This is a genomic window from Streptomyces sp. NPDC046977, assembly GCF_040644455.1.
In the GTDB taxonomy this organism is placed as follows: domain Bacteria; phylum Actinomycetota; class Actinomycetes; order Streptomycetales; family Streptomycetaceae; genus Actinacidiphila.
Map to the genome: position 1 here is coordinate 337,973 of NZ_JBEYWO010000002.1, position 109,287 is coordinate 447,259.

Genomic DNA, 109,287 nt, shown 5'->3' on the forward strand with positions numbered 1-109,287 from the left:
GACCACCAGCAGGGCGAGCAGCACCGAGTACACCGTCTTGGTGAGGAACAGCGTCGCCACGCGCGTGATGTTGCCGATGACGCGGCGGCCCTCGGCGACGACCGAGGGCAGGGTCGCGAAGCTGTTGTTCAGCAGGACGATCTGCGCGACGGCCCGGGTGGCCTCGGAGCCGGAGCCCATGGCGACGCCGATGTCGGCGTCCTTGAGCGCGAGCACGTCGTTGACCCCGTCGCCGGTCATCGCGACGTTGTGGCCGCGGGACTGGAGCGCGCCCACCATGTCCCGCTTCTGCTGCGGCGTGACACGCCCGAAGACCGTGCCGCGGTCGAGGACGGCCGCCATCTCGCCGCGGTCGGCCGGCAGCCGGCGGGCGTCCACCGGGGCGTGCGCGCCGGGCAGGCCCAGCTTCCCCGCGACCGCGCCGACCGAGACCGCGTTGTCGCCCGAGATGACCTTGGCCTGCACGTCCTGCTCGGCGAAGTAGCGCAGCGTGTCGCCCGCGTCGGGGCGCAGCCGCTGCTCCAGCACCACCAGCGCGGCCGGGGTCACCGAGGCGGTGACCGCGGGGTCGGCCAGCCCCTTGCGGGCACGGGCGAGCAGCAGGACGCGCAGCCCCTGGGCGTTGAGGTCGTCGATCTCGGCGAGGGCGCGGTCGCCGCCGGGGAGCAGCACGTCGGGGGCGCCGAGCAGCCAGGTGCTGCTGTCGCCGTCGGGCTCGGTGAAGGCGGCGCCGCTGTACTTGCGGGCGGAGGAGAACGGCAGTGCCTCCGTGACGTGCCAGCCGTCGCCGGGCGCGGGGTAGGCCTCGGCGACCGCCGCGAGCGTGGGGTTGGGCCGCGGGTCGGAGGCGCTGACGGCGCCGAGCACCTGCCGTACGTACGGCTCGGGCAGGCCGTCCAGCAGGCGCAGCGCGGAGACGTCCATGCCGCCCTCGGTGAGCGTGCCGGTCTTGTCCAGGCACACCACGTCGACCCGGGCGAGTCCCTCGATCGCGGGCAGTTCCTGCACCAGGCACTGCTTGCGGCCCAGCCGGACCACACCGATCGCGAAGGCCACCGAGGTCAGCAGCACGAGTCCCTCGGGCACCATCGGCACGATGCCGCCGACCATGCGGCGGACGGCCTCGCGCCAGTCGTCGGTCTCCAGCACGAGCTGGCTGACGATGAGGCCGATCGCGGTCGGGACCATCATCCAGGTCACGTACTTGAGGATGCGGCTGATGCCGCTGCGCAGTTCGGAGTGGACGAGGGTGAAGCGGCTGGCCTCCTCGGCCAGTTGCGCGGCGTACGCCTCACGGCCGACCTTGGTGGCGGTGAAGGCGCCGCCGCCGGCGACGACGAAGCTGCCGGACATCACCGGGTCGCCGGGGTGCTTGACCACCGGGTCGGCCTCGCCGGTGAGCAGAGACTCGTCGACCTCCAGGTTGTCGGCCTCGGCGACCTCGCCGTCGACCACCACCTTGTCGCCCGGCCCGAGCTCCATCAGGTCGCCGAGCACGATCCCCGAGGTGGGGACGCGGGTCGGGACGCCGTCCCGGCGCACCACCGGCTTGGCCTCGCCGATGACGGCGAGGCCGTCCAGGGTCTTCTTGGCGCGCCACTCCTGGAAGATGCCGATGCCGGTGTTGGCGATGATCACGAAGCCGAACAGCCCGTCCTGGATGGGGCCGACCACCAGGATGATCAGGAAGAGCACGCCGATGATGGCGTTGAAGCGGGTGAAGATGTTCGACCGCACGATTTCGGCCAGCGAGCGCGAGGACGTCACGGGGACGTCGTTGACCTCGCCCCGTGCCACCCGTTCCGCGACCTCGGCACCCGTCAGCCCCCGCAGTGCCGGCGGCAGGGCGCCCGCGGTGTCCCGTGCCTCTGTTCCCGTGCGGTCCGTCATGGGTTCGACGGTACGTGCGGATCGCCGAGGACGCGTCGCGGGGTGGTGCGTCTCCGGGAGGTCTCCGGGGCCGTCGTCCTTCTGGGGGAGGAGGTCAGGCGTGCTCGGCGTGCTCGCCGTGTTCCGGCTCGCCCGGCCGCTCGGCCGCGGCGCGGGCGATGGCGTCCCGGCGGGCGCGGACGTACCAGAGGCCGATCAGGCCGAGGCCGCCGCCAGCCAGGCAGGTCCAGATGATCCACGCGTGCCCGTGGTCGGCGTACCAGCCGTAGAAGGGCAGCTGCAGGACGAACAGCGCGAACCAGACGACGGTGCCGACGGTGACGGTCGCCACGTCGTTGGCCTCCAGCGGCGCCGGGGCCTCGCGCAACGGTGCCTTCGCGCCCGTGGCCGGCCGGTTGGTGCCGTCCGTGCCGTCTGTGCCCGCGGTGCGGTGGGGGGTGCCGGGGTCGCTGCTGCTCATACCGCACAGCCTACCCATGCCCGCCAGGGGGTCTACGCGCGGAGATAGCCTCGAAGCCGTTCATATGTTCATACTGAAACCATCCACGCATGACGTGAATCATTCGTAGGAACCTCCAAGTAAGTCCGATCAATCCGGCCCGATCCCCCCACGCAAGGACCCGCATGTCGCCGTCGACCACCGCAAAGGTCGTGTCCAGCTCCCCGACCCCGCCCCCGGCGACCGCCCCCGGCGCGCTCGACCGGTTCTTCCGGATCTCCGAGCGGGGGTCCACGATCCCCCGCGAGATCCGCGGCGGACTGGCCACCTTCTTCGCGATGGCCTACATCATCGTCCTGAACCCGATCATCCTCAGCTCGGGCGTGGACAAGTACGGCCACCACCTCGACAACGGCCAGCTCGTCACGGCCACCGTCCTGACCGCCGCGTTCACCACCCTGCTGATGGGCGTCATCGGCAATGTGCCGATCGCGCTGGCGGCCGGCCTCGGCGTGAACACCATCGTCGCGCTGCAGCTCGCGCCCCGGATGAGCTGGCCGGACGCCATGGGCATGGTCGTCCTCGCCGGCCTGGCGATCATGGTGCTGGTCGCCACCGGCCTGCGCGAGCGGGTCATGAGCGCGGTCCCGCTGGGGCTGCGCAAGGCGATCGCCATCGGCATCGGCCTGTTCATCGTGCTGATCGGCCTGGTCGACTCCGGTTTCGTCTCCCGCATCCCGGACGCCGCGCACACCACCGTGCCCCTGCAGCTCGGCGGCAACGGGCATCTGCTCGGCTGGCCGGTGCTGGTCTTCATCCTCGGCGTGCTGGTCACCCTGGCCCTGCTCGCCCGCAAGGTCCCCGGCGCGATCCTCATCAGCATCGTGGCGATGACCGTGCTCGCGCTGGTCGTGGACGCCGTCGCGCACATCACGCCGGGCGCGTGGGGCCTGACCGTGCCGCACTGGCCGGGCAACCCCGTCTCCACCCCCGACTTCGGGCTGCTGGGCAAGGTGAGCCTGTTCGGCGGCTTCGGCGAGGTCGGCATCGTCACCGGCCTGCTCTTCGTCTTCACCGTGCTGCTCAGCTGCTTCTTCGACGCGATGGGCACCATCCTCGGCGTGAGCGACGAGGCGCACCTGCTGGACGAGGAGGGCGACCTGCCCGGGATGAGCAAGGTGCTGATGGTCGACGGCATCGCGACCGCGGCCGGCGGTCTGACGTCCTGCTCGGCCAACACCTGCTACGCGGAGTCCACCGCGGGTGCCGGTGAGGGCGCGCGCACCGGGCTCGCGTCGGTCGTCACCGGTCTGCTGTTCGTGGTGGCGCTGTTCCTCACCCCGCTGGCCACCATGGTCCCCGCCCAGGCGGCGACTCCGGCGCTGGTGGCGGTGGGCTTCCTGATCATGGCGGGCGCGGTCCGGGACATCGACTGGAGCGACTTCACGATCGCCGTCCCGGCGTTCCTGACGATGCTGCTGATGCCCTTCACCTACTCGATCACCAACGGCATCGGCATCGGGTTCATCACCTTCTGCCTGCTGCGGCTGGCGACGGGACGCGGCCGTGAGGTGCCGCCGGCGCTGTACGTGGTGGCGGGTGTCTTCGTCTTCTACTACCTGATGCCGGCGCTGGGGCTGGCGTAGCCGTCGGCGTAGAACTGCTCGGTCTCGTCGACGGAGGCCTTGAGCCGTTCGTCGAAGTCGTCGCGAATGAGCGTCCGGACTATGTAGTCCTGGACGCTCATTCCGCGTTTCGCGGCGTGAGCCTGGAGACGGTCCAGCAAGTCCCCGTCAATGCGCATGCTGAGCACTCTCGAAGCCATGGGGCCAGGGTCCGCGCCGATCGGTCGTGCGTGCGTCGATTTCAGGGCGGAACTCACCCGGATGGGTGAGTTCGCTCACGAATGCGTTTGGCACGGGAGGCCGGATTTTCCTTAGCATAAGTAATGAGCTAGGCTAAGTAACGTGAGTGAACTGTCCGAGGACGACCGCACAGCGGTGAACACGCTGCGCGGCGCCGTGATGCGGCTGTCCCGTCGTCTGCGCCACCAGAGAGTCGACGAGTCGCTGAGCCCCACGGAGATGGCGGTGCTGGCCACCCTGGCCCGCTGCGGCTCCGCCACACCCGGTGAGCTGGCCCGCAAGGAGCACGTCCAGCCGCCGTCGATGACCCGCATCGTCGCCATGCTCGAGTCCAAGGGCCTGGTCCACCGGGACCCGCACCCGGACGACCGCCGCCAGGTCGTCGTCCGGCAGACCGAGGCCGCCGAGGCGATGCTCGAGGAAAGCCGGGCCAAAAGGAACGCCTTCCTCGCGCAGCTCATCGAGGGGCTGGACGACGACGAGCGCGCCGCGCTCCGTGCCGCGGCGCCCGTCCTGGAGAAGCTCGCCCACTCCGACATCAGCCCTCGATGAGGAGGCGAAACCCGATTGAGTTCGGCAGCCGCATCTGACGCCGCACCCGAACCGACCACCCCCGGCCCCGCGCCCGACGAGGGCGGGCCCGAAGACCCCGCAGCACCCCCCGGCCCGGCAGCTCACGACGCCGCTGCCGGCGCCGCCGACCCCGCCGACCTGGTGAACCCGGCGGGCGCCGACACCGCCGCGGGCGCCGCGGAGGCGTCCCGCGTCGCCGGCCCGCCCGCCCCCGCCCGCGGGGGCACCTTCAGCTCGCTGCGCAACCGCAACTACCGGCTCTTCGCCTCGGGCGCGCTGATCTCCAACACCGGGACCTGGATGTCCCGCATCGCGCAGGACTGGCTCGTACTGAGCCTGACCGGCTCCTCCTTCGCGGTCGGCATCACCACCGCGCTGCAGTTCCTGCCGATGTTGCTCTTCGGGCTCTACGGCGGCGTGATCGCCGACCGCTACCCCAAGCGCCGCATCCTGCTGGGCACCCAGATCACCATGGGCGCGCTCGGCCTGCTGCTGGCGGCGCTCACGCTCTCCGGCACGGTGCAGGTGTGGCACGTCTACGCGATCGCGTTCGGCGTCGGCATGGTCACCGTGGTCGACAACCCGACCCGGCAGGCCTTCGTGGTGGAGATGGTCGGACCGGCCGACGTGCGCAACGCCGTCTCGCTGAACTCCGCGAACTTCCAGAGCGCCCGGCTCATCGGCCCCGCCGTCGCCGGTGTGCTGATCACGGCGGTCGGCAGCGGATGGGCCTTCCTCTTCAACGGCCTGTCCTTCATCGCGCCGCTCGCCGGGCTGCTGATGATGCGCGTCGGCGACCTGTACGCCGTCCCCACCGCCCCGCGCGGCAAGGGCCAGCTGCGCGAGGGCCTGCGCTACGTGGCCGGCCGGCCCGAACTGATCTGGCCCATCGTGCTGGTCGGCTTCATCGGCACCTTCGCGTACAACTTCCCGATCTGGCTGACCGCCTTCGCCGACCACGTCTTCCACGGCGATGCCGGGATGTACGGCCTGTTCAACTCCGTGCTCGCGGTCGGCTCCGTCATCGGCGCCCTGCTCGCCGCCCGGCGCGGCAGCACGCGGCTGCGGCTGCTGGTGGGGGCCGCGTTCGGCTTCGGCGTGCTGGAGATGGTGGCGGCGCTGTCGCCCACGTACTGGGTGTTCCTGGTGCTCATGCTGCCGATCGGCATGTTCGGGCTGACGTTCAACACCACCGCCAACGCCAGTGTGCAGCTCGCGACCGACCCGGTCATGCGCGGTCGCGTCATGAGCCTGTTCATGATGGTCTTCGTCGGCGGCACCCCGCTTGGCGGCCCGCTCGTCGGGTGGGTGACCGACGAGTTCGGCGCCAGGACCGGTTTCCTCGCGGGCGGCCTGGTGGCGGCGCTGGCGGCCGTCTCCGTGGGCGTGTTCCTGGCCCGGCTGGGCGGGCTCCGGCTCAGGATCGACCTGCACCGGGGCAAGGACCACAAGCTGATCGAGCTGGTGCCGAGGGAGTCGGTGACCGCCTGAGCGCGGCGTCGGCCGGGGCGGGGGCTGCGCCGCCGATCGCGGCACTGCCGCATCGGCTCGGCCCGCACCGGCGGTCGGCCGGGTCCCGTCCCGCGCCCCGATGACGCCCTCCAGGGCGACAGGTGATCGTCAGGCTTGCAACGCAGACCGTCACCGGCCCTCCCCGGTCCGGTGGGCGCCGCGGCCCCCAGCCCTTCGCGGCCGGCCAGCGCAGGGCCGCGGTCGACGGACGCGGCTGTCCCGGCGTCGTGGCGCTCGCGGGGCGAGGCTCGCGCCGAGCGGGGTGAGGGCGTAGTCGACCCGAACCGGGACGGACGGTGTGACGGTCCGCGAGACCAGGCCGTCGCAGGGGACCGGCGCAGCAGCCGGCCCCGGTCCGGCGCCCCGGTCCGGTGGGCGCCGCGGCCCCCAGCCCCTCGCGGCCGGCCAGCGCAGGGCCGCGGTCGACGGACACGGCTGCCCCCCGGCGTCGTGGCGCTCGCGGGGCCAGGCTCGCGCCCAGCGGGGTGAGGGCGCAGTCGACCACCCCGTACCGGGGCGGACGCCGCTGCGTGGGGCCGGCGCAGCAGCCCCGGCCCCGTGCCCGGTCCGGTGGGCGCCGCGGCGGCCCCCTCAGGACGCGGGCGTTCCGGCGTCGTAGCGGTCGCGGGCCTCGAAGACCTCCTCGATGTGCTCCTCCGCCCAGTTCTTCACGGCGGAGAACAGCAGCGCCAGGCTCGCGCCCAGGGGGGTGAGGGCGTAGTCGACCCGTACCGGGACGGACGGCGTGACGGTCCGCGAGACCAGGCCGTCGCGCTCCAGCGTGCGCAGGGTCTGGGTGAGCATCTTCTGGCTGACGCCCGGAATGCGGCGGCCGAGGTCGCTGTACCGCTGCGGGCCGGCCTCCAGTGCGGAGAGCAGCAGGCCGGCCCATTTGTCGCTGATCCGGGCGAGCAGCTCGTTCGTCGGGCAGCCCTTCATGAACGCGTTGTAGACCGCGCGGGCCTCCTCGCGCCGCTGGGCCGCGGTGGTCGTCGCCATGGGGCTCCCTCCGGACTTCCCGGTACGGTACGCACTTCCGGGTACGTACTTACCAGAAGAGAGTAGCTCTCCCTAGGTTTGCGGTGGGCGGGATCAGCCGCCGTACACCGTTGAGAACAGGGAGTTTCCGCCATGCGCGCTGTTGTGATCAGGGGATTCGGCGGGCCCGAGGTGCTGGAGGTCGTCGAGGCGCCGCTGCCCGAGCCGGGACCGGGCCAGGTCCGGATCCGGGTCGCCGCGGCCGGCCTCAATCCGGCCGATCTCGCCATCCGGGCCGGACTGTTCGGGCCCCGGGAACTGGGGCCCGGCGAGTTCCTCGGCCTGGGCTGGGACGTCGCCGGGACGGTGGACGCGCTCGGCGCCGGGGTCCCCGGCCTCGCGGAGGGCGCGGCCGTCGTGGGTCTGGTGAGCGGGTCGGGCCGGCTCAAGGCCCACGCCGAGTACGTCGTGCTCGACGCGGAGGCCGTCGCCGCGGCCCCCTCGTCCGTCGACCTCGTCCACGCCGCCACCCTTCCGGTCACCGCCCACACCGCCGACCAGGCACTCGGTCTGCTCGGCGCCCGGCCCGGCGACCGCCTGCTGGTCACCGGCGCCGCGGGCGCGGTCGGGGGCTTCGCCGTGCAGCTGGCCCACCACGCGGGGCTGCGCGTCGTCGCCCTGGCCCGCGGCGGCGACGCGCCGCTGCTGAGGGAGCTGGGGGCCGACGAGGCCGTGTCGTCCCTGGACGGCGTACGGGTCGACGCGGCGCTCGACGCGGCGGCGCTCGGCGGTCCCGCCCTCGCTGCCGTCCGCGACGGCGGCGCCTACGTCACCACCCGGCCCGACGCGGTCCCCGCCGCCGGACACGGCATCCGCGTCGCCGCCGTCCAGGTCCGCCCGGACGGCGCCCGCCTCGCGGAGCTCGCGGCGCTCGTGGACCGGGGCGTGCTCACCACCCGGGTGGCCGACACCTACCCCCTGGAGGAGGCGGCCAAGGCGCACGCGCGCCTCGCGGAGGGGGGTCTGCGGGGCAGGCTCGTGCTGGTGCCGTGACCGGGGGCCGGCGGCGACGGGCGCGGCTTCATCGTTTCGAGTGAATGTGCGATCGGGGCGCGACGGGATGGCGGCGGCTGCGTGAGAATCGGAGCTGTCGTCAGTCGTACGTGCGGCCCCTGGAGGACCGATGAGCTCTCAGCCCCACTCGGGCCCCGCAGGGCACTCCTACGTTGCCGACGACCCGGAGACCGCACTGAAGTTCGCGATCCAGCACATGCGGGGGGACCGGGTGCAGCTGGTCGAGGGGGTGATCGATCAAGTGCCGCCGACCTGGGACCACGAAGACGTCGCGGACAGGGTCCGGGAGCAGATTCGGCCGGCCCTTCGCGTGCTCGGGTGCATCGCGGGTTCGGGCAATCTCGATCTTCCCGGGTCGGACAACTGGTACGTACCGGATCTGGCCGTGGTGCCCCGCGAACTCGCCAAGGGAGCGCGGGCACTGCTGCCCGATCAGACCCTGCTGGTCGTGGAGGTCACCTCGGAGTCCAACGGCGACACCGACCGGATCGTCAAACGCCGCCGGTACGCCGAGTACGGCGCCCCGCTGTACCTCCTTGTCGACCGGCAGGAGCGCAGTTGCACCTTGTACGCGGAGCCGGGAGAGCTCGGCTACCAGGTGGTGGACGGTCCGCATCCCTTCGGCACACCGCTGCGCCTTCCCGAGCCCTTCGGTCTGGACCTGGACACCACGGAGTTCTGAGCTCGCGCCCGGCCGTCACAGCCCGTCGGCCAGCACTTCCGCGAGGTGCCGGGCGGGTACGCCCGCGAGCTGGGCGATCTGGGTGCGGCAGGAGTAGCCGTCGGCGAGGACGGCGGTGCCGGGGCGGGCGGCGCGCAGTGCGGGCAGCAGCTGCTCCTCGGCGCAGGCGACGGAGATGTCGTAATGGCCGCGCTCGAAGCCGAAGTTGCCCGCGAGACCGCAGCAGCCGGCGGAGAGTTCCCCGGTGAGGCCGGCCCGGGCGCGCAGCCGGCGGTCGGGGCCGTCGCCGAGGACGGCGTGCTGGTGGCAGTGCGTCTGACCGGCGACGGGCGCTGCGAGCCGGGGCGGGGCCCAGCCGGGGGCGAACTCCTCCAGGGCCTCGGCGAAGGTGCGCACGGAGGAGGCCAGCGCGCGGGCGTCCTCCGTGCCGAGCAGTTCGGGCAGGTCGGTGCGGAGCGCGGCCGCGCAGCTGGGTTCCAGCACCACCACCGGCAGCCCGGCGCCGAGGACCGGCCGCAACCGGTCCACCGTGCGCCGCATGACGGCACGGGCCTGGTCGAGCTGGCCGGTGGAGACCCAGGTCAGGCCGCAGCAGACGGCCCGCGGGGGCAGGACCGGCCGGAGCCCCGCGGCTTCCAGGACGCGCACCGCGGCCCGGCCGGTCGCGGGGGAGAGGCGGTCGGTGAAGGTGTCCGGCCACAGGAGGAGGTCCCCCGCGGCCGGGGGGCCCGGTGACCGGTGCGTCCGCCGCCACCAGCGGGTGAAGGACTCCTCGGCCAGCCGCGGCAGTGCCCGCTCCGGCGCGATGCCGGCCGCCCGCCGGGCCAGTGCCGCCAGTGGGCGGATCCCGGCCAGCGTGTTGAGCGGGCCCGCGAAGGGGCCGGCCGCGCGCAGCCACACCGGCAGCCGCCCCATCGCGTAGTGGGCGGCGGGCCGCAGTCGCCGCCGGTAGTGGTGGTGCAGGAACTCGGCCTTGTACGTGGCCATGTCGACACCCACCGGGCAGTCGCTGCGGCAGCCCTTGCAGGACAGGCACAGGTCCAGCGCGTCCAGGACCTCCGGTGAGCGCCAGCCGTCCGTGACGACCTCGCCCGCCAGCATCTCGTGCAGCAGGCGGGCCCGGCCCCGGGTGGAGTGCCGCTCCTCGCCGGTCGCGCGGAACGAGGGGCACATCACGCCCGCGCCCTGCGGCGGTTCGGCCTCACGGCACTTGGCGACGCCGACGCAGCGGCGCACGGCCGTGGCGAAGTCCCCGCCGTCGTGCGGATATCCGAAGGCCACCTCGACGGGCTCCTTGGGCAGCACGGCGAACCGCAGGCCGGTGTCCAGCGGTTCCGGCCGCACCAGCATGCCGGGGTTGAGGCCGCCCGCCGGGTCGAGCAGGTCCTTGAACCGGCCGAACAGGCCGACCAGTTCGGGCCCGTACATGCGCGGCAGCAGCTCCGCGCGCGCCTTGCCGTCGCCGTGCTCCCCGGACAGCGAGCCGCCGTGCGCCACCACGAGCGCGGCCACGTCCTCCGAGAAGCGGCGGAACCGCGCCACGCCCGCCTCCCGCACCAGGTCGAAGTCGATGCGCACATGGATGCAGCCGTCGCCGAAGTGCCCGTACGGCGCGCCGTGCAGCCCGTGCTCGGCGAGCAGGGCGCGGAAGTCCCGCAGATAGGCGCCCAGCCGGGCGGGCGGCACGGCGCAGTCCTCCCATCCGGGCCACGCCTCGGTGCTCGTTTCCGGCCCGGTCCGGATACGTGTCGCCGTGCCGGCCGCGTCCTCCCGCAGCCGCCACAGGGCGCGTTGCGCGGCGGGATCGGTGATGACCGCGGAGGCCAGCGCGCCGTCGGCGCCCGCCAGCCGGCGCAGCGCGTTGGCCTCGCCGACGCCCGGCATCTCCACGAAGAGCCAGGCCGCGCCCTCGGGCAGCAGCTCGTTCCGGCCGCCCGTGGGGCTGCCGACCAGGTCGGCGGCCATGCCCTCGACGGTCAGCGGCCCGTACGGCAGCAGCGCCGGGGCCGCGTCGGCGGCGGCGCCCTCGTCCGGGTAGCCGAGGACGAGGAGCACCCGCACCGGCGGCGCCGGCACCAGCCGCACCTCCGCCTCGGTGACGACCGCGAGCGTGCCCTCGCTGCCGGTCAGGGCGCGGGCCAGGTCGCGGCCCCGTTCGGGCAGCAGCGCGTCCAGGGCGTAGCCGGAGATGCGGCGCGGCAGGTCCTGCGGGTAGCCCGTGCGCAGCAGCGCCAGATGCGCGTCGGCGAAGGCCCGCACGTCGGCCCGGACCGGGTCGCGGGTGCGCAGCGGGTCGCCTTGGTAGGTGAGCGCCTCCAGCCCGCGCACGTTGTCCGCCGTGGTGCCCCAGGCGACCGAGTGCGCGCCGCAGGCGTTGTTGCCGATCATGCCGCCGAGGGTGCAGCGGGCGTGCGTGGACGGGTCGGGGCCGAAGGTCAGTCCGTGGTCGGCGGCGGCGCGCCGCAGGTCGTCCAGGACGACACCGGGCTGCACGCGGGCCGTCAACGCGTGCGGGTCCAGTGACACGATCCGGTGCATGTGCCGGGTGAAGTCCAGGACGACCCCCGTCCCCGTCGCCTGTCCCGCGATCGACGTGCCGCCGCCGCGCGGGACCACCGGCACCCCGTGCTCCCGGCACACCGCGAGCGCCGCCGCCACGTCCTCCGCGTCGCGCGGCGCCACCACGGCCAGCGGGACACGCCGGTAGTTGGACGCGTCCATCGTGACCAGCGCCCGGCTCTGCGGGTCGCAGGCGACCTCGCCCCGCACGGCCCGCTCCAGCGCCCGGCGCAGATCCTCCGTCATGCCCCCAGCCTGCCCCACCGCCGCGCATGTCTCACCGCGTGGACTACTCCCCGAAACCACGCCGTAACGCACTACGCTGCGAACGTGGCCGAGATCCAGATCCCCGCTGACATCAAGCCCGCCGACGGACGTTTCGGTTCGGGCCCCTCCAAGGTGCGGCCGGAGGCGCTCGACGCGCTGGCCGCGACCGGCACCTCGCTGCTGGGCACCTCTCACCGGCAGGCTCCGGTGAAGAACCTGGTCGGCCAGGTGCGCGACGGCATCAGGCAGCTGTTCTCCCTCCCCGAGGGCTACGAGGTGGTGCTCGGCAACGGCGGTTCCACCGCGTTCTGGGACATCGCCACGCACGGCCTGATCGAGCGCAAGTCCCAGCACCTCAGCTTCGGCGAGTTCTCCTCGAAGTTCGCCAAGGCCGCCAAGCTCGCGCCCTGGCTGGACGAGCCGACCGTGATCGCCGCCGACCCGGGGTCCCACCCGGACGCGGCCGCCGAGGCCGGTGTGGACGTCTACGCCCTCACCCACAACGAGACCTCCACCGGTGTCGCGATGCCGCTGCGGCGCGTCGCGGGCGCCGACGAGGGCGCGCTGGTCCTGGTGGACGCCACCTCCGGCGCGGGCGGCCTGCCCGTGGACGTCACCGAGACCGACGTCTACTACTTCGCCCCGCAGAAGTCCTTCGCCGCCGACGGCGGCCTGTGGCTCGCGCTGTTCTCCCCGGCCGCGCTGGAGCGCGTCGAGCGGATCGCCGCCTCCGGCCGCCACATCCCGGCGTTCTTCGACCTGCCGACCGCGATCGACAACTCGAAGAAGAACCAGACGTACAACACCCCCGCGCTGGCGACCCTCTTCCTGCTGAACGAGCAGCTGGAGTGGATCAACGGCCAGGGCGGCCTGGAGTGGGCCGTCTCGCGCACCGCCGACTCCTCCTCGCGCCTGTACACCTGGGCCGAGAAGTCCGAGCACGCCACGCCGTTCGTCTCCGACCCGGCCAAGCGCTCCCAGGTCGTCGGCACGGTCGACTTCGCCGACGGCATCGATGCTGCCGCCATCGCCAAGGTGCTGCGCGCCAACGGCATCGTGGACACCGAGCCGTACCGCAAGCTCGGCCGCAACCAGCTGCGCGTCGCGATGTTCCCGGCCGTCGACCCGGCCGACGTGGAGGCGCTGACCGCCTGCGTCGACTACGTCGCCGAGCGGCTCTGACCCCAGCGGTCCGCGAAGCCGGTGGGCGCCGCGCCCACCGGCTTTCGCGCGCTCAGGAGGGGCGGCGGCCCCGGCGCAGCAGCCGGCGGCCCGCCACGACGATCGCGGCCAGCGCGGCGATGGTCAGGGCGCCGACCGCGAACTGCCCCATCGAGCGCGGCCCGACGCCGTCCGAGCCGTCGCCCGCCGCCTGCGCCCCGCTGCCCGAGCCGGACGACGAGCCGGACGGGGAGGCGCCGGCCTTGCGGACGTCGTCCGGGCGGTCGTCCCCCGTCAGCGGGACACGGTAGACCTCGCTGTCCTCGCCCTCGCTGCCGTACATCAGGTCGCGCCCGTCGGTGGTGAAGGTCACCGCCTCGCCCTGCCGCTGCAGCGGCACGTGCATCTGGTCGATGCGGTGCGGGGTGCCGTCGGACCAGCGGTACATCAGGGCGCCGAAGTAGCCGCGCAGCACCAGGCGGCTGCCGTCGGGGGAGAAGGCGCCGTCGGTGATCCACAGCGGGATGTCGGCGGTCCGCCGGAAGACGTTCGTGCCGGCGGAGCTCAGCTTGGCCGGACCCTCGTAGAGCGCGCCGCCGTCCTCGTTCTTGCTCGCGATCCAGACCCGGCCGGTGCGCGGGTCGACCATCATCGCCTCGGCGTTGCGCGGCCCGGCGTCGTACTTCACGACGTACTGGGTGGCCTTCACCGTCTCGTCGGCCAGGCGCTTCGGCTCCGGGAAGCGGTAGATCCACACGTACGGCCAGCTGCCGCCCAGGTTGTCCCCGATGTCGCCGACGTAGATGTCGCCGTCCGGGCCGATGGAGATCGCCTCGACGTCGCGCGGACGGCCGACCCCGCGCATGGTGACGGTCGCGACGGTCTTCCCGGTCGCTGAGTCCACGGCGTAGACGTACGGGCCGTCGTCGCTGTCGTTGTGCGTCCAGTAGACCCCCTTGTGCAGCCGGCTGGCGGCCAGGCCGCTCGACTCGGTGATCCGCGGGTCCGTCATCGTGAAGGCCAGGGACTCGCCGTCGCTGTCGGCGGCCGCCGCGCTGCCGGCGAGGCCGGGAAGGCCGAGGAGCGGGACCGTGACGAGTGCGGAGGCCGCGGCGGCGGCGAACAGAGGGCGCATGCGCATGCGCCCAGCCTGCCAGGTGAGCGGCTCAGCCGAAGTCCGGTGCCCCGGTACGGCTGCGCTTCAGTTCGAAGAACGCCGGGTACCCCGCCAGCAGCCGCACCCCCTCGAAGACCCGCAGGGCCTCCTCGCCGCGCGGCACGGAGGTCAGCACGGGCCCGAAGAACGCGACCCCGTCGATGTGCATCGTGGGGGTGCCCACCTCCTCGCCGACCGGGTCCATGCCCTCGTGGTGGCTCTTGCGCAGCTCCTTGTCGTACGCGGTGCTCCCTGCCGCCTCCGCGAGCGCCTCCGGCAGTCCCGCCTCGGTCAGTGCCTCGCGCAGCAGCGCGTCGGAGACGGGCCGGTCCTGGACGTGCAGCCGGGTGCCGAGCGCCGTGTACAGGTCGCGCAGCACCTCCTGGCCGTGGTCGTGCGCGGCGGCGACGCAGACCCGCACGGGGCCCCAGCCGGTGCGCAGCAGGCGCTCGTAGCGCTCCGGCAGGCCCTCGCGGCCCTCGTTGAGCACGGACAGGCTCATCACACGGAAGCGCAGGTCCAGGTCGCGCTGCCGCTCGACCTCCAGGATCCAGCGCGAGGTGATCCAGGCGAAGGGACAGACCGGGTCGAACCAGAAATCCACGGAATGCGTCACGGCCACGACACTAGGAGTGCAACGGCCCAGTGGACAGGGCCACTTCGGCTGCGGTGCGGTGGGCCAATCCCGGGCCGGACCGGAGTGTTTATCATCTCGTCCATGTCACGGCAGTCCCGCGCGTCCCTCCCGCCCCGCACCTCCTGGATGTTCGTCGGGGACTCCATGACCATCGGCAGCGCCGGCGACCTCACGTGGCGCTACCGCATGTGGCGGCATCTGCGCTCGCTCGGCGAGCCGTTCGCGGTGGTCGGCCCGCGCACCGCGCTGTACGACGCGGCGGCCGACGCCGCGGTCTCCCACGCCTACGGCGACCCGGCCTTCCCGGACGAGGCGCGCCGCCACCTCGCGGGCTGGGGCGAGGGCTGGCTGCACATGGCGCCGCTGATCGAGGACGCGGTGCGCGAGCACGGCGCGGACGTGCTGCTGGTCTCCCTCGGGCTGATCGACCTCGGCTTCTACACCGACCCCGCGCAGACCGAGGAGAACCTGCGGCTGTTCGTCGAGCGGGCGCGGGCCGCCAACCCCCGTGTCGCGGCGGTGCTGTTGCCGGTGATCCCCAACACGCGCTGCGCGCAGGACCCCGGATTCGCCGCGCAGTGCGAGGAGTTCAACACCCGTGCCGCCAAGGCCGTCGCGGACCTGGGCACCCCGGCGTCGCCGCTGCTGATGGCCTCCCGCCCGGCCGGCTGGGACCTGGACCGGCACACCTGGGACGGCACCCATCCCAGCGCCGCCGGGGAGCACTTGCTCGCCGCCGCCTTCGCCGACGCGATGCACCAGGCGTGGGGAACCGGGGCGCCGTACCGGGGCGTCTGACGGGTCCTCGGAACGGCCCTTGATTCGAGCGCACTCGAAGAGCTTGGGTGGTGCTCCATGGAGTACACACAGCTCGGACGCACCGGACTCAAGGTCAGCCGGCTCGTACTGGGAACGATGAACTTCGGCCCGCAGACGGACGAGGCCGACAGCCACGCGATCATGGACGCCGCGCTCGACGCGGGCGTCAACTTCTTCGACACCGCCAACGTCTACGGCTGGGGCGAGAACAAGGGCCGCACCGAGGAGATCATCGGCACCTGGTTCGCCCAGGGCGGCGGCCGCCGCGAGAAGACGGTCCTCGCGACCAAGGTGTACGGCAACATGGCCGCCGACGGCGCCCCCTGGCCCAACGAGGACAAGCTCTCCGCGCTCAACATCCGCCGCGCGTGCGAGGCGAGCCTGAAGCGCCTGGGCACCGACCACATCGACCTCTACCAGTTCCACCACGTCGACCGCGCGACGCCGTGGGAGGAGATCTGGCAGGCCGTCGACGTCCTGGTGCAGCAGGGCAAGGTGCTCTACGCCGGGTCGTCGAACTTCGCCGGCTGGCACATCACCCGCGCCAACGAGGCCGCCGCGCGCCGCGGTTCGCTCGGCCTGGTCAGCGAGCAGTGCCTGTACAACCTGGCCGAGCGACGCGCCGAGATGGAGGTCGTCCCGGCGGCCGAGGCCTACGGCCTGGGCGTCATCCCCTGGTCGCCGTTGCACGGAGGCCTGCTCGGCGGTGCCCTGCGCAAGGAGCGCGAGGGCGGCGGTGCCCGCTCGACCTCCGGCCGCAGCGCCGACACCCTGAAGGACCCCGCCGTGCGCGCCCAGGTGCAGAGTTACGAGGACCTGGTCGACAAGGCGGGCCTGCAGCCCGGCGATGTCGCCCTGGCCTGGCTGCTGACCCGGCCCGGCGTCACCGGCCCGATCGTCGGCCCGCGCACCCGCGAGCAGCTCGACTCCGCCCTGCGCGCGGTCGAACTGGAGCTGACGGAGGACCTGTTGGCCGACCTGGAGAACATCTTCCCGGGCACCGGCCCCTCCCCGGAGGCCTTCGCCTGGTGACCTCAGGCCCGCGGCGCGGGCGGCCCCGGTACGGACACCGTCCGTGCCGGGGCCGCCCCGTCCGGCGCAAGCGCCCTGGTCCGGTCGCAGATTCACCCGGTCGGGCGCACGATGAGGGTATGACGACAGCCAAGCAGATCATGCATCCAGGCGCCCGTGCGATCCCGGCGACCGAGAGCCTCGACCGGGCCGCGCAGCTCATGCGCGAACTCCACGTCGGCGCGCTTCCCGTCCACGGACCGGACGACCGGATGATGGGCATCATCACGGACCGCGACATCGTCGTGAAGTGCGTGGCGGCCGGCCGTGATCCGTCGAAGGTCACCTGCGGGGACCTCTGCGAGGGCACCCCGCGGTGGATCGACGCGGGAGCGGACGTCAACGACGTGCTGAGCGAGATGGAGACCCACCGCATCAAGCGGCTTCCGGTCGTCGAGAACAAGAAGCTCATCGGAATGATCACCGAGGCCGACCTGGCCCGGCACCTCACCGACGAGCAGATCGCCGAGTTCGTGGCGAACGTCTACGCCGAGACCTGAGCCGGACTCCGGCCCGTCCCGCCGCCCCGGCCGGCTGCCGCGGGCCCGCAGACCCGTCGTCAGCGGATCAGCGCGCCCACGATCACCACGATCACCAGCAGGGCGAGGGCGGCGGTCATCACTCGGGTTCGGGTCTTGGGGTTCACACCACGAGGTTAACCCCAGCGGCTCAGTGCCCCAGTGGGCAGGTCCGCAGTCGCTCGTAGCGGGGCTGTGCGCCCGGCACCCCAGGTGCGGGCGGATGGCTCCGCACGAGGGCGACGGAGTCGGCCTCCCACGAGGTGCCCCGGAACGCGGCGAGGGCGTCCGTGAAGGGCCGCAGGCCCACCCGCCCGCGGTGGCCGCGCTGCCGGGCCAGGGTCAGATGGGCGTGGAAGCGGCTGTGCTCGTCCTCGTAGTGGACGCCGGCCCTGCGGGCGGCCGCCTGGGCGGCCTCCGCGACACGGGCCATCTCCAGGCCTTCCCGGCCGTCCCCGCTCTGTTGCCCGTCCAGTCCCGCCCACAAGGTGCGGTCCCCGAAGCGCCCGCCCCCGGCCAGGCCGGTGCGGTACGGCTGATGGCGCCGGGCCGCCCGGTCCAGGCGCTCGGCGAGTGCGGGCAGCAGGTCCTCGCCGACCTCGCCGAGGAACGCCAGCGTGATGTGCCACCCGGCCGGGTCCGTCCATCTCAGGCCGTCGGCGTCCGGCAGGGCGCGCAGCGCGGCCACCGCCTCGCCGAGTTCCGCCAGCGCCGCCCTGGGGGGCATGACCGCCACGAACAGCCTCATGCCCCCAGGGTCCCGCCGTCCGGGCTAGTCCGCGATGTCGCCGTAGCCCTCGACCTCGCGCGGGTCGCGGGGGCCGGGGCCCACGTAGCGGGCCGACGGGCGCACCAGGCGGCCGGTGCGCTTCTGCTCCAGGATGTGCGCCGACCAGCCGGCGGTGCGGGCGCAGCTGAACATCGACGTGAACATGTGCGCCGGGACCTCGGCGAAGTCCAGCATGATCGCCGCCCAGAACTCCACGTTCGTCGCCAGCACGCGGTCGGGGCGCCGCGCATGCAGCTCCTCCAGCGCGGCCTTCTCCAGCGCCTCGGCGATCTCGAAGCGGGGGGCGCCCAGCTCACGGGCGGTGCGCCGCAGCACCCGCGCGCGCGGGTCCTCGGCGCGGTAGACGCGGTGGCCGAAGCCCATCAGGCGCTCGCCCTTGTCGAGGGCCTGCTTCACGTACGCCGTCGCGTCGCCGGTGCGCTCGATCTCCTCGATCATGCCCAGCACCCGCGAGGGCGCGCCGCCGTGCAGCGGTCCGGACATCGCGCCCACCGCGCCCGACAGGGCGGCGGCCACGTCGGCGCCGGTCGAGGCGATGACCCGGGCGGTGAAGGTGGAGGCGTTCATGCCGTGCTCGGCGGCGGACGTCCAGTAGGCGTCCACGGCCTTGACGTGCTTGGGGTCGGGCTCGCCGCGCCAGCGGATCATGAAGCGCTCGACGACGGTCTCCGCCTTGTCGATCTCGCTCTGCGGCACCATCGGCAGCCCCTGGCCGCGGGCGGACTGCGCCACGTAGGACAGCGCCATGACCGCGGCCCGCGCCAGGTCCTCGCGCGCCTGCTCGGCGTCGATGTCCAGCAGCGGCTTCAGGCCCCACACGGGGGCCAGCATCGCCAGCGCCGACTGCACGTCGACACGGATGTCGCCGGAGTGCACGGGGATCGGGAAGGGCTCGGCCGGCGGCAGGCCGGGGTTGAAGGCGCCGTCGACCAGCAGGCCCCACACGTTGCCGAAGGAGACATGGCCCACGAGGTCCTCGATGTCCACGCCGCGGTAGCGGAGGGCGCCGCCTTCCTTGTCGGGTTCGGCGATCTCCGTTTCGAAGGCGACGACTCCCTCGAGTCCGGGTACGAAGTCGGACATCAGGCGGCTCCTCTTGATGCGGTCGACGATCGGCGTGGGCGGTGCTTGTGGCACAGGGGTGTGGCACGGAGTGCCCGAACGATAACCCCGGGTGTCCGTCGGCGCTGTGAGCCCATGGATACCCGGCCTGTAAGTCTGTCCCCTCCCACCGATGGCGTGAAGCGTGAGGTGGGGCACATAATTCGCGGCACACCGTGCCGCGGGACGGCCGCCGTGCTGCAAGATGTGGCGGGTGCAGCACCTCCATCACGATCCCGCCGCCATGCGCAAGCAGTACCGCACCCGCGGACTGGCCGAGGACGAGCTGGCCGCCGACCCGTACACGCAGTTCGCGCGCTGGTTCGCCGACGCCGTGAACGGCGGCATCGACGAGCCCAACGCCATGGTCGTGTCCACCGCGGACGCCGAGGGGCGGCCCGGTTCCCGGACCGTCCTGCTCAAGAGCTACGACCACCGCGGCTTCGTCTTCTTCACCAACTATCGGTCCAGGAAGGGCCGCGAGCTCGGCGAGCGGCCGTACGCCTCGCTCCTCTTCCCGTGGCACCCGATCGCCCGGCAGGTCATCGTCGGCGGCCCGGTGGAGCGCGTGACCCGGGAGGAGACGGAGACGTACTTCCGCAGCAGGCCGCACGGCTCCCGCATCGGGGCCTGGGCGAGCGAGCAGTCCCGCACGATCGCCTCGCGGGAGGAGCTGGAACGCCGGTACGCGGAGCTGGCCGAGCGCTGGCCGGAGGACGCGGACGTACCGGTGCCCCCGCACTGGGGCGGCTTCCGGGTGGTCGCGCGGACCGTGGAGTTCTGGCAGGGCCGGGAGAACCGGCTGCACGACCGCCTGCTGTACGAGGCGGACGGCGGGACCCCGGCGGAGGGCGGCTGGACGGTGCGGCGCCTGGCGCCGTAGCCGCCGTGGCCCTCACGGGGTCCGGAGACGCAGGCGACCCGCGGGCTCATCCCTGGACGGAAGCCGTCCAGGCATCGGCCGGACGTATCCGACGAGCCCGCGGGTCGGGTGACTGCGATGGATTGGCCCGCGTCGCGCATCGCGCGCAGGCGAGGAGCGCGGTGCTAGCCCGCAGCCACCTCACGCGTCCGATGGGAACTCATTCTCCGGACCACCTCCCTTCGTGTGTGCTCGTCACTCTAGGAACGGGTTCGCCGCGCCACAACCCATTTATTGGGTCCCCCCTTAATGCACCCGCTGCCGCTGCGCACCGATTTCGGCGAACCGGCTGTGTCCTGGGTCACATCCGGGTTGAATGTTCCGACGTGCAGTCATTCGATGCGACGCCGCAGCTGCTCGCCGCGCTCCTCGACGGCATGGAGGCCGGACTCTGTGCCTTCGACCGCGACGGAGTGATCACGCACTGGAACTCCGAGGCCGTGCGGATCCTGGGCTGGACGCCCGAGGAGGCCGTCGGCCGCAAGGGCTTCGCCGGCTGGGCGGCCCGCACGGCCGACGCCGAGGAGGTCCGCACCCGGCTGCTCGCCGTGATGGACGCCGCCGGGCGGCAGGTGCACGAGTTCGCGCTGCTGACCAAGGACGGCCGCCGGGTGCTGGTGCGCACCCAGTCCGCCGCCGTCCAGGGCGCCGACGGGCGGCCGGCCGGGGTCTACTGCGCGTTCTCCGAGGTGCACGCCCAGATCGACCTGGAGCGCTCGATCGCGCTCAGTGAGGCGCTGTTCGACGACGCCTCCTCCGGTGTCGTCCTGGTCGACGCGGACCTGCGCCCCGTCGTCGTCAACGCGTACGCCGCCCGCGTGCTGCACACCAGCCGGGACGCCCTGCTGGGGAGGCCGCTGGGCGACTTCCTCGACCAGGGCGTGGAGGAACTGGAGTCCGCGATGCAGCACGTGCTCGCGGAGGGCGCGCCTCCGGCGCCGTCCGAGCTGTGGGTCGGCCTGCGCGAGGAGGGCGGTACCCGCTGCTGCTGGCGCAGCAGCTTCGTGCGGCTCGGTTCGCCGCTGGGGGAGGAGCCGGTGCCGCTCGGGGTGGGCTGGCTCTTCCACGACATCACTGACGCCAAGCTTGCCGAGCAGGAGGCGGCGGTTCTGCGCTTCCGCGCCAACCAGCTGCAGCGGGCGGCCCGGGCGGTCGCCGAGTGCCGGGAGCCGATGGAGGCCGCCACCTGCTACGTGGACTTCGCGCTCGCGGGCTTCGCGGAGAACGCGCTGCTGGACGTGCTCACCGGGGACGGCACCCGGCTGGTGCGCGCCGCCGCCACGCCCGCCGGCGGCTCGGGCCCCTGCCTGCCCGTCGCCGGTGGCATCCCCGTGCGCTACGGGGAGGGCCATCCCGCGCTCCAGGCGGTGGCCCGCACCGGCGCCGTCCGCGCCTCCTTCGGCGCCCTCGCGGGTTCCGAGCCGGCCTCCCGCGCCCAGATCGACGCCTGGTCCGCCGCCCGCCGCTGGCCCGACGGCACGGTGCACGGGCTGTGCGCCGTGCTGCGCAGCCGCGGCCGCACCCTGGGCACGCTCACCTTCCTGCGGGGCATGGGGCGGCGACCCTTCGACCGCGTGGACGCGGCCTTCGCGGAGGACGTGGCGCTGCGGGTGGCCGCGGCCCTGGACCTGGCGCCGCGGGAACGCTGAGGGCCGAGCGTTCAGTGGCGGTAGAAGATCCGGTCCCGGTACTCGTCGAAGACCGCGGCGTTCCACTCGTGGCCGCCGTCCACGTTGCCCGAGCGCAGCATCGGAGGCGTGGTCCCGCGCTCCGCGAGCCGCTGCGCCGCCGTCGCCACGACCGCCTGCATCAGGGCGCTGGTGACCACGGTGGAGGCGGGCCCGAAGGGCGCCGGGATGCCCTCGACGGACAGCTCCGCGTCGCCGAGCGCGATCTTGCTGTCGATGACGATGTCGCAGTGGTCCTTCAGGAACGTGCCGCTGGAGTGCCGCGAGCGGGTCTCCTTCGTGTACGCGACCGAGGTCACGCCGACGACCGTGACGCCCATGGCGCGCGCGTCCCGCGCCATCTCCACGGGCAGCGGGTTGCGGCCGGACAGGGAGACGATCACCAGCACGTCGCCGGCGCGCAGCGGCGAGGTCCCCAGGACGACCCCGGCGAGGCCGCCGACCTGTTCCAGGGCGCTGCCGAGCGTCGCGGGGACGACATCCACCCCGACCGCTCCGGGCACCGCGAGCAGGTTGACCAGCGCGAGACCGCCGGAGCGGTAGACGACGTCCTGGGCGGGGAGCGAGGAGTGCCCGGCCCCGTAGGCGAAGACCCGCCCCCCGGCGGCCACCGCGTCCGCGACGGCGGTGGCGGCCGCCTGGATCCCCTCGGACTCCTCGTCCCTCACGCGCCGCAGGAGTGCGATGGCGGCGTCGAAATATGTGGTGGCCAGATCGGTCATGCGGAGAACCGTGGTGGGCGCGGCGTCCACCTGTCAACCGCGGGGGGCCGGTTGTCGGTCCGATGCGTCAGAATTGAGGCCAGGGCCACGCACGAGCCACCGAGGGGCACGCATGTCCGGACTCATCGACACGACGGAGATGTATCTCCGCACCATCCTGGAGCTGGAGGAGGAAGGCGTGGTCCCCATGCGCGCCCGAATCGCCGAGCGACTGGACCAGAGCGGTCCGACGGTGAGCCAGACCGTCGCGCGCATGGAGCGCGACGGCCTGGTGCACGTCGCCGGCGACCGCCATCTGGAACTGACCTCCGAGGGGCGCCGCATCGCCACCCGCGTGATGCGCAAGCACCGGCTCGCCGAGTGCCTGCTGGTCGACGTGATCGGCCTGGAGTGGGAGCACGTGCACGCGGAGGCCTGCCGCTGGGAGCACGTGATGAGCGAGGCCGTCGAGCGCCGCGTCCTGGAACTGCTGCGGCACCCGACGGAGTCGCCGTACGGGAACCCGATCCCGGGCCTGGAGGAGCTGGGCGACAAGGACGGCGCGGACCCGTTCCTGGACGAGGGCATGGTCAGCCTGAGCGAACTGGAGAGCGGGCTGTCCGGCGCGAGCGTGGTGGTGCGGCGGATCGGCGAGCCCATCCAGAACGACGCACAGCTGATGTACACGCTGCGGCGGGCCGGTGTGCAGCCCGGCGCGGTGGTGTCCGTGACCCCGTCGGCCGGCGGCGTGCTCGTCGGCAGCGGCGGCGAGGCCGCGGAGCTGAGCAGCGACACCGCCTCGCACGTCTTCGTCGCCAAGCGATAGGCGTCCGGCCCGCGCGGGAGCCGCTGTGGTGGGAGGGACCCCGGCGCCTCCCCTTGCGCCGGAATCCCCTCCTCCCCCTCCCCGTCCCCCCGGTCCCCGTGGAGGCCACCCGGATCCCCGAGCTGTCCGGGTGGCTCCCCGCTGCCCGTCTTCCCCGCCGGGCCGCGTCCCGCTGAAGTCCTCCCCTCGGCGCGCGCCGACAATCCTTGAGCGCTGTCACTCGAAAGAGCGGTGTTGCGTGTGTGAAGACCCCTATCGAACAGAAATTCGATAGCGTGGGGTCCTGAGAACGTCACGCACCAGGGGGCGCCACATGGCCAGGCGTAGGGAAATCACCGGAGCGGACGGCCTCCCGCTCACCGCGTGGGACCACAGCGGCGGGCCGGGAGCGGCCTCCGGCCCCGCCGTCCTGCTGCTCCACGGGCTGATGGGCCGTGCCTCCCAGTGGGCAGGCACCGCCCGGCGGCTCGTCGGGCGCCACCGTGTCGTCGCGCTGGACCAGCGCGGGCACGGACGCAGCCCCAAGCCCGAGGGGCCGTACTCGCGGGAGGCGTACGTCGGCGACGCCGCCGCCGCGATCGAACAGCTGGGGCTCGGCCCGGCCGTTGTCGTCGGGCATGCGATGGGCGCCCTCACCGCCTGGCAGCTCGCCGCGCGCCGGCCGTCCCTGGTCGGCGCCGTGGTGCTGTGCGACATGCGCGCGGCGGCCGTCGGCGAGGCCGACCAGCGGTCCTGGGAGGACTGGTTCCGGGCCTGGCCGGTGCCCTTCCCCAGCCTGGACGCGGTGCGCCGGTGGTTCGCCGAGGAGGACCCCCGGGTGGAGGGCCGCCGTCCGGCCCGTGGGGAGTTCTTCGCCGAGGTGATGGAGGAGGGCGGCGACGGATGGCGCCCGGTGTTCGACCGGCGTCACATGCTGCGTTCCCGCGAGCCCTGGGTGCACGACGCCCACTGGGAGGAACTCGCCCTGGTCTCCTGCCCCGCCCTGGTGGTGCGCGGGCCGGACGGCGACCTCGGCCGGGCCGAGGCCCAGGAGATGGTCCGCGTCCTGCCCCGCGGCGCGTACGCGGAGATCCCCGACGCCGGGCACCTGGTTCCCTGGGACCAGCCCGAGGCCTGGTGCACGGCGATCGAGAGCTTCCTCGCGGACGTCGCGGACGTCGCGGACGTCGCGCACGCCCCGGACGTCGCCGCGGCCCCGGTGTGCCGCGCGGGCTAGGGCCTGTTTCGAAAGTAGCGCCGGCAGCCCGGAGGGCGGGTCCCGCGGCTCCCCCAGCTACCGCTGGGGGTACCCCCTGGTGCGGTGCATCGCAAGGCGGAGGGTCGTCCTCGTAGTGGGCTAATCGGACGATTCGACAACGCAGCGTGGGGGCACCCCCGGCCGAAGGCTGGGGGAGTGCCGTGCCAGGCGTCGTGGGACAGGCGGGACTTTCGAAACAGGCCCTAGGCGGGCGCCCCCGGGGCGGTCCGGCGGGGCGTCAGGCGAAGACGACCGTGCGGTGGCCGTTGAGCAGCACGCGGTGCTCGCTGTGCCACTTCACGGCACGCGCCAGGGCCTGGCACTCCACGTCGCGCCCGACGGCGACCAGTTGGTCGGGGGTCAGGTCGTGGCCGACCCGCTCGACCTCCTGCTCGATGATCGGCCCCTCGTCGAGGTCCGCGGTGACGTAGTGCGCCGTGGCGCCGATGAGCTTCACACCGCGGGCGTGGGCCTGGTGGTAGGGGCGGGCGCCCTTGAAGCTCGGCAGGAAGGAGTGGTGGATGTTGATGATCCGCCCGGACAGCTCCTTGCACAGGTGGTCCGAGAGGACCTGCATGTAGCGGGCGAGGACGACCAGCTCCACGCCCTCCTTCTCCACCAGCGCCAGGAGCTGCGCCTCGGCCTCGGCCTTGGTCTCCTTGGTCACCGGGATGTGGTGGAAGGGGACGCCGTAGGAGCCGGCCAGCTCCTTGAAGTCGGTGTGGTTGGACACGACGGCGGCGATCTCAACGGGCAGCGCGCCGATGCTGGTGCGGAAGAGCAGATCGTTGAGGCAGTGCCCGTACTTGCTGACCAGCAGCACGATCCGCATCCGCTCGCCGGACGGGGTGATCTGCCAGTCCATGCCGTAGGCGTCCGCGACGGCGGCGAAGCTGGCCCGCAGCTTCTCCGCGCCGACCGGGTGGTCGGAGGTGAAGTGCACCCGCATGAAGAACAGTCCCGTGTCCCGGTCACCGAACTGCTGGCTGTCCTCGATGTTGCACCCGGTCATGAAGAGATAGCTCGACACGGCGTGCACAATGCCCGGCTTGTCGGGGCAGGACAGCGTGAGGATGTACTGCTCGGCAGGCTGCGGCGACTCGTCGACGGCGTTCACGGGCTCAGCCTCGCACACACGGCGCCCGCTGATCCAAGACGTCCACGGGCCGGTCCTGTGCCGCGTCGCTCAGGCGGTCCGCATGTAGATCTTGAGGACATCCAGTGAACGCGGCGGCGCGTCCGGGTCCTCGCCGTCGGCCGTCGCCAGGCGTACGTGCGCCTCGCGGGCCGCGCGGACCGCCTCGGTCCAGGCGTGGTGCTCCAGATAGGCCGAGATCGGCGCGTCGGCGCCCACCTGGTGCAGGATCTTCAGGACGCGCAGCACGGCGACGTCGACGAGCGCGGCCTCCTGCGAGTCGCGGAAGACCGTTCCGACGTACTTCTCGGCGGACCAGTTGTCGAGCCACGTGTCCTCGACCAGGCGGTAGACGGCGTCCGTCACGTCCCCGTAGCCGGGCCGGCCGGCCAGCCAGGTCTCCTCGTGGAAGACCGGGTCGCTGATCATGTGCAGCGCGGAGCGCACATTGGCGCGCCAGCGCCACCACGGCATGTCATTGAGCGGCATGTCCCCCATCGTGGAGGAGCGGACACGCCGGCGGGAAGACTTCTCGGCACTCTGCACAGTGCACGATCGTACGTGCTCCAGATAGGAGCACATTATTTTCACCCGGCCGTTGGTCTGCGTTCCCTTGCGTTCACCCTGGAGTTGTGGATCGAGCGGAATCGTCCCGTTCCATGAGTGATTGGCGTTCGCGAACGGCCGTTCCCCTTGTCAGTGCGGCGGCCGGTGTCGCTCTGCTGGTCGGCTGCGGCGTGCTCCCGGGGGGGACTGGGGGTTCGACCGGACCGGTCGTTGTGATGACATGGGCTCCTCAAGGGACCAGCGCGACCAATATGCCGGGAATGCCGGCCATGGCACAGACCTTCGCCAAGTACGTCAACGCCAAGGGCGGTATCGGCGGACGTGAGCTGAAGGTCATCAGCTGCAACGAGCACAACACCTCCCTGGGCGCACAGGATTGCGCCCAGCGCGCCGCCGACGAGGGCGCCGTCGCCGTCATCGGTTCGTACAGCCAGTACGGCGCCGCCTTCACCTCCACGCTGGAGGCGGAGGGCATCCCCTACGTCGGTGGTTACGGCGTCACGCAGGACGAGTTCCAGAGCCCGCTGTCGTACCCGATCAACGGCGGTCTGACCGTGCTCATGGCCGGCAGCGGCCGCCAGCTCGCCGGCAAGTGCGACAAGGTGAGCCTGGTCCGCCCCGACACGGCGGCCGGCGATCTCTTCGCCCGTTTCCTCGACACGGGCCTGAAGGACGCCGGGTCGAAGAAGGCGAAGGACCTGCGCGCCAAGGAGGACTCCACCGACTACAACCAGATCGCCCAGCAGGCGGTCGGTGACAACAAGGCCGACGAGTGCGTCAGCGCGGCCCTCGGTGACAAGACCGCCACCTTCTTCGACGCGTTCCGCCGCACCACCACGCACAACCCGCTGACCGGCAAGGACGAGAAGCCCAAGGCCCTCATCGCGTCCGTGCTCGGCAGTGTGCAGCAGTCCACGCTCGACAGCACCGGCGGCGCGAACAGCCCGCTGGAGGGCGCGTACGTCACCGGCTGGTACCCCCCGGCCTCCGACGCGCGCTGGGCGACGATGCGCCAGGCCATCGGCAAGTACGCGTTCGGCAACAACGACATCGACCCCGACGACCCGGGCGTGCAGACGACGTGGATCGCCTACACGGCCTTCGCCGAGGTCGTCGGCGAGATGGGCAACGACGCGCCGATCACCGCCGGCACCGTGAAGACGGCCTTCGACAAGGCGCACGGCATCTCCACCGGCGGGCTCACGCCGGTCCTGGGCTGGCGCGAGGACGACGCCGTCTCGATCATCGACCAGCCGCGCATGGTCAACGGCGAGGTGACCTTCCAGAAGGTCGTGGACGGCAAGCTCGTCGCGGTGAGTAACGGCTTCGTCGACATGGCCAAAACGCTGGAGCGCGCCCCGCGCGATTGAGCCGGGAACCGGCCCGGGACCAGGGCCGGCCGCACGCGCGAAAGCCCCGGAGCCGTGTGCTGCGGGGCTTTTCCGCGCGCGGGCCGCGCCCGGTCAGATCTGGGTGTACTGGTGCTCGGTGAGGTCGTACTTCTTGGCGATGGTGTTCCACAGGCCGACGGCCGTCTTCTTGGCCTGCGTGGCGTTGCCGCTCTCGTTGTTGCCGGCGGCGCGCTGCGGGGTGGTGCGGGCCTGTCCGTGCTTGCACATCCGCTTGCCGTCGCGGACCTGGTCGGCCCAGGCCGCGTAGTGGTTGTCGGCGGCGGCCGAGGCGGACCACGCCTTGTTCAGGGCCTCCACCAGCCGCTGGTGATCGGGCAGCTGGTCCACGGAGAGGGTCTTCAGGCGGGCTATCAGCTCACCGCGCTGCTTGGCCGCCGCCCGCAGGTCGGCGGCCGCCTGGTCCAGGTTGTCGCACTGGTTGATGTTCGCCACCGCGTTGATGACGGCGGTGCGGCTGCCGCCGCTCTCCTTCAGCAGCGAGTCCAGCTCTCCCGCCTGCTTCGCCGCCGCGCTCGCGTCGTTGCCGCCCCCGGAGGCGTCCGGGGCCGCGGAGGAGGAGGCGGACTGGCCGGCGGCCGGGGTCGGGCCGGTGTCGTCCCCGCCGCTCATGAGGGCTCCGGCGGCGAGGCCGGCTATCGCGCAGCCGCCCACCACGATGCCTATGAGGGCCGCGGGGGAGAGCTTGCGGCTGCGGCGCGGGCGCTCCTCGTAGGAGGCGTCGTACGTGTCGTACGTCTCGTACGAGGGGGCCTGCGGCTGCTGCTGGTAGACCTGCGGCTGGTAGGCCGACTGCTGCTGCGGCAGGTTCTGCGCCGGCGACGGGCCGTCCTGGCGGTACAGGTGGCCGAAGTCGTCCTGCGGCTCCTGCTGGGGCTGCTGCGGGTAGCCGTAGGCCGGTGCCGCCGGGGACGCGGAGAGGTCCTCGTAGCGCGGCAGGTGCTGCGTCGCCTCCGCCGGACCCGGGGCGCCGGGGTGGAGGTCGAAGGGTGCCGACTGGGACGACGCGGCGAACGGGGGCAGCATCTGGGTCGCGTCGGCCTGGCCCGGGAACTGCGGCAGGGGCTGTCCGGCGTCCTGGACGGCCGGGGGCTGCGCCTGCGGGTAGGGCGGGAAGAGCTGTGTCGCGTCGCTGTCCGGCAGGGGCGCCTGGGGCGCGTAGTACGGGTCCTGCTGCGCCGGCTGGCCCCAGGGCCGGCCGCCGGACGGACTGCCGCCCCACGCCGGGGGCAGCTCGGGCTCGGGTGCGCGCCCCTGTGCGGGCAGCACCACTCCCTCGTGCACCTCCGGATACGCCTCGTCACCGCGTCCGCCGTGCATCACCGCTACCTCTGCCTTCTCCGTCGACACGGAATCGTCGGCTCACGCTACCGGGTCGGCTTCACGAGGCAACACGCCGCGGGGGGTCCAGGACGTCCCCGCCGGGTGCCCCGGCGCAGAACAAGGTGCCCGCGGTGGTGGGTTGATGTCGTTCGCATAACGATTCGGTTCCGCCCCCCGGCAGGCCGGGGGGCGAACCCCCGTCAGGCCGCGGCCTCCTGCTCCTCCAGGCGGGCGTCGAACTCCCGGACCGCCGACTCCGCCGCGTACGGCTGGAGCCGCGTCCGCAGGTCCTCCAGATACTCCGCGCCGCGGTTGGAGCGCAGGGTGGACAGCAGGTCCACGGCCTGCGCGCCGGTGTGGCAGGCCTGTTCGACCTCGCGCTGCTGCACCTGCGCCTGGGCCAGCACCAGCAGCCCGATCGCGCGCCGCCGCGCCTTCTCCGGGCCCAGCGCGGACAGCGCCTCCTCGGCGCGGCGCGCGGCCTGCGGCGCCTGGTTCAGATCACGGTGGCAGTGCGCCAGTTCGTCGGCGAGATAGGCCTGGTTGAAGTGGGCGATCCAGTCGGGGTCGTCCTCCGGGACCGAGCGCTCCAGCGCCTCCACGGCCTGCCCGGCGACCGCGCCGCAGGCCCGCGCGTCGCCCATCAGCGCGTGGCCCCGCGCCTCGGCGGCGTAGAACATGGCCTGCGCGGTCGGGGTGACCTGGCCGCGGGCGCCTTCCTGTGCGGCACGGGCGAGTTGGGCGATCTCGCGGGGGTTGCCGAGCTGCGCGGCGAGATGGCTCATCCCGGCCGCCAGGACGTAACCCCCGTACGCGCGGTCGCCGGCCGCCTGGGCCAGCCGCAGCGCCTGGATGTAGTAGCGCTGCGCCAGTCCGGGCTGCCCGGTGTCGACGGCCATGTAGCCGGCGAGTTCGGTCAACCGGGCCACCGCGGAGAAGAGCTGACGGCCCGTCGCCTCGCGGTAGGAGCCCGCGAGGAGCCCGGAGACCACGCTGTTGAGGTAGTGCACCACCACCGGGCGCACATGGCCGCTGCCGAACCGGTGGTCGAGTTCGTTCAGCGCCCGGGTCGTGGCCCGCACCGCCTCCACGTCGGACATACCGACCCGCGGCCCGCCGGTGCGTGCCACCTGCGAGTCGGCGCGGGTGATCAGCCAGTCGCGGCTCGGCTCGACCAGCGCGGAGGCGGCCACGGACGACCCGGTCAGGAAGTCGCGGCGGCCGACGTCGCTGCGCCACAGCTCGCAGACCTGCTCGATCGCCCCCAGGACGGTGGGCGAGAAGTGCAGGCCGACACCGGTGGCCAGGTTCTTGCCGTTGGCCATGCCGATCTCGTCGATCGTCACGGTGCGGCCCAGCTTGCGGCCGATCGCCTCGGCGATGATCGCCGGGGCCCGGCCCCTGGGCTGCTGGCCGCGCAGCCAGCGGGCCACCGAGGTCTTGTCGTAGCGCAGGTCGAGGCCGTGCTCCGCCCCGCACATATTGACCCGGCGGGCCAATCCGGCGTTGGAGCAGCCGGCTTCCTGGATCAGTGCCTGCAGCCTTTCGTTGGGCTGACGTGCGACGAGCGGTCGTGCGGCCATGGGCTCCCCCTCATAGCTGCCGCTGGTGCGGGACCTCAAGATCCCTTGCCTGAAGATCCCTTCCCGGTACGCGCCTCTCGGATTCGCCGCAAACGCCATAATTTGCGGCGGGATGCATGCCTACACACCCAAGAGTGATTACCCGGATCATGTACGACCTCCACCGCGCGCCCCCGTACGTGCATCCGTGCGCCCGTCATGACCCGCGAGGTGGACTCGTCACCGCCCGTAACCCGTGCTCAGCGCCGCAGTTGTGATGGTCGTGGAAAACACCGTGGACGACACCCTCGCAGCCCCCCGGCAGACCGCCGGCCAACTCCTCGACGCCGCGGTCGGTTACGCGGAGGAGCGGCACTGGGATGTGCTCCCCGGAGCCTGGCTCACCGAAGGGACCGGACCGGTGGCGGGTCCCGGCGGCCGGCGCGCCGCGTCCTGCTCGTGCGGCGAGCCCCGGTGCCCGCGGCCCGGCGCGCACCCCCTGAGCGCCGACTGGATCGGGCAGGCGAGCGGGAGCGCCGCCGCCGTGCGGCGGATGTGGCTGGCCCAGCCGGACGCCTCCGTCCTGCTGCCGACCGGCCGCGCCTTCGACGCCATCGACGTCCCCGAGGCCGCCGGCTGCCTCGCGCTCGCCCGGATGGAACGCAGGGACCTTCCGATGGGCCCGGTGATCGGCACCCCCGACCGGCGGCTGGTCTTCTTCGTCCTGCCCGGCGCCGGGGCGAAGGTGCCCGGGCTGCTGCGGCGGCTCGGCTGGTCGCCGTCCTCGCTCGACCTGGTCGTCCGCGGCGAGGGCGACTGGATCCCGGCCCCGCCGACCCGCCTGGCGGGCGGCCAGAGCGTCCAGTGGGCCCGTAAGCCCACCGCGGTCAACCGCTGGCTGCCCGACACCGAGGAACTGCTCGGCCCCCTCGCCTACGCGTGCGGAGGGACCAAGTAGCCACCGGACTGTCGGCGGGGCGGCATAGGCTGGGCGGATGCCGAACGAACCCGTCACGCCGCCCGCCGTGCGCGTCCAGGGACTCTGGAAGCGCTTCGGGCAGCAGACCGCTGTCGCCGGGATCGACCTGACGCTGCCCGCCGGTCACTTCGTCGGGCTCGTCGGTCCCAACGGCGCGGGCAAGACCACGACACTGTCCATGGTCACCGGACTGCTCCGGCCGGACGACGGCACGGTCGAGATCGCCGGGGCCGACGTCTGGCGCGACCCGGTCGCCGTGAAATCGCGGATCGGCGTGCTGCCCGAGGGACTGCGCCTGTTCGAGCGGCTCACGGGACGCGAGCTGCTCGCGTACACCGGGCGGCTCCGCGGCATCCCGGGAGCCGAGACCGACCGCAGGGCTGCCCAGCTGCTGGACGTCCTGGACCTGGCCGGGTCCGCGAACAAACTGGTCGTCGACTACTCGACCGGCATGCGCAAGAAGACCGGCCTCGCCGCGGCGCTGCTGCACAACCCCGAAGTGCTCTTCCTGGACGAGCCGTTCGAGGGCGTCGACCCGGTGTCCGCCCAGGTGATCCGGGGCGTCCTGGAGCGCTACACGGCCTCGGGCGCCACCGTCGTCTTCTCCTCCCACGTCATGGAACTGGTGGAGAGCCTGTGCGACTGGGTCGCCGTGATGGCGACCGGCCGGATCGTCGCGCAAGGGCCGCTCGCGGAGGTCCGCGGGCAGGCGGCGACCCTCCAGGACGCCTTCCTCACGCTCGTCGGGGCGCACGACCGGAAGGCCGGCCGCGAGCTGGACTGGCTCGGCGGCGGCGGGACCGGCGGCGCCGGCGGCCGGGGAGCGGGACGGCCGTGACCGGGACCTTCGTACGGCTCAAACTGTCCGTCATCCGCAACGGACTGCGGCAGTCGACCGGCCGCACGATCGGCTGGATCGTCGGCACGCTCGTTGCCCTGCTGTACGCGTTCGGCGTCACCGTGGGCCTGGTCGTGCTGCACGGCAACGACTACGCGCCCGTCGCGGCCGTCGCCGCCGGGACCGTGCTCGCCGTCGCCTGGACGGCGATGCCGCTGTTCGTCTTCGGCGGCGACGAGACCCTCGACCCCACCCGGCTGGCGATGCTGCCGCTGCGCCCCCGCCCGCTGATCCGCGCGCTCCTGGTCTCCTCCCTGGTCGGCGTCGGACCACTGCTGACCCTGCTGGTGACCACCGGAGCGGCGGTGGCCGTGGCCCACGGGGCGGCCTCGGTGGCGGCGGCCGTCGTCGCCGTGCCCCTCGTGGTGGTGCTGTGCGTGGCCCTGTCACGGGCCGTCGCGGCCGCCAACACCCGGCTGCTCACCAGCCGCAGAGGGCGCGACCTGGCGCTGCTCAGCGGTGTGCTCGTCGCCGTCGGCGCCCAGCTGGCCAACCTCGGCGCCAACGCCCTGGCCTCCGGCAAGGGCCTGGAACGGCTGGAGGGCGTCACCTCCGTACTCCGCTGGCTGCCGCCCGCCTCCGCGCTCGACGCGGTGCGGGCCGCCGGTGCGGGGGCGTACGGGCTCGCCGTCGCCGAACTCCTGTGGACGGGCGCGGCACTGGCCGGCGTCCTCGTCTGGTGGCACCGCAGCCTGGACCGGCTCATGACCCGCCCCGACTCCTCCACGTTCCAGTCAACGGGCCCCACGCGGGTGCGCAGCACGCGCTCGCTGTTCCCCGAGGGCCGTGCGGGCACCGTCATGGAGCGCCAGTTCCGCTACGCCTGGCGCGACCCGCGTACCAAGGCCGCGTGGGCCACCGCGCTCGCCGTGGGACTGCTGCTGCCCGTGGTCTCGGCCGTGCAGCACGGCAGCGTGTACTCCGCCTGCTGGGCCGCCGGACTGCTCGGCCTCCAGATGTACAACCAGTTCGGCATGGACGGCTCCGCCTTCTGGACCGTCGCGGCGACGATCTCCTCGCGCGAGGACGCCCACGCCGAACTGCGCGCCCGCGCGCTGGCGATCGCCCTCGTGGCCGTCCCCTACGTCGCCGTGGTCACGGTGGGGACGGCGCTGCTCCTGGGCCGCCTCGATGCCGCGCCGGAGACCCTCGGGCTCTCCTTCGCCCTGCTCGGCGCGCTCATCGCCACGGGCGCGTGGGCCAGCGTCCGCTTCCCGTACTCCATGCCCCGGGAGAACCGCTTCGGCAGCTCCGCCGCCCCGGGGCAGGGCAGCCTGGTCTGGCTGAGCCTCGTGGGCGGCGCGGGCACGGGGACCGTGCTCACCCTCCCTGTGCTCGCCCTGCTGATCTGGCTGCATGTGGCTGACCGCCACGGTGCCTTGTGGATTGTCCTGCCGGTCGGCTGTGTGTACGGGGCGCTGCTGGCGGTCGTGGGTGTGAGGTCGGCTGCGCCGGGCTTGCGGGGGCGGCTTCCGGAGATTCTCGCGGCGGTCAGCAAGGGGTAGCGCTTCGCTTGTGCGGGGTGTTTTGGGTGCGGGTCCGTTGGGGCTGAGCGCGCAGTTCCCCGCGCCCCTTTGGGGTGGGTTTTTTGGGCGTTCGCTCGCTCGGCGGGGGTGCGGTTGGGTTGTGCGTGCGGGTTCGTTGGGGCTGAGCGCGCAGTTCCTCGCGCCCCTTTGGGGGTTGTTCGGGTGGGCGTTGGCGTGGTGCGCGGGGGCGGGGCTGGGTTGTGCGTGCGGGTTCGTTGGGGCTGAGCGCGCAGTTCCTCGCGCCCCTTTGGGGGGGGGCGGGGGCCAGAGGCGGGAGAGGGAGGCCGTGGCGAGGAGGATGTCGCGGATGGCGTCCGGGTCGCCGCCGCGGCCCGCGGCGATGCGGGTGGGCGGCAGATGGCCCGCCGCCAGCTGGCAGAAGTCGATCTGGTCGACCGCCAGTTGGGCGACGACGTTGTCGGGTGAGCCGACGGCGCCCGGGGAGTCGAGGCAGATGTACCAGTGGCCGCCGCCCTCGCCCTCGACGTGCAGGTCCAGCGTGCGGCCGGGGGCGCCCGCGCGTACCAGCCGCGCCGGGGAGTCCGCGAGCCCGGCCTGCCGCAGGCCCGCCAGCGCCAGCGGGAGCATGCGCGCGGCGAGGTCGATCATGCTGTTGAGGTGCGCCGGCGCGGGCGGCCCGTACTCGGGGTAGTCCAGTGCCTGGGCGATGTCCTCGGCGTGGATCCAGCACTCGAAGGCACGGTCGATCAGGGCGTCCCGCATGGGCACCACGATGTCCGCGAAGTCGACGGGCAGGCCGCCGGTGCCGCTGCCCGCGAAGGACAGGGTGCGCACGATGTCGCGGGTCTGGGTGCGCCACTTGTTGCGCACGAAGCCGCGGGTGTGCTGGCGGCAGCGTTCCCCCGCCAGTTCGGTGCGCTCCAGGCGGGTGCGGGGTGCGCCGGGGCCGAGCGGGTCGTCGAGGCCGAGCGCGGTGGCGACGACGCCGTCCACGGAACCGAGGTGGGCCAGGACCCCGCAGAGGGTGAGTTCGCGTTCGCCGCCCGCCCAGACGAGCTGGACCGGCAGTTCCCACTCGTTCTCGCCGAGGTCGGACAGGAGCGCGTCGAGCCGGGCGGTCTCCGCGTCGTAGGGCGCGGCCCACTGGGGGACGGGGATGCGGGCGGGGCGGCGTCCGAGGCAGCCCTCCAGGACGCGGGCGCGCAGCAGGGGGTCGAGGTCCAGGGACTCCTCCTGGTGGAGGAGTTCGACGGCCCGGCGCAGCCGTAGCGCCTCGTCCGCGCAGGGCGCGCACGCGGTCAGGTGCTCGTCGACGGCGAGCGACTCGTCGCGCGAACAGGCCGACAGCGCCCAGGCACCCAGGAGGGAGCGGAGCACGCGGTGGTCGTACCGGGGCTGTTCGGGCTGCATGGTCACGCTTTCCGGGAGCGGGCCGTCCTCGGCGGCGCCGCGGGGCATCGGCACACGGGGCGGGGTGGCCCCGTGCGGGGAGGTGTCGCCGTCTCCGGCGGGTCCGGTCACAGGGCACGCCCCTCGGGGGTGTCCTGCATGGCGGTGGAGAGCAGTTGCAGTCCGAGCCGGAGCCGGCGGCGGGCCTCGTCGTCGGTGACGCCGAGGTCGGCGGCGGCGGCGCGGTAGTCCATGCGGCCCCGGTACGCGAGGTCGAGCGCCTGGCGCAGCGGTTCGGGCATGGAGGTCACGATGTAGTCGGCGCGGGCGGCGGTGTTGGCCTCCCGGACCCGGGTCTCGACCTCCTCGGGGGTGCCCTCGCCGTGGCTCTCGGCGAGCCGCAGCCGGTGGACGGCCTGCTTCTGCGTGAGCCCGGCGATCCAGGAGCGCAGCGAGCCCTGCTTGGGGTCGTAGGCGTCCGGGTTCTCCCAGATGTAGCCGAAGACCTCACGGGTGATCTGCGCGGCGGCCTCCTCGTCGGCCATGACGCGGTGGGCGAGGGTGTGCACGAGGGAGGCGAAGCGGTCGTACAGCTCCCCGAGGGCTGCCTCCTCGCCGCGGGCGAGGCGCTGCTGCATCTTCCGGTCCCAGCGGGGTGGTGCCGATGCCGCCATGCGTCGTCCCCCCTCTTCGCCTTTGTCGCCGTCGCCCGACTCCGGTCGTCCTGCCTCGCATCGAATGTATCCGCCCGGTGCTGCCGTGTACGCCGCCTTGCGGCAAGCTTCTGCCGAAACTGATCAATTCTGGTAATGCGTTATCTGTGTGTGACCGAAAGATTGCGAGGAAGCGGCCTGGGAAGGGCATAGGTTCAACAGAATCGGTGCCAGGAGAAGGGCCAGACAGTGGCGTTGAAGGTGACGCACGACGAGCGGGACGGCTGGACGGTCCTGACCGTCTCCGGCGCGTTGGACCTCGTGACCGCCCCCACCGTGCGCGGGCACGTGCACGAGGCCGTCGCCGACGGGCGCCGCAACCTGGTGCTGGACCTGGCCGGTGTGGACTTCTGCGACTCCAGCGGCGTCGGCGTGCTCATCTCCGCGCGGCGCCTGATGCGCTCCTGCGCGGGGCGGCTGCGCCTGATCCTGCCCTCCGACGTGCGGGGGACCAACGCCGCGCACGTCAACAAGGTGCTGGCCGCGCTGGGAGTGCGGCGGCTGTTCGAGGTGTTCCCCGACATCGCCGCCGCGACCGACGACGAGGCAGGGCCGTTGTCGGCCTGACGCGCCGGGGAGCGGCGCCCCGTCGCCCCTGCCGCGCGAGGTCCTACGAGTCCGCGGGAGCCGGCCCGAGCGTGGTGGTGCCGATCGCGGCGCGGTGGCCGAGCCCGGTGCGGTAGGCGTCCAGCGCGGCTTCGACCCGGCCGGCCCGCCGCAGCAGGTCGCCCAGCAGCCGGCAGATGTCCGCCAGGTCCCCGGCCGCGCCCGCCCGTTCCAGCAGGGCCAGCGCGGAGACGTAGTGCTCCTCGGCGGCCTCCGGGTCGCCGCGCTCCTCGGCGAGCAGCCCCAGCAGCCGGTGCGCGCCGCCCGCGTGGACGGCGCCGCGCCACGGGCCGAGCTGGTCCAGCAGCCGGGTCAGCAACTCCTCGGCCTCGGCGGACTTGCCGCGCCGGCGCAGCACGTCGGCGAGTTCGACCTCGACCTGCACGGTGAACAGCACCGAGCGCCCGGCCACCAGCATGTCGCGGGCGGTGCGCAGTTCGCGCTCGGCCTGCTCCAGATCGCCGTCCTGGGAGTGCACGTAGCCGCGCATCCAGTGGCAGTGCGCCAGTTCCGTGTGCAGTTCCAGACGCCGGAAGATCTCCTGTGCCTTGGCGAGGGAGGCCTCGGCCTCGCCCGTGCGGCCCGCGACGATCAGCGTGCGGGCGATGCTGCGGTGCATCAGCGCGACGAGGGCCGGATCGGCCGCGTCGGGCGCGAGGTTGAGCGCCTGCTCCGCGGCGTGCGCGGCGCGGGCGTAGGCGCCCAGGTCGGTGTACGGGCCGATCGCCGCGACGTGCAGCATCAGCAGGGCGTCGGGGTCGGGGCTGCCACCGGACGCCGCCTCCGCCTGGAGCCGCGCGATGCCTTCTTCCAGCAGGTGCGCGGCGTATCGCACCTCTCCGGCGAGCAGGTGCGTGACCGCCCGGCCGCGCAGCGCGGTGGCCCGGTGTGCCGGGGCCGCCTCGGGGTCCGCGTCGAAGAGACGTCCCGCGTTCTCGAAGTGGGCCCGGGCCTCCATGAGTTCGCCCGCGTCGAGCGCGGCCTCGCCGAGGCGCAGCCGCACCTGAGGATCGTTCACATCCTCGTCCAGGACGTCTTGCGTCCGGTCCTGGTCGTCCTGTGCGCCCACCGTGCCCCATTCCCTCCGGATCTCTTGCGGAGGAGGGTACGCGGCTTTGCACCGGCCATGCCTCACGCTTTCGTAAAGCGGTCCTCCGGCCGGTGTGCGCGCAGGTCGCGCGGCGTCCCGGCGGGCGGAGGCAGGGCCGCCGTTTCCCACCCGGATCCGGGTGGGAGGTGCATCCGCACGGGAAACGGGCATGGGTCCTGGGATGCGGGGCGGCCGGTCGCGGACGGTGGGGACGGCGGCACGCGCGGAACGCCCGGGCAATGGCGCCCTTTGCGGCATTTATTGAGGCATGTCGGAATCGTCGGAGATAAGGGGTGAGCGGTGTCGATATCGGGTTGTGTCCGAGGTGTGACTCGTCACGCCATGGAGTCGGGCGTCACCTCGGGTACGCTCCATCGGGTGCGTGTGGTGCAGGAGCGCGACGTGAGCAGTCGGAGCACGGCCCGGGGGCCGGGCAGGCGACCGCCGTCGCGCTGTGCGTATTCGCCCCGTATTGAGCCCCGCACAGTATGCAGCACCCCTCCCCCTTCGCGCTGGAATATGCCCGAAGCGCTTGTTGGGGTGACTGTCGGTCAATCATGCTGTGTCGCGAAGGGGTCACGCTTGGTGACCTTGCCGAGGCGCGAGGCGATGTGTCCGCCGGTTCGGATGGTGTGAGCAGTGCAGATGCTCCAGGTTCAGCTAGAGGTAGGTCCAGACCCGGCCGAGGTGGGCCGGGCCCGCAGCTGGGCGCGTTCGCGTCTGGCCGGCTCCGGCATAGGGGCGGACGAGCCCGTCGCCGAGACATTGATCCTGCTGATCTCCGAACTGGTCACCAACGCGGTCGTGCACACCGGCTGCCCCGCGGTGCTGCGGATGCTCTTCCGGTCCTCCGGCGCCTCGCAGGGCCAGGAACGCGACACCGTGCGGGTCGAGGTGGCCGACACCAGTGATGCGCCGCCGCGGCCGCGCCACGCGGACAAGGACGAGACGGGCGGGCGCGGCCTGGAGTTGGTGGACGGCCTGGCGGACCGCTGGGGCTGGCAGCGCGAGGGTGCGGGCAAGCAGATCTGGTGCGAGATCGACCGCTGCGTGCGGGGTCAGGCGATCGTGCCGCCGCAGGCCACCGGCGGGCTGATCGGCCGCCCGGCGTTCTGAACCCCGCACCGGTACGTCCACGGCCTTCAGCGGGCCGCCGTGTCCCGGAAGGTGCGGCGGTAGGCGGTCGGTGAGACACCGAGCGCCGCCTGGAGGTGCTGTCGCATGGAGGCCGCGGTGCCGAACCCGGCGTCGCGCGCGACCTGGTCGACCGACAGCTCACTGGACTCCAGCAACTGCCGGGCCCGTTCGACGCGCTGCTGCACCAGCCACTGACCGGGGCTCGTGCCGACCTCCTCGCGGAACCGCCGGGTGAAGGTGCGCACGCTCATCGACTCCTTCCCGGCCAGCTCCCGCAGCGACAGCGGCCGGTCCAGCCGGCTCAGCGCCCAGGCCCGCGCGGTCGCCGTCGTGGCCAACTGCGGCTCCGGAACGGGCCGCTGGACGTACTGGGCCTGCCCGCCCTCGCGGTGCGGCGGCACGACCGTGCGGCGGGCGCTGGCATTGGCGACGGCCGAGCCGTGGTCCCGGCGCAGCAGGTGCAGGCACAGGTCGATGCCCGAGGCGACGCCCGCCGAGGTCAGGATGGAGCCGTTGTCGACGTACAGGACGTCCGGCTCCACCCGCACCCGGGGGTAGAGGCGCTGGAAGTGCTCGGTGCTGGACCAGTGCGTCGTTGCGCGCAGCCCGTCGAGGTAGCCCGCCGCGGCGAGGAAGTACGAGCCGGTGCAGATGGAGACCAGCCGGGTGCCCGGGCGGATGCGGGCGAAGGCCGCCGCGAGACCGGGGGTGAGCCGGCCCTCGGAGTGGGCGCTGTCGCGTTCGTGCGCCGCCGGGACGATGACGGTGTCGGCCTCCTCCAGGATCTCCGGACCGTGCGGCACGGCGATCTCGAAGTCGGCCTCGGCGCGCACGGGACCGGGACCGCCCGGGGTGCAGGTGCGCACCTCGTACAGGTCCGTTCCGCCGGGGGTCCGCGCGCCGCCGAAGATGCGGTGGGGGATGCCGAGTTCGAACGGGATCACGCCGTGCTGCACCAGGACGGCGACACGGTGCGGCCGCACCGGGCCGGCGGGATCTGCGGCGGCGTTCTCGGCGGACTCCAGCGACGCGGCCATGGCCCGATCCTTGCACATCATGGCCATCCGGCCACTCGTTGTGCGGGAAACATTGCCCGATGCTCATCCGGTGACGCAGACTCCGGAGCTTCCCGCCCAGCCCCTGAAGGACCTCGCCCTCCCCGACTCCCGTCCGCCGCGCGGCCCGCGGGTGCACCGCGCCTGGTACGTCGCCGTCGCAAGCTTTGTCACGCTCGTCGGCGCGGCGGGCTTCGCCTCCCTGCCCGGACTGCTGATCGAGCCGCTGCACAGCGAGTTCGGCTGGTCGCGCGGCATGATCGGGTTCGCGGTGTCGGTGAACCTGGCACTGTACGGGGTCACCGCGCCGTTCGCCGCCGCGCTGATGGACCGCTTCGGCATGCGCCGGGTCGTCGTCGCCGCGCTCCTGACGATCTCCACCGGCGCGGGCCTGACCGTCTTCATGCGGCAGAGCTGGCAGTTGGTCCTGCTGTGGGGCGTGCTCGTCGGGCTCGGCAGCGGCTCCATGGCACTGGCCTTCGCCACCACCGTCACCAACCGCTGGTTCGACCGGCGCCGCGGCCTGGTCACCGGCATCCTCACGGCGGCGGGCGCGGCCGGCCAACTGGTCTTCCTGCCGGGGCTGTCCGTGATCGTCGAGGAGGCCGGCTGGCGCTCCGCCACGCTCACCGTCGCCGGTGCCGCACTGCTGGTCGCGCCCTTCGTGTGGCTGCTGCTGCGCGACCACCCGGCCGATGTCGGGGTCGCCCCCTACGGCGCCACGCAGTTCGTGCCCAAGCCGCCTCCGGTGACCGGCGCGGCCGTCCGCGCGCTCAGGGCGCTGGCCGGCGCCGCGAAGGGCGGGCCGTTCTGGCTGCTCGCAGGCACCTTCGCGATCTGCGGCGCGTCGACCAACGGACTGGTCAAGACCCACTTCGTCCCCGCCGCCCACGACCACGGCATGCCCGTGACGGCCGCCGCGTCGCTGCTCGCCGTCATCGGCGTCTTCGACATCGCCGGCACGGTCGCCTCCGGCTGGTTCACCGACCGCTTCAGTCCGCGGCGCCTGCTCGCCACGTACTACGGGCTGCGCGGGCTGTCGCTGATGTTCCTGCCGGTGCTCATGGCCGGCAGCGTGCAGCCGCCCATGGTGCTGTTCATCGTCTTCTACGGCCTCGACTGGGTCGCCACGGTCCCGCCGACCATCGCCCTGTGCCGCGAGTTCTACGGTGCCGACAGCGCCATCGTCTTCGGCTGGGTCCTCGCCTCCCACCAGCTCGGCGCCGCCCTGGTGGCCTTCCTCGGCGGCGCGGCACGCGACGCCTTCGGCTCCTACGACCTGGTCTGGTACGCCTCCGGGGCGCTGTGCGCGATCGCCGCGCTCATGGCGCTGGTCATCCGCCGGGGCAACGGCACGACCCTGGCGGCCCCGCTGGCCGCCTGAGGCGCCGCGGCCGGTGGCCCGTCATCCCGCCCGCGGCGGCCGCGGCGGGTCTGCTTCTTCCGCCGGCTCACCGCTCGGGCCCCGGGGAGGGGCGGCCAACTGGTCGTCCCCTCCGCGGCGTAGCGTGATCGTCATGGGGTGGGGCAGATCATCCGGGGGAGTGTCCGGCAGTCCGTGGGACGACGCGGGGAGGGCGGCCGCCGTCACGGCCTACTGCGCGGTGGCCGTGGTGGCGCTGACGGTCGAGACCGTCGTCGCCCCGGCACTGGAGTCGTCCTACGGGCCGGCCGGCGGCGGGCTCGTGTTGTGCCTGTTCCCGTTCCTCCTCGTCGCTCTCTGGGCCGGTGGTGTGGCCGCCTCCCTGTTGCACGCCCTGCCCGCCGCCACTCTCGGCCACGCCCTGTCGCGCCGCACCGACGTGCCTCGCACGCTGTGCTGCCTCGCGGCCGAGGTGGTGCTCGCCGCCGTACTGGCCGCGCCGGCACCGGCGTTGGGCCTGCCCTACCTGACGGTGTGGTGCTGCATCGCCGGAGCCGGCGTCGCCCCGGTGCTGGCCGCCTCGTTCTACGCCGTTCGCCCGAACCCGGGCGGGAAGACCGGATGGCCGCGCCAGAAGCAGGTGGCCGGCCAGATCTCCGTCGTCGGTGTCGCGCTGGTCGGAGTCGTCTTCGCGGGCGGCCTGGTGGCGTACGGGACGGGCCTGGTGAAGGAGTACGAGCCGCCGGTCCTGGAGTCGGGAGCCGACTACGCGGGTACCTGGCGCGACGAGTTCGACGGGGTCATCCGGTTCTCGGCGGACGGCACCTTCACCGCGCAGGGCATCCGCGAGTACGACGGGGACGCGTCGGGCCTGTACAGCCACTACGTCAGCCGTTCCGGCCCCGGGACGTGGCAGTACGTCGAGGAGAGCGAGGGCGGGGTGCCCGGCGGCCTCACGCTCACCTTCGGCGACGGCGGCGCCGAGATGGGCCACTGGTCGTCACGGGGTACCGAGGCCCGGCCGGTGCTCTACCAGGAGCTGGGCGATCCGGATCTCGCGATCTGGTACTTGCTCAGAAAGGACGCCGCCCCGTGATGCGGGGTGGAAGGCGGGCCGGCCGGCCGAGGGGGAGAGGCCGGCCGGTCCGCCGGACCGGGGGTGGTGCCGGGCCCGCGCCGGTGCGGCGCGGAGGGTGTGCGTGGGGGTGCGCGCGCCGTCCGGGAGGCGCCGGAGCGCGCACGCCCACACCGTGTCGATACCCGGCGCGGCGCCTCGGCTACCGCCGGGCGACGGACTTGGCGATCCGGCGCGCGTCGATGGCCATTTCCCGCAGGTTGCCGCTGATGGGGTTGGTGAAGCCGGTGAAGTACAGGCCGGGCGCGCTCTTGTGGCTGCGGCCGCCGTGCACCGCGGGCCGGCCGCGCTCGTCGAGCACACCGAGGTGGCCGACCAGCGGTTCCAGGGCCCGCCGGTAGCCGGTCGCCGCGATCACGGCCTCCGGGGTGAGCCGGGTGCCGTCGGCGAGCAGGACCTCGCGGCCGTCGAAGCCCTCGACGGCGGCGACGGGTTCGACCTTCCCCGTCTGCACGGCGGCGATCAGGCCGACGTCCTGGACCGGGATGGCGCCCTCGCGCACCCGCGCGTAGAGGCCGGTCCGCGGTCGCGGCATCCCGTGGGCCGACAGGTCGGGCACGGAGATCCGCTCCACATAGGGCGCCATCGCGTCCACCAGCGGTGCCGGCAGGCGGCGGACCAGGATGCCGGTGCGCTGGGCGGGCCACCCGGCCGTGGAGCGGCGCAGGATGTGCGGCGGGGTGCGCACCGCCAGGCGCACCCGGGCCGCCCCGGCCTCGACCAGGTCGACCGCGATCTCGGCTCCGGTGTTGCCGACGCCGACGACGAGGACGTCACGGCCCGCGTACGGTGTGCCGTTGCGGTAGCCGGACGCGTGCAGCAACTCGCCGTCGAAGGTGTCCAGGCCGGGCCAGTCCGGCAGGTGCGGGGTGTGGTTGAAGCCGGTGGCGACGACGACGCTGCGGGCGGTCAGCATGCGGCCGCCGGTCGCCGGGAGCGCCCAGCCGGCCGCGGGGTCCCGCGCGGGCTCGATGCGGGACACCTCGATCCCGGTGGCGACGTCCAGGTCGTGGAAGCGCGTGTACTGCTCCAGGTAGCGCACCACGTCGTCGCGGCCCACCCAGCGGCCGTAGGACCGCGGGATGGCCAGGCCCGGCAGCGCGGACAGCCTTCTGGTGGTGTGCAGATGCAGCCGTTCGTAGTGGCCGCGCCACGACGCCCCCACGGCGCCGGAGCGCTCGACGACCAGGGTGCGTACGCCGCGGTGCCGCAGGGAGGCCGCCACGGCCAGCCCCCCGGGCCCGGCACCGATGACGATGGCGTCCGGGGCGGCCGCGCCCGGTATCGGGGCGACGGCGGAGGCGGAGGTGTCGGTCATGGCGTACTCCCGTGGCTGACTGGTGGCGAGGTCACTCCGGAAGGTAGCGCGCTTCACCGCCCGCACCTCGCCGAGGAGGGGCCGCTTCCGGTCAACTGGCGCGCGGCCGGGGCGCACTCCCGCGGCCGGACCCCCTGGTCGGGGCTCCGCGGCGGTTGGTTGAATGTGGCCGTGCAGGAACCCGTGCTGGTCCCCGTGGAGTTGCAGGCGTTCGACCTGCTGCTCAGGCCCTGGGAGGACACTCCGGGCGATTTCGCCGCCGCCCTGCGCGGGCTGGGCGACCCGGACTTCCGGCGGTGGAACTCGGCGGTCGTGCCCCGGCCGGACGAGAACGGCGTACGCGCCTTCCTGCGCCGCCGGCGCGACGGATGGGGCGCGGGCGACCTCGCCTCCTTCGCGGTGACGGAGGACGGCGCCGTGCTCGGGCAGGTCGCCGTCGGCATGATCGACCGGCCGATGCGCACCGCCCGCGTCAGTTACTGGCTGCTCCCCGAGGCGCGCGGCCGCGGGGTCGCCTCACGGGCGCTGGAGGCGGTCACCCGGTGGGCGTTCCGCGACCTCGGCCTGCACCGCCTGGAACTCGGCCACGCGGTCGGCAACGAGCCGTCCTGTGCCGTCGCCGGACGCTGCGGCTACCCCTTGGAGGGCGTCCTGCGCGGGGCGATGGTCGATGTCTCCGGCCGGCTCAGGGACGTCCATCTGCACAGCCGTCTCGCGACGGACCCGCGGCCGGCCGGCCGGGCCTGAGGCGTCCGCGCCCCGCGCTCGACCGAACGGGTGCCCGCGCCCGCCGTGGCGGAATGGGAAAAGAAAACGCGGGCGCCGTTCCGGCAACCTCCCCCGAGGACCGGTCGGCGCCCGCGTCTTTGCAGGCAGGACTTACGACGGCAAGGACTTTAAAAAGGCCGCGAGCGGCGGGAATCAGCGCGTGGGCTTCTTGCCCGTCACTCCCAGATGGACGAGCAGTGCCAGATTCGGCTTCAGCTCGGCCTGTTTGACGCCCCAGCTCTGAAAGCCCTTTTGGTGTGCGGCGACCGCCGCGAGCATGGCCACAAGGGACCCGGCGACGGCCGCCGGAGTGATGTCCTTGTCGACCCGGCCCTTGCTCTGGAGCTCCTTGACGGAATCCGAAAGGGAGTTGGTGAGGGGGTTGAGGATCTTCATGCGGAGTTTGTAGAACCGCTTGTCCCCTTCCGCCGCGCCCAGATCCACGACACGCAGGATGGCGTCGTGCTTGCGCCAGAAGGAGAGGAAGCCCTCGACGAGTTCCTCCGCCGCGGTGGCACCGGCCTTGCCGGCCCAGGAACGACCGGCCACGAGGTCCGTCAACGCGGCGCCCTCCTTGGCCATCTCCTCGGCCAGCTCGAGCACGGCGCCCTCGACGTCGGGGAAGTACTGGTAGAACGTTGCGGGGGAGGTACCCGCCATCCGGGCGACGTCGATGACCTTGACGTCCCGGTACGGCGACGTGCTGAGCATTTCGCTGAGGCAGTCGAGCAGCTTCTGCCGCGTCGCCTGACCCCGACGTCCTGCCACACGGCCGTCGACGGTGCGAACTTGTCCTGTCATGCCGTCAGTTTACGGGCTGGTGATCAGCGCGCGATTCGGTGCCTGCAAATGGGGAAGGCCATGTGTTCGAATTTTCCTCGGGCGGGCTTGAGGATCGGCCGATAACGTGTCAAGTCAGACACTCCGTCGATCCATGCGAATCACCGCGCGAATCACGACACGAATCGAGGACCAGATGGCCGGATACGCCGACGGCGTGCCCTGCTGGGCGGACGCCATGCTCAATGACCTGGAGGCGGGAAAACGCTTCTACGGCGAGCTGCTCGGCTGGACCTTCGGGGAGACCGATCCGGAGTCGTCCTCGTACACGCAGGCCTACGGTCCCGGGGGGAAGAACGTCGCCGCGCTGTCGCCCAAGCCCGACGGCCGCATGCCGACCGTGTGGAACCTCTATCTCGCCTCGTCCGACATCCAGGACACCGCGCGCAGGATCCGTGACGCCGGCGGCCAACTCATCATGGAGCCCATGGCCGTTGGGCCCTTCGGATCCATGCTGACCGCGGCCGACCCCACCGGGGCGGTCTTCGGGGCGTGGCAGGCCGGGACCCATCAGGGCTTCGAGACGACCCGCCAACCCGGCTCCTACCTCTGGGCCGAGATCTTCACCCGCGACGCGGCGAAGGCCGACGCCTTCTACGAGGGCGTCTTCGGGTACCGCGGCAAGGAGATCGTCGAGGGGCCCCCCGTCGCCGATTCCGCGGCCGGCACCGGGACCGCCGCGGAGTCCGCCGGCGACGGGAACCACGAGACCGACTTCCGGATCTTCGTGCCCGCGGGCAAGGAGGTCACCGTCGCCGACGCCGTGCTCGGCCGCTTCCGGATGAGCGGGCGGTACCCCGACGAGATGCCCCCGCACATCCTCGTCTGCTTCGCCGTCGAGGACGCCGACCGCGCCGCGGAGACCGTCGTACGGCTCGGCGGACGCGTCACGCGCGGCCCGCTGGACTCCCCGTTCGGAAGGTTTCTGCTGGTGAGCGACGACCAGGGAGCGCAATTCGGGCTCATCGACCCGGCCACGACGGTCGGCCGGAAGCCGTCCTGACATACGCCGGATCCGCAAGCGAATCTCAGGTAATTGCGTGTCGACACCGCCCCGGGTTCGCAACTGATACTCATCCCATGAAGAATCAGGGGACGGACCCCGGGATGGGGGGAACCCACGGGGAGGTGGCAGGGCAGTGGTGCAGCAGCTGACGCAGCACGATCCGAGACGGATCGGCCCGTTCGAGGTGCTGGGCCGGCTGGGCGCGGGTGGCATGGGCCTGGTCTATCTGGCGCGCTCGGCGTCGGGCCGGCGCGTGGCGATCAAGACCGTACGTGCCGAGCTCGCCGAGGACCAGCTGTTCCGCGTGCGCTTCGCCCGCGAGGTCGAGGCGGCCCGCGCGGTCAGCGGTTTCTACACGGCCGCGGTGGTGGACGCCGACCCCAGGGCCGCGGTGCCCTGGCTGGCGACGGCCTTCGTCCCCGCGCCCTCGCTGGAGGAGATCGTCAACGAGTCCGGGCCGCTGCCGGTCCAGGCCGTGCGGTGGCTGGCGGCCGGTATCGCGGAGGCGCTGCAGTCGATCCACGGGGCGGGCCTGGTCCACCGGGACATGAAGCCGTCCAACGTGCTGGTGGTCGAGGACGGCCCGCGCGTGATCGACTTCGGCATCGCCAGCGGGGTGTCCAACACGCGGCTGACGATGACGAACGTGGCCGTGGGCACGCCCGCGTACATGTCGCCGGAGCAGGCGAAGGACTCGCGCAGCGTGACCGGCTCCAGCGACGTCTTCTCGCTCGGCTCCACGCTGGTCTTCGCGGCCACCGGGCACGCGCCCTTCCACGGCGCCAACCCGGTCGAGACGGTCTTCATGCTGCTGCGGGAGGGCCCGGACCTGGCGGGGCTCCCGGCGGACCTGCGGCCGCTGATCGAGTCCTGCATGCGGATGGAGGCCGAGCGCAGGCCCAGCCCGGCGGACCTTCAGGCGCAGCTGGCGCCGCACCTGTTCTCCTCCGCCGGGGACGACACCGGCACCGCCTCCGCCTGGCTGCCGCCCGCGGCGGTCGGCCTCATAGAGGAACGGCGCAGCGGCGGCCGGGCAGGCGGCCCTGCGGGCCCCGGCGCCCCCGCCGCGCCCCCGATGCCGCCCAAGCCGCCCGCGGCCCCCGTACAGCCCCCCAGGGCCCCTGCCGAGGCCCCCGGCGGCCCCGTGCAGCTCGCCGGCTCCGCACCGATAGGGCCCGGCATGCGGGTCGCGGAGCGCAAGAACCAGACCGCCGCGGCGCCCGCAGGCGACGGAGTCGGCTGGTCCGGCCGCGGCGGTGCCGCCGGCGCCGCCCCGGTGGCCGTGCCCGGTCAGGGCCAGGGCGGCGGCGCGCAGCCGCCCGCCGGCCCGGCCGGGGAGTGGCGTCCCTGGCGGTTCCGGATGTCCAACGACGTGTGGGGCACCCCCGTCGTCTCCGCGGGCCGGCTCTACGTCACCTCCTTCGAGGTGCACGCGCTCGACGTCGCCACCGGGCGGCGGCAGTTCAAGACCCGTGACGTGGCGTGGACGATGGCCGTCTCCGACGGACGCATCCACGGCTCCGACGGGCCGAGCCTGTACGCCCTGGACGCCGCCGACGGCACCGAGCGGTGGCGCACGGGGGTCGACGGCTGGATCTACTCGCTGCGGGCCGAGGCCGGCACCGTCGTCACCGGCACGCGCGGCGGCGGCGTCCAGGTCTGGGACGCGGCGAGCGGGCGGCTGCGCTGGGAGCGCGGCGGCGCGCAGACGGAGTTCGAGACCCCCGAGTCGGGGCCGAGCATCACCGGCGGTGTCGTCCACTTCCACGGCGGCGGCCGGCTGCACGCGCTGGACGCCGCTACCGGCGCCGAGCGGTGGTCGTTCCCGACCGGCGACGGCGGCGCCATGCCGACCCGTCCGGTCGTCGAGGACGGCTCGGTGTTCGCGACCGCGGGCAGCCGCGTGGTGGCGCTCGACGCCCGTACCGGCACGGAGCGGTGGCGCTTCGACGCCCCCGCGGTGATGTTCGGGCCGCCCGCGTACGTCGCGGGCCCCGGCGTCTCCGGCGGCGGTGTCTACGTCGCCGACTACCTCGGCACCGTCTACGCCCTCGACCCCGCCGACGGGCGGGACCGCTGGCGGGTCGCCACCGAGCAGCGGCAGAGCGTCGAGCCGGTCCTCGTGGCCGGTGGCTCGGTCATGCTCGGCGCGGGCAGCGCCCTGTACACCCTCGACGCGGTCTCGGGCACCCCCAAGTGGCGCTTCGCCGCGCAGGGCGAGATCGTCGGCTCGCCCGTCGTCGCCGACGGCCGCGTCCACTTCGGGTCCAAGGACCACTGCCTGTACACCGTGGACGCCGGCGGCGGCCAGCTGCGCTGGAAGCTGGAGACCGGCGGCGAGATCACCGGCTCCCCGGTCGTCTCCGAGGGTGTCGTCTACGCCAGCAGCAAGGACCGCTGCGTCTACGCGCTCAACGCGGTCAAGGGCACGGAGGCGGCCACGCGCCGCGCCTGAGCCCCGCGCGCCGCGCGGTTCGCGGAGCGATGGGCGGCCGTCGCTGCCTCACACGGAAGGGGCGGGCGACGGCCGCCGCTACGCAACTTACGCCCCGCACGCCACAGGCGCCACGCGGGGTACGGCGTACGCCGCGGTGCCGAGGGCGGTTCCGGGGCGGTACGGCCGCCGCCCGCGCCCCGCGTACGCCCGCCGAATGTCCGATCCGCCCGTGACGCACGGCCGGTGAGGGACGTTGCTCCTTTCGGCTCCATCCGGACGCGCCCGTGCTGCCCCCCGGCACGCGGACGGGTCCCGCACCGGCGAAAGGGACGCAACATCATGGCGACACCCCGGCAGTTCGAGCACGAGCAGGCGCCGGCCGGCCCGGGTCAGCAGACCCCCGTCGTGCTCCCGCGGCGGCGGACCGCCCCCGTCGACCCGGCCCCCGTGATCGACGCCGGCCGCCTCGCCCGGCTCCCCCGCGGCCTCGGCGACCAACTGCGCCGTACGCACAACATCTGAGGCACGGGCGGCGCTTCGGCGGCCGCCCGTGGGGTGAGGAAACGCGGACGGCCCTCCCGCGGTGTGCGGGAGGGCCATCCACGTGGGTTCGCCGGGGTCAGCTGGAGTGCCAGTTGTCCGGCGTGACGACGGTCTGGTGCCATGCGTCCGGGCTGTCCGCGGCGGCGGCCGGGAGTGCCGTGACGAGGAGTCCGGCCGCGAGGGCGGCGAGGACGACGGCGGCCTTGCGTACGAGCGTCATGATGCCTCCGGGAAGGGGCCGGGCGCGCGGCCCGGCCATCACGTGCGTACTTGCGGCGGTACCGGTAGGGATGCCGGGCCGCCCGCGGCGGGAGCGCCGCGCCGGCCCATGGCAAAGGCCGACTGCGGCGCCCCCTCCGCGCCACAGTCGGCCCGTTGTGCGTGTGCTGTTCCCCCAGCGGACGACGCTCCCCCCCCCCGGTCGCGTCCTCCGGTCGTACGTCCCCCGTGCTTCCCCCTGTTCCCCCTGTCCCCCCGTGCTCCCCCCCCTGGTGGAGCGTCCCCCGTTCACCCGTCGGCTCCCTACGGCTTCCCCCCGGAGCGCGGGAGCCGGGCGATCAGGTCTGGTGCCAGTTGTCCGGCTTGACGACGGTGCCGTCGTCCTTGACGGTCACTTCCGGGGTGGGCTCCTCCTCGGTGGGAGTGACCTCGGGCTCCTCGACGGCGCCGGCCTCGGGTGCGGTCTCGCTCATGTTGTCTCCTCCTGCGAACTGGGCTGACGCGAAGCCCGCCTGGCAACGACCCCCGTGCGCCACCAGGCGGGCGGCTTCGCACTGATGGAATCGTGGCAGGGGGCGATAATCAACTGATAAACGGAATTGTTGACGTCCTGTGCCTGGGGCGTTGCGCGGTCCGTACGTCAGACCGCGACCGCGGCCGGGGCGGCCGGACCCCCCAGCAACTGCCGCACGGACTCCGCCTCGGGGGCTCCGAGGGCCGTGAACTCCGCGAGGGCGTCCCGCCAGCAGGCACGGGCCCGGTCGGGCTGCCCCATGCCGTCGAGCGACTTGCCGAGGACGGTGAGCGCGTGCGCCCGCCGCCAGGCACCACCGGTCTCCCGCAGGAGGTTCAGCGACTGCTCGGCGAGGGAGGCCGCCTGCCGGTGCCCACGGGAGGCGAGTTGGACCTCCGCCATCCGGAACAGCGTCATCCCCTCCCACAACTGCTGCCGCGCCGCACGGAAGATGGGAAGCGCCTCGGTGAGGCACGCGTACGCCTCCTCCTCGCGCCGCGCCGCGGTGAGGGCGATCGCCAGGGCGTACAGGCCGTTGCCCAGGCGGAATCCCGCCCGCAGCCCGCGATAGATCGACAGCGCCTCCTCGGCGGCGGCGACGGCGGCCGGGATGTCACCGAGATCGTTCCTGACCCGGGAGAGATTGCTCAGGGCCGCGGCCTCGCCGTGCCGGTTGGCGTCGGCGCGGAAACCGTCGAGGGCGTGCTGGTAGTGGCCGGCCGCGTCCTCGAAGCGCTGACCGTAGGCCGCGATCATGCCCCGCAGGATCGCCGCGTAGCTGCGCGTCAGCGGATCGTCGCAGACGTCGCTGAGGACCAGGGCGTGCCGCGCCTCCTGGTCGGCCTCCGCGAAGTGGCCGGCCAGGCCGAGGAGCTGGCCGAGCAGGACCCGCGCCCGCGCCTCCACCAGCGATTCGCCGCACGCGTGCGCCGTGGTGACGAGGGCGCGGGTGGCCTGCTCGAATTGGCGCGCGTAGATGCCGGACTCCATCAGGTCCTGGGCGGTGAAGAGCAGGTCCACGGCCCGTCGCATCGGGCCCTCGCAGCCGTCGCCCGCGGCCTGCTGGACGGCGGCGAGCAGGCTGGGCGCCTCGTTGAAGAGCCAGTCCAGGCCCTCCTGCCGGGAGGCGAAGACCAGGCCGGGGCGGCCGACCGGGCTGAGGTGGTCCAGGACGCGGTCGCCGGGGTTCTCCAGCTCGTAGGTGCGGGCGGCCGACGCGAGGTAGAAGTCGAGCAGCCGGGACAGGGCCGCGCAGCGGGCCTCCTCGCCCTCGTGGCGTTCGGCGCAGTCGCGCGCGTACAGGCGCAGGAGGTCGTGGAAGCGGTAACGGGCGGGCCCGGCGGACTCGATGAGGCTGATGTCGACCAGGGCCTCCAGCAGTTCCTCCGCGTCGTGGACGTCCATGTCGAGGACGGCCGCGCCCGCCTCCAGCGAGATGTCCGGGCCGTCCGCGAGGGCCAGCAGGCGGAAGACGCGGGCCTGTTGCGGGGTGAGCTGGCCGTAGCCGAGTTCGAAGGTGGCCTTGACGGCGAGGTCGCCGGCCTTGAGTTCGTCCAGGCGGCGGCGCTCGTCGCTGAGCTTGCGGGCGAGGAAGGAGACCGTCCAGGTGCGCCGGGTCGCCAGGCGCGAGGCGGCGATGCGGAGGGCGAGCGGCAGGAAGCCGCAGGCGGCGACGACGTCGAGGGCGGCCTGCCGTTCGCCGGCCACGCGCTCCTCGCCCACGATGCGGGTGAAGAGCTGCAGCGCCTCCTCGGGGCTCATCACGTCGAGGTCGACCAGATGCGCCCCCGCCAGGTCGACCATCCGGGTGCGGCTGGTGATCAGCGCGGCGCAGCCCGGCGTTCCCGGCAGCAGATGGCGGATCTGGGCGGCGTCGTGGGCGTTGTCGAGCAGGGCCAGGACGCGCCGGCCGGCGAGCGTGGAGCGGTAGAGCGCGGCGCGGTCGGCCAGTGCGTCGGGGATGGCGGCGTTGGTGACGCCGAGGGAGCGCAGGAAGGAGGCGAGCACCGTCTCCGGCTCGGCGGGGCGGGGGCCGGTGCCCTGGAGGTCGACGTAGAGCTGCCCGTCGGGGAAGGCTCCCGCGACGGCGTGCGCCACATGGACGGCGAGCGTGGTCTTGCCGACGCCGCCGATGCCGGCGACGGCCGAGACCGCCATGACGCCGCCCTCGGCGGAGGCGCCCGCCAGGCGGTCGCCGAGTTCGCGGACGAAGGCGGCGCGCCCGGTGAAGTCGGCGACGGTGGCCGGGAGCTGGGCCGGGCGCACCGGTTCCGCGGCCGTCTCGGCCTGCGGTACGGGCGGCGGGGCCAGCGCCGGGTCGGCCTCCAGGATGCGCTGGTGGAGTTCGGCGAGCTCGGTGCCGGGGTCGACGCCCAGCTCGTCGTCGAGCAGTCTTCGGGTGTCGGCGAAGACGCCCAGCGCCTCGGCCTGCCGCCCGCCGCGGTACAGGGCCAGCATCAGCAGGGCGCGCGGCCGTTCGCGCAGCGGGTGCTCCGCGGAGAGCACGGTCAGCTCGGACACGGCCTCGGCGTGGCAGCCCGCCTGGAGGTCCAGGTCCAGGCAGGTCTCGGTGATCTGCAGCCGCCATTCCAGCAGCCGGGTGCGCTGGGTCTCCGCGTACGGGCCGGGCAGTCCCGCCAGCGGTTCGCCGTCGAACAGGGCGAGCGCGCACCGCAGTTCGTCCCGGGCCGTCGCCAGGTCGGCGGCGGTGCGGGCCTTCTCGGCGGCGGCGCAGTGCCGTTCGGCGCGGAAGAGGTCGAAGTCGTCGCCGGGACTGAGGAGATAGCCACCGTCGACGGTGGCCAGGGCCTCGGTCCCGAGGGCCTTGCGGAGCCGGAAGGCGTAACTGCGCAGTGCCGCCAGGGCGGTGGGCGGGGGCTCCTCGCCCCACAGGGCGTCGACGAGTTCCTGCGCGGTCGCGGTGCGGCCGCCGCGCAGCAGCAGCGCGCCCAGGAGCGCCCTTTGCTGGGGTGGTCCGGCGGGTACGGGCTGTCCGCCGCGCCAGGCCCGCACCGGGCCGAGGACCGCGAAGCGCAGCGCTCCGCCGGGGTCCGTACCGCTTTGCATGCCTGCCCCCAGGTGCCGACTGCCGTCCGCGAACAGCACGTATATCGATCGTTCATCGCGAACCGGAACAGTGTCCGCAGACGACAGTTCCGGTCTTTCGGATCTGCCGACTGTGCCAGTTTGCCGTGCCGACCTGTTCGCGGTCACCTATGGGTGACTTTCGGAGGGCACGCTCTGAGGGGTTACGGGGAATGTTCGCCGTCTTTTCGCATGATCTGTGCTCATATGCCATTGGCGTAGCCGCCGTTCCTCACGAGGGGGTGAAGGGCCGCCGGTGTGCTCACGCCGCGGACGGGAGCCGGTGAGTGGCGTCCGGGCCGGGATCGGCGGCTCCGTGGTGAGCGTGTACCGCCTGCCGGGCCCCGCGCTGCGCCGCCGCGCGCTGCGGCAGCCCGACGACCGCCCCTATGTGCCGTACGACTGCGACTTCGCCGGTCTCGACCGGCGCGCCCGTGCGGTCGCCGCGGGCCTGGGCCGCCTGCTGCCGCCCGGCAGCCGCGTGCTGCTGGACTACCCCCAGGGCGTGGACCTGGCCGGCGCCTTCTACGGCTGTCTGTACGCGGGCATGGCGGCGGTGCCGCTGGTCGCGGGCGGCCCGGACGGGCCGGGTGCCGTCGCCGAGGCCGTCGAGCGGTGCCGCCCCGCGGCGGTCCTCACGGGGGCCGACGCGTGGACCGCGCTGGCGGTCGACCGCACCCGTACCGAGGTCCTGGAGGCCGACGGCCGCCGCGTGGGCGGGGAACCGGTGCCGCGCCTGGCGCGGGAGTGGCGGCCGGTGGGGGTGCTGCGCACCGCGCCCGCCTACGAGCGGTACGTCGCCGACGGGCTCGGCGGGGGCCGCATGGAACCCGCGCTGCGCCACGGCGACCTCGCGGACGTGGTCGGTGAACTGACCGCCGCCGTGGGAACGGGCACCTCGGAGGACAGCCTCGGCTGGATCGCCTCCGTCCACGGCCTGGAGGAGGCGGTCTGGCGCATGCTGCTGCCCGTCCACGCGCTCCGCCGCCCGAGGCCGCTCGGCCCCGTCTGACGGAGTGGGAGTTCGTCCGCTGTTCGCCCGCAGGTCGAGACGGGCCGAGCGGCCGCCTGATGGGCTGGTCGCGCACAGCGGGAGGAGCGCGGCCGATGGGTCTGATCACCGAGTTGTGGCTGGCCGGCGAGGTTCCGGCCCGCGACGGGCTGTACCGCGCGGACGGCTCCGCGTTCGGTGTGGACCTCGACGGCCCGCGGTTGTCGGCGTTCCGCGTGGGCGATCCCGTCGACCTGGCGGCCCTGCTCGCAGGCGACCCGGGGCTGGTCACGGCCGCAGATCCGCACCCGTACGGCACCGCCGAACTCCCCGACGGCACGGGGTACGTGTGCTGCGGCGACGGCTCGCGCGAGGCGGAGGGCTTCTTCGCCCGGCTGGACTCCGACGGCAACCTGATCTGGGTCGTCGCCCTGGGGCGGTCCCGCCCCTTCGTCCGCGCCGAGGCCGGGACCGGGAACGGGACGGCGAACGGGACCGGCAACGGGACGGTCGACGGGACCGGCAACGCCGCCGGGGGACCGTACGCCACCTTCACCAACGACCTGGGCCACGCCCTCACCGTGGACCTCGCGGCCCCGCCGTTCGCCCCGCGGTGATCCCGGGATGGGCGCCGTGTCCCGGATGAGACGTCCGCACCGTTTTCGTGACACTGCGGGCTTCCGGCCACCCAAAGGCCAACATCAGCTAACGGGTCGGAAATCGACGATTCCCTTCCGCCCGCTACCATGCTGGCGCATGACGGTGCGGAAGGCGCGACGGCGACCTCGATCGATCTTCAGAGCCCTCCCCCGTCCCCTGCCGGGATGGCGGACCATCCGGGGCCGGGTGGCGGTCGTCCTCGCCGTTCCCACCTGCCTGCTGCTGGCCTTCGTCGGACTCGCGGTCGACCTGCGCGCCGAGGACTACAACGACGCCAGCACCACCCGTTCCGAGATCGAACTGTCGCTGCGGCTGCGGTCCCTCGTCCACCAGCTCCAGCTGGAACGCGGACTGACCAACGGCCTGCTGGGCGGTGAGACCCGGTACGGCAAGGAGCTCGTCGCCACCCGCAGGCTCGTCGACGTCCAGCTGCACGACCTGCGCGACCAGGCCGCCGTCGAGGACGTCATCCAGACGCGGCTCGGCCGGCTCGCCGGGACGCGCGCCGACATCGACTCCGACATCGCCGGCCGGGACGCGACGAACACCTTCTACACCTACGCGATCCAGGGCCTGAACGCCGTCGACCCGGCGGCCGGTACCGCCACCCGCGGCGACCGGGAGCTGCGCGAAGGCGTCGCCGCGCTCGAGGCGCTCGCCCAGGCCAAGGAAGCGCTCGCCAACGAACGCAGCTCGCTCAACGGCGTCTTCGCCTACGGTGCCTTCCGCCGGGCCGAGTACCTGGAGTTCATCCAGGAGCGCGCCGAGCGCCTGGCCGCGATCGGCCGCTACCGGCAGGTCGCCACGCCGGAGCAGCGCCTCCTGCTGGACCAGGCCTTCGGCACCACCGCCGCCAACAACACCTTCACCTACGAGCAGCTGGCCGAGCGCGGCGTCGACGGCTCACGCCTGAACGTCGACTCCCGGGCCTGGTGGAACGGCACCGGCGCCCTCAACGACGAGCTGTACGAGGTGCAGCGCTCGGTCGGCGCCGACGTGACCGCCCGCACCAGGACGCTCAGCGACGAGGCCGCCGGCTCGCTCGCCCTCTACGTCACCGTGGGCGTACTCATCCTGGGGATCGTCAGCGCCGCCGCGGCGCTCGCCTCCCGTTCCATCACCCGTCCGCTGGCCGCGCTCGCCGGCGGCGCGGACGAGATCGCGCGCAGGCGGCTCCCCGAGGCCGTCCAGCGCATCCAGCAGGCCCGTACCACGGGCGCGGTCCCGCCGGAATCCGCCGAGCCCGCGGGCGTCCTGGTGCGGCACGGCGCCGCCGAGATCGCCGAGGTCGCCGCCGCCCTGCGCAACGTCGAGCGCACCGCCCTCGACCTGGCGGCGGAACAGGCCCGGCTGCGCGGCAACACCACCGAGTCGCTGGCCAACCTGGGCCGCCGCAACCAGGGCCTCATCCGCCGCCAGCTGGGCCTGATCACCCGGCTGGAGAGCCGGGAGCTCGACCCGGACGAGCTCGCCGAGCTCTTCGAACTGGACCACTTGGCCACCCGCATGCGCCGCAACGCCGAGAGCCTGCTGGTCCTCACCGGGCAGCACACCGCCCGCCCCAACGCCCGCCCGGCGACCGCGCTGGAGGCCGTCCGCTCCGCGGTCGCCCAGGTCGAGCAGTACCGCCGGGTGATGGTCGCCCAGGTCGAACGGGGCAGCCTGCGCGGGCATGTGGTCACCGATGTCGCCCACCTGCTGGCCGAACTCATCGAGAACGGGCTGACCTTCTCCCCGCCCGAGGAGTCCGTCGACGTGCACGGCTGGCGCGACGAGCAGATGGGGGAGTACTGCTTCGCCGTCGTCGACCACGGTGTCGGCATGAGCCCCGCCGACCTCCAGCGGGCCAACGCGCTGCTCGCGGACAGCGGGGACGAGATCTTCCTGTCCGCCCCGACGCGCTTCCTCGGCCACCATGTCGTCGGCCGGCTCGCCCGCCGCCAGGACATCGAGGTACGCCTCTTCGACACCCCTGACGGGGGTGTCTCCGCGCTGGTGATCCTGCCTCCCCGGCTGCTCGCCCCCGACGAGGCGGAGCCGCCGCCCCCGGCGCCCAAGCCCGGGATCTCGACGCTGCTCAACGCCTTCCGGGCCGGGGTCGCCCGCGCCGAGAACGGTTCCCCCTCCGTACCCGCCCGCGGGGCCGTCCCCCAAGCGGTCCCGTACAGAACCAAAGAAGGAACGCCATCGTGACCACCGCCGTCCAGAGCTTCGGCTGGCTCATCTCCGACTTCGTACGGACCACGGACGGTGTCACCGACGCCGTCGCGGTCTCCTCCGACGGCCTGCTGATGGCGGCCTCCGAGCGGCTGACCCGCGACCGCGCGGACCACCTGGCCGCGGTCGTGTCGGGCATCACCTCGCTCGCCCAGAACGCGGCCACCGCGCACGGGTTCCACGGCATGAAGCTGGTCATGATCGAGATGCTGGGCGGCTTCATGATGGTCGGCCGCGTCCGCGACGGCAGCTGCCTCGGTGTGCTCTCCTCCGAGGGATGCGACGTCGGCCTCGTCGGCTACGAGATGTCCGTGCTCGCCGACCGCGCCGGCGAACTGCTCACCCCGGCCCTCGTCACCGAACTCCGCAACGCCCCGGTCGGCACCGCGGGCTGACCCGCCTCCGGCGGACCGCCGTCGTCGCCCGCCCGGTGCGTGAGCCGTGCGGCGTCTTTCCCCTGCCGCGCGCGGGGCCTTAAGGTCGCCCCACATACGGGAGGTGCGACGACGCCATGCGGATCGCCACGACGATCTTCCTGACCGATCAGTCCGTCCCCGCCGTCCGGCTCGCCCGGGAGCTGGAGGAACGCGGCTTCGACGGCCTGTACCTGCCGGAGCACACGCACATCCCGGTCAGCCGGCGCACCCCCGCACCGATGGGCGGGGCCCTGCCGCCGGAGTACGGCCGCACGCTCGACCCGTTCGTCGCTCTCGCCGCGGCCGCGGCCGTCACCCGGCGGCTCCGCGTGGGCACCGGGATCACCCTGGTCGCCCAGCACGATCCCATCGGGCTGGCCAAGCAGGTCGCGAGCCTGGACTTCCTGTCCGGCGGGCGGTTCACCCTCGGCGTCGGCTTCGGCTGGAACGTGGAGGAGGCCGCCGGCCACGGCGTCGACTGGCCCCGCCGCCGCGACCTGGTGCGGGACCGGATGGCGGCGATGCGGGCGCTGTGGGCGCCCGAACCCACCGCCTACCAGGGCGCGTACGCGAGCGTCGAGGCGAGCCACGCCTGGCCCAAGCCGGTCGCCGGCCCCCGCCCGCGCACCCTGGTCGGCGGCGCCGCCGGGCCCGTGCTGTTCCGTCACCTCACCGAGTACGCCGACGGCTGGCTGCCGATCGGCGGCGGCGGGCTCAAGGAGAGCCTGCCGGCGCTGCGCCGGGCGTGGGCCGACGCGGGCCGCGACCCGGCCGGCCCCCTGGTCGTGCCGTACGCGGTCCGCCCGAACGCCGGCAAGCTGGTCTACTTCCGCGACCTGGGGGTGGAGGAGGTCGTGCTGCAACTGCCCTCCGCGGGCACCGCGGACGTGCTGCGCACCCTGGACGACTACGCGCAGTACCTGTGAGCGCTCACAGCAGGCCGGCCAGTTCCTCGCGCAGCCGCCGCCCGGTGCGCGCCCCGACCGCCGACCACACCGGTTCGCCGTCGCGGAAGACCATCAGCGTCGGCACGGACAGGACGCCGTAGGCGCTCTGCGCCGACGGGCTGTGGTCCACGTCCAGCCGGACCACCTTCAGTCGCCCCTCCTCCTCCCGGGCGAGCTCCCGCAGCACGGGCTCGATCTGACGGCACGGCGGGCACCAGTCGGCGCCGAACTCCACCAGCACCGGTACCCCGGCGGCCAGCACCTCGGCGGCGAACGTCGCGTCGGTGGCCTCGGCCAGGTGCCCGGGGCCCGTCTCTGTCGCGGTCATGGCGTACTCCCCTCGCAGGTGAACTCACAACGCGGTGCGGGTGCCGCCGCCGACTCGGCGCGGGCCAACTGCTCGGCGATCCGGCCCCGTGCCTCGGTGAGCCGGGCGACGTACGCGTCCAGTTCCGCGAGCTTGCGCCGGTAGACCTCCAGGGAGGCCGGGCACGCGTCCCCCTCGGGGTGGCCGGCCCGCAGGCAGTCCACGAAGGGGCGGGTGTCCTCCAGTTCGAAGCCGATGTCCCGCAGGAGCTGGATCTGCCGCAGCAGCGTCAGGTCCGCCTCGTCGTAGGCCCGGTAGCCGTTGCCGGTGCGCCGGGCCCGCAGCAGCCCGAGCGATTCGTAGTACCGCAGGGCGCGTGTGGTGGTGCCGGCCCGTTCGGCGAGTTCCCCGATCCGCATGGACCGACCGTAGACCTTGACGCCGACGTGAAGGCCAGCCCGGAAATTCCCGTGCGACGGCAATCGCCCCGGTGATCTACGCGACAGCGCCCGCTGACGGAGTGCGCACCTATGCTCGGAGAATGACGCACACCCCGCCCACCGCCAACAGCATGCGCCGTGCGCTCAAGCGTGCCCGTGACGGCGTCGCCCTCGACACCGCCGAGGCCGCGGTGCTCCTCCAGGCCCGGGGGGACGACCTGGCCGCCCTGATGGAGAGTGCCGCCCGGGTGCGGGACGCGGGGCTGGAGGCGGCGGGGCGCCCGGGCGTCATCACGTACTCCAAGAGCGTGTTCATCCCGCTGACGCGGCTGTGCCGGGACAAGTGCCACTACTGCACGTTCGTCACGGTGCCGGGCAAGCTGCGCCGGGCGGGGCACGGGATGTTCATGTCCCCGGACGAGGTGCTGGAGATCGCCCGCCGCGGAGCCGAACTGGGCTGCAAGGAAGCGCTGATCACGCTCGGGGACAAGCCCGAGGACCGCTGGCCCGAGGCCCGGGAGTGGCTGGACGCGCACGGCTACGACGACACCCTGGCCTATGTGCGGGCCATGTCGATCCGGATCCTGGAGGAGACGGGGCTGCTGCCGCACCTCAACCCCGGCGTCATGAGCTGGACGGACTTCCAGCGGCTGAAGCCGGTGGCCCCGTCGATGGGCATGATGCTGGAGACCACGGCGACCCGGCTGTGGTCCGAGCCCGGCGGCCCGCACTACGGCTCGCCCGACAAGGAACCGGCGGTCCGGCTGCGGGTGCTGGAGGACGCCGGGCGCAGCTCGGTGCCGTTCACCAGCGGGCTGCTGATCGGGATCGGCGAGACGTACGAGGAGCGCGCCGAGTCGCTGTTCGCGCTGCGCCGCGTCGCGCGCTCGTACCACGGCATCCAGGAACTGATCATCCAGAACTTCCGCGCCAAGCCGGACACGGCGATGCGCGGCATGCCGGACGCCGAACTGGACGACCTGGTCGCCACGGTCGCGGTCGCCCGGCACATCATGGGGCCGTCCGCGAACCTGCAGGCCCCGCCCAATCTGGTGGACGCGGAGTACGTGCGGCTCATCGGCGCCGGCATCGACGACTGGGGCGGGGTCTCCCCGCTGACCCCGGACCACGTCAACCCCGAGCGCCCCTGGCCGCGGATCGACGAGCTCGCCGCGCATTCCGCGGCGGCCGGCTTCACGCTGCGCGAACGCCTCTGCGTCTACCCGGAGTTCGTCACCCGCGGTGAGCCGTGGCTCGACCCGCGGCTGCTGCCGCACGTCACCGCGCTGGCCGACCCCGTCACCGGCCTGGCCCGTGAGGACGCCGACGTCACCGGCCGTCCGTGGCAGGAGCCCGACGAGGCCTTCACCGCCACCGGCCGCACCGATCTGCACCGCACCATCGACACCGAGGGCCGCACCGGCGACCGCCGCGACGACTTCGACGAGGTGTACGGCGACTGGGAGGCGCTGCGCGAGCAGGCCGCCCCGGGATTCGTCCCCGACCGCATCGAGGCCGATGTCCGCACCGCGCTGTCGGTGGCCGCCGACGACCCGGCCAGGCTCACCGACGCCGAGGCGCTGGCGCTGTTCCACGCCGACGGGCCGGCGCTGGACGCGCTGGCCCGGATCGCGGACGACGTGCGCCGGGACACCGTGGGCGACGAGGTGACCTATGTCGTCACCCGCAACATCAACTTCACCAATGTCTGCTACACCGGCTGCCGGTTCTGCGCCTTCGCCCAGCGCCGCACGGACGCCGACGCCTACACCCTGTCGCTGTCCCAGGTCGCCGACCGGGCCGAGCAGGCGTGGCAGGTCGGGGCGACCGAGGTGTGCATGCAGGGCGGCATCCACCCCGACCTGCCGGGCACCGCGTACTTCGACATCGCCCGCGCGGTGAAGGAGCGGGTGCCGGGGATGCACGTGCACGCCTTCTCCCCGATGGAGGTCGTCAACGGCGCCACCCGCACCGGGATGTCGATCCCCGAGTGGCTGGCCGCGGCCAAGGAAGCCGGCCTGGACTCCATCCCCGGCACCGCCGCGGAGATCCTCGACGACGAGGTCCGCTGGATCCTGACCAAGGGCAAGCTCCCCACCGCCACCTGGATCGAGGTCGTCAAGGCCGCGCACGCGCTCGGCCTGCGCTCCTCGTCGACCATGATGTACGGGCACGTGGACCAGCCCCACCACTGGCTCGCCCACCTGCGGCTGCTCGCCCGGATCCAGCAGGAGACCGGCGGCTTCACCGAGTTCGTCACCCTGCCCTTCATCCACACCAACGCCCCCGTCTACCTGGCCGGTATCGCCCGGCCGGGCCCCACCGCGCGCGACAACCGCGCGGTGACGGCCATGGCCCGCCTCCTGCTCCACGGCCACATCTCCAACATCCAGACCAGCTGGGTCAAACTCGGCGCGGACGGCGCCGCGGAGATGCTGCGCTCCGGCGCCAACGACCTCGGCGGCACCCTCATGGAGGAGACGATCTCCCGGATGGCGGGGTCGAGTTACGGCTCCTACCGGTCCATCCGCGACCTGGTCGCCATCGCCGAGGCGGCCGGCCGCCCGGCCCGCCAGCGCACCACCACCTACGGAGAGGTCTCCGCCGAACGCATCGCCACCGGCCTCGCCTCCGACGGCCACCTGCCCGAGCTCCTGCCGGTGCTGGGGGACTGACCTCCGGGTCACGTTCCGGGACCGTCCGGTATCTGTCCGGAACGCCGCCACGAGTGACTGGCCACATTCCGTTCACGGCCGGGATCCGGCCTTTCGTGGTCGATTACAGTGCTGGCGGCGGCGGCGAAGGAGGCAGTGGCATGGCCGGGGCGGTATGGGGGCGTGACGAGCAGCAGGACTTCCGCAGCCGGGTCCGCGGCTGCCTGCTCGGGGGCGCGATCGGCGACGCGCTCGGCGCCGGCATCGAGTTCGACTCCCTCGCCGCGATCCGCGGCGCGCACGGTGCGAAGGGCGTGACGGACTACGTCCCCGCCTACGGCCGGCGCGGCGCCGTCACCGACGACACCCAGATGACCCTCTTCACCACCGAGGGTCTGATCCGCGCCCAGGTGCGCCGCGACACCGGCGTGTGGCACCCGCCCACCGACATCCACCGGGCGTACCGGCGCTGGGCCGCCACGCAGAGCGACTGGGGACCCGACGAACGCCGCAAGGACATCGGCTGGCTGGCCCGCGAGGAGTGGCTCTACTCCCGCCGCGCTCCCGGCCGGGCCTGCCTGACCGGGCTCGGCGACGACCGCATGGGGACCCTGGACAAGCCCAAGAACCCCGCCTCCAAGGGGTGCGGCACCGTCATGCGGTCCGCGCCGTTCGGGCTGCTCGTGGGGTGGGAGCCGCAGCTCGTCCTGCAACTCGCCCTGGAATGCGCCGCGCAGACCCACGGCCATCCCACCGGGGTCATGGCGGCCGGCGCCTTCGCGGTGATCGTCCACGGGCTCGCCCGCGGCGAGTCGCTGGACGGCGCGGTGCAGCACACCCTTGCCCTCATCGCCCGGCGCCCGGGGCACGAGGAGACCTCCGCCGCCCTGCGGGCCGCGCTCGGGGCGGTGCGCCAGGGCCTGCCCGACGCCGCGCGGGTGGAGGCCCTAGGTGAGGGCTGGACCGCGGAGGAGGCCCTGGCCATCGGCGTCTACTGCGCGCTGGTGGCCGAGGACGTCCGGCACGGCCTGCTGCTCGCGGTCAACCACTCCGGCGACAGCGACTCCACCGGCTCGGTGTGCGGCAACCTGCTGGGCGTCCAGCACGGGGAGACCGCGCTGCCGCCCGCCTGGCTCGCCGAGCTGGAGGGGCGCGGCACCATCCTCCAGCTCGCGGACGACTTCGCCATGGAGATGACGCAGGCCCCGGCCCTGCACGGGCCGGGGGGCGTCTCGGCGGCGTGGCTGGAGCGCTACCCCGCCGCCTGAGCGCGGACGGGCGGCGGCACCGGGGCGCTCAGGCCGTGGCCGGTGTCTCGGGCACGGCCTCGGCCGCCGCGCCGTCCCCGCTGCCGTCGCCGTCGCCGTCGGAGTTGATCCGGGCCAGCAGGGCGTCCCGCTCGGGGGTGTCCTCGGGCTTGACGTAGCCGATGAGCACGTACAGGACGAGCGAGACGGCCAGCGGTGTCACGATCTGGATCTGCAACTGCACGCCGTCCAGGCCGTAGTTGGTCAGCCAGAAGGCGAACAGCCCGGCCGCCCAGGACACCAGGGCCGCGGTCGGGCCGGACCTGCGGAAGGACCGCAGCAGGCCGAGCATGAACGGGATGGCGATCGGGCCCATGAGGCCGGCCACCCACTTGATGACGACGGTGATGATGTCCTTGAAGGCGGGCGAGTTGACCTGGGTGGCCACCGCCATCGACAGGGCGAGGAACGCCACGGTGGTGACCCGGGCGGCGATCAGGCCCGCCCGCATGTTCCAGGACCGTGCCGCCTTCGACACCGCGGGCGCGATGTCGCGCGTGAAGACGGCGGCGATGGCGTTGGCGTCGGAGGAGCACATGGCCATGGTGTGCGAGAAGAAGCCGACGACGACCAGGCCCAGCAGGCCGTGCGGCAGCAACTGCTCGGTCAGCAGCGCGTAGGAGTCGGAGGCGTCCGGCTTCTGCGCCTGCACCAGCAACGGGGCGACCCACATCGGGAAGAAGAGGACCAGCGGCCAGAGGAACCACAGCAGGGCCGACAGCCGGGCCGAGCGGGTGGCCTCGCGGGGGGTGGCGGTGGCCATGTAGCGCTGGGCCTGGTTCCACATGCCGCCGTTGTACTCGAAGGTCTTGATGAACAGGTAGGCCAGCAGGAACGTCACCGTGTACGGACCGGCGGTCGGGGCGGTGTGGTTGTCGGGCAGCTTGTCCCACACGGTCCACAGCCCGCTGATGCCGCCGATCTTGCCCAGCACCGCCACCAGCATGGCCAGGCCCGCGAGCAGCTGGATGACGAACTGCCCCAGCTCCGTGAGGGCGTCCGCCCACAGCCCGCCGACCGTGCAGTAGACGGCGGTGACGGCGCCGGTGATCAGGATGCCCTGGTTGAGGGAGACACCGGTGAAGACCGACAGCAAGGTGGCGATGGCCGCCCACTTGGCGCCGACGTCCACGATCTTCAGCAGGACGCCGGAGACGGCGAGGGCCTGCTGCGTGGGCACGTTGTAGCGGTTCTTCAGGTACTCCAGCGGAGAGGCCACATGGAGCCGGGAGCGCAGCCGGTTGAGCCGCGGCGCGAAGAGGTTCGCGCCGATGGCGATGCCGATGGCGATCGGGAAGCACCAGGTCACGTACGAGGTGACGCCGTAGGTGTACGCGATGCCGGCGTAGCCGGTGAACATGACCGCGCTGTAGCCGGACATGTGGTGCGAGATGCCGGAGAGCCACCACGGCATGCGGCCGCCGGCGGTGAAGTAGTCGCCGACGTCGTCGACACGCTTGTGGGACCACAGGCCGATACCGACCATCACGCCGAAGTACGCGACCAGTACGGCCCAGTCGAGACTGTTCATGCCTTGTTGCCCCCTTCAGGGGTCCGCCTTGTGAACGGGTGCGTACTTCGCCGGTACGTCCGTCGCGGGGCGGCGCCCCAGATTGAACCGCGCGGTGGGGGCATGGTCAAGACCAGTCGCGTTCAGAAGTATGAACAGCGATCAGATGGAAGAATTGTTTTACCTGTTCTTGACCTTACTTGACGTTGTCGTGAACACGCCGGGCAGCCCACGATGGGCGGGTACTTCGCCGGAACGACCCGTTGTTCTCCCCTGGATGTCAACACATCGGTCCAGCCCGCGTTCACCGGCGGGGACCGTCCGCACAGGGCCCGGGACAGCAGTGAGCCCCCTCGGCCAGGACGGCGTGCCGGTCGAGAGGGCTCGTGCGGGTACTGCGGTGGCGCTCAGTCCAGGTCGAAGGCGCCACGGCTCACGTCCGTGACGAACGCCGACCAGGCGTCGGGGGCGAAACCGAGGGTGGGGCCGTCGGGGTCCTTGGAGTCGCGGACATCGACAAGAGAGAGGTCACGGGACGCGACCTCGACGCAGGCCCCGTTCCCCTGGGAGCGCGAGGACTTGACCCACGCCTTGGTGTTTCCGAGCTGAATAGCCATGATCGCTCCGAGCTTTCTCAATCGTGCAGCTCTGACGTGATCGAAGCTACTCGCCAACATCACTGGCCACAGCCGCTGTTACCTCCAACGGGTGGCATATTCCAAGTTCGCCTTCCGTCTTGCGGTGGTGCGGGTGTACGCTCCTGGGCCGCCGGTTCTCACCACCGGAAGTGCGGCGCACCGTCAGCGCGCGTACTCCTTCGCGGCGTCCGCGATGAACACCCGGCTCGCCTCGGCGCTCAGCGCCTGCGCCCTCAAGTGCTCGTACATGACGCTGTAGCCGTGCACGTCGGTCGGCTTCTCCAGGTAGAGGTCACTGGTGACGCCCTCGATGTACACCACGCTGGAGTCGGTCGCGTCGGCGAACTCCAGGATCGCGAAGTTGCCCGACATGCCCGGGTGGGCGCCGGCCTCGTACGGCAGCACCTGCACGGTCACGTGCGCCTGCGTGCTCATCTGGGCCAGGTACTCCAGCTGTTCGCGCATGACGTCCCGGCTGCCGACGACGCGGCGCAGCGCCGACTCGTCCATGACCACCCAGAAGCGCAGCGGGAGGTCCGGGTCCGTGACGCGCTCCTGGCGGCGCAGCCGGATCTCGATCCGCTTCTCGATCTGCTCGGGGGTGGCCTCCGGGAGGGTGCCCTCGATGACGGCGGCCGCGTAGTTCCGGGTCTGCAACAGGCCGGGAACCACCAGGGAGTCGTACACGCGCAGCGACTCGGCCTCGGTCTCCAGGCCGATGTAGACGCTGTACGGGACGTCGCCGAAGGCGTGCCACCAGCCCTGCTGGCGTGACTCGCGGGCCATGTTCATCAGGGAGTCGACCAGCCGGGCGTCGTCGACCCCGTACACCCCGCACAGGTCGCGGACGTCGCGCTGGCTGATGCTGCGGCGGCCGTTCTCCAGCCGACTGATCTTCGACTGCGAGACGAGCAGCCGGGCCGCGACCTCCTCGGCCGTCATCCCCTTCTGTTCGCGCAACTTGCGCAGTTCCGACCCGAGTCGGCGACGCCTGACGGTGGGATTGACGTTGGCGGCCACGGGATGCGCACCTCCGGTTGCGAGCGGCTGCGTGTTCTGCGCTGATGTCCGCAGACACGTGCACGTGAGCTGACGTGTACTGCTGGTCAGCAGACTGCCACTATCGGTCATCCCACCGCTGGGAAATGGTCGTATGCTGCGCTCTTCAAAAGAGCCGACAAACGGCAGCGGCGCGCGGGACGAGGACCGGCGAACCGGTTCCTCGTCCCGCGCGCCGCTGCGCACCTGGCCGTGCTTGCTGTCGCCGGTGCCGGGGCCCTGACCCCGGCACCGCGGTTCAGCGGGCGCCCGCCCGCACCATGCCGTGGCCCGTCGCCCGGTCCGGTGCGGGGCGCCCCTGGGCGGGGGCGCGTTTGGGCGGTGCGGCGGCACCGTTCTGCACATCCATCACGGCGTGCGCGACGAGGCCGCCCATGGGGTCGTACCGGATCAGGTCACGCAGACGCGATCGCGAGGACCGGCCCTCGTTGCCCGGGTACAGATGCTTGCCGAGGCCCACCGCATGGGCGATCGCGGCGAGGGCGGCGGTCCGCGGGTCCGGTGGCACACCGGTGCGGATCGCGCTGTCCAGCCGGGCCCTGATCTCCCGGCTGACCTCGCTGTCGGTCGCCTGATAGCGCGTGGTCGGCAGCACCCCGCACATCTGGCCCGGAACGGCATGCACCATGCCGCACCGCTCCAGGTGCACGAGATACGTCTGGCGCAGCCCCAGGCGGGGCCCGCCGATCCAGTGGACGGCGCGCACCGGGCTGCCGCGTCGGCGCAGCAGTTCGAGCGCGGAGTCCAGGGTCGGATCTCCTGTCGGCCGTGGGTGCACCACGGCGATACGATCCCCGTCAGGGGCTATTCGTCCGGCCAGACACAGCTCCACTAGCTGTGCCCCGGCAAGACCGAGGTCAAGAGACTGCGGCTGCGCCGTGGTACCCGTGGCCGGGTCCAGGGCGAGCAGCAACAGCTCCTCCGGAAGTGTTCTGCGGCTCCTGCCCATCCATGCCTCCCCGCGTGGATGAATGACAGGGTGACGCCTCTCACACCGGCCTGTCGAGAGCGCCTTGCCCGTTCGTGCGGGAACCGACTCATATGTCGTTTGCGTCTTGGACCGGGGCGGCGCCGTCGTGGGGACGGCCGAGGTGTCCCGTCGGCGGGTCCCGAGGAGGCTGTTCTGCCGGGGCCCGGGAATTGGTGTATGGGTGAGCGGGGCGCCGCTGCGGCGCTCCGCACGACGTGTGGAGGAGGTCTGCGTGGCGGGCGAGTCCCCCGGCAGGGCGGATCAGCAGGAGTCGTCCGGGGAGGCGACCGGGCGCGGGGCGGTGGATCCCCGGCTCGCGGTCTTCCGAGGGGAGCCTGCGGAAACGTCTCCGGACGCACCGGAGTCCGCGCCGGAGCCGCCCGCGGCGGCCGGGGCGGATGCGGCGGCGGAACCGGAGCGGCGTAGTCCCGGTACGCCGGACGGCGGAGCGGACCCGGACGATGTGCCGGACGGGACTGCGCCGGACGCCGAGGACACCTCTCCGGAGGACGACGGGGGGAACCCCGGCGAATCCGGTACCGACGCCGCAGGCGCTGCGGCGGCCGTGCCCGCCGATGCCCGCTCCGGGCAGGACGACCGCGACGACCGGGACGACGCGACCGGCTCCGGCTCCGGACCGGCGGCCGACGCCCCCGAGGAAGCCCCTGAGGGCGCCGCAGCGGAAGCGGAAGCCGCCGGGGGCCCCGGCGGGCCGGACGACGCGCCCGAGGCCGCCACAGCGGCGCCTGAGGAGCCCGCGGGCGAAGCGGAACGCCCCGGGGACGCGGACCGCGCGGCTGCCACGGGCGGCCCGGAGGGTTCTGACGCCCCGGAGGGTTCCGGCGGACCGGACGGGACGGCCGCCGGAGCGGACCCGGACGGCGGTGCGGAAGAGCCCGTGGCCGCGGAAGTGGCCGAGGAGGGCGACGAGGACGGCCCCGGCGACACGGGCGACACCGGCGGCACTGACGACACCGGCGAGGCCGCGGCCTCCGCCGGGGGCGACGACTCCGGCGACCCGTCCCAGGTGACCCCCCGCCATGTCAACAGCTCAGGGAGCTGGTTCGGGGGCCCCGGCGCGGGTCCGCGGACCGGCGAGGGCACCATGACGCTGCGTGCGCCGCGCGCGGACGGCGCGGACGTCCCGCCCCGCGAGGGAACGCTCACCCTCAGGGCGCCGGGCGCCCCGGCCGCCGCGCCGGAGAAGGGCAGGACGGGCGGCACCGGCGGTACCGACGGCTCCGGCACGGCCGGGAAGGCCGTCGCACGCCCCGCCGCCTCCGCTCCCGTGGCGACGCCCGCCCGGCCGGGCGGAACGTTTGTCCCGCTCGTCGGCGACGACCGCCCGGCCGCCGAGGACCTGGGCTCGCGCACCAAGCAGATGCCGCTCCCGCCCGAGCCGGACGAACCCCTCAAGCTGCTGGCGGAGCTGACCAACACCCCGCCGCCGGTGCAGACCCCGCTGCGCACCACCGTGCGCCGGGTGAAGATCTGGACGCCGGTGGTGGTGCTGCTGGCGGTGGTCTTCGTCCTGGTGCAGGCGCTGCGCCCGCTGCCCGCGCCCGTGCTGACCCTGACGGCGAAGTCGTCGTACACCTTCGAGGGCGACGAGCTCTCGCTGCCGTGGCCGCCGCAGGGCCAGGCCGTGGTCGAGGCCGAGGGCCTGGGCCGGCTGGGCGCGTTCGGCGAGGAGAAGTCCGTGCCGATCGCCAGCGTCGCGAAGGTCATGACGACCTATGTGATCCTGCGCGACCACCCGATCAAGAAGGGCGGCGACGGCGAGACGGTCCCGGTCGACAAGACGGCCGAGGAGCAGTTCGTCAGCGGCCAGGCGGAGCAGGAGTCCGTGGTCAAGGTGACTGCCGGGCAGAAGCTCACCGAGTACGAGGCGCTGGAGGCGGTCATGCTGCCGTCGGCGAACAACGTCGCGCGCCTGCTGGCCCGCTGGGACGCCGGCTCGGAGAAGGCGTTCGTGAAGAAGATGAACGCCGCCGCCCAGGAACTCGGGATGAAGAACACCCACTACACCGACCCCAGCGGCCTGGACGCGACCACCGTCAGCACGGCGAGCGACCAGGTGAAGCTGGGTCATGCCGCCATGAAGAACCCGGTGTTCGCGGAGATCGCCACCAAGATCGAGTACACGGACATCAACGGCGACAAGCAGAAGAACTACAACCAGCTCGCCGGCTACGACAACGTCGTCGGCATCAAGACCGGCACCAGCACCAAGGCCGGCGGCAATCTGCTCTTCGCGGCGGTCCGTGAGATCGGCGGCACGAAGCAGCTGGTCATCGGCGCGATGCTGGGGCAGCACAAGGCACCCATCATCGACACCGTGCTGAACCGCAGCAGCACCCTGCTGCAGGCCGCCCTGTCCACCCTCGCCTCGGACACCGTGATCAAGAAGGGCGACGTCGTCGGCTACATCGACGACGGCCTCGGCGGCCGGACGCGCGTCGTGGCCACCAAGGACGTCACCGCGATCGGCTGGACCGGGCTGAAGGTCGACATCTCGGTCGTCGCCGCCAAGGGCGGCGTCCCGCACAACGCGCCGGCCGGAACCACGATCGGCACCCTCACCGTCGGCAACGGCGACAGCAGCATCAAGGTCCCGGTCGCACTCGAACGCGACCTGACCCAGCCGTCCTTCGGCTCGAAGCTCACCCGCCTCGGCTGACGGCGCGCCCGCGAAGGCGGGCCGGCCGGACCGCTAGACGTGGTCCAGCCGGCCCGCCTTCGCCTCTTCCACCAGCGAACGGAACTGGTCGGAACTCATCCGCACGCGCTGCCCGAAGTCGTCGGTCATCACGACCCTCTGCTCGGGCGGCGCGCTCTCGTCCACGTACAGGGTGGGACAGCCGCAGTCGCAACTGCCGCAGAACACCGCCACCTGTTCCATGGGTTCACCTCCACTGTCAGCTCTGCGTACCGAACGTCAGGTGCGGCATACCCAGGGTGACGGCGGTTCAGGCCGACAGTTCGCGTTCCATCGGTGTCCGGAAGCGGGGCGTGACGCGGGTGCCGCCCAGCCAGCCGCGCAGCCGGGCCGCCTCCGCATCGATCGCCGCGGCCGCCTCGCGGCCGGGGTCGGTGAACAGGCGGTGCGCCACGCCGCCGTCCGCGCGCTGGGCCCAGCCGCCCACCACCCGGCCGTTCCACCACACCGTGGGGCCGATGTTGCCCGAGCGGTCGAAGAGCGCGGCACGGTCCGCGGGATCCTCCGGCAGGTACCAGTCGCGCCCCCGCCAGCCCATCGGCGTCGGGTCGAGCGCGGGCAGCAGCGCCGCCCACGGCCCGGGGTCGGGCTCCGACGCGGTGTCCTGCGGCAGCAGGTAGCCGGCGCCCTCCGCCAGTCCGACGGGCTCCGCGCCGACCGCGGCCAGCGCCGCGCGGACCTCGGTGAGCGTCCACCCCGTCCACCACTTCAGATCGGCCTCGGTGCCCGGCCCGTACGCCGCCAGCCAGCGCCGCACCAGTTCCGCCCGCGCCTCGCCGGCGGGGGTCGGCACGGGTACCGCGCCGGCCGCCCAGCGGTACTGACTGCTCGTCCAGCCGCCCACCGGGCGCCGCCGTACGATCCGGCCCTCGGCGGCCAGCACGCGCAGGATGCGGCTCGACACGTTCTGCGTCGCCTCGTACGGCTTGCCACGGGCGGCCACCACCTGCTCGCGCAGGCGCGGGACCCGCTGGGCCAGTTCCGCCGCCGTGGACTCCGCGCCCCCGGCGAGGGCGGCCAGGACGGCGTCCTCGACCTCCGCCAGCCACCGTTCGTCCCAGCCGCCGCCCTCGGCGAGCCAGGCCGTCAGCTTCCGGCGCTCGGCCGCGGCGATCGCGTGCGCCGCCGCCGCGTGGACGAGGGGCCGGGCGTCCGCCGTGACCACGAACATCGTCCGGCGCATCGCGAGCAGCCGGGTCAGGCTGCGCTCCTCGTACAGGGCGTGGTCGATCGCCGCCGCGTCCGGGACGCGCATCCGGGCCGCGGCGGACAGGTAGACCGTCGCCGGGTCCGTGCCGTGCAGGGCGACCAGCGACTCAGCGGCCTCCTCCGGCCGCTCCGAGCGCCCGTCGGCGGTCAGCCGCTGCCGCGCCGCCATCCGGTGCCGCCGCTCCTCCGCCCCGACCTCGCGCCGCGCGCCCATGGCCCACCCCCGTCGTGTCCCGCGGCGTCCGGGCGGGCGCCACGGGGTCATCGTGGCACGGGGCACCGACAACGCCGCCGCGCGGTGTGACGCAGGTCACATCGCTTCGCCGTAAGTCGTCCCCCAACCCGCGTAAGACACGGGGTGGTTGACGCTCTCATCCCCCGACGGAAGGCACACCGGACCCGGCACGGCACCCCCGGAGGACCCAGCCATGCTCACCGACATCGACCACATCGTCCAGGCCCGCCTGCACACCCCGAAGTCCGGGCCGGAGGGCCACGAGATCACGGCGACCCTGCGCTACCACCGCGACGACCCGCTGGCGGCGCGCATGGCCTTCCCGCCCTCGGTGTCGCTCGACGGCGCCGAGGTGACCTGGGTCTTCGCCCGCGGCCTGCTCACAACGGGGCTCTACGAACCGGCCGGCGAGGGCGACGTCCACGTCCGCCCCGCCGGCCCGGACCGCACGGTGCTGGAGTTCCGCGCCCCCGCGGGCGTCGCCCTCGTCGAGGTCGCCACCACCGACCTGCGGATCTTCCTGGCCCGGGTCTACGAGGCCGTCCCGCCCGGCCACGAGTTCCGCGGCGTCGACATGGACGCCGTGATCGCCTCGCTCCTCGGGGAGGAGTGAGGCGACCGCGGCGCGGACCGCCGCCGGACTCAGTCCGCGAGGGGCCGGAAACCGCGCAGCCGGAGGGAGTTGCCCACGACGAAGACCGACGAGAAGGCCATCGCCGCGCCCGCGATCATCGGGTTGAGCAGGCCCGCGGCGGCCAGCGGCAGCGCCGCCACGTTGTAGCCGAAGGCCCAGAAGAGATTGCCCTTGATCGTGGCCAGGGTGCGGCGCGACAGCCTGATGGCGTCCGCCGCGACCCGCAGGTCGCCCCGCACCAGGGTCAGGTCGCTCGCCTCGATGGCCGCGTCCGTTCCCGTGCCCATGGCCAGGCCCAGGTCCGCCTGGGCCAGAGCGGCCGCGTCGTTGACGCCGTCGCCCACCATGGCGACCGACCGGCCCCGCTCCTGGAGCCGCCGCACGACGGCGACCTTCTCCTCCGGCATGACCCCGGCGATGACATCCGCCGCGTCGATGCCGACCTCGGCCGCCACCGAGCGGGCCACGGCCTCGTGGTCCCCGGTCAGCAGCACCGGGGTGAGGCCGAGTTCGCGCAGCATCGCCACGGCCCGGGCGCTGCCGGGCTTCACCGCGTCCGCGACGACCAGCAGGGCGCGCGGCCGCCCGTCCCACGAGACCGTCACCACGGTGCCGCCCAGCGCCTCGGCCTGTGCCTTGGCGAGGACGAGTTTCTCCGGCAGCGGCGCCGGCGGCGCCTGGCGGCCGACGGTGACGGCCCGGCCGTCCACCGTGCCCTGGACGCCGAGGCCGGGCAGCGCCCGGAAGTCCGCCACGCCCGGCAGGTCGCCGGCGCGCTCGCGGGCCGCCTGGGCGACAGCCCGCGCGATGGGGTGCTCCGAGGCGTCCTCCAGGGCGCCGGCCAGCAGCAGGACCTCGTCCTCCCGCTCGCCGTCGGCAAGGTGCACGCCGGTGAGGGTCATGACGCCCGTGGTGACGGTCCCGGTCTTGTCGAGCACGACGGTGCCGACCCGGCGGGTGGTCTCCAGCACCTCGGGACCCTTGATGAGGATGCCGAGCTGCGCCCCGCGTCCCGTGCCGACCATCAGGGCCGTCGGCGTGGCCAGGCCGAGCGCGCACGGGCACGCGATGATCAGGACGGCGACGGCCGCGGTGAACGCCGCGACGGCGCCCTCGCCCAGCGCGAGCCACACCCCGAGCGTGCCCAGGGCCAGCAGGATCACGACGGGCACGAAGACCGCGGAGATGCGGTCGGCGAGCCGCTGGGCGGCGGCCTTGCCGTTCTGCGCGTCCTCCACGAGCCGCGCCATGTGCGCGAGCCGGGTGTCCGCGCCGACCCGGACGGCCTCCACGACCAGCCGTCCGCCCGCGTTGACGGTGGCGCCGGTGACGGAGTCCCCGGGACCGACCTCGACGGGCACCGACTCACCGGTCAGCATGGCCGCGTCGACGGCCGAGGTCCCCTCCCGTACGACGCCGTCGGTGGCGATCTTCTCGCCGGGACGGACCACGAACAGGTCCCCCACCGCGAGGTCCGCGGTCGCGATCCGCACCTCGCGCCCGTCGCGCAGCACGGCGACGTCCCGGGCGCCCAGCTCCATCAGGGCGCGCAGCGCGGCGCCCGCGCGGCGTTTGGAGCGGGCCTCGAAGAAGCGCCCGGCCAGGATGAAGGCGGTGACGCCGGCGGCGACCTCCAGATAGAGGTTCGCGGAGCCCGCGCCGCGGGCGACGGTCAGCTCGAAGGGGTGCTTCATGCCGGGCATCCCGGCCTCGCCGAAGAACAGCGCCCACACCGACCAGCCGAAGGCCGCGAGCGTGCCGAGCGAGATCAGCGTGTCCATGGTGGTGGCGCCGTGCCGCAGATTGGTCCAGGCGGCCCGGTGGAAGGGCCACGCGGCGTACGCGACGACCGGCGCGGCCAGCGTCAGCGAGAGCCACTGCCAGTTGGTGAACTGCAGGGCCGGGACCATCGACATGGCGATCACGGGCACGGCCAGCACGACCGCGGTCACGAGCCGCTGCCGCAGGGTGGTGAGCTCGTCGGGCGCGGCGGGGGCGCCGGCGGGGTCGCCGGGCGCCGCGGCGGGGGCCGGCGGCGCGGGTAGGGCCGCGGTGTAGCCGGTGGCCTCCACGGTGGCGATCAGGTCCGTCACGCCGATGCCGTCACCGAACGCGACCTTGGCCTTCTCGGTGGCGTAGTTGACGGTGGCCGTGACGCCGTCCATCCGGTTGAGCTTCTTCTCCACGCGCGCGGCGCACGAGGCGCAGGTCATCCCGCCGATCTCGAGTTCGAGCTCGGTGACCGGCGCCGTGGCGACCGGCGGGAGGACCTGCGGGCGATCCGCGGGAGTCATGCCCTGCCGACCAGCTCGTAGCCCGCCTCGTCCACGGCGGCGCGGATCGCGTCGTCGTCCAGCGGGGCGGCGGAGGCGACCGTGAGCAGACCGGTCTTGGCGTCCACCTCGATCCCGGTCACGCCGGGGAGGGCGGAGACCTCCTTGGTGACCGCGGACTCGCAGTGACCGCAGCTCATCCCGGAGACGCTGTAGGTGACAGACATGGGTTCTCCTCGTGCGTTAAGTGCGTGTTCCGGTGGGCGGCGAGGATCGCGCGGCCGTCCACCCGATGACCACACTATACCCCCTAGGGGTATGGGCATGCGGGGTGCCGGCCGGCGGTCCGTGTCCCGCGCGGCGCCCGCGACGTCAAGGAAAGCACCGCCGGGAACGATCAACGGGCGTATGGGCCAATGGCGGCCGGGATGCGGCGATCGGTGCTACCGAGGTGCCATTCCCGTGCGGGGCCATCACGTATACGGCGTTCCATCGCGCGATTCACGCGCAAAGCATTGATGAGACGCTCGATTCCGCAGTAGCGTCACCGCGTCGCGTCACCCACCGCACAGGAGGCAGCGCCCATGTCCGTCGACCGCACCCGGCTGCGCGCACTGCTGGCCCGCGAGACCGCCGACGCCGTCGCCCGCAACCCGAAGTCCCGCGCCGCCTACGAAGCGGCCGACCACCTCTTCGGACGCGTACCGATGACCTGGATGAACAAGACCGCCGGCGCCTTCCCCCGCTACCTCGCCGGCGCCCGGGGCGCCCGCGTCACCGACATCGACGGCCACAGCTACGTCGACTTCTGCCTCGGGGACACCGGCGCCATGGCCGGCCACTCCCCGGAACCCGTCGCCGCCGCCGTCGAGCGCCGCTTCCGCGAACAGGGCGGCGCCACCGCCATGCTGCCCACCGAGGACGCCGAATGGGTCGGCGCCGAACTCGCCCGCCGCTTCGGCCTGCCGCGCTGGTCCTTCACCCTCACCGCCACCGACGCCAACCGCTGGGCGATCCGGCTCGCCCGCGCCGTCACCGGACGGCGGAAGATCCTCGTCAACAGCTACTGCTACCACGGCAGCGTCGACGAGTCGCTGATCGTCACCGGCCCCGGCGGACACGGCGGCGTCAGCCGCCCCGGCAACGTCGGCGCACCCTGCGACATCACCCTGACCAGCCGCGTCGCGGAGTTCAACGACCTGGAGGGACTGGAGCGCGAACTCGCCTAGGGGGACGTCGCCGCCGTCCTCATGGAACCCGCGCTCACCAACATCGGCATCGTGCTGCCCGAACCCGGCTACCTCGACGGCGTCCGCGCCCTCACCCGCCGCCACGACGTGCTCCTGATCAACGACGAGACGCACACCTTCTCCGCCGGCCCCGGCGGCGCCACCGCCGCCTGGTCCCTGGAGCCCGACATCCTCACCATCGGCAAGGCCGTCGCGGGCGGCGTCCCCGCCGGCGCCTACGGCCTGTCCGCCGCACTCGCCGACCGGCTCCTCGGCCGCGCCGACCTCGACCTCGTCGACATGGGCGGCGTCGGCGGCACCCTCGCCGGCAACGCCCTGTCCGTCGCCGCCATGCGCGCCACCCTCGAACACGTCCTCACCGACGAGGCGTTCACGCGGATGTCCGCCCTCGCCGCCCGCTTCGCGGACGGAGTCGAGGACGCCGTCGCCAAGCACCGCCTGCCCTGGTCCGTCAGCACCCTCGGCGCCCGCACGGAGTACCGCTTCGCCTCGCCCGCCCCGCGCACCGGCACCGCGTCGGCCGCAGCCGCAGACCCCGAACTGGAGGACTTCCTGCACCTGTGGACGGCCAACCGGGGCGTCCTGCTGACGCCGTTCCACAACATGGCCCTGATGTGCCCGGACACCACCGCCGCCGACGTCGACACCCACACCGCCCTCTTCGCCGACGCGCTGGCGGAACTGGCAGGCTGACCTCCGTGGACGACATCGACCGCGCGATCCTCCGCGAACTCCAGACCGACGGCCGCATCCCCTACGCCGACCTCGGCCCCAAGGTCGGGCTCTCCCCGTCGGCCGCACGCCAGCGGCTGCAGCGGCTCGTCGACGGAAAGGTCGTGCAGGTCGTCGGCGTCACCGACCCGATGGCGATGGGCGGGCAGGCCATGGCGCTGCTCGGCCTGCGCGTCGACGGCGACCCCCGGGCGGTGGCCGACACCCTCGCCGCCCGCGACGAGGTCGTCTACGCCGTCCTGACCGCCGGGCCCTACGCGCTGTTCGCCGAGGTCGTCTGCCCCGGCCCGTCCGAGCTGCTGGACTTCGTCAACGATGTCGTACGGCCCCTCGACGGCGTCACGGGCGTCGAGACCTTCCCGTACTTCGGCATCCACACCCACCGCTTCCTGTGGGACGTGGGCTGACGCCTGGCGCTCAGCCCTTCGGCACGACCCGCAGCGCGCGGTAGTCGTACCCGTCCTGCCGGAAGCCGGGGGCCTCCCACTCCAGCACCACCGACTGGCCCGCCGACAGCGTCCGGAAGCCGGCCATCTCGATGTTGCCGTAGTGCGCGAAGCATCCCCCGGGCGTCTCGGCGCAGTCCAGCACGCCCCAGCCCGCCTCGTCGTCCCACTCGCGTACGGTCGCGTTCGCCATGAGGCCGAGCGTAGGCGCCCCCACGGCATTCGGCCCGCGCTGTTCACCCGTACCGCCGCGCCCCGCCCCCGGACGTGACGGAACCCGGGAGCGTATCCAGCTCCCGGGCTCCTGGGATGCCACCCAATTGCGCACACCGGCGGCGTTTAAGAGCCGCGGATCATTCTGAGGTCGACGTGTTCTGCCGTTGAACTACCGCGCCGCGAAGAGGCGCAGGCGGGACTTGAACCCACATCCGTCGACGGTCGTCCGCACTCGGTCGATCCGGCGTTCGGTGGCGAATACTGAGACTGGAGCGAGAATCTGAGATTGACGGGGCCGCCTCTGCCGGCTTGGGCCACCCCGGCACGCGGTGCCGGGGGAAGGATTCGAACCTTCAACTGCCACCCCTGGATCAGCTTCGACGTTCAGTTTCAGCTTGCGCTCTCACGCGCACCCCCCGCTCGCACGGGGGGCGTTCCCGCGGCTACCCGAACAGGTAGCCGAAAACGGCGTCGCCCACGCGCTGGTCCGTGACCTCCGCGCCGTTGGCCTCCTCGCGGGCGAACTTGACGGCCTGCTGGAGCTTCTCGACCCGGTCCAGGAGCTCGTTCACCCGGCGGGCGGGCAGCGCACCGGAGAACTTGACCGTCGTCCAGTAACCGACCGGGATGTCCTCGTAGTACACCTCGACCTGCGCCGGGTGCTTCTCGGTGGCCTCCGCCTTCACGTGGTTGCGGGGCACCTTCTTCGTGCGGATCGTCCGCACCGGCTCGGTCTTCCAGCAGTCCGTGGACGGGTCCGGGTGCCAGGACTCCGCGGCGTCGAGGACCGGGAGCTTGCGCATGAAGGTGTGGAGGTCCGTCAACTGCTTCTCCAGGAAGAGCAGATAGGGCACCGGCACCTGCGCCAGCACGACACGGCCGTCCACCGTCACGTCGGCGGCCGCGGACCGGTTCGCCCAGTCCTTCGTCGCCGTCACGTCGAACAGCCGGGTCAGCGTCGCCGCCGTCGTCCGCAGCACGTCCTCGGCCTTGACCTGCACCCGGGTGGACTCGGGCGGCAGTTGCTCGCCCTCCTCGTCCTTCGGCTGGTAGGTCCGCGCGATACCGGCGAGCAGCGCGGGCTTCTGGACGTCGTGATGGGCCCGCGTGAGTTCCTGGAGGGACTTGGACTTGACGCCCTTCTCCACGGCGATGATCTGATTCAGCTTCGGCACACCGGTGAAGCTACCAAGGGCGGTTCGCACACACACCCGGTTTTCCCGGGGTCCGCGAACTCGGCGCCCCGCCCGGGTCAGGCCGCGGACGACAGGTCCTGCTCGGCCCAGATGGTCTTCCCGTCGTCCTCGTAGCGCGTCCCCCAGTGCCGGGTGAGGGAGGCGACGATGAACAGCCCGCGGCCGTTCTCGTCCTGGAGGCGGGCGTGCCGCAGGTGCGGGGCGGTGTCGGCGGCGTCGGACACCTCCACGGTCAGATTGAGGTCGAGGATCAGGCGCAGCCGGATCGGCCCCACGGCGTGGCGGACGACATTCGTGGCGAGCTCGCTGACGACCAGGTCCGTGACGGGCACGTGCTCCTCCAGACCCCAGTGCGCCAGCCGGTCCCGTGCCGCGGCCCGGGCCTGCGGGACCGACGGGGGCTCGGCCGGGAACGTCCAGGTGGCGATGCGGTCCGGGTCGATGCCGCGGACCCTGGCCACCAGCAGCGCCGCCCCGTCCTGCGGGGTGCCGCGCAGCAGCCGGTAGGCGACCGCGTCGCAGATGTCCCTGGGCGCGGTCGCGGGGTCGGACACCACGTCGCAGAGCCGGCTGAGCCGTTCCCCGGCCTCGGCCGGGTACCGGTCGGCGACGCTGTCCGAGTGCAGGGTCAGCAGGCTGCCGTCCCGCAGTTCCGTGGTCGTCATCTCGTACGGGGTGCCGCGTCCCAGCGGGGCCCCGCGCGGTACGTCGAGCAAGCTGACGGCGCCCTCGGGGGTGGTCAGCAGCGGGCCGTCGTGCCCCGCGGTGGCGGCCGAGCACTGCCGCGTGATGGGGTCGTACGTCACGTACAGGCAGGACGCGGTGAACGGCGCCCGCGCGTGGTGCAGGGTGACCGGGTCGGCGTCCTGCTCGCGGGCCATGTTCTGGGCCACGTCGTCGAGGTGGGTGATCAGCTCGTCGGGCGGCAGGTCCATCGCGGCCAGCGTGGACGCGGCGGTGCGCAGCCGTCCCATGGCGACCGAGGCGTGCAGGTCCTCGCCGGGGACGTAGCCGATGACCAGCCCCACGCGGCAGCTGGACAGCGGCAGCACGTCGAACCAGTGGGCGCCGTAGCGGCCCGGCAGGTAGCAGTGCGCCGGATCCACCGCCGCGACCTGCGGCGGTGTGCGCGGCAGCAGGCTCCGCTGCAGCGCGGTCGCGATGGTGTGCTCACGGGTGAAGCGGCGGGCGTTGTCGAGGCACAGCGCGGTGCACGCGGCGAGCTGGGTGGCCAGGGCCAGGTCCTGCTCGTCGAAGGAGTCGGGGCGCGCGCCGCTGCGGTAGAAGCTGGCCAGGCCCATCACCAGCCCGTGCACGGTCAGCGGCATCACGATGAGCGAACGCATGCCGCTCTGGGCGATGAACTCCGCCCGCGCCCGGTCGTGGACCAGCCACCCGCCCTTCTCCGGCAGCACGCCGACCAGACGCGGCTGCAGATCGCCCAGCGCCTGTGTGTACGGGGTCGGGACCGCGTAGTAACTGGCGCCGCCCATCGGATAGGCGCCGACCTGGCCCTCGCGGGCCTTGAACCCGGCGCGCCGCATCGGCAGCGCGGTGGAGATCGGGCCCATGGGGGCGTCGCCGGTGAGCACGGACTCCAGCAGGTCGACGGCGACGGCGTCGGCGAAGCAGGGCACGGAGACGTCGGCGAGCTCCTGCGCGGTCCGCAGCGGGTCCAGGGTGCTGCCGATGCCCGCCCGGGCGATGTTCAGCAGGTCCATGCCGCGCCGGACGCGCCCCTGGCCCGTCACGTCGTGGAACATGCAGGCCGCGCCGATGGTGCGGCCGCCGCCGTCCTGGAGGTGGTAGCCGGCGACGTCGTACTCGTGCCGGTGCTCCGGATCGCCCCCCGGATACGCGGCGACGGGCCGCTCGACGAGTGTGCCGGTGGTCCGCAGTGCCTCCCGCACGACCGGTGACAGGGGGATCCCGGAGTCCAGTTCCTCCAGCTGCGCACCGATCACGGAACGGGCCGGCATGCCGCGCATGCGCAGCGACGCGGGGTTGGCGCGCAGTACCCGCAGCTCTGCGTCGTACACCTCGAGCCCGGCCCGCGACTGGTCGAAGAGGGCCTTCTCGAAGCTGCCCGCGGCCTCCGCCACGGGACCCGTGCTCATTCCCCCGCCCGGCCGTCTCGTCGTTCCGGCGCCATGGCTGACCTCGGCTCCTCGGGTGCGGCTGCCACCACCTCTCAGTAAATACACCGCCCGCACGGCTCCGCCACCGGAGGCGGCGGGCGGGCGGCGGGGGCGGTCCCCGGCGCACCGGAGGCTCAACTCCGGTTGCTAGGGTGCGCGGGTGTCCGACTCCTCCCGCGACTCCCTGGCCGGTGCCGGCTGGGAGAGTCAGAAGCCCGGTTCGTACCAGGAGTTGATGCCCGAGCGGGTGGTCAACCTGTCGTGGCTGAACCCGGCCACGCTGTGGAAGGCGCGCAACGGCCCCCTGGCGTCGCTGTTCGGCGACCCGACCGGCCGGGACCGGCAGCGCTGGGTCGCGGGCCAGGTGGAACGGGGGGCCGCCGGTGCGGACCTGGCGGTCGAGCGGGACGACCCCGACACGTTCTCGTTCCTCCTGCTCGGCGACACCGGCGAGGGCGACGACCCCCAGTACGCCGTGGTCCCCGGCCTGTTGAAGGCCGGTGAGGGCACCCGCTACGCCGTGCTCTGCAGTGACGTCCTGTACCCCGTGGGCAGCGCCAACGAGTACGGCACCAAGTTCTTCCGGCCCTACCGGGACTACGACGCCCCGATCTACCCCATCCCCGGCAACCACGACTGGTACGACGGCCTCACCGGCTTCATGCGGGTCTTCTGCCGCGCCCCGGCGCTCCCGCCCGCCCCCCGCCCCCGCGCGCTGGGCCCCTCCTGGTGGCGCACCCTGCTGTGGGCGCGGCCGGACACCCCCGACGACGCCCGGCTCGACGAGGACCGCCGCATGCGGTCCGCGCCCGCGCAGGCCGCGTCGCTGCCCGGCCCGTACTGGGCGATGGACTCCGGGCCGGTGCGGATCATCGGCATCGACACCGGGCTCCTCGGCGGCATCGACCGGGAGCAGGGCGAGTGGCTGCGCCGGGTCTCCCGTGGCCCCCGTCCCAAGATCCTGGTCACCGGCTCCCCGATCTACGTGGACGGCGAGCACCACCCGTGCGCGATAGAGGGCGGCGGCACGGTCGACGAGATCGTCCGCGACCCGGCCCACCACTACGTCGCGGCGATCGGCGGCGACATCCACAACTACCAGCACTACCCGGTCGACGTGGACGGCCGCCGGATCGAGTACGTCGTCTCCGGCGGCGGCGGGGCCTTCATGCACGCCACCCACACCATCCCGCGCGTGGCGGTCGGCGGCGTCACCGAGGACGCCTTCCGCTGCTACCCGATGCGCGGCGACTCCCTCGCGTTCTACAGCCGGCTCTACGGCCGCCGCCTGCGCCTGCGCCGCCTGTTCGACCTCACTCCCGACGAGGCGGCCGCGGCCCTGGCCGAGCGCCTCGGCGTCGAGCCCACGCGCGTTACCGGTGCGCCCGTCACCGCGCGCACCCGTTTCGTCGCGGGCCTGCTGGGGGCGCCGCCCCGCCCGCACCGCAAGCGGCGGATGCGGCTGCCCGTCCGCAGGGTCCTCACCCGGCTGCTCTCCCCGGGCTCGGCCACCTACAGCCCGCCGTTCTTCAAGAGCTTCCTGCGGCTGGACGTGAGCCCCGCCGCGATACGCGTGCGCTGCTTCGCCGCCACGGGGCTGCGGGAGCACGAACTGGACCCGCCGGTCGAGGACGACTTCACCATCGCCCTGCCGGGCGGTGCCTGAGGGGGCGCGGGCGCGTCCCGCACCCCCTCGGCCGCGCGGCTACTTGCCCGCGTCGTAGCGCACGTCCACCACGTCCGGTGCGCCGGGGAAGCGCTCCTCGCCCCGCAGCACGGCGTCGTACCGGCGGTCGCCCAGCAGATGGTGCGCGAAGAAGGCCCCGACGTAGTCCCGGGTGAGCAGGCGCTGCTGCCGCTCGGACAGCTCGTCCTGGTCCTGCTGCGGGTAGTCGGCGTCGGGGAACTGCGCCATGCAGGTGCCGGGGCGGCTGCCGGGGAAGGACTCGTCCTCCGACAGGACCTGCCCGCCGGCCGGCGACCACTGCGTGTTGTAGAAGTTGTGGACCCCGCCCGTCAGCGTGAACTTGGTGATCGGCACCTTGTTGCGGGCCGCGTTCTGCTCGACGTACGTGCCGCCGTTGGTCGTGTCGCACGTCCCCCACATCACCGCGAACGGCGTCCTGGTGACGGTGACCTCGTCCCATGTCGCGGCCGGGGCCAGGGCGAACGCCGCGCGGATCGTGACGCCGCGGGGCCAGGAGGTGCGGTTCGGGTCGTCGATCTCCTGCATGACGGCGGCGCCGCCCATGGAGTGCCCGATCAGCCCCACATTGCCCAGGTCCACGTGGCCGCGGAAGTCCACCGTCGTGGCGCGTCCCGAAGCGGCGTCGGTGAACGCGCCCTTGAGCGGGCCCCCGCCGGACTGCGACAGCTGCCGCCACATCACCAGGTGACGTTCGATCAGCTTCGCCCGCGCCTGGTAGACGGTGTCGGCCTGGCCGAAGGAGGTGGAGTTGATGCCGTTGGTCCCGATGGAGACCACGACGAAGCCGCGGCGCGCCAGGTCCCGGCCGAGGTAGTCGTAGCCCCGGTAGCTGGGGATCTGGTCCGTGCCGGGCGCGCACGGCCACGCGTACAGGGCGGCGACGGTGGCGTCGATGACCGCCTGCTGCTTCTCGGCGTCGGCGGTGTCGCCGGTCTCCTCGTCCCGCGCCAGTGCGGCCTTCGCGGCGGCCAGGTCCCGGGCGGCGTCCGCGTCGGCGCAGGTGGCGTGGATGCCGTGCTCGATCACGATCAGCGGGTGGCGGCCCTCGGCGAGGTCGGCGGGCACGTACACCGCCCCGTCCAGCTCGTTGTTCCCCACGTAGCCCAGGGACTTGGGCGGCCGGAACGCCTCGTCGCCCAGGTTGTAGAGCACCTCGCTCACGCCCTGCCGGCCGCGGTCCGGCCCCTGGCCCCCGTCCGCGGCCCGCGCGGTGCCGGGCACCGCCAGGAGGGCGAGTACGCCGGCCAGCGTCGTCAGCGTCGTGCGTGCGCTGCGTTTCTTCATGGTCTGCCTCGTGTCGTCGCGTGGGATGACGGAACCCGTCATCCGCTACGACGTCCCGGCCGCCCCGGGGTTGCGGGTGCGGCCCTACAGCCGCGTGTTGCTGATGAACGAGGCGAACCGCCAGCCCTCCGCAGTCCTGACCGCCAGGTACGCGCCGGTGCCGGCCCCGAACTCCCGCCCCTCGCGGCCGTGGCGTGAGAACTCGCCCTCGATGAAGGCGGCGCCGGTCGCGACCGCGTGGACGGTCAAGTGGGAGATCTCCGACCCGGTGTAGCCGGCCCGCGTCAGGGCGTCGATCGTGCCGGTCGCGAACTCCAGCGTGGCGGCGCGGGTCGGCAGCACCTTGTGGTCGCCGTCGCTGACCACGACCATGGGGGCGCCGTAGAAGCCGAGCAGTGCCTCGGTGTCGGTGCGCTCGCCCCGGGCCAGACCCACGAACGTCCCGACGTAGGCGTCGTACCACGCACGCACCTCGGCCTCGACCGTGTCACGCAGGGACATCGCCGCACCTCTCCTCGGGCCACGCGGAACCCGCAGGAGTATCCGCGCCCCGGCGGAAACGGCGCGCCGCACCGCGCGGCCCCGGTCCCCCCTTCACCCGCGCGGAGCACGCCGGTGCGCCTCAGCCACCGAGCGCGGACACCAGCCGGACGCCCCCGACCACCACGCCCGCGGTACCGGCACCAGCGGCCATCACCCGCAACAGGACGGGCCTGACGACACGGGTCGGCATGCGCCGGTGGATGCGCCGCGCGAGGTGGCGGACGTCGCACGCCACCAGCAGCATGGCGACCCCGAACGCGAGGTCGTACACGGCCCGGCCCAAAGCGATCACTGTGTCCTTCTTCCATGGCACTTGCCGTCGGCGGGACACGAGTGTCGCAGGGGGCGGTTAAGTTGCACGGATGACCGACATGGACCCGCTCGTCCCGGTGCTCACCGGACTGCTCGTGGACGTCGTTCACTGGCTGGAGAGCTGCGGGGACGAGGAAGTGGATCCCGACTCCGCGGTGAAGACGATGGAAACCATCGGCTGGGTGCTGCTCCAACTGCCCGCAGACCAACGCACACGATTCCTGCGGGCCCTGTCGGACCTGGCCGAAGCGGAACCCGACCCTGCACGCCGCGAGTTCCTGGTGTCCTTCCCCTTCGCCATCGGCATGACCGAGGACGAATAAAGCCGGTACGTGAGCCCGCATTGAGGGTCCGTTGTCAGTGCTCCGCGGCCTGGGGACCGCATCGCGAACCGACAGGGGACGCGGATCCGGGGGTGTCCACGTGTCAGCTCATCGGGATGTCGTCGGGCCGCTGGGCCACGGCCGCCCGTCCGGAGCCATGACGCTGGGCCTACCTGCCCGCACGAAGTCCCAGTATTCGTCCTGCACGAGGCCCTGGTTCACCCATCGTGTGCGGAGTGCTCCCGTTTCCTTCTCGGCGGTCGCCAGCGCGGCCTGTGGGTCCTCGGCGACGGCAAGGAGGCGACCGAAAGCCTCTTCCTCGTCCTCCACGTCGAACGGTGGGAACTCCACCAGATCGCAGAAGGCCGCGTGTCCGACGTCCTCGACGGCGTGGACGTAGATCTCGTAGGCCGCCTTCGTCGGCCGGACCTCGACATAGGCGACCCCAAGACGCTCGGGCGAACCGATCGGCCCGAGGAACTGCTCAACCGAACGCCCCCTTCTCAAGGCCCCGGCGATGAAGGACTCGGCCAAGTAGCGCATGAGTGCACGTTACGGCCCCGATTTCTCGTGCAGGATTCCAACCCCGACACCCGCTGACGGAGTGCGGTCCTCACCGCCACGAGACCGGACCGGGCACGGTGGCTTCCGCTCCGAAGATCGCGTCCGCGAGCGTGGCGACCCCTTGTGAGTCGGGCCGCATCGTGTCACATGAGCATCGCTCGGCGGCCAGTGGTTATGGGGCCCGACACAGCAGGCGGATGACCAGCGCGACGGCTCCCATCGACGCTGCCATCGATGTCGAAAGTGAATGTCAAAGGCCGCGGACCGCAATCGGTCCGGGGCCTGTCGGCACCCTGCGTTTGCGGTCCATGGAGCCCAGGACGTGCCAGGATCAGCGATCCCCCCGCTCGCGTTGCTCGAGCCATTCGAGATACCAGGTGCGGAAGGTGTGCCGGTTTCCGCGCGCATCGACGTACGGCTCGAAGGGCGGGTTGCCCCCGCAGGCCCGGTCTCGGAGCTCCCCGCGGTTCGGGCCGACGACGATGAGCCAGCCGCTCATCCCGCATCCGTTGTCGCTGATGAGGATCGCGCCCCGCACACGTTCCTCAAACCAGTCCGATTCTCCAGCGGCCCCGAAGGCCTTGCGGTAATCGTCCAGGTAGTCGTCTTCAACGTCACGGATCGTGGGCTCGTACCCGGCAGCACGCAGAGTATCCATCTGGCGGTCGGCCCATTCTTCGGTCTCGACGAACGGCCCGCTCGGGTCCAGCACCATGGGATCGCACCCCGCCCAGACCCACCCCCATGTGCCGTCGACCCGGCGCAACGACGCCAACTCGAGTGCGGGTCCGGGCCCGCCGGCGCCGACCTCTGCCAAGAACGTGCGGTACTCGTCGGGGAGTTCGGTGCCGTACTGCGCCTCGACCTCAGCGATCTCGGCGGCCGTCAGGACAGGCTCGAAGACCGGGTCCTGAGAGGAGTCCCTGCCTTGTGATCGACGCTCGGCCTCCACCACTGCGATCACGCGCTCCCGGACTCCCGACCAGCTTGCTTGCGTCTCCATGGCTCCTCCTTTCAGCGGTCGAGCGCGGCTACCCGCATCCTCAGGCTGCGAACCAAGTCTTGGACGGGCGGACACTGACCCGAGACGATGCGGTCCCGCCACCGCTGTTCCCTGCGATGGGCATGCACGGGCGCGACGGCGAGGTCTGCTCGTCCCATCGGACGGTTGCTCTGTGCCGCCGGCAGCTCGCCCTCTGGCTGCTGCAGGGACAGCCGGGGACCCCGTGCAGCAGCAACCCGAACCGGGCGGCCCCCGGCAGACGGGTCAGCCCATCCGGGCCAGCACGTTCCTCGCGATCAGTGCCACCGTCTTGATGTCCCCCAGCGCCTTGACTCGATCGTCGCCCCACTCCCGATGGGGATAGACGGAGATGAGTTCGCCGTCGTAGAGCGCCGCGCGTGCCCTGGGAATCGTTCCGTCGGCGAGTATCTCGAGTGCCGTCCGGTACCGGTCGGCCGGCAAGGCCAACAGGTTGAGGTGGAGACCGCCGTCACCGGGACCGTCTTGGCGGGGAACGATCGTGAGTTCCCCGGGTGCGGGCAGCTCTTCGCGGAGTATGTCGACGATCAGGTTGAACATCGGCTCCCTGCCGGAATACATGAGCCAGCCGTATTCGGGAGAGATGGAGACGCTGTAGAACTTCACCCCGCGCTCCCGTTGTCCCGTTCCCGCAGCATCTCGGTGGCCATCATGGCCAGGATCTCCAGGTTGTGGACCGCGCCGACCACCTGCGCCTCGGACAGCGAAGTGTGCTCACGTGCCCATGCCCCGTAGGCCGACGGGAGGTCTTGGGCCAAGACGCGCAGTACCTCGCGGCGGCCGGGCTCCGGGAGACGGTACACCCGGAAGTCCTTCAGCACCTCGAACCCGTCCTTGTCGGCGCATGCCCAGACGGACTGGTTGGTGACCCGTTCCTTTAGGTGCTCGACGATCCACCAGAACATTCCGGAGGAAGTGGTCCACACGTATTCCTCGGAGACACTGATATCCCCGCTCATTCTCATCACTTCCCGAATGTGAGCGTTCCGCCCTGTCCGTGATGCCTCGGAAGACACCGGTAGAGCCGTCCCCCGGTGGAGCGGCACTGTACGCGCGGCCGGTGCGGAGAGGCTACGGGCTGGACTGCCAGGGAGTGAGAGATCGGGGCCCGTGAGCTTGCGGCGACTCGGGTGCCCTTACGTGCCACCCGTTCTGATCCATTGCCATGTGACGGTGCAGATCACAAAGGGCGCGACGACCATCGTCAGCATCCACAACCCCACGCTCGCCGGCGAGTAGATGTAGTAGCGCCAGTGCTCCGGCAGAGGCGCCGGCGCAAGCAGGAGCACGATCAGCACAGCCCATGTGGCCAACGTTGCTGTCGCCATGCGCACTACCGACATGGTCATTTGCATCCGTCGCTGCTCGCCTCTTGGGGGCGACTGACGCACCCGGGACGAACGTCTCCTGTGCCGGCAAACGAGTGCGAGGAGTGCGGGCTGCGGACTCGCACGGCGGACGTCGCAAGAAAGGGCCAGTTCCGGGGGACCAAGCCCCTGAACTGGCCCTTCGCCAATGTGCCCCAGGCAGGATTCGAACCTGCGACACCCGCTTTAGGAGACTGGCCCTCATTTGAAACCCGGGCACGCGCTACCCGGCCACTGACCTGTACTTTTGCAGCGCCTGCCGCCGCCCCCGGGCTCCCCTGGAGATCATCTGGGCGATATTGGGGAGATCATTTTCGGGGCGCCGCTTCGCCAGGTCGACCCGTCCCCACAGCGTCGTCCACCCCAGGTTCGCCATGGCGTCCTCGTAGATCTGCTGCAGGCCGTCGAGCCGCTCCCGCCGCATCTCCGGGGTCGGATGCTGGTAGACCGCCTTGATCCCCTTGCGCTTGTGCCCCGCGGACTCGTACGCCAGCGGCTCCTTGACGCCGATCTGCTCCTGCCACGAGTCATGCGTGTGCCGCAGGTCCCGCATCGTCATCCCCGGCATGAGCGGCGCCCATGCCGCGCGGGCCGAGACACCGCGGCGCTTCTTGCGCTCCGGCCTGCCGTCCGCTGCCGGCCGCAGGATGCGACCCCAGTTGTTCCGCCGCCAGAACGTGCCGGACGGCGTGCAGAAAAGGATCGGGTGCGGCCAGTCCGCCTTGTGAATAGCCAGGAGCAGAGCGAGGAACGGCGGCACGTCGATACCTCGCTCACCGGCCTCGCTCTTGGGCGGCTCCAGCCGCAGGACGGTGCCGAGCTTGTTGCCCTCCTCATCGCGCTCGTCGTACTCCGCCAGCTCGCCCACGTCCGGATCGATCCGGATGATTGGGCACTCGAACCAACCGCCGTCGTCCTGCTGTCGACGCGTCTTGAGCGCGTTGTCACGGTGAAGACCGAACAGCTCACCCAGACGCGGACCGAGGAACGCGGTCGCGATGACTGCCAGACCGTTTGCCGGCCCCAGCCGGTCGGCGACCTGGAGGACGATCTCGGCGGGCACGACCTTGTCCTCCGCCGACTTCTTCGGCCTGGCCGGCTTCTTCTTCTCCGTACGCCGGCGCCCGAAGAGGGGGTTGACGAGCAGGTGCTTGGCATCGACGGCCCCAGTCATCACGGTCGACATGAACGACACGACGTGACCGATGGTGACGTCATCGCACGGCAGTGTCCGCGACCAGCTCTCGACGTCGAACCAGCTGATGGCGATCAGCGGTGTGTGTTGCCACTGGGGGAAGATGTACTGCTCGAGGTACTCCCAGCGCCGGGTGTTGGTCCTGCCGCGCTTCGGGCGGGCCTTCATGAACTCTCTCGCCCAGACCCCGAAATGCTTCCGCATGAGCTCCGGGTCGATCCAGGTTCCCTTCCGGATCGCGGCCTCTTGCTCCTCGCCCCACTGTTCCGCGAGACGTTTCGACGGGAATCCTGGCTCGGACCCCCAGACCCCGTCCGGGCGTTTGTAGCGGGCCCGCCATGACACCTTGCCCTTCGATCCCTTGGCGGTGCTGACCCTCTTCTCCGCGTACGCCACGTCACGCTCCCGCGGTGGGAGCCGTGGCCGCTTCTGCGTCCACGCCGGCCTGGTGTGCCGCGGCCCTGCTGCGGAATCCGTGGAGCGATCCCCATGCGCCGTCGCTGCGGCGGAATCGCACGCGCCAGCTGGGGCGGCCCTCGGGCGTGCGGCTGTTGATTTTCTGTACGTGTGCCATGTCTGACCTCACTTTGCGGAGTGTTCCTGCGGATCGCCCAGGCCAGCAGCGCGACCGCAGCCTCTCCGTCCAGCTGTGGTCAGCCGTTGGCCCCGACGCACGGGGGTAGATCGCGAGTACTGCGGCGCCGCCATGTCATGGAGCGCTTGACCAGCTCGTCGTAGATCGCCTGCGTGACGCGACGGCTGTAAATGCCCTTGTCGAAGTACCAGTGCGACGACGGCGTTTCGTCGTCCTCGAGGAAGACCTCGACGCCCTTGGGCAGGTCTACGCGGTAGACGTGGACAGTCACGCGGACCCACGTGCCGACCTCCTCCGGAGGCGGCTTGTCCCAGCCCTGTGCCAGGTCCGTCAACGCCTCGGCGAGGAGTGCGGCGTCCTCGTCGCTGATCTCCAACTCGTCGATGCGGATGACGACGTCATCGCCCTCGTCGGTGAAGGTGAGTGGTACTCCGTCCGGCAGTTCACTGCCGGGGACGCGGAGAACGTAAACACGCATGTGTCCCCCAAAACCAGGATCAAGTGGCCCCCGATCACGGTGTTGGGCTATGCAACCACATCATTGAGCCAAATGTGGCCCCCTTGTGGATATGTGACGAACAGGGATTTTCGGACTATGCCTCCGGTCTGTCGTCCGGAGTCACGTCCCCCATCCGTTCCATGTCGGCCTCGGCCTGTCTCCACGCCTCCAAGGCCCGGTGCTGCTCAGCCGCGGAGGCGCCCGGCGCGGCGCGCACGATGATGACGGCGCGCGCACCCTTGGCGCCGTAAGCCTCCAGGGACAGGGACCGGGCGTCCAAAAACCGCCCCTCGCCCAGTTCGGCCTGGATTCGCAGGGGCAGCTCGTCGAGCACGCTGCCGTCCCCGGTCGACCCGCCGGCACCCTGGGGGTCTCCCTGGGGGCTTATGGCGTCGGGCCGGATGGTCGGCTTCCCGCCGGCGATGACCGCCTCGATGCTGTCGTCGGTCCATCCCAGCAGGCGGGCGTAGGTGCGCATGGTGGCGGTGACCTTCTTGCGCTCCACGCCACGTTCGATGGTCTGGATCGGCCCACGCGACGCACCAATGTGCGCGGCCGCCTCCTCCTGGCTGAGGCCAAGGATGTTCCGACGTGCCGCGAGCTCACGTCCGAGAGCCTTCCAGTCCAACGTCATGTGGCCCATCATGCCCCATCGGCGTGCCATCAAAAAGGTCACTTCCGGCCGTTCGGCCAGCGCACACGCATCAAAACAGCGCTCGCTGGGGCGCATGGGGCGTACGGCAACCGTGCTGCAAAAGATCCACAAAGTGGCGCACGCCATAAAAAGTGGCGTTAAGTGGGCCACAACGCTTGCTGAGTGGGCCACAAAGAGCTACGTTTTGTGGCGTGAGACCGAATGGTGACGCCATCCGGGATCTCCGCAAGAAGCGTCGTATCAGCCTTCGACTCCTCGCTGACCTGGTCGGATGTGACTTCAGTTACCTCGGCAAGGTCGAGCGGGGACAGATCGCCAAGGTGGCCGGGGATCGCCTCGTTCAGATCGCATCAGTTCTGGACGTGGCCCCAAGCCTCCTGGTGCTCGGACCGATCGCGACACCCATCGCGCCGACCGAGACCGGCGAACTACCGGAGCTGGACGACAACCGCATCTACTCGCCAGACGAAGCCGCTGTGTACACCCCGTACCGGCCGCGGACCCTGCGCGAGAAGGCGTACCGGCGCGAGATCCCCCATCGCAACGCGAACGGCAAGCGGGTCCAGTTCACCGCCGCCGACATCCGCGAGATCAACGAGGCCTCTGCGGTGCCCGTCTACAAGCACCGTCGCGCCTGAACCTGCAGACCGCAGGGCCGTCCCGACCACCGCCAAGCAGCGGGACGACCCCTCGCACGACCAATCCTCTGAACCCAGAAAGCGAGGACGGCCTTGATCACACAGGCTAGCCCCCAGGCCACACGCCTCGACAACAGCGTCGAGCGCGAACTCGTCGACCGTGCCCGCACCGGGGACCTCGAAGCCTTCGGCGTCCTGTACAACGACAACCACGCCGCGGTGTTTCGCTTCGTCTACTACCGCGTCGGCAAGGACGAGGCGCTCGCCGAGGACATCGCCAGCGAGACCTTCGTTCGCGCCCTCCGGAACATCGCCCGTTTCACCTGGCAAGGCGGCGGTTTCACCGCCTGGGTCATCACCATCTCCCGGAACCTGATCGCCGACCACTTCAAGGTCAAGCGCACCAAGGTAGAGGTCGTCCATGACGACATGACCGACATCGAGATCGCGTTGGCCGAATGCGTCGCCGACGTGGCCGATGCCTACGTCGTCACCGCTCGCGCGCGGGTGGTCCGGACTGCTGTCCAAAGCCTCATCCCCAGGCAGAGGGAGTGCATCTACTACCGCTTCTTCCGCGACTTCACGGTGGACGAGACCGCCGCGGCCATGAAACTCACGCAGGGCGCGGTCAAGACCCTCCAGTACCGCGCCATCCGAGCCATGGGCCACACCCTGCGGCGCAGCCTGGAGGCGGTGGCATGATCCTCGCCCAGGGTCTCGTCAGCAGGTTGATGCGTACCGGCGTGGGCGCGGCGCTCCTGCCGGTCGCGCCCATCGCCATCAAGACGCCGGCCGAGGAACCGCCCCAGAGCGCGACCACGCTGGAGGCCGAAGCCGTCGCCTGGGACACCGCGCTCATCAAGGCCGAGCGAGGCACAGCAGCCCTCACCGACTGGTACTCGAACCGCGACGACGTCACCTCCATCTCCCAGGACCGCGACCGCGTCGTCATCACCCTGGACATCACGAGCCTGTCCCAGTGGTTCCGCTGGCTGCAGACCTTCCCGGACGTCACCGACCGGTACATCGCCGGAGAGGACGGCGGCCTCCTCGCCGTGGCCGACGGCACCTGGAACGGTGCCCAGATCCGGCTGCAGTCCACGACCGTGGCCGAGCTGGTCACCCAGGCCGCCGACACCGCCCGCCACCCGGTCTGGGTCAACCACCGCCTGTACGACCTCTCCGAGCAGCTGGTCGACGCGACCGGCGGCACCTGGGAGCACACCGGCGAGTGGGCACACGACGGCACGCCGCTGATCGCCGACGCCGACACCGGCGCGGTGGCCCGCCTCGACGACGTCGCCCGCGGTGTCGGCATCCGCTCCTACACCGGGGAACAGCCCGCGACCGACGAGCAGCCCCCCGCCGACGAGCGGGACGACACCGACGCCGACGGCCCCGCCCAGGAGATGTCCCCCGCCGGAGAGCTCGCCCTCCGCCTCGGGAACATGCCCCGGGCCGCGGGCATCGACGGGTTCGCGGTCATGGGCCAGGCCGCCCTCAAGGTCACCGTCCGCCCGCAGACCACAGAGGCCTGGAGCTGGTGGCTCGACGCCTTCGGTATCCAGCCCGACCGCATCACCTACGACGACACCACCGCGTCTGCCACCGGCACGCGCGACGGCGTGACCGTCGCCCTCATCGGCCTCGACGCCGCCGGCCTCATCCCGGGCGGTGACGACGATGCCTGACACCACCACACCCCGCCGCACCGCGCTTCTGGAAGAGATCCGCCGCACCGGCGGCAACTGGGGCCGCGTCCGCGCCGCCACCTACAGCGCCTCCCTCGGCTACGGCGGCAGCCGCGACACCGCCCGCCAGGACCTCCGCGCGCTCGTCCGCCGCGGCGACCTCGTCCAGATCGAGGCCCGCGGCCGCCACGCCTACACCGTTGCCCCGCCGGCGGATGGAGGCGAGAGCTGATGCCGCTCATCACCTACGTCCCGAAGAAGTTCTCCTCAGCACGCCAGGAGCTCATCGCCAAGGCCGACGAGATCTGCCGGGCCTACGCCCGACAGGGCTTCGACCTCACCCTCCGCCAGCTCTACTACCAGTTCGTCGCCCGCGACGTGCTCCCCAACAAGCAGAGCGAGTACAAGCGTCTCGGGGACGTCATCAACGATGCGCGGCTGGCCGGCCTCCTCGACTGGAACTTCATCGTCGACCGCACCCGCAACCTGCGCGGCCTAACCCACTGGGCGAACCCGGAGCACATCGTCGACTCCGTCGCCGCCCAGTACCGGACGGACCGGTGGGCCGACCAGCCCCACCGCGTCGAGGTCTGGATCGAGAAGGACGCCCTCGTCGGTGTCATCGCGGGAGTATGTGAACGCTCCGACGTCGACTACTTCTCCTGTCGCGGCTACGCCTCGCAGTCCGAGCTCTGGGGTGCAGCCCAGCGTCTCCGCGGCTACGTAGACCGGGGTCAGGAGCCCATCGTCATCCACCTTGGCGACCACGACCCCTCCGGCGTCGACATGACCCGGGACATCCGGGAGCGCCTGGCGCTATTCGGCGCACGGACGAAGGTCGTCCGCATCGCCCTGACCATGGAGCAGGTCGAAGAGCACCAGCCCCCGCCGAACCCGGCAAAGCTCACGGACTCGAGGGCGGACGGCTACATCAGCCGCTTCGGCTCCAGCAGCTGGGAGCTCGACGCCCTCGACCCAGCCAATCTTGACCGACTCATCGAGGACGAGATCTGGACGTACCGCGACGCGGACGTCTGGGCCCGTTCCACCGATGACATGGAGCGGCAGCGCCGTCTCCTGCAGGCGGTATCGGACCGCTGGGGCGACGTCGCCGACTTCATCGCAGCAGGCGGTGACCGGTGATGCAGATGAGCGCGGTCTACCCGCACATCGGCTACGCCGACGCGCTCCACGGTGAGTTCGGCAATGCGTGCGTGGCACCCGACGTCATGAGCGTGACCGTCACCAGCGGCCAGGAACTCTTCACCACCATCCGGTGGGACCGCTCGCCCGCCTTGCCCCGAGGCCTGCGCCTGGTCTGGTCGCACATCACCGGCTGGCGCCGCGACGACCCGACCACGGGCGACAGCCAGCTGCTCCCCGTCGAGACCTTGGCCGCGCCCAAGGTGATCGCCGCAGCGGCCGCACTGCTGCTGACGGGGGAGCGGGAGGTGCCGCACTCCGAGGAGCGATGGGTCCTCGCAGACCAGCTGGCCCGCTGCCTCGACGCCTGGGAGACCGGTGACGTTCTGGACGGAGAGGACGCATGAACTTCTTCATCGACCTCGTCCTCGACCTGTTCGCCGAGGCCATCACCGGGTGGCTCCACAGCCTGCGTCGCAAGTCCCCCCGCACAGAGACGCCGCAGAGCCCCGAGGTCACCGCGGCCGTCCGCCGGCACCCCTCCTCCGGCGGCCTGCGCCGCCCCCTCCTCACGTTCATCCCCCGCCCCCGCCACGGCGGCGGCCCGCACCACCCGAAGAGGCAACGATGACCGCGACCTTCACTTTCGCCCCCGCCACCCGGGAACGTGCCCTCGCCCGCATCGGCATCCAGGGCCCGGCCGGCTCCGGCAAGACCCTGACCCTGCTGCGCATGGCCACGCGCCTCGCCAACGGTGGTCCTATCGGCCTTATCGACACCGAGCGCGACTCCGCCCTCACGTACGCAAAGGTGCCCGGACGCCCGGACCTCGGCGGCTACGACTTCGAACACCTGCCGATGAACATCTGCAGCCCGGAGAACCTCATCGCCGCTGTCGAAGCGGCCAAACAGGCCGGAATCGTCGTGCTCGGGCTCGACTCCTGGTCGCACTTCTGGGCGGGCCGGGGCGGCCTCCTCCAGCGCGTCGACGAGGAGTCGCGCAAGCCCGAGCACCGTGGCGGCTCCTACACCGCCTGGGGCGCGGTCAACCCGCTCGAGCAGGAGATGCTCGACGCCCTGCTGAATTACCCCGGCCACGTCCTCGTGACCATGCGCACCAAGACCGATTACGAGATGGAAGGGCGCACGGTCACCAAGGTGGGCGTGAAGACCATCCAACGCGAGGGCGCAGAGTACGAACTCGGCCTGATCATCGACATGGTCAAGGGCACCGGCACGGTGACCAAGACCAGGTACCAGGCACTCGACGGCCTCACCGTCCACCACCCGGGCGAGGAGATGGCCGACGCGATCCTGGAGCACCTCGGCCAGGGCGTGGACCCCGTCGAGCGCATCATGGACGCCATCACCGACGCCGAGCTCACCCTCGACGGCGTCCTCGGCCTCGACGCCGACGCGACCCGGCGCGGCCTGCAGAGCAGGGGAGTCCTGCACCCCGGAACCGGGGCCCCCACCACGCTCAACGCCCTCATGACGGAGCGTCTGGTGGAGATCGTCCTCGGCATGCTCGACGCCGAAGGCCTCACGTACGAGGGGGCTCTCACGTTCCACCGCCGCGCGCAGCAGGGCGGATGGGGCGGGGTCCCGGCCGGTCGTGCCGAGGATGGGAGCCCCGTCTCGCTCCTGGACGTCATCGTCCGCCGGGGCAAGGAGCTGGCTCCCGTCCGCCCCGCTTCCCAGGGCGCCACGGGGCAGCAATCCGGCCAGGACGGCGACAAGGGCAACGACGCAGAGGGCACCGGGCGCCAGCTGACGGACCACGAGCTGGCGCTCGCGGCCTCCTCGGGCCACCCGGACGTCGAGGCCGCAGCAGCGGCAGTCATGGACGACCGCGAACGAACGGAGCACGACGGCACCGGCACCGCAGCCGACCCCGACGACGGCAGCCCCGTCAACGCGGTCCCCGACCCGGACGGCCCGTCCGCCCCGCCCCAGCTCCGCAACATCAACAACCTGTTCGCCCAGCTCGACATGGGCGGCGACGAGAACCGCGGCCGCCGTCTGACCGCCGCCGGCCTCCTCCTCGAGCGCCAGCGACCCGAGCGCCTCAACGACCTCACGTACGGCGAAGCCGAGCAGCTGCTCACCGCCCTGTTCTCGGCCGCGAGCGCGGACCAGCTGCGCGACCGCCTCAACACCCTCCTGCAGCGGGCCCAGGCCTCCACCGGCGGCACGACCGCCAAGGCCGCCTGACCCCACCGACTGCGGGGCTCCGGGGGCCGGTCCCGGACCTCACCGCCCAACCCCCCGGGGCCCCGCACCCTCACCTGCAGGAGACCCACCCTCATGAACCCCACAACAGAGCAGACCACTGCCATCGACACTTATGGCGACGGCGTCGATCTCGTTCTCCAGGCCGGTGCGGGTTGTGGCAAGAGCTCGACTCTCGAGATGACGGCCCGATCCGACTCGCGGCGTCGGATGCTGTACGTCGCTTACAACAAGTCCATCGCGTCCGAGGCCGCCCGGTCCTTCCCAGGGAACGTGACCTGCAAGACCGGCCATGGGCTGGCTTTCGCCCCGTGCTTCCTGCCGCGTATCAACCGTCCGCGGCAGACGGCCAAAGACGCCGCCGATGCGCTCGATGTCCGTGCTGTTCTCGGCATCCTCGGTGCTGTCCCCACGATCAAGAACGACATGGGGATGATCACGCCGATGGTCACCAAGGTGATCATGCGTGTGGCACTCCGGACAGTGGAGCGGTTCTGCTACTCCGCCGACCCGGAGATCACGGACCACCACGTCCCCCACATCGACGGCCTGGACAAGCCCGAGACGCGCGGCGCGCTCCTCGAGCTCGTCATGCCCGTCGCAGCCGCCGCCTGGCAGGACATCATCAGCGCCGACGGCGTCCTCAAGTACACCCACGACTACTACCTGAAGCGGTGGGCACTCGGCCGGCCGCGTCTCCCGGCCGACGTCGTCCTCCTCGACGAGGCCCAGGACACCAACGATGTCCTGTCCTCGGTACTGCTGGCGCAGCACCATGCACAGCGCATCGCGGTCGGGGACTCTGCCCAGCAGATCTACTCCTGGCGCGGGGCCAACGACGCGCTGAGCAAGTTCGTCCAGCAGCTCAACGCCCCCGAATTGACCTTGTCGCAGAGCTTCCGATTCGGCCCGGCGATCGCCAGCCAGGCGAACCTGTGGCTCCGCCTGATCAACGCCCCCCTGCGCCTCACCGGCTGGGACGCCTGCGACTCCAGCGTCGGCCCGGTCGACGCCCCGGACGCCGTGCTCTGCCGGACGAACGCCGGCGCCATGGGCCTCCTCCTCGAAGCGCTCGACGACGGCGTCAAGGTGGCCATGGTCGGCGGCCGCGACGACCTGCGACGCCTCGCCTGGGCCGCAGAAGCCCTCCAGGCCGGACGCCCCACCGACCACCCGGAGTTCATGGCATTCCCGTCCTGGACCGCAGTACGCGAGTACGCCAACGAGGAGGACAACAGCCTCAAAGTCCTCGTCGACCTGATCGACGAACACGGCACCGCCGCGATCCTCTCGGCCGCCGACAGCCTGATCGACGAGAAGAAGGCCGATCTCGTCATCTCCACCGCCCACAAGGCCAAGGGCCGCGAATGGGACTACGTCCGTATCCACGGCGACTTCAAGGCCCCGCGCCCCGACGCCCAGACCGGCCACATCACCCTGCGCCGCGAAGAGGCACGCCTCGCGTACGTCGCCGTGACACGGGCCCGCCGGGGCCTGGACGCCGATGCTCTCTCCTGGGTCCACACAGTCAACGTGGTGAGCGACTGATGGACGCCTACCGCAGCCGCGAAGACGCCGCGAAGTGCATGGCCGAGGGCCTGACCGACCACGCCATCGGGCTGCGGCTCCGGATGGACCCCAAGACCGTGAAGAAGTGGCGCGCCCAGATGGGCGTCCCGCAGCCGCAGAAGTCGGAACGACCCGCCGGCGCCAGTGTGCAGGAGGCCCTCGACTTTCACGCTGTCCACGAGGACGCCGGTCACATCGGCTGGAGCGGCACCGTCCGCAACGGCCATCCGATCGTCAAGCTCCGCGGCCAGTGGCTGCTCGCATCCCGCGTCGCCTTCGAACTCGGGCACGGTCGGCAGCCGGTCGGCAACGTCAAGGCCTCGTGCGGCCGTCCGCGGTGCCTGGAGTCCACACACCTCACTGACCGGCGCATGCGTGATGACGCCCGCGCCAAGGTCCGCGAGGCCGCGGGACGGCGGCCGCCGCCCGCGACCTGCGCCCAGGGCCACAACCAGCGCGTCTTCGGCCACCTCAAGCCCGACGGCGTCCAGTGCTGTACACGGTGCCGAGACGCTCCCCGGCCGCGCAACACCGAGAAGCCGCGCGCCATGGATGGCACGGCGGAGTGGACGACGCGCGCGGCATGCCAGGGATCAACCGCAGCCCTCTGGGAGACCCCGGGAGTCACCAGCCCGGAACAGGAGCAGGCCCACGCCGCCCGCTCCGTCTGCAACACCCTGTGCGCCGTACGGGCGGAATGCCTCGAGCACGCCATGACCGCCGAACGCGGCAGCGAGCGCACCGAGCGCACCGGCATCCGCGGCGGCCTGGACGGCGGCGAACGCCACGACCTCGAGACCGGCCGCGCCATGCCGGAGGAACACGGCACCGCCCTCGGATTCCGCCGGCACCAACTCCTCGGCGAACCGCGCTGCCCGCGCTGTCTCAACGCCCAGGCCCTGGCGCCCTCCTGACCCCGGTGTGCGGCCGCGCCTCCCTGTCGCGGCCGCACACCGCCCCTGCAACACACCGATCCCCAAGGAAGGACCCACGTGTCCAGCACTGCTCCACCGACCGACACCGACGACGAGGCCCAGGACGCCGTGGAGATCCGGCCGTTCTCCGATGTCCTCCGTGAGATGTCCGGCGGCCAGACGCACGCCGAGATGTCCCGCCGGCTCCACGACCTCATCGAGGCGGTCCAGGTGACCGGCCGCGGCGGGAAGATCGCCATCTCCTTCGAGGTGAAGCCCATCTCGGGCGCCGACGGCACCGTGACCATCACGGACACCATCACCGCCAAGGTGCCCCAGGCCGCCCGCCCCAAGACGATCTTCTTCGTCGGCCACGACGGCAACCTCTCCCGGACCGACCCGAAGCAGCTCCCGCTCGTCGAGCTGCGCGAGGTCGAGGCCGCGGCCCCCGCCTCCATCGACAGCCTCCGCACCAGGAAGAGGGCGTAACCAGCCATGCCCACACACGAGTACTCGACCTACGGCGTGCAACTCCAAGGCAAGGCCGACGGCACCCAGGCCGTCATCGACGTCGCCCAAGCCGCCGCAGGACCCCACAAGCTCGAGCTCGGCGGATACCACGTTCTCGCTCTCGGCGACGGCAAGCTCCAGACCATCGACCTCACCGGCGACCAGTACCGCGACACCCCACGCCGGAAGTCCGGCACCGTGACCGTCCACGACATTCCCTCCTTCGTCGAGTACTTCAAGAAGCACGCGGACGACAGCAGTGAGGTCTACGGCGACGGCAACGCCTTCACGATCACCGCCGTCCTCGACGCCAATACAGCAGGAGAAGCGCGGTGGGGCGGTCACCGCCTAGTCCTCGCCCTCCGCAAGACCGATGCCTGGAAGGCCTGGCAGGACCTCGACGGGCGCCTCCTGGACCAGAAGACGTTCGCCGAGCACATCGAGGACAACCTCCCCGACATCGTCAAGCCGGCTGGCGCCACCATGCTGGAGATCGCTCAGACCTTCCACGCCGTCTCCAAGACGGCCTTCTCCTCGGGCAACCGCCTCACCAACGGCGACACCCGCTTGACCTTCAACGAGGAGACCAAGGCCAAGGCTGGCGGCAAGGGAGAGCTGGACATCCCCGCCACCATCACCCTCGGCATCCGGCCCTTCGAGGGGTCCGCGGAGGCATTCCAGATCACCGCGCGCTTCCGGTACCGCCTGGAAGGCGATCAGCTCAAGCTCGGCTTCCGCCTGGACCGTCCGGCCGAGGTTCTCGCCGAGGCCTTCACCGACACCCGCACCGCCCTGGAGCACGCGGAGACCGGCGTCGGCCGCCCCGTCCTCAACGGCAGCCCCATCCGCGCCTGACGCGCCCCCACACCGCCGGTGCGCAGCGTCTTCGCTCCACGCCGCGCACCGGCACCCCTCAGCAACCCTCACCGAAAGGCACCACCATGCCGTACCGCGACCCCACTCCCGCCCGGCTCACCGCCTACGTCGGCGTGGCCATCCTCGCCCTGGTCCTCTTTGCCGGCGCCGTGATCGGCCTCATCGGCGGCGCCAAGGCCTTCCAGCGTGGCCAGGACATGGCCGACGCCAAGAACCAGGCGAGCATCGCCCGGATCCACGCGGACAACCAGGTACGCGTCACGGCGATCCAGATCCGCAACCAGGAGCAGCGGGTCCAAGTTGCCCGCCAGCAGGCTCAGATCCGGCTGGAGAACGCCCGCGGCGTTCGCGAGGCCCAGGACGTCATCGCCAAGACCCTGACGCCGCTGTACGTGCAGCACGAGATGACCGAGACGCTGCAGGAGATCGCCCGCAGCGGCAAGAACAGCTCGGTCATCTACATCCCGAGCGGTGCCGGCGGCGTCCCGCTCATCTCCGGCGTCGGCAACGCCCCCTCGGTGACCACCCCCAGCAGGTAGCCAACCGGCGAGCCTCGGCGCCCGTACGACGAGAGGAGGACCTGTGGGCACGCAGCACCGGCCGGATGCGGCCTGTGGTCACTGGGTGGGCACGGCGGGGGAGTTCTGTGCCGAGGCCCAGGGCGTCCGTCTCTACGTCATCGGGCGCCGCTGCCCGCTGCACACTCCGGCGGCCCTGCGCGGGCGGCCGGAGGTTCCCGCCGGGCCGGGATGGCCGGCGCACGCCTGGGCCACGCCTACGCCGCAGGCTGCCTCCGCGCTCATCGATGAGCGCGCGGTCGCCAGCGGTAAGCGGCGCTCCACGCAGGAGGGGTACCGGGCGGCGCAGGCCGCCGAGGCCGGGCGGAGGGCCGGCCGGTGACGTCAACTGTCGGCGTCCGCAGGGGCGGGCGGCCGCTCGGGGAGCTTGGCCCCCTTGCGGCGCAGCTGCCAGCGGATGAACTCGCGGATCAAGCGGGAGCGTTCGCGATCGCCCACGAGCGCGCCGAAGTCGGCCCAGTCGTCATCGGGGATGCGTACGGGGCGTGCGGTGGTGTGAGTCTCTCGCGGCGCCATGGCCTGAGGGTATCCCGTGTACTTACACGCCGATTCCGGATGTGCTTGCCGTGTACGTACACGGTCGCTAGAGTCCTGTACGTACACGGAGTAGCAGTAAAGGCTGCTTCATCAGGCATTTCTTCCTGCGGTACGCGCGATGAGTCGCGCCCATTTCGCGGCCCGCGCAACATCCCGACACGCACGCCCCGTAGGGGGCCTGGTTTGCCCTGCCCAGAGCAGAGGGGGGACTCCACGCGCATGACCGGCCCATTCGGTGCCGCGGCAGCGGTCTCAAGCGCCGCCGTCGATGCCCCAGTCCACGACCTCAGAAAGCACGACCGTGATTCAGCTTCCTGGTGCAACACCCGGAGTCGTCGTCGATCGCCTCGAGCTGTACGGCGGGACCCTCTGCGAGGCGCCGTGCTGAAAATCCGGCGCTCCGACCCCAAGCGGGACTTCACGATCCTCCCTAACGAGACCCTCCGTGACGACGCCCTCGGGTACGTCGCCCGCGGGGTCCTGGCGGAACTGCTCAGCCGTCCCGACGGCTGGCAGACCACGGCCGACGACCTGTCCAAGCGCGCCCGCCAGCTGCGCGGTACGCGCGGCGAGGGCCGCCGCCTGCTGCGGAACGCCTTCGCCGAACTCGAGGAGGCCGGCTACCTCGTCCGGTCCCGCGAGCGCGGCGAGGGTGGCCTGTTCGTCACCGTCATCACTGTCTACGACGTCCCCCAGAAGCACCGGGGTACCGGAAGCGGTACCCCCGTCACCGACGTACCGGAAGCGGCACCCCGGTTGGAGGGCGAAGGCGCTGGTGACGCCGACGGACCGGAAGCGGTACCCCCGTCGATCCCCGCCCCCCGGACCGAGGTACCGGATGCGGTACGTCCGTCTGAAGAAACCGCAGGTCACTCCGAGGTACCGGATGCGGACCGTCCGGTGACCGGCACGTCGGTCACGGGCACACCGGTCACCGGTACACCGGGGAGCGGTACGTCTATTAAGAAGACAGAGAAGAAGACAGAGACGAAGACATCTGGTGACGGCCGTAGGCCTAGTACCGGTAGTGAGGGCGGCTCTGCCGGCGGCTTCGCCGCGTCGGACAAGCAGCCCGCATCCGATGCGACCCCCCGCGGTATCGGCCAGGTCATCTCCGCCCTCCCGGCAGCGCTGACACGACGGCTGCCGGACCCGGTGCCCGGCGCCGTCGTCGACGCCATCGCCGCCGAGCTCCGCCGCGGCATGGGCCTGGAGGCCATGGCCGAGCGGATCGCCCGCCGGTGGCGCCTGCACGGCTACGACCTCGCCGACGACACCGACGGCGGCGGTACTGGCCTGCTCCACCCCGTCGGCGTCGCCGTCGTCCTGGTCCGCCGCGGCGCCTGCACCTCGCCCCGCTGCGACGACGGCCGCGACATCGACGACGGCACCGACTGCCGGACGTGCGAGCGGGAGGCCGAGGACCGGTCCCACAGGGCCCAGCAGCCCCTCCAGGGAGCCTTCCTGACGCCCGTACCGGGCGCGGCCGCCACACTGCCACCCGGCCGCCCCGCAGCCGCCCCCTCGCAGCCCATGCGGACGTGCCAGGGCTGTGAGCGCCCGTCCCGGTCGCTCCCCGCCGACGGCATCTGCATCGACTGCCGCGAGGACGGCGCGGCCGCAGGGAGCGGGGCGTGAACCGCGCCCGGGTCGCCGACCTCGGCCGCGCCCTGCGCGTCCTCGGCTCCTACGGCGAGCAGCTGGCGCCCGTCACCGCGACGAGCGAGCAGCTGCAGCAGATCCGCGAGGACCTGCAGCGGGCCCTGGGCCTGGTCGCCGACGCCGACACCGCGGCGCCGACCACGACCTGCCGCCAGCACCCGAACGGGCCGGTGGAGCCAGGCACTGACGGAGGGTGCCTGATCTGCCTGCAGCGCCGGGGCCTGGCCGCCCGCGCGGACAACACGGACGTCCCCGCAGAGGTCGTCGCGGCCGCCATCGAGGAGCTCGGAGAGCAGCAGGCCATCGCCGTGTACGGCGGGGTCGCCGTCGCCCGGGTCCTCAATGCCCGCAACCCGGTCCGCCTCACGAAGGGCCCGGTGACATGACACAGCCGCAGCCGCAGCCGGCACCTGAAGAGTTCCTGTACGAGCTGTGGGACGCCAACTGGGACGACGGCCCCCTCGGCAAGTACGAGGTCCTCGCCCACCCGGTCACGAGGAAGACCGGCAAGCGGATCTACTTCACGTACCTCAACGGCAGGACCGGCTGCGTCGACCGCCAGCAGATCGAGGCCGACGGGGAGATCTACCACGGCTACACGCGGCGCCGTCTGCACCTGCAGCCGCCGGAGATCCCCGGCCGCGCGGAGCCGCTGTCGCTGTCCGAGCTGCGCAAGGCGATGGCCGACGCGCACCCGGACCGGGGCGGCTCCGACGAGGCGTTCATCGCCGCCCGCGACCGCTACGAGAGCGCCCGCACGCGTGCCGCGCAGGGCAGGCAACAGTGACCGGCCGCCCGCTCCGCTGGCCGGAGCTGTCCATCGCGTGCTCCTGGTGCAAGGCGCAAGCGGGCGACCTGTGCACCAACCAGCGCGGCACCCGCGAGAAGCGGGACGGCACGCACGAACAGCGCCGCGCGGCCTGGGTCATCGCCCACGTCGTGTGCCCCGACTGCCACCAGCCCGTCGGCGCGCCCTGCCGCGCCGCGATCGCCGGCCTGACCCTCACCGGCGTCCACCCCACCCGGGACGCCGAGGCCGTACGAACCCAGCCGGCCGCCAGGACCCCGCACGTCGAGGCCCTCGGCGACCAGCTGACCATCCCCCCAACCGAGTAGGAGCCCCCAGATGGCAGGCGAAACCGTCATCACGGTCATCGGCAACCTCGTCGACGACCCCGAACTGCGCTTCACGCCCTCCGGCGCCGCGGTCGCCAAGTTCCGCATCGCCAACACCCCGCGGATCTTCGACCGGCAGGCCAACGAGTGGAAGGAGGGCCAGACGCTGTTCCTGACCTGCTCGGCCTGGCGGGAACTCGGCGAGAACGTCGCGGAATCCCTGCAGAAGGGCATGCGCGTCATGGTCCAAGGCCGCCTCGGCCAGCGGACGTACGACGCCGATGACGGCACCAAGCGCACGGTCTACGAGCTCGATGCCTATGAGGTCGGCGCATCGCTCAAGTACGCGGTCGCCAAGGTCACCCGCACGCCGCGGCGCGACGGAGGCGGCCAGCAGAACCACGGCGGCCAGCAGCAGTCCTCCGGCTGGGGCGGCCAGCCCCAGGGCGGCGCCCCCGCGGACGACCCCTGGTCCACCGGCGGCAACTCCGGCGGCGGCACCGCGTACAGCGAAGAGCCGCCCTTCTAAGGCCCCTCGGCTGCGCGGTCGGTGCGACTGGCCGCGCAGCCCCGGCAACCCGACCGAGGACTCTCATGATCAAGAACCGTAGGAAGCTCAGGAAGTTTGCGATCTCCCTCGCGGAGGCGGCTGTCATTGGCGCTGCCACCGCAGGGATCTGGCGGCTGCGCGGGAGTGACGGCCCCAGCCTCTGGGCCATGTTCGCGGTCCTTGAGGGCTACGGCCTCGTCAAGACCATCGCGCTCGTGATCCACCTCCGCAGGAAGTTCAAGCGCGTCGTCGCCGCTTACGGGCGGCCTGCGTTCGGCCAGGGCATCGAGACCCCTCACCGGCCGCCCGCCGACGACTGACCCCACCCGCCGGCCTCGGGCCTGCACACCACACCCTCACCGCACCGAAAGGCGCCACCACCCTCATGACCGCCACCTCGCACGGCTCACACGGCACGGCCGTCGTCACCTTCGCCAGCGGCCCCGTCGTCGAGCTCGCCGGCATCGAAACGGTCGAACTCCCCGCGGACTACTACGGCTGGACCCACCACGAACTCCACGGCTGGCTCACCGCCCATGACCCGGACCGCTGCCCCAGCGGCACCGACCAGATCTTCACCGCTGCCCTCAACGGCAGGCACGAGCCGGCCTTGAACGAGACGAACGTCGAGGTCAGCAAGAAGCGCATGCCCGACGGACCGTACTCGGGCTTCCACATGATCATCCGGTGGCGGGGTGCCCACCACCCCGAGCACGACCAGAGCACAGCCGCGGGCGACGGTACGGCGGTCGTCGTGGCCGGTCCCGGCATCGGCGCCCTCGAAGTCTCCGCCGCCGCCCCGTCCGCCCCCACAACGTTGCCCCCCTGCTCGTGTGCCAGCCGCGACGCGCGCCACCTCCTGGAGCTCAACGGCAGCGAGCCCGTGCTCCGGCACGCAGCGTGCGGCGGCGAGGTCGACACGGCCTGGCCGAGCGGCGACACCCTGTACATGGCGCCGATCCCCGTCACCGTCGACGTCGTCCAGGAGCCGGAGGATTCCCACCTCGCCCTCACCCCCGGTTTCCCGCCGGCGGACGAGCACCCCGAGGTCCGCGTCTTCGACCAGTTCGCCCGCGAGATCGAGCAGTGGGGCCACGACGCCACCCCGGCCGCAATCGCCGTCGCCGCCCGGCAGGCCATCCAGCCCGTCATCGACGCCCTGCGCGTCGAGGCCGCCAAGCCCCTCGGCATCCGACTCCTCGAGCGCCTTGACGCCGCCGCCGAGGAGGCCGCCGAGGACCTCCGCCCCGACGCCTGCGCCTGCCCGAAGGCCGAGGGCAGCGAACACACCCTGACCATCGACGCCGGCAGCATCTCCGTCATCCACCAGGCCTGCGGCAAGCCCCCGGTCGACGTCACCTCTGACGTGTGGGCCGAAGGCCTGGCGATGGGCCCGCTCCCGGTCACCGTGACCTGGGAGAGCAACTGCCCCGGCAAGCACCGCCAGGGCTCGTGCGATGACGACTGGTGGCCCGTCCTCACCCCCGTCCCGCCGACCACCGTGCAGGCCGCCCAGGTCCACCGGATGCACGAGCTCGCCGGCATCCTCGTCCACCGCCGCGAGCCCCTGGAAGGCCGCGCGCTCGCCGACCTCATCACCCGCTGGCTCAACGAGGTCCCCGGAGCCAGCCCCTGGGCCCGCCTCGTCGACGGCCTCAACGCCCTCCACGAGGTCGACATGCCGTACCACCTCGACCCCATCGGCGTGATCTCCAACCCGCTCGGCCCGCAGTCCGTCGAGTTCGACACCGCCCGGGACCGCTGGGTCCTGCGCCTCCACTGACACCCCGCCCTACCCACACCACGACCCCCGGGGGTACCCGATGCTCGGATTCCTCACCACGGCACGCCAACTCGTGATCACATGCCGTGAACTCGCGGCCACGCAGGGAGAGCTCCTCACCGCCAAGGCCAAGCTCGGCACCACCGAGCAGGCGCTCGAGGAGGCCCACCGCGCGTACATCACGGCCGACACCCAGGCCGGCGAGCGCATGCGTGAGATGACCCGCCAGCACAACCAGGAGCGCGACGAGCTCGGCGCGCTCGTCAGCTTCCTGTGCGGGCAGCTCCTCGAAGTCTTCGCCCGGAACCACGGCGGTGCCCTGTGAGGATCCGAGCCGACATCGCCCGCCTCCTGGAGAGCGGCACCAACCTGTCGAACCGCGCGATCGCCCACCAGGTCGGCGCCTCCCTCACCACCGTCGCCCGGCACCGCGAGGCCCTCGGGATCGCCCCGCACTTCCAAGGGCGCCGCCAGGCCCCACCGCTCCCCACTGCCGACCTCTGGCGCAGGCAGACCGAGCTCGTCGACGGCGGCCACCTGCGCTGGCTCGGCACCACCACCGCCGACGGCGTCGCCCGCCTCGTCGACAGCGGCCGCGTCTACTCCGTGCCCGTCCTCGCCTTCCAGGAACGCACCGGCCAGGTCCCGCAGGGCCCCGTACGGCCCGAGTGCGGCATGGACGACTGCGTCGAGCCCCGCCACCTCGAGGACCAGCTCGGCCGCGACCACCTCGCCGCAGTCGCCGCCGCTATCGGCATCTGACCACCCGCCACCCGACCGAAGGACCACCATGCTTGCCGCCCTCCTGCACCTCGGCTGGTACGGCTACACCGTCGGCGCCGTCCTCGGCGCCAAGCTGCTGCTCTCCGCCCCCATCCCCAGGCCCTGGCGCTCCAGCCCCCGCACACGGCGACAGCCCACCATGGGCATGACAGTCCACGGTGTGATCACGGTCTACAACGAAGACCCCGCCATGCTGCGGCGCTGCCTGCAGTCCGTCCTCGCCCAGACCCGCCGACCCGACTCCCTCACCGTCGTCGACGACTGCTCCGCGGACCACTCCGCCAGCGCCCTCATCGACCAGATGCGCACGGCTTTCGACACGGCCGGCATCGCCCTCACCTTCATCCGCTTCCCCGCCAACCGCGGCAAGCGCCACGGCCTGGCCGCCGCGTTCCGGCAATCCCCGGCCGCCGACGCCTACCTCGCCGTCGACTCCGACACGATCCTCGGCCCCGACGCCGTCGAGCAGCTCCTCCGCCCCATGGCCCGACGCCGCGTTCACGCCGTCACCGGACTCGTCCTCGCCCACAACCGCTCGGTCAACCTCCTCACACGTCTGATCGACATGCGGTACGTCAACGCCTTCCTCGGCGAACGCGTCGCCTACTCCCGCCTCGGCTCCGTCCTCTGCGCCTGCGGCTCCCTCGCCCTCTACCGCGGCTGGGTCATGCGCAAGTACCTCGACGACTTCCTCGACCAGCAGTTCCTCGGCCGCCCCGCGACCTTCGGCGACGACCGCCGCCTCACCTACTACGCCCTCACCGAGGGCCAGTCCCTCATCGCCCCCACCGCCGTCGGCTACACCGACGTCCCCGAGCACCTCGGCCACTACGTCCGCCAGCAGATCCGCTGGGGCCGCTCCTTCATCCGCGAAGGCGTCCTCCTGCTCGCCCAGGTCCGCTTCGTCCCCCGCGCGTTCTGGTGGATCAACCTCGTCGAGGTCGGCACGTGGATCGGCTTCACCGCCGGCCTCCTCACCACGCTCGTCCTCGCCGTCGTCCACCCCGCCGGCTGGCACATCCTCACCGGCTACGCGCTCGCGGTCTGCGTCATGGCCTGGATCCGCTCGGTCCACTACCTCCGCCGCGCCCCCGGCGTACCCAAACCGGACCGGCTGCTCACCTTCGCCGCCGCACCCCTCTACGCCCTGCTCAACCTCGGCCTGCTCCTGCCCCTGCGCCTGTGGTCACTCGCCACCCTCCACGCCACCAGCTGGGGCACCCGCCAGAACGGCGCCGAAGTCCACCACACCGAACAGGCCCCCACCGCCGAGCCGGCCGCGCCCACCTTCGCCCCGGCCCCCGCCGCATACGACGCCGACGCGATCACCGAACCCATCCCCCTCATCCCGGCCGCCCGAGCCGACGACGACACCGTCCCCCTGCACAAGCTCCTCGACCCCCTGGACGCCCGAACCCTCGAGCTCGACCTCCGCACCCGCTGAACCCGGCCCGCCCGCAGCAACCGGGCGGACCCGGCCCCCACACCTACGAGGAGACCCACAGATGCCCGGCATCCCCCACGTCGACTACGACGACCCCCGCATCCTCCAACTGGCCATCGCCCGCACCCAGGTACCCGACGCCGACGACCTCCCCATCGGCCCCGCCTGGAACGACCTCGCCGACGCACAACCACTCCTCCGCACCCAAGCCCGCGCCTACCTCCGCGCTGCCATCCAGGCCGGCCTCATCGCCAACACCGCCCTCCCGGACGACGACATCCCCTTCGAAGCCCTCCGCTGGGCCATCCACCACACCCTCACCACCCAGTTCGTACGGCCCCGCCGCACAGACCCCGACCACTACGCCGTCGCCATCCGCGAACTCACCCCCGACGGAGAGTTCTACGCCTGGCACGGCGTCCCCCTGGCCGTCGCCGCCCGCATCGCCGCCAGCCTCCTCCGCGGCCACCACCGACCCGACCCCACCGCGATCACACCCCAGATCGCCCGCGACGTCCTCGCCCACTACGGACACACCGGGTACGGCCATGGCCCCGGCTCACACGCCGGCCACATGATCTCCGCCATCGAGACCGCAGACCCCAAGAGCCGCTCGCTCCTGGCGCTGACCCACGGTCCGTACGTGGAGGCCGTCCGCCTGGCCCGCGAGGTCGAGGACGGTACGGAGCAGCTGGCCCGGATCGCGCGCGAAGAGTCCCCGGCGGCCCCGAAGTGACGGCGACTCCCGAAGCCCGTGCGTGGCACGAGCGCGGTGACCAGCGCAGTCCGTCGCCGCTGTTCCGGCCGGCCAAGTTAACGCCGGAGCAGCGCGACGAGATCGTCCGGCGCCTGGACGACGGCGAGGAGCCCATGGACCTCGCCCTGGAGTACGGCGTCGCCGCCGGCACCATCCGCAACTTCCGCTGACCTACAAGACCCTCCGCGAGGCCCTAGGCCTCGCCCCTCA

Annotated in this window: 110 protein-coding genes and 3 pseudogenes (1 of these 113 running past the window's edge); 64 read left to right on the forward strand and 49 right to left on the reverse strand. The window is 72.4% G+C overall.

Annotation, left to right across the window (positions count from 1 at the left end; translation table 11 throughout):
- On the reverse strand, positions 1–1,890 hold the 5' portion of the coding sequence (locus ABZ883_RS04075) for an HAD-IC family P-type ATPase (protein WP_360901060.1). Its footprint begins 534 nt before the window's first position; 1,890 of the gene's 2,424 nt are visible here — the first part of the coding sequence; its start codon is at positions 1,888–1,890; the stop codon falls past the left edge of the window.
- A 94-nt stretch (positions 1,891–1,984) separates the two neighbouring features.
- Positions 1,985–2,257: a DUF2530 domain-containing protein gene (locus ABZ883_RS04080; RefSeq protein WP_360901648.1), complete on the reverse strand. Its 273-nt coding sequence runs from the start codon at positions 2,255–2,257 to the stop codon at positions 1,985–1,987.
- Positions 2,258–2,514: 257 nt separating this feature from the next.
- Between ABZ883_RS04080 and ABZ883_RS04085 the strand changes: the two genes are divergently transcribed.
- Positions 2,515–3,975, forward strand: a complete 1,461-nt coding sequence (locus tag ABZ883_RS04085) for an NCS2 family permease (protein ID WP_360901063.1) — start codon at positions 2,515–2,517, stop codon at positions 3,973–3,975.
- Here ABZ883_RS04085 and ABZ883_RS04090 read toward each other — a convergent pair.
- Positions 3,945–4,154: a ribbon-helix-helix protein, CopG family gene (locus ABZ883_RS04090; RefSeq protein WP_360901066.1), complete on the reverse strand. Its 210-nt coding sequence runs from the start codon at positions 4,152–4,154 to the stop codon at positions 3,945–3,947. The genes ABZ883_RS04085 and ABZ883_RS04090 overlap by 31 nt on opposite strands.
- Positions 4,155–4,353: 199 nt before the next feature.
- Between ABZ883_RS04090 and ABZ883_RS04095 the strand changes: the two genes are divergently transcribed.
- Together ABZ883_RS04095 and ABZ883_RS04100 are read left to right on the forward strand one after the other, a co-directional pair.
- Positions 4,354–4,746: a MarR family transcriptional regulator gene (locus ABZ883_RS04095; protein WP_360901651.1), complete on the forward strand. Its 393-nt coding sequence runs from the start codon at positions 4,354–4,356 to the stop codon at positions 4,744–4,746.
- Between the two features lie 15 nt (positions 4,747–4,761).
- A complete protein-coding gene (locus ABZ883_RS04100; protein WP_360901069.1) occupies positions 4,762–6,258 on the forward strand; it encodes an MFS transporter in 1,497 nt (498 codons plus the stop codon).
- A gap of 261 nt (positions 6,259–6,519) precedes the next feature.
- Here ABZ883_RS04100 and ABZ883_RS04105 read toward each other — a convergent pair.
- Positions 6,520–6,603: pseudogene (locus tag ABZ883_RS04105) on the reverse strand (winged helix-turn-helix transcriptional regulator); the annotation flags it as partial.
- A gap of 267 nt (positions 6,604–6,870) precedes the next feature.
- The gene (locus tag ABZ883_RS04110; RefSeq protein WP_360901072.1) at positions 6,871–7,278 is read right to left on the reverse strand and encodes a helix-turn-helix domain-containing protein; all 408 of its coding nucleotides are present in this window, start codon (positions 7,276–7,278) and stop codon (positions 6,871–6,873) included.
- Between the two features lie 132 nt (positions 7,279–7,410).
- Between ABZ883_RS04110 and ABZ883_RS04115 the strand changes: the two genes are divergently transcribed.
- Together ABZ883_RS04115 and ABZ883_RS04120 are read left to right on the forward strand one after the other, a co-directional pair.
- Positions 7,411–8,310 (forward strand): NADP-dependent oxidoreductase, encoded by a 900-nt coding sequence (locus ABZ883_RS04115; protein ID WP_360901075.1) that lies wholly within the window; start codon positions 7,411–7,413, stop codon positions 8,308–8,310.
- 130 nt (positions 8,311–8,440) lie between these two features.
- Entirely contained in the window at positions 8,441–9,013 is a 573-nt protein-coding gene (locus ABZ883_RS04120; RefSeq protein WP_360901078.1) for a Uma2 family endonuclease, read from the forward strand.
- A 15-nt stretch (positions 9,014–9,028) separates the two neighbouring features.
- On the opposite strand, the gene ABZ883_RS04125 is transcribed toward ABZ883_RS04120, so the two are convergent.
- Positions 9,029–11,818 (reverse strand): FAD-binding and (Fe-S)-binding domain-containing protein, encoded by a 2,790-nt coding sequence (locus tag ABZ883_RS04125; RefSeq protein WP_360901081.1) that lies wholly within the window; start codon positions 11,816–11,818, stop codon positions 9,029–9,031.
- Between the two features lie 84 nt (positions 11,819–11,902).
- Here ABZ883_RS04125 and serC point away from each other — a divergent pair, with 84 nt between their 5' ends.
- Entirely contained in the window at positions 11,903–13,021 is a 1,119-nt protein-coding gene (gene serC, locus ABZ883_RS04130; RefSeq protein ID WP_360901084.1) for a phosphoserine transaminase, read from the forward strand.
- Between the two features lie 52 nt (positions 13,022–13,073).
- Here serC and ABZ883_RS04135 read toward each other — a convergent pair whose 3' ends face one another.
- On the reverse strand, positions 13,074–14,135 hold the full coding sequence (locus ABZ883_RS04135; RefSeq protein WP_360901654.1) for a hypothetical protein: 1,062 nt from the start codon (positions 14,133–14,135) through the stop codon (positions 13,074–13,076).
- A 31-nt stretch (positions 14,136–14,166) separates the two neighbouring features.
- A complete protein-coding gene (locus ABZ883_RS04140) occupies positions 14,167–14,772 on the reverse strand; it encodes a disulfide bond formation protein DsbA (RefSeq protein ID WP_360901087.1) in 606 nt (201 codons plus the stop codon).
- Positions 14,773–14,919: 147 nt separating this feature from the next.
- Here ABZ883_RS04140 and ABZ883_RS04145 point away from each other — a divergent pair, with 147 nt between their 5' ends.
- The 3 genes from ABZ883_RS04145 (at position 14,920) to ABZ883_RS04155 (ending at position 17,183) form a co-directional block, all read left to right on the forward strand.
- A complete protein-coding gene (locus ABZ883_RS04145) occupies positions 14,920–15,591 on the forward strand; it encodes a GDSL-type esterase/lipase family protein (protein ID WP_360901657.1) in 672 nt (223 codons plus the stop codon).
- 57 nt (positions 15,592–15,648) lie between these two features.
- Positions 15,649–16,644 carry an aldo/keto reductase gene (locus tag ABZ883_RS04150; protein WP_360901089.1) on the forward strand — a complete coding sequence of 332 codons (996 nt, stop codon included), beginning with the start codon at positions 15,649–15,651 and terminating at the stop codon, positions 16,642–16,644.
- 119 nt (positions 16,645–16,763) lie between these two features.
- A complete protein-coding gene (locus ABZ883_RS04155; protein WP_360901092.1) occupies positions 16,764–17,183 on the forward strand; it encodes a CBS domain-containing protein in 420 nt (139 codons plus the stop codon).
- A 169-nt stretch (positions 17,184–17,352) separates the two neighbouring features.
- On the opposite strand, the gene thpR is transcribed toward ABZ883_RS04155, so the two are convergent.
- Both thpR and ABZ883_RS04165 read right to left on the reverse strand, forming a co-directional pair.
- Positions 17,353–17,949 (reverse strand): RNA 2',3'-cyclic phosphodiesterase, encoded by a 597-nt coding sequence (gene thpR / locus ABZ883_RS04160; RefSeq protein ID WP_360901095.1) that lies wholly within the window; start codon positions 17,947–17,949, stop codon positions 17,353–17,355.
- 24 nt (positions 17,950–17,973) lie between these two features.
- Positions 17,974–19,074: a citrate synthase 2 gene (locus tag ABZ883_RS04165; protein WP_360901098.1), complete on the reverse strand. Its 1,101-nt coding sequence runs from the start codon at positions 19,072–19,074 to the stop codon at positions 17,974–17,976.
- A 262-nt stretch (positions 19,075–19,336) separates the two neighbouring features.
- Here ABZ883_RS04165 and pdxH point away from each other — a divergent pair, with 262 nt between their 5' ends.
- Entirely contained in the window at positions 19,337–19,975 is a 639-nt protein-coding gene (gene pdxH, locus ABZ883_RS04170) for a pyridoxamine 5'-phosphate oxidase (RefSeq protein ID WP_360901660.1), read from the forward strand.
- Between the two features lie 365 nt (positions 19,976–20,340).
- Positions 20,341–21,663, forward strand: a complete 1,323-nt coding sequence (locus ABZ883_RS04175; RefSeq protein ID WP_360901101.1) for a PAS domain-containing protein — start codon at positions 20,341–20,343, stop codon at positions 21,661–21,663.
- A gap of 11 nt (positions 21,664–21,674) precedes the next feature.
- Here ABZ883_RS04175 and ABZ883_RS04180 read toward each other — a convergent pair whose 3' ends face one another.
- A complete protein-coding gene (locus ABZ883_RS04180; RefSeq protein WP_360901104.1) occupies positions 21,675–22,424 on the reverse strand; it encodes an SIS domain-containing protein in 750 nt (249 codons plus the stop codon).
- 112 nt (positions 22,425–22,536) lie between these two features.
- On the opposite strand from ABZ883_RS04180, the gene ABZ883_RS04185 reads away from it, so the two are divergent.
- Together ABZ883_RS04185 and ABZ883_RS04190 are read left to right on the forward strand one after the other, a co-directional pair.
- Positions 22,537–23,229 (forward strand): metal-dependent transcriptional regulator, encoded by a 693-nt coding sequence (locus ABZ883_RS04185; protein ID WP_360901107.1) that lies wholly within the window; start codon positions 22,537–22,539, stop codon positions 23,227–23,229.
- A gap of 313 nt (positions 23,230–23,542) precedes the next feature.
- Positions 23,543–24,445 (forward strand): alpha/beta hydrolase, encoded by a 903-nt coding sequence (locus ABZ883_RS04190; protein ID WP_360901110.1) that lies wholly within the window; start codon positions 23,543–23,545, stop codon positions 24,443–24,445.
- A gap of 259 nt (positions 24,446–24,704) precedes the next feature.
- On the opposite strand, the gene purU is transcribed toward ABZ883_RS04190, so the two are convergent.
- Both purU and ABZ883_RS04200 read right to left on the reverse strand, forming a co-directional pair.
- On the reverse strand, positions 24,705–25,583 hold the full coding sequence (purU, locus tag ABZ883_RS04195) for a formyltetrahydrofolate deformylase (RefSeq protein ID WP_360901113.1): 879 nt from the start codon (positions 25,581–25,583) through the stop codon (positions 24,705–24,707).
- Between the two features lie 69 nt (positions 25,584–25,652).
- On the reverse strand, positions 25,653–26,099 hold the full coding sequence (locus tag ABZ883_RS04200) for a hypothetical protein (protein WP_360901663.1): 447 nt from the start codon (positions 26,097–26,099) through the stop codon (positions 25,653–25,655).
- Positions 26,100–26,260: 161 nt separating this feature from the next.
- On the opposite strand from ABZ883_RS04200, the gene ABZ883_RS04205 reads away from it, so the two are divergent.
- On the forward strand, positions 26,261–27,538 hold the full coding sequence (locus ABZ883_RS04205; RefSeq protein WP_360901116.1) for an ABC transporter substrate-binding protein: 1,278 nt from the start codon (positions 26,261–26,263) through the stop codon (positions 27,536–27,538).
- Between the two features lie 93 nt (positions 27,539–27,631).
- Here ABZ883_RS04205 and ABZ883_RS04210 read toward each other — a convergent pair whose 3' ends face one another.
- Complete coding sequence (locus tag ABZ883_RS04210) at positions 27,632–28,897, reverse strand: hypothetical protein (RefSeq protein WP_360901119.1); 1,266 nt, start codon at positions 28,895–28,897, stop codon at positions 27,632–27,634.
- 203 nt (positions 28,898–29,100) lie between these two features.
- Positions 29,101–30,483, reverse strand: coding sequence for a transcriptional regulator (locus ABZ883_RS04215; RefSeq protein ID WP_360901122.1), 1,383 nt, complete (start codon positions 30,481–30,483; stop codon positions 29,101–29,103).
- A 256-nt stretch (positions 30,484–30,739) separates the two neighbouring features.
- Here ABZ883_RS04215 and ABZ883_RS04220 point away from each other — a divergent pair, with 256 nt between their 5' ends.
- From ABZ883_RS04220 to ABZ883_RS04230, 3 genes are read left to right on the forward strand one after another with little or no spacing between them, the layout of a single operon-like run.
- The gene (locus tag ABZ883_RS04220) at positions 30,740–31,420 is read left to right on the forward strand and encodes a bifunctional DNA primase/polymerase (RefSeq protein ID WP_360901666.1); all 681 of its coding nucleotides are present in this window, start codon (positions 30,740–30,742) and stop codon (positions 31,418–31,420) included.
- Positions 31,421–31,457: 37 nt separating this feature from the next.
- Positions 31,458–32,279 (forward strand): ABC transporter ATP-binding protein, encoded by an 822-nt coding sequence (locus ABZ883_RS04225; protein WP_360901125.1) that lies wholly within the window; start codon positions 31,458–31,460, stop codon positions 32,277–32,279.
- Positions 32,276–33,844: a transporter gene (locus tag ABZ883_RS04230; protein WP_360901128.1), complete on the forward strand. Its 1,569-nt coding sequence runs from the start codon at positions 32,276–32,278 to the stop codon at positions 33,842–33,844. Before ABZ883_RS04225 ends, ABZ883_RS04230 begins: the two co-directional genes overlap by 4 nt.
- Before the next feature lie 288 nt (positions 33,845–34,132).
- On the opposite strand, the pseudogene ABZ883_RS04235 reads toward ABZ883_RS04230, so the two are convergent.
- Both ABZ883_RS04235 and ABZ883_RS04240 read right to left on the reverse strand, forming a co-directional pair.
- Positions 34,133–35,347 (reverse strand): annotated as a pseudogene (locus ABZ883_RS04235) (maleylpyruvate isomerase N-terminal domain-containing protein); the annotation flags it as partial.
- Positions 35,344–35,889, reverse strand: a complete 546-nt coding sequence (locus ABZ883_RS04240; protein ID WP_360901131.1) for a sigma factor — start codon at positions 35,887–35,889, stop codon at positions 35,344–35,346. The pseudogene ABZ883_RS04235 and the gene ABZ883_RS04240, both read right to left, overlap by 4 nt.
- Before the next feature lie 228 nt (positions 35,890–36,117).
- Between ABZ883_RS04240 and ABZ883_RS04245 the strand changes: the two genes are divergently transcribed.
- Complete coding sequence (locus tag ABZ883_RS04245; RefSeq protein WP_360901134.1) at positions 36,118–36,495, forward strand: STAS domain-containing protein; 378 nt, start codon at positions 36,118–36,120, stop codon at positions 36,493–36,495.
- A gap of 43 nt (positions 36,496–36,538) precedes the next feature.
- Here the strand turns inward: ABZ883_RS04245 and ABZ883_RS04250 are convergent, their stop codons facing one another.
- Positions 36,539–37,603 (reverse strand): tetratricopeptide repeat protein, encoded by a 1,065-nt coding sequence (locus ABZ883_RS04250; RefSeq protein WP_360901137.1) that lies wholly within the window; start codon positions 37,601–37,603, stop codon positions 36,539–36,541.
- Between the two features lie 660 nt (positions 37,604–38,263).
- Between ABZ883_RS04250 and ABZ883_RS04255 the strand changes: the two genes are divergently transcribed.
- Positions 38,264–38,740 carry an ATP-binding protein gene (locus ABZ883_RS04255; RefSeq protein ID WP_360901139.1) on the forward strand — a complete coding sequence of 159 codons (477 nt, stop codon included), beginning with the start codon at positions 38,264–38,266 and terminating at the stop codon, positions 38,738–38,740.
- 26 nt (positions 38,741–38,766) lie between these two features.
- Here ABZ883_RS04255 and ABZ883_RS04260 read toward each other — a convergent pair whose 3' ends face one another.
- A complete protein-coding gene (locus ABZ883_RS04260; protein WP_360901142.1) occupies positions 38,767–39,798 on the reverse strand; it encodes a helix-turn-helix domain-containing protein in 1,032 nt (343 codons plus the stop codon).
- A 70-nt stretch (positions 39,799–39,868) separates the two neighbouring features.
- On the opposite strand from ABZ883_RS04260, the gene ABZ883_RS04265 reads away from it, so the two are divergent.
- Entirely contained in the window at positions 39,869–41,200 is a 1,332-nt protein-coding gene (locus tag ABZ883_RS04265) for an MFS transporter (protein ID WP_360901145.1), read from the forward strand.
- Between the two features lie 160 nt (positions 41,201–41,360).
- The gene (locus ABZ883_RS04270; protein WP_360901148.1) at positions 41,361–42,275 is read left to right on the forward strand and encodes a hypothetical protein; all 915 of its coding nucleotides are present in this window, start codon (positions 41,361–41,363) and stop codon (positions 42,273–42,275) included.
- 181 nt (positions 42,276–42,456) lie between these two features.
- Here ABZ883_RS04270 and ABZ883_RS04275 read toward each other — a convergent pair whose 3' ends face one another.
- The gene (locus ABZ883_RS04275; protein ID WP_360901151.1) at positions 42,457–43,632 is read right to left on the reverse strand and encodes an NAD(P)/FAD-dependent oxidoreductase; all 1,176 of its coding nucleotides are present in this window, start codon (positions 43,630–43,632) and stop codon (positions 42,457–42,459) included.
- Positions 43,633–43,803: 171 nt separating this feature from the next.
- Between ABZ883_RS04275 and ABZ883_RS04280 the strand changes: the two genes are divergently transcribed.
- Positions 43,804–44,379 carry a GNAT family protein gene (locus ABZ883_RS04280; RefSeq protein WP_360901154.1) on the forward strand — a complete coding sequence of 192 codons (576 nt, stop codon included), beginning with the start codon at positions 43,804–43,806 and terminating at the stop codon, positions 44,377–44,379.
- 174 nt (positions 44,380–44,553) lie between these two features.
- On the opposite strand, the gene ABZ883_RS04285 is transcribed toward ABZ883_RS04280, so the two are convergent.
- Positions 44,554–45,201 (reverse strand): TetR/AcrR family transcriptional regulator, encoded by a 648-nt coding sequence (locus tag ABZ883_RS04285; protein ID WP_360901157.1) that lies wholly within the window; start codon positions 45,199–45,201, stop codon positions 44,554–44,556.
- A gap of 175 nt (positions 45,202–45,376) precedes the next feature.
- Between ABZ883_RS04285 and ABZ883_RS04290 the strand changes: the two genes are divergently transcribed.
- The 3 genes from ABZ883_RS04290 to ABZ883_RS04300 all read left to right on the forward strand — a co-directional run bounded on the left by ABZ883_RS04290 (position 45,377) and on the right by ABZ883_RS04300 (position 49,205).
- Positions 45,377–46,243 carry a VOC family protein gene (locus tag ABZ883_RS04290; RefSeq protein ID WP_360901159.1) on the forward strand — a complete coding sequence of 289 codons (867 nt, stop codon included), beginning with the start codon at positions 45,377–45,379 and terminating at the stop codon, positions 46,241–46,243.
- A 136-nt stretch (positions 46,244–46,379) separates the two neighbouring features.
- Positions 46,380–48,701 carry a serine/threonine-protein kinase gene (locus tag ABZ883_RS04295; protein ID WP_360901162.1) on the forward strand — a complete coding sequence of 774 codons (2,322 nt, stop codon included), beginning with the start codon at positions 46,380–46,382 and terminating at the stop codon, positions 48,699–48,701.
- Positions 48,702–49,022: 321 nt separating this feature from the next.
- Positions 49,023–49,205 carry a hypothetical protein gene (locus tag ABZ883_RS04300; RefSeq protein WP_360901165.1) on the forward strand — a complete coding sequence of 61 codons (183 nt, stop codon included), beginning with the start codon at positions 49,023–49,025 and terminating at the stop codon, positions 49,203–49,205.
- 97 nt (positions 49,206–49,302) lie between these two features.
- Here the strand turns inward: ABZ883_RS04300 and ABZ883_RS04305 are convergent, their stop codons facing one another.
- From ABZ883_RS04305 to ABZ883_RS04315, 3 genes are all read right to left on the reverse strand, one after another.
- Positions 49,303–49,446 (reverse strand): hypothetical protein, encoded by a 144-nt coding sequence (locus ABZ883_RS04305; RefSeq protein ID WP_360901168.1) that lies wholly within the window; start codon positions 49,444–49,446, stop codon positions 49,303–49,305.
- A 337-nt stretch (positions 49,447–49,783) separates the two neighbouring features.
- A complete protein-coding gene (locus tag ABZ883_RS04310; RefSeq protein ID WP_360901171.1) occupies positions 49,784–49,918 on the reverse strand; it encodes a hypothetical protein in 135 nt (44 codons plus the stop codon).
- 167 nt (positions 49,919–50,085) lie between these two features.
- On the reverse strand, positions 50,086–53,025 hold the full coding sequence (locus tag ABZ883_RS04315) for a BTAD domain-containing putative transcriptional regulator (RefSeq protein WP_360901174.1): 2,940 nt from the start codon (positions 53,023–53,025) through the stop codon (positions 50,086–50,088).
- Positions 53,026–53,326: 301 nt separating this feature from the next.
- On the opposite strand from ABZ883_RS04315, the gene ABZ883_RS04320 reads away from it, so the two are divergent.
- From ABZ883_RS04320 to ABZ883_RS04340, 5 genes are all read left to right on the forward strand, one after another.
- Positions 53,327–54,055, forward strand: a complete 729-nt coding sequence (locus ABZ883_RS04320) for an AMP-binding protein (protein WP_360901177.1) — start codon at positions 53,327–53,329, stop codon at positions 54,053–54,055.
- Positions 54,056–54,150: 95 nt separating this feature from the next.
- Positions 54,151–54,651: a hypothetical protein gene (locus ABZ883_RS04325; protein WP_360901180.1), complete on the forward strand. Its 501-nt coding sequence runs from the start codon at positions 54,151–54,153 to the stop codon at positions 54,649–54,651.
- Between the two features lie 229 nt (positions 54,652–54,880).
- A complete protein-coding gene (locus ABZ883_RS04330) occupies positions 54,881–56,887 on the forward strand; it encodes a nitrate- and nitrite sensing domain-containing protein (RefSeq protein ID WP_360901183.1) in 2,007 nt (668 codons plus the stop codon).
- The gene (locus tag ABZ883_RS04335) at positions 56,884–57,306 is read left to right on the forward strand and encodes a roadblock/LC7 domain-containing protein (protein WP_360901185.1); all 423 of its coding nucleotides are present in this window, start codon (positions 56,884–56,886) and stop codon (positions 57,304–57,306) included. Before ABZ883_RS04330 ends, ABZ883_RS04335 begins: the two co-directional genes overlap by 4 nt.
- Positions 57,307–57,422: 116 nt before the next feature.
- Entirely contained in the window at positions 57,423–58,253 is an 831-nt protein-coding gene (locus ABZ883_RS04340; RefSeq protein WP_360901188.1) for a TIGR03619 family F420-dependent LLM class oxidoreductase, read from the forward strand.
- A gap of 4 nt (positions 58,254–58,257) precedes the next feature.
- On the opposite strand, the gene ABZ883_RS04345 is transcribed toward ABZ883_RS04340, so the two are convergent.
- Positions 58,258–58,602, reverse strand: coding sequence for a thioredoxin family protein (locus ABZ883_RS04345; RefSeq protein ID WP_360901191.1), 345 nt, complete (start codon positions 58,600–58,602; stop codon positions 58,258–58,260).
- Positions 58,599–59,000 (reverse strand): MerR family transcriptional regulator, encoded by a 402-nt coding sequence (locus ABZ883_RS04350; protein WP_360901194.1) that lies wholly within the window; start codon positions 58,998–59,000, stop codon positions 58,599–58,601. The genes ABZ883_RS04345 and ABZ883_RS04350 overlap by 4 nt, the downstream gene beginning before the upstream one ends.
- 122 nt (positions 59,001–59,122) lie before the next feature.
- Between ABZ883_RS04350 and ABZ883_RS04355 the strand changes: the two genes are divergently transcribed.
- Together ABZ883_RS04355 and ABZ883_RS04360 are read left to right on the forward strand one after the other, a co-directional pair.
- Positions 59,123–61,696, forward strand: coding sequence for a bifunctional FO biosynthesis protein CofGH (locus tag ABZ883_RS04355; protein ID WP_360901197.1), 2,574 nt, complete (start codon positions 59,123–59,125; stop codon positions 61,694–61,696).
- A 140-nt stretch (positions 61,697–61,836) separates the two neighbouring features.
- Positions 61,837–62,943, forward strand: coding sequence for an ADP-ribosylglycohydrolase family protein (locus ABZ883_RS04360; protein ID WP_360901200.1), 1,107 nt, complete (start codon positions 61,837–61,839; stop codon positions 62,941–62,943).
- A gap of 28 nt (positions 62,944–62,971) precedes the next feature.
- On the opposite strand, the gene ABZ883_RS04365 is transcribed toward ABZ883_RS04360, so the two are convergent.
- From ABZ883_RS04365 to ABZ883_RS04380, 4 genes are all read right to left on the reverse strand, one after another.
- Entirely contained in the window at positions 62,972–64,513 is a 1,542-nt protein-coding gene (locus tag ABZ883_RS04365) for a sodium:solute symporter family protein (RefSeq protein ID WP_360901203.1), read from the reverse strand.
- Between the two features lie 386 nt (positions 64,514–64,899).
- Positions 64,900–65,109, reverse strand: a complete 210-nt coding sequence (locus ABZ883_RS04370) for a DUF397 domain-containing protein (protein WP_360901206.1) — start codon at positions 65,107–65,109, stop codon at positions 64,900–64,902.
- 183 nt (positions 65,110–65,292) lie between these two features.
- Entirely contained in the window at positions 65,293–66,150 is an 858-nt protein-coding gene (locus ABZ883_RS04375) for a helix-turn-helix transcriptional regulator (RefSeq protein ID WP_360901209.1), read from the reverse strand.
- Between the two features lie 277 nt (positions 66,151–66,427).
- The gene (locus ABZ883_RS04380; RefSeq protein WP_360901211.1) at positions 66,428–67,138 is read right to left on the reverse strand and encodes a GPP34 family phosphoprotein; all 711 of its coding nucleotides are present in this window, start codon (positions 67,136–67,138) and stop codon (positions 66,428–66,430) included.
- A 484-nt stretch (positions 67,139–67,622) separates the two neighbouring features.
- On the opposite strand from ABZ883_RS04380, the gene ABZ883_RS04385 reads away from it, so the two are divergent.
- On the forward strand, positions 67,623–69,839 hold the full coding sequence (locus ABZ883_RS04385; RefSeq protein ID WP_360901214.1) for a D-alanyl-D-alanine carboxypeptidase: 2,217 nt from the start codon (positions 67,623–67,625) through the stop codon (positions 69,837–69,839).
- A gap of 33 nt (positions 69,840–69,872) precedes the next feature.
- Here the strand turns inward: ABZ883_RS04385 and ABZ883_RS04390 are convergent, their stop codons facing one another.
- Positions 69,873–70,061, reverse strand: a complete 189-nt coding sequence (locus ABZ883_RS04390; protein ID WP_360901217.1) for a hypothetical protein — start codon at positions 70,059–70,061, stop codon at positions 69,873–69,875.
- Positions 70,062–70,128: 67 nt separating this feature from the next.
- Entirely contained in the window at positions 70,129–71,301 is a 1,173-nt protein-coding gene (locus ABZ883_RS04395) for a winged helix DNA-binding domain-containing protein (protein WP_360901220.1), read from the reverse strand.
- A gap of 214 nt (positions 71,302–71,515) precedes the next feature.
- Between ABZ883_RS04395 and ABZ883_RS04400 the strand changes: the two genes are divergently transcribed.
- Positions 71,516–71,935, forward strand: a complete 420-nt coding sequence (locus tag ABZ883_RS04400) for an SsgA family sporulation/cell division regulator (RefSeq protein WP_360901223.1) — start codon at positions 71,516–71,518, stop codon at positions 71,933–71,935.
- A 29-nt stretch (positions 71,936–71,964) separates the two neighbouring features.
- On the opposite strand, the gene ABZ883_RS04405 is transcribed toward ABZ883_RS04400, so the two are convergent.
- Together ABZ883_RS04405 and ABZ883_RS04410 are read right to left on the reverse strand one after the other, a co-directional pair.
- A complete protein-coding gene (locus ABZ883_RS04405; RefSeq protein ID WP_360901226.1) occupies positions 71,965–74,250 on the reverse strand; it encodes a heavy metal translocating P-type ATPase in 2,286 nt (761 codons plus the stop codon).
- A complete protein-coding gene (locus ABZ883_RS04410; RefSeq protein ID WP_360901228.1) occupies positions 74,247–74,456 on the reverse strand; it encodes a heavy-metal-associated domain-containing protein in 210 nt (69 codons plus the stop codon). The genes ABZ883_RS04405 and ABZ883_RS04410 overlap by 4 nt, the downstream gene beginning before the upstream one ends.
- Before the next feature lie 489 nt (positions 74,457–74,945).
- On the opposite strand from ABZ883_RS04410, the pseudogene ABZ883_RS04415 reads away from it, so the two are divergent.
- Positions 74,946–76,172, forward strand: a pseudogene (locus tag ABZ883_RS04415) (transaminase).
- A 5-nt stretch (positions 76,173–76,177) separates the two neighbouring features.
- Positions 76,178–76,618 (forward strand): Lrp/AsnC family transcriptional regulator, encoded by a 441-nt coding sequence (locus ABZ883_RS04420; RefSeq protein WP_360901231.1) that lies wholly within the window; start codon positions 76,178–76,180, stop codon positions 76,616–76,618.
- 10 nt (positions 76,619–76,628) lie between these two features.
- Here ABZ883_RS04420 and ABZ883_RS04425 read toward each other — a convergent pair whose 3' ends face one another.
- From ABZ883_RS04425 to ABZ883_RS04435, 3 genes are all read right to left on the reverse strand, one after another.
- On the reverse strand, positions 76,629–76,850 hold the full coding sequence (locus ABZ883_RS04425) for a cold shock domain-containing protein (RefSeq protein WP_360901234.1): 222 nt from the start codon (positions 76,848–76,850) through the stop codon (positions 76,629–76,631).
- 466 nt (positions 76,851–77,316) lie between these two features.
- On the reverse strand, positions 77,317–78,048 hold the full coding sequence (locus tag ABZ883_RS04430) for a hypothetical protein (RefSeq protein ID WP_360901237.1): 732 nt from the start codon (positions 78,046–78,048) through the stop codon (positions 77,317–77,319).
- 77 nt (positions 78,049–78,125) lie between these two features.
- Entirely contained in the window at positions 78,126–80,186 is a 2,061-nt protein-coding gene (locus tag ABZ883_RS04435; RefSeq protein WP_360901240.1) for a SpoIIE family protein phosphatase, read from the reverse strand.
- 181 nt (positions 80,187–80,367) lie between these two features.
- Between ABZ883_RS04435 and ABZ883_RS04440 the strand changes: the two genes are divergently transcribed.
- Complete coding sequence (locus ABZ883_RS04440; RefSeq protein WP_360901243.1) at positions 80,368–81,873, forward strand: metallophosphoesterase; 1,506 nt, start codon at positions 80,368–80,370, stop codon at positions 81,871–81,873.
- Between the two features lie 39 nt (positions 81,874–81,912).
- Here ABZ883_RS04440 and ABZ883_RS04445 read toward each other — a convergent pair whose 3' ends face one another.
- From ABZ883_RS04445 to ABZ883_RS04455, 3 genes are all read right to left on the reverse strand, one after another.
- A complete protein-coding gene (locus ABZ883_RS04445; protein ID WP_360901246.1) occupies positions 81,913–83,199 on the reverse strand; it encodes an alpha/beta hydrolase in 1,287 nt (428 codons plus the stop codon).
- Between the two features lie 84 nt (positions 83,200–83,283).
- Positions 83,284–83,700: a hypothetical protein gene (locus tag ABZ883_RS04450; protein WP_360901249.1), complete on the reverse strand. Its 417-nt coding sequence runs from the start codon at positions 83,698–83,700 to the stop codon at positions 83,284–83,286.
- 121 nt (positions 83,701–83,821) lie between these two features.
- Entirely contained in the window at positions 83,822–84,034 is a 213-nt protein-coding gene (locus tag ABZ883_RS04455; protein ID WP_360901252.1) for a hypothetical protein, read from the reverse strand.
- 70 nt (positions 84,035–84,104) lie between these two features.
- Here ABZ883_RS04455 and ABZ883_RS04460 point away from each other — a divergent pair, with 70 nt between their 5' ends.
- Positions 84,105–84,377, forward strand: a complete 273-nt coding sequence (locus ABZ883_RS04460) for a hypothetical protein (RefSeq protein WP_360901255.1) — start codon at positions 84,105–84,107, stop codon at positions 84,375–84,377.
- A 108-nt stretch (positions 84,378–84,485) separates the two neighbouring features.
- Here ABZ883_RS04460 and ABZ883_RS04465 read toward each other — a convergent pair whose 3' ends face one another.
- From ABZ883_RS04465 to ABZ883_RS04500, 8 genes are all read right to left on the reverse strand, one after another.
- Positions 84,486–84,920, reverse strand: a complete 435-nt coding sequence (locus tag ABZ883_RS04465; protein WP_360901258.1) for a hypothetical protein — start codon at positions 84,918–84,920, stop codon at positions 84,486–84,488.
- Between the two features lie 352 nt (positions 84,921–85,272).
- Complete coding sequence (locus ABZ883_RS04470) at positions 85,273–85,944, reverse strand: SMI1/KNR4 family protein (protein ID WP_360901261.1); 672 nt, start codon at positions 85,942–85,944, stop codon at positions 85,273–85,275.
- A gap of 264 nt (positions 85,945–86,208) precedes the next feature.
- Complete coding sequence (locus ABZ883_RS04475; RefSeq protein WP_360901264.1) at positions 86,209–86,589, reverse strand: hypothetical protein; 381 nt, start codon at positions 86,587–86,589, stop codon at positions 86,209–86,211.
- Positions 86,586–86,942, reverse strand: a complete 357-nt coding sequence (locus ABZ883_RS04480) for a hypothetical protein (RefSeq protein WP_360901267.1) — start codon at positions 86,940–86,942, stop codon at positions 86,586–86,588. The genes ABZ883_RS04475 and ABZ883_RS04480 overlap by 4 nt, the downstream gene beginning before the upstream one ends.
- A gap of 177 nt (positions 86,943–87,119) precedes the next feature.
- Complete coding sequence (locus ABZ883_RS04485; protein WP_360901270.1) at positions 87,120–87,332, reverse strand: hypothetical protein; 213 nt, start codon at positions 87,330–87,332, stop codon at positions 87,120–87,122.
- 241 nt (positions 87,333–87,573) lie between these two features.
- Complete coding sequence (locus tag ABZ883_RS04490) at positions 87,574–88,941, reverse strand: hypothetical protein (RefSeq protein ID WP_360901273.1); 1,368 nt, start codon at positions 88,939–88,941, stop codon at positions 87,574–87,576.
- A 257-nt stretch (positions 88,942–89,198) separates the two neighbouring features.
- The gene (locus tag ABZ883_RS04495) at positions 89,199–89,618 is read right to left on the reverse strand and encodes a hypothetical protein (RefSeq protein WP_360901276.1); all 420 of its coding nucleotides are present in this window, start codon (positions 89,616–89,618) and stop codon (positions 89,199–89,201) included.
- Between the two features lie 115 nt (positions 89,619–89,733).
- Complete coding sequence (locus ABZ883_RS04500) at positions 89,734–90,369, reverse strand: helix-turn-helix transcriptional regulator (protein ID WP_360901279.1); 636 nt, start codon at positions 90,367–90,369, stop codon at positions 89,734–89,736.
- 116 nt (positions 90,370–90,485) lie between these two features.
- Here ABZ883_RS04500 and ABZ883_RS04505 point away from each other — a divergent pair, with 116 nt between their 5' ends.
- The 14 genes from ABZ883_RS04505 (at position 90,486) to ABZ883_RS04570 (ending at position 100,767) form a co-directional block, all read left to right on the forward strand.
- Entirely contained in the window at positions 90,486–90,932 is a 447-nt protein-coding gene (locus ABZ883_RS04505; protein ID WP_360901282.1) for a helix-turn-helix transcriptional regulator, read from the forward strand.
- Positions 90,933–91,025: 93 nt separating this feature from the next.
- The gene (locus tag ABZ883_RS04510; RefSeq protein WP_360901285.1) at positions 91,026–91,634 is read left to right on the forward strand and encodes a sigma-70 family RNA polymerase sigma factor; all 609 of its coding nucleotides are present in this window, start codon (positions 91,026–91,028) and stop codon (positions 91,632–91,634) included.
- The gene (locus ABZ883_RS04515) at positions 91,631–92,623 is read left to right on the forward strand and encodes a BN159_2729 family protein (protein ID WP_360901288.1); all 993 of its coding nucleotides are present in this window, start codon (positions 91,631–91,633) and stop codon (positions 92,621–92,623) included. Before ABZ883_RS04510 ends, ABZ883_RS04515 begins: the two co-directional genes overlap by 4 nt.
- Positions 92,616–92,855 (forward strand): hypothetical protein, encoded by a 240-nt coding sequence (locus ABZ883_RS04520; RefSeq protein ID WP_360901291.1) that lies wholly within the window; start codon positions 92,616–92,618, stop codon positions 92,853–92,855. The genes ABZ883_RS04515 and ABZ883_RS04520 overlap by 8 nt, the downstream gene beginning before the upstream one ends.
- Positions 92,855–93,766: a hypothetical protein gene (locus ABZ883_RS04525; RefSeq protein WP_360901294.1), complete on the forward strand. Its 912-nt coding sequence runs from the start codon at positions 92,855–92,857 to the stop codon at positions 93,764–93,766. Before ABZ883_RS04520 ends, ABZ883_RS04525 begins: the two co-directional genes overlap by 1 nt.
- A gap of 5 nt (positions 93,767–93,771) precedes the next feature.
- Positions 93,772–94,173, forward strand: coding sequence for a hypothetical protein (locus ABZ883_RS04530; RefSeq protein ID WP_360901297.1), 402 nt, complete (start codon positions 93,772–93,774; stop codon positions 94,171–94,173).
- Positions 94,170–94,397, forward strand: coding sequence for a hypothetical protein (locus ABZ883_RS04535; RefSeq protein ID WP_360901300.1), 228 nt, complete (start codon positions 94,170–94,172; stop codon positions 94,395–94,397). The genes ABZ883_RS04530 and ABZ883_RS04535 overlap by 4 nt, the downstream gene beginning before the upstream one ends.
- Positions 94,394–95,980 (forward strand): AAA family ATPase, encoded by a 1,587-nt coding sequence (locus ABZ883_RS04540; RefSeq protein ID WP_360901303.1) that lies wholly within the window; start codon positions 94,394–94,396, stop codon positions 95,978–95,980. The genes ABZ883_RS04535 and ABZ883_RS04540 overlap by 4 nt, the downstream gene beginning before the upstream one ends.
- 93 nt (positions 95,981–96,073) lie before the next feature.
- Positions 96,074–97,546, forward strand: coding sequence for a UvrD-helicase domain-containing protein (locus tag ABZ883_RS04545; protein WP_360901306.1), 1,473 nt, complete (start codon positions 96,074–96,076; stop codon positions 97,544–97,546).
- A complete protein-coding gene (locus ABZ883_RS04550) occupies positions 97,546–98,481 on the forward strand; it encodes a WhiB family transcriptional regulator (protein ID WP_360901308.1) in 936 nt (311 codons plus the stop codon). Before ABZ883_RS04545 ends, ABZ883_RS04550 begins: the two co-directional genes overlap by 1 nt.
- A 78-nt stretch (positions 98,482–98,559) precedes the next feature.
- Positions 98,560–98,970: a hypothetical protein gene (locus ABZ883_RS04555; protein WP_360901316.1), complete on the forward strand. Its 411-nt coding sequence runs from the start codon at positions 98,560–98,562 to the stop codon at positions 98,968–98,970.
- Between the two features lie 6 nt (positions 98,971–98,976).
- Positions 98,977–99,846 (forward strand): DUF2303 family protein, encoded by an 870-nt coding sequence (locus ABZ883_RS04560; RefSeq protein ID WP_360901319.1) that lies wholly within the window; start codon positions 98,977–98,979, stop codon positions 99,844–99,846.
- A gap of 86 nt (positions 99,847–99,932) precedes the next feature.
- Positions 99,933–100,406 carry a hypothetical protein gene (locus tag ABZ883_RS04565; RefSeq protein WP_360901322.1) on the forward strand — a complete coding sequence of 158 codons (474 nt, stop codon included), beginning with the start codon at positions 99,933–99,935 and terminating at the stop codon, positions 100,404–100,406.
- Between the two features lie 43 nt (positions 100,407–100,449).
- On the forward strand, positions 100,450–100,767 hold the full coding sequence (locus tag ABZ883_RS04570) for a hypothetical protein (RefSeq protein WP_360901325.1): 318 nt from the start codon (positions 100,450–100,452) through the stop codon (positions 100,765–100,767).
- 2 nt (positions 100,768–100,769) lie between these two features.
- Here the strand turns inward: ABZ883_RS04570 and ABZ883_RS04575 are convergent, their stop codons facing one another.
- Complete coding sequence (locus ABZ883_RS04575) at positions 100,770–100,961, reverse strand: hypothetical protein (RefSeq protein WP_360901328.1); 192 nt, start codon at positions 100,959–100,961, stop codon at positions 100,770–100,772.
- A 402-nt stretch (positions 100,962–101,363) separates the two neighbouring features.
- Between ABZ883_RS04575 and ABZ883_RS04580 the strand changes: the two genes are divergently transcribed.
- The 12 genes from ABZ883_RS04580 to ABZ883_RS04635 all read left to right on the forward strand — a co-directional run bounded on the left by ABZ883_RS04580 (position 101,364) and on the right by ABZ883_RS04635 (position 109,247).
- Entirely contained in the window at positions 101,364–102,620 is a 1,257-nt protein-coding gene (locus ABZ883_RS04580) for a hypothetical protein (protein WP_360901331.1), read from the forward strand.
- A complete protein-coding gene (locus ABZ883_RS04585) occupies positions 102,617–103,030 on the forward strand; it encodes a hypothetical protein (protein WP_360901334.1) in 414 nt (137 codons plus the stop codon). Before ABZ883_RS04580 ends, ABZ883_RS04585 begins: the two co-directional genes overlap by 4 nt.
- A complete protein-coding gene (locus ABZ883_RS04590) occupies positions 103,027–103,431 on the forward strand; it encodes a hypothetical protein (protein ID WP_360901337.1) in 405 nt (134 codons plus the stop codon). The genes ABZ883_RS04585 and ABZ883_RS04590 overlap by 4 nt, the downstream gene beginning before the upstream one ends.
- Positions 103,428–103,760, forward strand: a complete 333-nt coding sequence (locus ABZ883_RS04595) for a hypothetical protein (protein WP_360901340.1) — start codon at positions 103,428–103,430, stop codon at positions 103,758–103,760. The genes ABZ883_RS04590 and ABZ883_RS04595 overlap by 4 nt, the downstream gene beginning before the upstream one ends.
- 10 nt (positions 103,761–103,770) lie before the next feature.
- Positions 103,771–104,289: a single-stranded DNA-binding protein gene (locus tag ABZ883_RS04600; protein WP_360901343.1), complete on the forward strand. Its 519-nt coding sequence runs from the start codon at positions 103,771–103,773 to the stop codon at positions 104,287–104,289.
- A gap of 65 nt (positions 104,290–104,354) precedes the next feature.
- On the forward strand, positions 104,355–104,630 hold the full coding sequence (locus ABZ883_RS04605; protein WP_360901345.1) for a hypothetical protein: 276 nt from the start codon (positions 104,355–104,357) through the stop codon (positions 104,628–104,630).
- 65 nt (positions 104,631–104,695) lie between these two features.
- A complete protein-coding gene (locus tag ABZ883_RS04610) occupies positions 104,696–106,093 on the forward strand; it encodes a hypothetical protein (RefSeq protein WP_360901348.1) in 1,398 nt (465 codons plus the stop codon).
- A 40-nt stretch (positions 106,094–106,133) separates the two neighbouring features.
- On the forward strand, positions 106,134–106,418 hold the full coding sequence (locus ABZ883_RS04615) for a hypothetical protein (protein ID WP_360901351.1): 285 nt from the start codon (positions 106,134–106,136) through the stop codon (positions 106,416–106,418).
- The gene (locus ABZ883_RS04620) at positions 106,415–106,855 is read left to right on the forward strand and encodes a hypothetical protein (protein ID WP_360901354.1); all 441 of its coding nucleotides are present in this window, start codon (positions 106,415–106,417) and stop codon (positions 106,853–106,855) included. Before ABZ883_RS04615 ends, ABZ883_RS04620 begins: the two co-directional genes overlap by 4 nt.
- Positions 106,856–106,883: 28 nt before the next feature.
- Complete coding sequence (locus tag ABZ883_RS04625) at positions 106,884–108,320, forward strand: glycosyltransferase (protein ID WP_360901357.1); 1,437 nt, start codon at positions 106,884–106,886, stop codon at positions 108,318–108,320.
- A 61-nt stretch (positions 108,321–108,381) separates the two neighbouring features.
- Positions 108,382–109,056 carry a hypothetical protein gene (locus ABZ883_RS04630; RefSeq protein WP_360901360.1) on the forward strand — a complete coding sequence of 225 codons (675 nt, stop codon included), beginning with the start codon at positions 108,382–108,384 and terminating at the stop codon, positions 109,054–109,056.
- On the forward strand, positions 109,053–109,247 hold the full coding sequence (locus ABZ883_RS04635) for a Hin recombinase (protein WP_360901363.1): 195 nt from the start codon (positions 109,053–109,055) through the stop codon (positions 109,245–109,247). Before ABZ883_RS04630 ends, ABZ883_RS04635 begins: the two co-directional genes overlap by 4 nt.
- Positions 109,248–109,287: the final 40 nt, after the last annotated feature.

What these genes read in the sequence shown, in the direction of transcription:
- ABZ883_RS04285 (WP_360901157.1), bottom strand. Translation starts at nt 45,201, where the DNA reads ATGACAGGACAAGTTCGCACCGTCGACGGCCGTGTGGCAGGACGTCGG.
- ABZ883_RS04470 (WP_360901261.1), bottom strand. Translation starts at nt 85,944, where the DNA reads ATGGAGACGCAAGCAAGCTGGTCGGGAGTCCGGGAGCGCGTGATCGCA.
- ABZ883_RS04500 (WP_360901279.1), bottom strand. Translation starts at nt 90,369, where the DNA reads ATGCGCCCCAGCGAGCGCTGTTTTGATGCGTGTGCGCTGGCCGAACGG.
- ABZ883_RS04185 (WP_360901107.1), top strand. Translation starts at nt 22,537, where the DNA reads ATGTCCGGACTCATCGACACGACGGAGATGTATCTCCGCACCATCCTG.
- ABZ883_RS04225 (WP_360901125.1), top strand. Translation starts at nt 31,458, where the DNA reads ATGCCGAACGAACCCGTCACGCCGCCCGCCGTGCGCGTCCAGGGACTC.
- ABZ883_RS04605 (WP_360901345.1), top strand. Translation starts at nt 104,355, where the DNA reads ATGATCAAGAACCGTAGGAAGCTCAGGAAGTTTGCGATCTCCCTCGCG.
- ABZ883_RS04545 (WP_360901306.1), top strand. Translation starts at nt 96,074, where the DNA reads ATGAACCCCACAACAGAGCAGACCACTGCCATCGACACTTATGGCGAC.
- thpR (WP_360901095.1), bottom strand. Translation starts at nt 17,949, where the DNA reads ATGAGGCTGTTCGTGGCGGTCATGCCCCCCAGGGCGGCGCTGGCGGAA.
- ABZ883_RS04290 (WP_360901159.1), top strand. Translation starts at nt 45,377, where the DNA reads ATGGCCGGATACGCCGACGGCGTGCCCTGCTGGGCGGACGCCATGCTC.
- ABZ883_RS04450 (WP_360901249.1), bottom strand. Translation starts at nt 83,700, where the DNA reads ATGTCCCTGCGTGACACGGTCGAGGCCGAGGTGCGTGCGTGGTACGAC.
- ABZ883_RS04135 (WP_360901654.1), bottom strand. Translation starts at nt 14,135, where the DNA reads ATGCGCCCTCTGTTCGCCGCCGCCGCGGCCTCCGCACTCGTCACGGTC.
- pdxH (WP_360901660.1), top strand. Translation starts at nt 19,337, where the DNA reads ATGCGCAAGCAGTACCGCACCCGCGGACTGGCCGAGGACGAGCTGGCC.
- ABZ883_RS04600 (WP_360901343.1), top strand. Translation starts at nt 103,771, where the DNA reads ATGGCAGGCGAAACCGTCATCACGGTCATCGGCAACCTCGTCGACGAC.
- ABZ883_RS04485 (WP_360901270.1), bottom strand. Translation starts at nt 87,332, where the DNA reads ATGACCATGTCGGTAGTGCGCATGGCGACAGCAACGTTGGCCACATGG.
- ABZ883_RS04370 (WP_360901206.1), bottom strand. Translation starts at nt 65,109, where the DNA reads ATGGCTATTCAGCTCGGAAACACCAAGGCGTGGGTCAAGTCCTCGCGC.
- ABZ883_RS04410 (WP_360901228.1), bottom strand. Translation starts at nt 74,456, where the DNA reads ATGTCTGTCACCTACAGCGTCTCCGGGATGAGCTGCGGTCACTGCGAG.
- ABZ883_RS04275 (WP_360901151.1), bottom strand. Translation starts at nt 43,632, where the DNA reads ATGACCGACACCTCCGCCTCCGCCGTCGCCCCGATACCGGGCGCGGCC.
- ABZ883_RS04395 (WP_360901220.1), bottom strand. Translation starts at nt 71,301, where the DNA reads ATGGGCGCGCGGCGCGAGGTCGGGGCGGAGGAGCGGCGGCACCGGATG.
- ABZ883_RS04360 (WP_360901200.1), top strand. Translation starts at nt 61,837, where the DNA reads ATGGCCGGGGCGGTATGGGGGCGTGACGAGCAGCAGGACTTCCGCAGC.
- ABZ883_RS04535 (WP_360901300.1), top strand. Translation starts at nt 94,170, where the DNA reads ATGAACTTCTTCATCGACCTCGTCCTCGACCTGTTCGCCGAGGCCATC.
- ABZ883_RS04435 (WP_360901240.1), bottom strand. Translation starts at nt 80,186, where the DNA reads ATGAGCACGGGTCCCGTGGCGGAGGCCGCGGGCAGCTTCGAGAAGGCC.
- ABZ883_RS04525 (WP_360901294.1), top strand. Translation starts at nt 92,855, where the DNA reads ATGCCGCTCATCACCTACGTCCCGAAGAAGTTCTCCTCAGCACGCCAG.
- ABZ883_RS04300 (WP_360901165.1), top strand. Translation starts at nt 49,023, where the DNA reads ATGGCGACACCCCGGCAGTTCGAGCACGAGCAGGCGCCGGCCGGCCCG.
- ABZ883_RS04180 (WP_360901104.1), bottom strand. Translation starts at nt 22,424, where the DNA reads ATGACCGATCTGGCCACCACATATTTCGACGCCGCCATCGCACTCCTG.
- ABZ883_RS04205 (WP_360901116.1), top strand. Translation starts at nt 26,261, where the DNA reads ATGAGTGATTGGCGTTCGCGAACGGCCGTTCCCCTTGTCAGTGCGGCG.
- ABZ883_RS04165 (WP_360901098.1), bottom strand. Translation starts at nt 19,074, where the DNA reads ATGTCCGACTTCGTACCCGGACTCGAGGGAGTCGTCGCCTTCGAAACG.
- ABZ883_RS04590 (WP_360901337.1), top strand. Translation starts at nt 103,027, where the DNA reads ATGACACAGCCGCAGCCGCAGCCGGCACCTGAAGAGTTCCTGTACGAG.
- ABZ883_RS04110 (WP_360901072.1), bottom strand. Translation starts at nt 7,278, where the DNA reads ATGGCGACGACCACCGCGGCCCAGCGGCGCGAGGAGGCCCGCGCGGTC.
- ABZ883_RS04190 (WP_360901110.1), top strand. Translation starts at nt 23,543, where the DNA reads ATGGCCAGGCGTAGGGAAATCACCGGAGCGGACGGCCTCCCGCTCACC.
- ABZ883_RS04220 (WP_360901666.1), top strand. Translation starts at nt 30,740, where the DNA reads ATGGTCGTGGAAAACACCGTGGACGACACCCTCGCAGCCCCCCGGCAG.
- ABZ883_RS04125 (WP_360901081.1), bottom strand. Translation starts at nt 11,818, where the DNA reads ATGACGGAGGATCTGCGCCGGGCGCTGGAGCGGGCCGTGCGGGGCGAG.
- ABZ883_RS04530 (WP_360901297.1), top strand. Translation starts at nt 93,772, where the DNA reads ATGAGCGCGGTCTACCCGCACATCGGCTACGCCGACGCGCTCCACGGT.
- ABZ883_RS04240 (WP_360901131.1), bottom strand. Translation starts at nt 35,889, where the DNA reads ATGGCGGCATCGGCACCACCCCGCTGGGACCGGAAGATGCAGCAGCGC.
- ABZ883_RS04460 (WP_360901255.1), top strand. Translation starts at nt 84,105, where the DNA reads ATGACCGACATGGACCCGCTCGTCCCGGTGCTCACCGGACTGCTCGTG.
- ABZ883_RS04310 (WP_360901171.1), bottom strand. Translation starts at nt 49,918, where the DNA reads ATGAGCGAGACCGCACCCGAGGCCGGCGCCGTCGAGGAGCCCGAGGTC.
- ABZ883_RS04155 (WP_360901092.1), top strand. Translation starts at nt 16,764, where the DNA reads ATGACGACAGCCAAGCAGATCATGCATCCAGGCGCCCGTGCGATCCCG.
- ABZ883_RS04215 (WP_360901122.1), bottom strand. Translation starts at nt 30,483, where the DNA reads ATGGCCGCACGACCGCTCGTCGCACGTCAGCCCAACGAAAGGCTGCAG.
- ABZ883_RS04340 (WP_360901188.1), top strand. Translation starts at nt 57,423, where the DNA reads ATGCGGATCGCCACGACGATCTTCCTGACCGATCAGTCCGTCCCCGCC.
- ABZ883_RS04560 (WP_360901319.1), top strand. Translation starts at nt 98,977, where the DNA reads ATGCCCACACACGAGTACTCGACCTACGGCGTGCAACTCCAAGGCAAG.
- ABZ883_RS04495 (WP_360901276.1), bottom strand. Translation starts at nt 89,618, where the DNA reads ATGCGTGTTTACGTTCTCCGCGTCCCCGGCAGTGAACTGCCGGACGGA.
- ABZ883_RS04350 (WP_360901194.1), bottom strand. Translation starts at nt 59,000, where the DNA reads ATGCGGATCGGGGAACTCGCCGAACGGGCCGGCACCACCACACGCGCC.
- ABZ883_RS04425 (WP_360901234.1), bottom strand. Translation starts at nt 76,850, where the DNA reads ATGGCGAACGCGACCGTACGCGAGTGGGACGACGAGGCGGGCTGGGGC.
- ABZ883_RS04355 (WP_360901197.1), top strand. Translation starts at nt 59,123, where the DNA reads ATGACGCACACCCCGCCCACCGCCAACAGCATGCGCCGTGCGCTCAAG.
- ABZ883_RS04540 (WP_360901303.1), top strand. Translation starts at nt 94,394, where the DNA reads ATGACCGCGACCTTCACTTTCGCCCCCGCCACCCGGGAACGTGCCCTC.
- ABZ883_RS04565 (WP_360901322.1), top strand. Translation starts at nt 99,933, where the DNA reads ATGCCGTACCGCGACCCCACTCCCGCCCGGCTCACCGCCTACGTCGGC.
- ABZ883_RS04515 (WP_360901288.1), top strand. Translation starts at nt 91,631, where the DNA reads ATGATCCTCGCCCAGGGTCTCGTCAGCAGGTTGATGCGTACCGGCGTG.
- ABZ883_RS04400 (WP_360901223.1), top strand. Translation starts at nt 71,516, where the DNA reads ATGCTCACCGACATCGACCACATCGTCCAGGCCCGCCTGCACACCCCG.
- ABZ883_RS04090 (WP_360901066.1), bottom strand. Translation starts at nt 4,154, where the DNA reads ATGGCTTCGAGAGTGCTCAGCATGCGCATTGACGGGGACTTGCTGGAC.
- ABZ883_RS04575 (WP_360901328.1), bottom strand. Translation starts at nt 100,961, where the DNA reads ATGGCGCCGCGAGAGACTCACACCACCGCACGCCCCGTACGCATCCCC.
- ABZ883_RS04120 (WP_360901078.1), top strand. Translation starts at nt 8,441, where the DNA reads ATGAGCTCTCAGCCCCACTCGGGCCCCGCAGGGCACTCCTACGTTGCC.
- ABZ883_RS04550 (WP_360901308.1), top strand. Translation starts at nt 97,546, where the DNA reads ATGGACGCCTACCGCAGCCGCGAAGACGCCGCGAAGTGCATGGCCGAG.
- ABZ883_RS04210 (WP_360901119.1), bottom strand. Translation starts at nt 28,897, where the DNA reads ATGCACGGCGGACGCGGTGACGAGGCGTATCCGGAGGTGCACGAGGGA.
- ABZ883_RS04405 (WP_360901226.1), bottom strand. Translation starts at nt 74,250, where the DNA reads ATGACTCCCGCGGATCGCCCGCAGGTCCTCCCGCCGGTCGCCACGGCG.
- ABZ883_RS04480 (WP_360901267.1), bottom strand. Translation starts at nt 86,942, where the DNA reads ATGAGCGGGGATATCAGTGTCTCCGAGGAATACGTGTGGACCACTTCC.
- ABZ883_RS04610 (WP_360901348.1), top strand. Translation starts at nt 104,696, where the DNA reads ATGACCGCCACCTCGCACGGCTCACACGGCACGGCCGTCGTCACCTTC.
- ABZ883_RS04445 (WP_360901246.1), bottom strand. Translation starts at nt 83,199, where the DNA reads ATGAAGAAACGCAGCGCACGCACGACGCTGACGACGCTGGCCGGCGTA.
- ABZ883_RS04520 (WP_360901291.1), top strand. Translation starts at nt 92,616, where the DNA reads ATGCCTGACACCACCACACCCCGCCGCACCGCGCTTCTGGAAGAGATC.
- ABZ883_RS04615 (WP_360901351.1), top strand. Translation starts at nt 106,134, where the DNA reads ATGCTCGGATTCCTCACCACGGCACGCCAACTCGTGATCACATGCCGT.
- ABZ883_RS04200 (WP_360901663.1), bottom strand. Translation starts at nt 26,099, where the DNA reads ATGGGGGACATGCCGCTCAATGACATGCCGTGGTGGCGCTGGCGCGCC.
- ABZ883_RS04305 (WP_360901168.1), bottom strand. Translation starts at nt 49,446, where the DNA reads ATGACGCTCGTACGCAAGGCCGCCGTCGTCCTCGCCGCCCTCGCGGCC.
- ABZ883_RS04365 (WP_360901203.1), bottom strand. Translation starts at nt 64,513, where the DNA reads ATGAACAGTCTCGACTGGGCCGTACTGGTCGCGTACTTCGGCGTGATG.
- ABZ883_RS04380 (WP_360901211.1), bottom strand. Translation starts at nt 67,138, where the DNA reads ATGGGCAGGAGCCGCAGAACACTTCCGGAGGAGCTGTTGCTGCTCGCC.
- ABZ883_RS04345 (WP_360901191.1), bottom strand. Translation starts at nt 58,602, where the DNA reads ATGACCGCGACAGAGACGGGCCCCGGGCACCTGGCCGAGGCCACCGAC.
- ABZ883_RS04390 (WP_360901217.1), bottom strand. Translation starts at nt 70,061, where the DNA reads ATGGAACAGGTGGCGGTGTTCTGCGGCAGTTGCGACTGCGGCTGTCCC.
- ABZ883_RS04150 (WP_360901089.1), top strand. Translation starts at nt 15,649, where the DNA reads ATGGAGTACACACAGCTCGGACGCACCGGACTCAAGGTCAGCCGGCTC.
- ABZ883_RS04630 (WP_360901360.1), top strand. Translation starts at nt 108,382, where the DNA reads ATGCCCGGCATCCCCCACGTCGACTACGACGACCCCCGCATCCTCCAA.
- ABZ883_RS04085 (WP_360901063.1), top strand. Translation starts at nt 2,515, where the DNA reads ATGTCGCCGTCGACCACCGCAAAGGTCGTGTCCAGCTCCCCGACCCCG.
- ABZ883_RS04315 (WP_360901174.1), bottom strand. Translation starts at nt 53,025, where the DNA reads ATGCAAAGCGGTACGGACCCCGGCGGAGCGCTGCGCTTCGCGGTCCTC.
- ABZ883_RS04260 (WP_360901142.1), bottom strand. Translation starts at nt 39,798, where the DNA reads ATGGCCGCGTCGCTGGAGTCCGCCGAGAACGCCGCCGCAGATCCCGCC.
- ABZ883_RS04115 (WP_360901075.1), top strand. Translation starts at nt 7,411, where the DNA reads ATGCGCGCTGTTGTGATCAGGGGATTCGGCGGGCCCGAGGTGCTGGAG.
- ABZ883_RS04145 (WP_360901657.1), top strand. Translation starts at nt 14,920, where the DNA reads ATGTTCGTCGGGGACTCCATGACCATCGGCAGCGCCGGCGACCTCACG.
- ABZ883_RS04325 (WP_360901180.1), top strand. Translation starts at nt 54,151, where the DNA reads ATGGGTCTGATCACCGAGTTGTGGCTGGCCGGCGAGGTTCCGGCCCGC.
- ABZ883_RS04095 (WP_360901651.1), top strand. Translation starts at nt 4,354, where the DNA reads ATGCGGCTGTCCCGTCGTCTGCGCCACCAGAGAGTCGACGAGTCGCTG.
- ABZ883_RS04625 (WP_360901357.1), top strand. Translation starts at nt 106,884, where the DNA reads ATGCTTGCCGCCCTCCTGCACCTCGGCTGGTACGGCTACACCGTCGGC.
- ABZ883_RS04465 (WP_360901258.1), bottom strand. Translation starts at nt 84,920, where the DNA reads ATGCGCTACTTGGCCGAGTCCTTCATCGCCGGGGCCTTGAGAAGGGGG.